This window comes from Streptomyces sp. V3I8, from assembly GCF_030817535.1.
Classification (GTDB): domain Bacteria; phylum Actinomycetota; class Actinomycetes; order Streptomycetales; family Streptomycetaceae; genus Streptomyces.
This window is the reverse complement of sequence record NZ_JAUSZL010000002.1, coordinates 8,388,058-8,503,400: the sequence shown is the minus strand read 5'-3', so window position 1 is coordinate 8,503,400 and position 115,343 is coordinate 8,388,058. Positions and strand designations below refer to the sequence as shown.

General features: G+C 72.5%; 86 protein-coding genes and 4 pseudogenes (2 of these 90 only partly in view). 57 read left to right on the top strand and 33 right to left on the bottom strand.

Annotation, left to right across the window (positions count from 1 at the left end):
- The 7 genes from QFZ75_RS37505 to QFZ75_RS37475 form a co-directional block, all read left to right on the top strand.
- On the top strand, nucleotides 1-569 hold the 3' portion of the coding sequence (locus QFZ75_RS37505) for a PP2C family protein-serine/threonine phosphatase (protein ID WP_307543890.1). 709 nt of this gene lie to the left of the window's left edge; 569 of the gene's 1,278 nt are visible here — the last part of the coding sequence; its start codon lies off the left edge, out of view; the stop codon is at nucleotides 567-569.
- Between the two features lie 180 nt (nucleotides 570-749).
- Nucleotides 750-1,511: a hypothetical protein gene (locus QFZ75_RS37500; protein WP_307543889.1), complete on the top strand. Its 762-nt coding sequence runs from the start codon at nucleotides 750-752 to the stop codon at nucleotides 1,509-1,511.
- A gap of 25 nt (nucleotides 1,512-1,536) precedes the next feature.
- On the top strand, nucleotides 1,537-1,929 hold the full coding sequence (locus QFZ75_RS37495) for a phage holin family protein (RefSeq protein ID WP_307543888.1): 393 nt from the start codon (nucleotides 1,537-1,539) through the stop codon (nucleotides 1,927-1,929).
- On the top strand, nucleotides 1,905-2,585 hold the full coding sequence (locus QFZ75_RS37490; protein ID WP_307543887.1) for a DUF3618 domain-containing protein: 681 nt from the start codon (nucleotides 1,905-1,907) through the stop codon (nucleotides 2,583-2,585). The genes QFZ75_RS37495 and QFZ75_RS37490 overlap by 25 nt, the downstream gene beginning before the upstream one ends.
- Nucleotides 2,586-2,678: 93 nt before the next feature.
- Nucleotides 2,679-3,872 carry an acyl-CoA dehydrogenase family protein gene (locus QFZ75_RS37485; RefSeq protein WP_307543886.1) on the top strand — a complete coding sequence of 398 codons (1,194 nt, stop codon included), beginning with the start codon at nucleotides 2,679-2,681 and terminating at the stop codon, nucleotides 3,870-3,872.
- 51 nt (nucleotides 3,873-3,923) lie between these two features.
- Nucleotides 3,924-4,439 carry a GNAT family N-acetyltransferase gene (locus tag QFZ75_RS37480; protein WP_307543885.1) on the top strand — a complete coding sequence of 172 codons (516 nt, stop codon included), beginning with the start codon at nucleotides 3,924-3,926 and terminating at the stop codon, nucleotides 4,437-4,439.
- Nucleotides 4,440-4,505: 66 nt separating this feature from the next.
- Nucleotides 4,506-5,021, top strand: a complete 516-nt coding sequence (locus QFZ75_RS37475) for an SRPBCC family protein (protein WP_307543884.1) — start codon at nucleotides 4,506-4,508, stop codon at nucleotides 5,019-5,021.
- Between the two features lie 19 nt (nucleotides 5,022-5,040).
- On the opposite strand, the gene QFZ75_RS37470 is transcribed toward QFZ75_RS37475, so the two are convergent.
- Nucleotides 5,041-5,640, bottom strand: coding sequence for a DUF6328 family protein (locus tag QFZ75_RS37470; RefSeq protein WP_307543883.1), 600 nt, complete (start codon nucleotides 5,638-5,640; stop codon nucleotides 5,041-5,043).
- A 282-nt stretch (nucleotides 5,641-5,922) separates the two neighbouring features.
- Between QFZ75_RS37470 and QFZ75_RS37465 the strand changes: the two genes are divergently transcribed.
- Nucleotides 5,923-6,348: an SRPBCC family protein gene (locus tag QFZ75_RS37465; RefSeq protein WP_307543882.1), complete on the top strand. Its 426-nt coding sequence runs from the start codon at nucleotides 5,923-5,925 to the stop codon at nucleotides 6,346-6,348.
- Between the two features lie 15 nt (nucleotides 6,349-6,363).
- On the opposite strand, the gene QFZ75_RS37460 is transcribed toward QFZ75_RS37465, so the two are convergent.
- Entirely contained in the window at nucleotides 6,364-7,437 is a 1,074-nt protein-coding gene (locus QFZ75_RS37460; protein WP_307543881.1) for an alkene reductase, read from the bottom strand.
- 126 nt (nucleotides 7,438-7,563) lie between these two features.
- On the opposite strand from QFZ75_RS37460, the gene QFZ75_RS37455 reads away from it, so the two are divergent.
- Nucleotides 7,564-7,959 (top strand): MerR family transcriptional regulator, encoded by a 396-nt coding sequence (locus QFZ75_RS37455; RefSeq protein WP_307543880.1) that lies wholly within the window; start codon nucleotides 7,564-7,566, stop codon nucleotides 7,957-7,959.
- Between the two features lie 37 nt (nucleotides 7,960-7,996).
- On the opposite strand, the gene QFZ75_RS37450 is transcribed toward QFZ75_RS37455, so the two are convergent.
- Nucleotides 7,997-8,935, bottom strand: a complete 939-nt coding sequence (locus QFZ75_RS37450; RefSeq protein WP_307543879.1) for a chlorophyllase — start codon at nucleotides 8,933-8,935, stop codon at nucleotides 7,997-7,999.
- Nucleotides 8,936-9,112: 177 nt separating this feature from the next.
- Between QFZ75_RS37450 and QFZ75_RS37445 the strand changes: the two genes are divergently transcribed.
- The 6 genes from QFZ75_RS37445 to QFZ75_RS37420 all read left to right on the top strand — a co-directional run bounded on the left by QFZ75_RS37445 (nucleotide 9,113) and on the right by QFZ75_RS37420 (nucleotide 22,575).
- Complete coding sequence (locus tag QFZ75_RS37445) at nucleotides 9,113-9,703, top strand: TetR/AcrR family transcriptional regulator (protein WP_307543878.1); 591 nt, start codon at nucleotides 9,113-9,115, stop codon at nucleotides 9,701-9,703.
- Between the two features lie 121 nt (nucleotides 9,704-9,824).
- Nucleotides 9,825-10,679: a DUF4132 domain-containing protein gene (locus QFZ75_RS37440; RefSeq protein ID WP_307543877.1), complete on the top strand. Its 855-nt coding sequence runs from the start codon at nucleotides 9,825-9,827 to the stop codon at nucleotides 10,677-10,679.
- A complete protein-coding gene (locus QFZ75_RS37435; RefSeq protein WP_307543876.1) occupies nucleotides 10,676-15,727 on the top strand; it encodes a hypothetical protein in 5,052 nt (1,683 codons plus the stop codon). Before QFZ75_RS37440 ends, QFZ75_RS37435 begins: the two co-directional genes overlap by 4 nt.
- Before the next feature lie 46 nt (nucleotides 15,728-15,773).
- Entirely contained in the window at nucleotides 15,774-16,946 is a 1,173-nt protein-coding gene (locus QFZ75_RS37430) for an AAA family ATPase (RefSeq protein WP_307543875.1), read from the top strand.
- Nucleotides 16,947-16,951: 5 nt separating this feature from the next.
- The gene (locus QFZ75_RS37425) at nucleotides 16,952-20,638 is read left to right on the top strand and encodes a DUF5682 family protein (RefSeq protein WP_307543874.1); all 3,687 of its coding nucleotides are present in this window, start codon (nucleotides 16,952-16,954) and stop codon (nucleotides 20,636-20,638) included.
- Nucleotides 20,635-22,575 carry a hypothetical protein gene (locus tag QFZ75_RS37420; RefSeq protein ID WP_307543873.1) on the top strand — a complete coding sequence of 647 codons (1,941 nt, stop codon included), beginning with the start codon at nucleotides 20,635-20,637 and terminating at the stop codon, nucleotides 22,573-22,575. Before QFZ75_RS37425 ends, QFZ75_RS37420 begins: the two co-directional genes overlap by 4 nt.
- On the opposite strand, the gene QFZ75_RS37415 is transcribed toward QFZ75_RS37420, so the two are convergent.
- Entirely contained in the window at nucleotides 22,512-23,741 is a 1,230-nt protein-coding gene (locus QFZ75_RS37415; RefSeq protein WP_307543872.1) for a cysteine desulfurase-like protein, read from the bottom strand. The two genes, QFZ75_RS37420 and QFZ75_RS37415, sit on opposite strands and share 64 nt — an antisense overlap.
- A gap of 270 nt (nucleotides 23,742-24,011) precedes the next feature.
- On the opposite strand from QFZ75_RS37415, the gene QFZ75_RS37410 reads away from it, so the two are divergent.
- The 3 genes and pseudogenes from QFZ75_RS37410 to QFZ75_RS37400 form a co-directional block, all read left to right on the top strand.
- Entirely contained in the window at nucleotides 24,012-24,509 is a 498-nt protein-coding gene (locus QFZ75_RS37410; RefSeq protein WP_307543871.1) for a hypothetical protein, read from the top strand.
- 65 nt (nucleotides 24,510-24,574) lie between these two features.
- Nucleotides 24,575-26,836 (top strand): protein translocase subunit SecD, encoded by a 2,262-nt coding sequence (gene secD / locus QFZ75_RS37405; RefSeq protein WP_307543870.1) that lies wholly within the window; start codon nucleotides 24,575-24,577, stop codon nucleotides 26,834-26,836.
- 75 nt (nucleotides 26,837-26,911) lie between these two features.
- A pseudogene (locus tag QFZ75_RS37400) lies at nucleotides 26,912-27,079 on the top strand (saccharopine dehydrogenase NADP-binding domain-containing protein); the annotation flags it as partial.
- 88 nt (nucleotides 27,080-27,167) lie between these two features.
- Here QFZ75_RS37400 and QFZ75_RS37395 read toward each other — a convergent pair.
- The 7 genes from QFZ75_RS37395 to QFZ75_RS37365 form a co-directional block, all read right to left on the bottom strand.
- Nucleotides 27,168-27,761: a DinB family protein gene (locus tag QFZ75_RS37395; protein WP_307543869.1), complete on the bottom strand. Its 594-nt coding sequence runs from the start codon at nucleotides 27,759-27,761 to the stop codon at nucleotides 27,168-27,170.
- Between the two features lie 98 nt (nucleotides 27,762-27,859).
- Nucleotides 27,860-30,256 (bottom strand): excinuclease ABC subunit UvrA, encoded by a 2,397-nt coding sequence (locus QFZ75_RS37390; protein ID WP_307543868.1) that lies wholly within the window; start codon nucleotides 30,254-30,256, stop codon nucleotides 27,860-27,862.
- Nucleotides 30,257-30,358: 102 nt separating this feature from the next.
- Complete coding sequence (locus tag QFZ75_RS37385; RefSeq protein WP_307543867.1) at nucleotides 30,359-30,916, bottom strand: TetR/AcrR family transcriptional regulator; 558 nt, start codon at nucleotides 30,914-30,916, stop codon at nucleotides 30,359-30,361.
- Nucleotides 30,917-30,925: 9 nt separating this feature from the next.
- The gene (locus QFZ75_RS37380; RefSeq protein ID WP_307543866.1) at nucleotides 30,926-31,507 is read right to left on the bottom strand and encodes a sugar O-acetyltransferase; all 582 of its coding nucleotides are present in this window, start codon (nucleotides 31,505-31,507) and stop codon (nucleotides 30,926-30,928) included.
- A 92-nt stretch (nucleotides 31,508-31,599) separates the two neighbouring features.
- The gene (locus tag QFZ75_RS37375; RefSeq protein WP_307543865.1) at nucleotides 31,600-32,883 is read right to left on the bottom strand and encodes an MFS transporter; all 1,284 of its coding nucleotides are present in this window, start codon (nucleotides 32,881-32,883) and stop codon (nucleotides 31,600-31,602) included.
- 236 nt (nucleotides 32,884-33,119) lie between these two features.
- Nucleotides 33,120-33,704: a TerD family protein gene (locus QFZ75_RS37370; protein WP_373466003.1), complete on the bottom strand. Its 585-nt coding sequence runs from the start codon at nucleotides 33,702-33,704 to the stop codon at nucleotides 33,120-33,122.
- Nucleotides 33,705-33,889: 185 nt separating this feature from the next.
- Nucleotides 33,890-34,729, bottom strand: coding sequence for a GntR family transcriptional regulator (locus QFZ75_RS37365; protein WP_307543864.1), 840 nt, complete (start codon nucleotides 34,727-34,729; stop codon nucleotides 33,890-33,892).
- A 261-nt stretch (nucleotides 34,730-34,990) separates the two neighbouring features.
- Between QFZ75_RS37365 and QFZ75_RS37360 the strand changes: the two genes are divergently transcribed.
- The 5 genes from QFZ75_RS37360 (at nucleotide 34,991) to QFZ75_RS37340 (ending at nucleotide 41,262) form a co-directional block, all read left to right on the top strand.
- A complete protein-coding gene (locus QFZ75_RS37360; RefSeq protein WP_307543863.1) occupies nucleotides 34,991-36,247 on the top strand; it encodes an extracellular solute-binding protein in 1,257 nt (418 codons plus the stop codon).
- 89 nt (nucleotides 36,248-36,336) lie between these two features.
- Nucleotides 36,337-37,335, top strand: coding sequence for a carbohydrate ABC transporter permease (locus QFZ75_RS37355; RefSeq protein WP_307543862.1), 999 nt, complete (start codon nucleotides 36,337-36,339; stop codon nucleotides 37,333-37,335).
- A complete protein-coding gene (locus QFZ75_RS37350; RefSeq protein WP_307543861.1) occupies nucleotides 37,332-38,171 on the top strand; it encodes a carbohydrate ABC transporter permease in 840 nt (279 codons plus the stop codon). Before QFZ75_RS37355 ends, QFZ75_RS37350 begins: the two co-directional genes overlap by 4 nt.
- 65 nt (nucleotides 38,172-38,236) lie before the next feature.
- Nucleotides 38,237-39,769 (top strand): beta-N-acetylhexosaminidase, encoded by a 1,533-nt coding sequence (locus tag QFZ75_RS37345; RefSeq protein WP_307543860.1) that lies wholly within the window; start codon nucleotides 38,237-38,239, stop codon nucleotides 39,767-39,769.
- 65 nt (nucleotides 39,770-39,834) lie between these two features.
- Complete coding sequence (locus QFZ75_RS37340; protein ID WP_307543859.1) at nucleotides 39,835-41,262, top strand: cellulose binding domain-containing protein; 1,428 nt, start codon at nucleotides 39,835-39,837, stop codon at nucleotides 41,260-41,262.
- 71 nt (nucleotides 41,263-41,333) lie between these two features.
- Here the strand turns inward: QFZ75_RS37340 and QFZ75_RS37335 are convergent, their stop codons facing one another.
- Nucleotides 41,334-42,968, bottom strand: a complete 1,635-nt coding sequence (locus QFZ75_RS37335; RefSeq protein WP_307543858.1) for an amidase — start codon at nucleotides 42,966-42,968, stop codon at nucleotides 41,334-41,336.
- Between the two features lie 11 nt (nucleotides 42,969-42,979).
- Nucleotides 42,980-43,638, bottom strand: a pseudogene (locus tag QFZ75_RS37330) (hypothetical protein); the annotation flags it as partial.
- 191 nt (nucleotides 43,639-43,829) lie between these two features.
- On the opposite strand from QFZ75_RS37330, the gene mraY reads away from it, so the two are divergent.
- A complete protein-coding gene (mraY, locus tag QFZ75_RS37325) occupies nucleotides 43,830-44,897 on the top strand; it encodes a phospho-N-acetylmuramoyl-pentapeptide-transferase (RefSeq protein ID WP_307543857.1) in 1,068 nt (355 codons plus the stop codon).
- A gap of 176 nt (nucleotides 44,898-45,073) precedes the next feature.
- On the opposite strand, the gene QFZ75_RS37320 is transcribed toward mraY, so the two are convergent.
- The 3 genes from QFZ75_RS37320 to QFZ75_RS37310 all read right to left on the bottom strand — a co-directional run bounded on the left by QFZ75_RS37320 (nucleotide 45,074) and on the right by QFZ75_RS37310 (nucleotide 51,797).
- Entirely contained in the window at nucleotides 45,074-46,060 is a 987-nt protein-coding gene (locus QFZ75_RS37320) for an SDR family NAD(P)-dependent oxidoreductase (protein ID WP_307543856.1), read from the bottom strand.
- A 192-nt stretch (nucleotides 46,061-46,252) separates the two neighbouring features.
- On the bottom strand, nucleotides 46,253-48,721 hold the full coding sequence (uvrA, locus tag QFZ75_RS37315; protein WP_307543855.1) for an excinuclease ABC subunit UvrA: 2,469 nt from the start codon (nucleotides 48,719-48,721) through the stop codon (nucleotides 46,253-46,255).
- A gap of 472 nt (nucleotides 48,722-49,193) precedes the next feature.
- A complete protein-coding gene (locus QFZ75_RS37310; protein WP_307543854.1) occupies nucleotides 49,194-51,797 on the bottom strand; it encodes a PA14 domain-containing protein in 2,604 nt (867 codons plus the stop codon).
- A 160-nt stretch (nucleotides 51,798-51,957) separates the two neighbouring features.
- On the opposite strand from QFZ75_RS37310, the gene QFZ75_RS37305 reads away from it, so the two are divergent.
- The 6 genes from QFZ75_RS37305 to QFZ75_RS37280 all read left to right on the top strand — a co-directional run bounded on the left by QFZ75_RS37305 (nucleotide 51,958) and on the right by QFZ75_RS37280 (nucleotide 59,161).
- Nucleotides 51,958-52,971, top strand: a complete 1,014-nt coding sequence (locus QFZ75_RS37305) for a LacI family DNA-binding transcriptional regulator (protein ID WP_307543853.1) — start codon at nucleotides 51,958-51,960, stop codon at nucleotides 52,969-52,971.
- A gap of 164 nt (nucleotides 52,972-53,135) precedes the next feature.
- Nucleotides 53,136-54,227: an ABC transporter substrate-binding protein gene (locus tag QFZ75_RS37300; protein ID WP_307543852.1), complete on the top strand. Its 1,092-nt coding sequence runs from the start codon at nucleotides 53,136-53,138 to the stop codon at nucleotides 54,225-54,227.
- Nucleotide 54,228: 1 nt separating this feature from the next.
- Nucleotides 54,229-55,854 carry a sugar ABC transporter ATP-binding protein gene (locus tag QFZ75_RS37295; protein ID WP_307543851.1) on the top strand — a complete coding sequence of 542 codons (1,626 nt, stop codon included), beginning with the start codon at nucleotides 54,229-54,231 and terminating at the stop codon, nucleotides 55,852-55,854.
- The gene (locus QFZ75_RS37290) at nucleotides 55,847-56,809 is read left to right on the top strand and encodes an ABC transporter permease (RefSeq protein WP_307543850.1); all 963 of its coding nucleotides are present in this window, start codon (nucleotides 55,847-55,849) and stop codon (nucleotides 56,807-56,809) included. The genes QFZ75_RS37295 and QFZ75_RS37290 overlap by 8 nt, the downstream gene beginning before the upstream one ends.
- Entirely contained in the window at nucleotides 56,806-57,843 is a 1,038-nt protein-coding gene (locus QFZ75_RS37285; RefSeq protein ID WP_307543849.1) for an ABC transporter permease, read from the top strand. Before QFZ75_RS37290 ends, QFZ75_RS37285 begins: the two co-directional genes overlap by 4 nt.
- 229 nt (nucleotides 57,844-58,072) lie before the next feature.
- Nucleotides 58,073-59,161, top strand: a complete 1,089-nt coding sequence (locus QFZ75_RS37280) for a glutamate--cysteine ligase (RefSeq protein WP_307543848.1) — start codon at nucleotides 58,073-58,075, stop codon at nucleotides 59,159-59,161.
- A 173-nt stretch (nucleotides 59,162-59,334) separates the two neighbouring features.
- Here the strand turns inward: QFZ75_RS37280 and QFZ75_RS37275 are convergent, their stop codons facing one another.
- Nucleotides 59,335-61,149, bottom strand: coding sequence for an ABC transporter ATP-binding protein (locus QFZ75_RS37275; RefSeq protein WP_307543847.1), 1,815 nt, complete (start codon nucleotides 61,147-61,149; stop codon nucleotides 59,335-59,337).
- 201 nt (nucleotides 61,150-61,350) lie between these two features.
- Here QFZ75_RS37275 and QFZ75_RS37270 point away from each other — a divergent pair, with 201 nt between their 5' ends.
- Both QFZ75_RS37270 and QFZ75_RS37265 read left to right on the top strand, forming a co-directional pair.
- A complete protein-coding gene (locus QFZ75_RS37270; protein ID WP_307543846.1) occupies nucleotides 61,351-62,472 on the top strand; it encodes an FAD-dependent oxidoreductase in 1,122 nt (373 codons plus the stop codon).
- Nucleotides 62,473-62,774: 302 nt separating this feature from the next.
- A complete protein-coding gene (locus QFZ75_RS37265) occupies nucleotides 62,775-63,488 on the top strand; it encodes a hypothetical protein (protein WP_307543845.1) in 714 nt (237 codons plus the stop codon).
- A gap of 118 nt (nucleotides 63,489-63,606) precedes the next feature.
- Here QFZ75_RS37265 and QFZ75_RS37260 read toward each other — a convergent pair whose 3' ends face one another.
- A complete protein-coding gene (locus QFZ75_RS37260) occupies nucleotides 63,607-64,176 on the bottom strand; it encodes a GNAT family N-acetyltransferase (protein ID WP_307543844.1) in 570 nt (189 codons plus the stop codon).
- Between the two features lie 102 nt (nucleotides 64,177-64,278).
- Between QFZ75_RS37260 and ligA the strand changes: the two genes are divergently transcribed.
- The 5 genes from ligA to QFZ75_RS37235 all read left to right on the top strand — a co-directional run bounded on the left by ligA (nucleotide 64,279) and on the right by QFZ75_RS37235 (nucleotide 68,977).
- Nucleotides 64,279-66,522 carry an NAD-dependent DNA ligase LigA gene (gene ligA / locus QFZ75_RS37255; RefSeq protein ID WP_307543843.1) on the top strand — a complete coding sequence of 748 codons (2,244 nt, stop codon included), beginning with the start codon at nucleotides 64,279-64,281 and terminating at the stop codon, nucleotides 66,520-66,522.
- A gap of 99 nt (nucleotides 66,523-66,621) precedes the next feature.
- Nucleotides 66,622-67,194 carry a dihydrofolate reductase family protein gene (locus QFZ75_RS37250; RefSeq protein ID WP_307543842.1) on the top strand — a complete coding sequence of 191 codons (573 nt, stop codon included), beginning with the start codon at nucleotides 66,622-66,624 and terminating at the stop codon, nucleotides 67,192-67,194.
- A 165-nt stretch (nucleotides 67,195-67,359) separates the two neighbouring features.
- Nucleotides 67,360-67,932 carry a hypothetical protein gene (locus QFZ75_RS37245; protein WP_307543841.1) on the top strand — a complete coding sequence of 191 codons (573 nt, stop codon included), beginning with the start codon at nucleotides 67,360-67,362 and terminating at the stop codon, nucleotides 67,930-67,932.
- Nucleotides 67,933-68,053: 121 nt separating this feature from the next.
- On the top strand, nucleotides 68,054-68,200 hold the full coding sequence (locus QFZ75_RS37240) for a hypothetical protein (RefSeq protein ID WP_307543840.1): 147 nt from the start codon (nucleotides 68,054-68,056) through the stop codon (nucleotides 68,198-68,200).
- Nucleotides 68,201-68,536: 336 nt separating this feature from the next.
- Nucleotides 68,537-68,977: a hypothetical protein gene (locus QFZ75_RS37235; RefSeq protein WP_307543839.1), complete on the top strand. Its 441-nt coding sequence runs from the start codon at nucleotides 68,537-68,539 to the stop codon at nucleotides 68,975-68,977.
- Nucleotides 68,978-69,068: 91 nt separating this feature from the next.
- Here the strand turns inward: QFZ75_RS37235 and QFZ75_RS37230 are convergent, their stop codons facing one another.
- Nucleotides 69,069-69,524, bottom strand: a complete 456-nt coding sequence (locus tag QFZ75_RS37230; RefSeq protein WP_307543838.1) for a DUF6069 family protein — start codon at nucleotides 69,522-69,524, stop codon at nucleotides 69,069-69,071.
- 100 nt (nucleotides 69,525-69,624) lie between these two features.
- The gene (locus QFZ75_RS37225) at nucleotides 69,625-70,623 is read right to left on the bottom strand and encodes an RNA polymerase subunit sigma-70 (RefSeq protein ID WP_307543837.1); all 999 of its coding nucleotides are present in this window, start codon (nucleotides 70,621-70,623) and stop codon (nucleotides 69,625-69,627) included.
- A 287-nt stretch (nucleotides 70,624-70,910) separates the two neighbouring features.
- Here QFZ75_RS37225 and QFZ75_RS37220 point away from each other — a divergent pair, with 287 nt between their 5' ends.
- Nucleotides 70,911-71,975, top strand: a complete 1,065-nt coding sequence (locus QFZ75_RS37220; protein ID WP_373466081.1) for an endonuclease/exonuclease/phosphatase family protein — start codon at nucleotides 70,911-70,913, stop codon at nucleotides 71,973-71,975.
- Here QFZ75_RS37220 and QFZ75_RS37215 read toward each other — a convergent pair.
- Together QFZ75_RS37215 and QFZ75_RS37210 are read right to left on the bottom strand one after the other, a co-directional pair.
- Nucleotides 71,972-73,021 (bottom strand): DUF6745 domain-containing protein, encoded by a 1,050-nt coding sequence (locus QFZ75_RS37215; protein ID WP_307543835.1) that lies wholly within the window; start codon nucleotides 73,019-73,021, stop codon nucleotides 71,972-71,974. The two genes, QFZ75_RS37220 and QFZ75_RS37215, sit on opposite strands and share 4 nt — an antisense overlap.
- Nucleotides 73,022-73,132: 111 nt before the next feature.
- Nucleotides 73,133-73,459, bottom strand: a complete 327-nt coding sequence (locus tag QFZ75_RS37210; protein ID WP_307543834.1) for a hypothetical protein — start codon at nucleotides 73,457-73,459, stop codon at nucleotides 73,133-73,135.
- A 302-nt stretch (nucleotides 73,460-73,761) separates the two neighbouring features.
- Between QFZ75_RS37210 and QFZ75_RS37205 the strand changes: the two genes are divergently transcribed.
- The 10 genes from QFZ75_RS37205 (at nucleotide 73,762) to QFZ75_RS37160 (ending at nucleotide 82,980) form a co-directional block, all read left to right on the top strand.
- Complete coding sequence (locus QFZ75_RS37205) at nucleotides 73,762-74,730, top strand: STM4015 family protein (RefSeq protein ID WP_307543833.1); 969 nt, start codon at nucleotides 73,762-73,764, stop codon at nucleotides 74,728-74,730.
- Between the two features lie 34 nt (nucleotides 74,731-74,764).
- Entirely contained in the window at nucleotides 74,765-75,964 is a 1,200-nt protein-coding gene (locus QFZ75_RS37200) for an STM4014 family protein (protein ID WP_307543832.1), read from the top strand.
- Between the two features lie 79 nt (nucleotides 75,965-76,043).
- Entirely contained in the window at nucleotides 76,044-76,850 is an 807-nt protein-coding gene (locus tag QFZ75_RS37195; protein ID WP_307545060.1) for an STM4013/SEN3800 family hydrolase, read from the top strand.
- Entirely contained in the window at nucleotides 76,847-78,217 is a 1,371-nt protein-coding gene (locus tag QFZ75_RS37190) for an STM4012 family radical SAM protein (RefSeq protein WP_307543831.1), read from the top strand. The genes QFZ75_RS37195 and QFZ75_RS37190 overlap by 4 nt, the downstream gene beginning before the upstream one ends.
- A 6-nt stretch (nucleotides 78,218-78,223) precedes the next feature.
- Complete coding sequence (locus QFZ75_RS37185; RefSeq protein WP_307543830.1) at nucleotides 78,224-79,123, top strand: STM4011 family radical SAM protein; 900 nt, start codon at nucleotides 78,224-78,226, stop codon at nucleotides 79,121-79,123.
- A 146-nt stretch (nucleotides 79,124-79,269) separates the two neighbouring features.
- Nucleotides 79,270-79,737 (top strand): hypothetical protein, encoded by a 468-nt coding sequence (locus QFZ75_RS37180; protein WP_307543829.1) that lies wholly within the window; start codon nucleotides 79,270-79,272, stop codon nucleotides 79,735-79,737.
- Between the two features lie 340 nt (nucleotides 79,738-80,077).
- Nucleotides 80,078-80,359 carry a zinc-ribbon domain-containing protein gene (locus QFZ75_RS37175; RefSeq protein WP_307543828.1) on the top strand — a complete coding sequence of 94 codons (282 nt, stop codon included), beginning with the start codon at nucleotides 80,078-80,080 and terminating at the stop codon, nucleotides 80,357-80,359.
- A 167-nt stretch (nucleotides 80,360-80,526) separates the two neighbouring features.
- Nucleotides 80,527-81,582 (top strand): glycoside hydrolase family 5 protein, encoded by a 1,056-nt coding sequence (locus QFZ75_RS37170; RefSeq protein ID WP_307543827.1) that lies wholly within the window; start codon nucleotides 80,527-80,529, stop codon nucleotides 81,580-81,582.
- Between the two features lie 178 nt (nucleotides 81,583-81,760).
- Nucleotides 81,761-82,057 (top strand): STAS domain-containing protein, encoded by a 297-nt coding sequence (locus QFZ75_RS37165; protein ID WP_307545059.1) that lies wholly within the window; start codon nucleotides 81,761-81,763, stop codon nucleotides 82,055-82,057.
- Nucleotides 82,054-82,980, top strand: a complete 927-nt coding sequence (locus tag QFZ75_RS37160; RefSeq protein ID WP_307543826.1) for an anti-sigma factor RsbA family regulatory protein — start codon at nucleotides 82,054-82,056, stop codon at nucleotides 82,978-82,980. The genes QFZ75_RS37165 and QFZ75_RS37160 overlap by 4 nt, the downstream gene beginning before the upstream one ends.
- A 134-nt stretch (nucleotides 82,981-83,114) precedes the next feature.
- Here QFZ75_RS37160 and QFZ75_RS37155 read toward each other — a convergent pair whose 3' ends face one another.
- Both QFZ75_RS37155 and QFZ75_RS37150 read right to left on the bottom strand, forming a co-directional pair.
- Nucleotides 83,115-83,621 carry a hypothetical protein gene (locus QFZ75_RS37155; protein ID WP_307543825.1) on the bottom strand — a complete coding sequence of 169 codons (507 nt, stop codon included), beginning with the start codon at nucleotides 83,619-83,621 and terminating at the stop codon, nucleotides 83,115-83,117.
- 182 nt (nucleotides 83,622-83,803) lie between these two features.
- Complete coding sequence (locus tag QFZ75_RS37150) at nucleotides 83,804-84,535, bottom strand: DUF4253 domain-containing protein (protein WP_307543824.1); 732 nt, start codon at nucleotides 84,533-84,535, stop codon at nucleotides 83,804-83,806.
- Nucleotides 84,536-84,714: 179 nt separating this feature from the next.
- On the opposite strand from QFZ75_RS37150, the gene QFZ75_RS37145 reads away from it, so the two are divergent.
- The gene (locus tag QFZ75_RS37145; RefSeq protein WP_307543823.1) at nucleotides 84,715-87,189 is read left to right on the top strand and encodes an NACHT domain-containing protein; all 2,475 of its coding nucleotides are present in this window, start codon (nucleotides 84,715-84,717) and stop codon (nucleotides 87,187-87,189) included.
- Nucleotides 87,190-87,244: 55 nt separating this feature from the next.
- On the opposite strand, the gene QFZ75_RS37140 is transcribed toward QFZ75_RS37145, so the two are convergent.
- The gene (locus QFZ75_RS37140; RefSeq protein WP_307543822.1) at nucleotides 87,245-88,105 is read right to left on the bottom strand and encodes an alpha/beta fold hydrolase; all 861 of its coding nucleotides are present in this window, start codon (nucleotides 88,103-88,105) and stop codon (nucleotides 87,245-87,247) included.
- Between the two features lie 125 nt (nucleotides 88,106-88,230).
- The gene (locus QFZ75_RS37135) at nucleotides 88,231-88,689 is read right to left on the bottom strand and encodes an SRPBCC family protein (protein WP_307543821.1); all 459 of its coding nucleotides are present in this window, start codon (nucleotides 88,687-88,689) and stop codon (nucleotides 88,231-88,233) included.
- 169 nt (nucleotides 88,690-88,858) lie between these two features.
- On the opposite strand from QFZ75_RS37135, the gene QFZ75_RS37130 reads away from it, so the two are divergent.
- The 3 genes and pseudogenes from QFZ75_RS37130 (at nucleotide 88,859) to QFZ75_RS37120 (ending at nucleotide 94,379) form a co-directional block, all read left to right on the top strand.
- Nucleotides 88,859-89,911: a YihY/virulence factor BrkB family protein gene (locus QFZ75_RS37130; protein WP_307543820.1), complete on the top strand. Its 1,053-nt coding sequence runs from the start codon at nucleotides 88,859-88,861 to the stop codon at nucleotides 89,909-89,911.
- A gap of 328 nt (nucleotides 89,912-90,239) precedes the next feature.
- Nucleotides 90,240-92,786 carry a discoidin domain-containing protein gene (locus tag QFZ75_RS37125; protein ID WP_307543819.1) on the top strand — a complete coding sequence of 849 codons (2,547 nt, stop codon included), beginning with the start codon at nucleotides 90,240-90,242 and terminating at the stop codon, nucleotides 92,784-92,786.
- Nucleotides 92,787-92,932: 146 nt separating this feature from the next.
- Nucleotides 92,933-94,379, top strand: a pseudogene (locus QFZ75_RS37120) (glyceraldehyde-3-phosphate dehydrogenase).
- An 83-nt stretch (nucleotides 94,380-94,462) separates the two neighbouring features.
- Here QFZ75_RS37120 and QFZ75_RS37115 read toward each other — a convergent pair.
- The 3 genes from QFZ75_RS37115 to QFZ75_RS37105 all read right to left on the bottom strand — a co-directional run bounded on the left by QFZ75_RS37115 (nucleotide 94,463) and on the right by QFZ75_RS37105 (nucleotide 103,895).
- Complete coding sequence (locus QFZ75_RS37115) at nucleotides 94,463-97,720, bottom strand: family 78 glycoside hydrolase catalytic domain (protein WP_307543818.1); 3,258 nt, start codon at nucleotides 97,718-97,720, stop codon at nucleotides 94,463-94,465.
- Between the two features lie 37 nt (nucleotides 97,721-97,757).
- Entirely contained in the window at nucleotides 97,758-101,165 is a 3,408-nt protein-coding gene (locus QFZ75_RS37110; RefSeq protein WP_307543817.1) for a glycosylhydrolase-like jelly roll fold domain-containing protein, read from the bottom strand.
- Nucleotides 101,166-101,342: 177 nt separating this feature from the next.
- On the bottom strand, nucleotides 101,343-103,895 hold the full coding sequence (locus QFZ75_RS37105) for a beta-L-arabinofuranosidase domain-containing protein (protein ID WP_373466080.1): 2,553 nt from the start codon (nucleotides 103,893-103,895) through the stop codon (nucleotides 101,343-101,345).
- Between the two features lie 490 nt (nucleotides 103,896-104,385).
- On the opposite strand from QFZ75_RS37105, the gene QFZ75_RS37100 reads away from it, so the two are divergent.
- Nucleotides 104,386-105,198 (top strand): SAM-dependent methyltransferase, encoded by an 813-nt coding sequence (locus tag QFZ75_RS37100; protein ID WP_307543815.1) that lies wholly within the window; start codon nucleotides 104,386-104,388, stop codon nucleotides 105,196-105,198.
- Nucleotides 105,199-105,465: 267 nt separating this feature from the next.
- Nucleotides 105,466-105,885 carry a PPOX class F420-dependent oxidoreductase gene (locus QFZ75_RS37095; protein WP_307543814.1) on the top strand — a complete coding sequence of 140 codons (420 nt, stop codon included), beginning with the start codon at nucleotides 105,466-105,468 and terminating at the stop codon, nucleotides 105,883-105,885.
- 57 nt (nucleotides 105,886-105,942) lie between these two features.
- On the opposite strand, the gene QFZ75_RS37090 is transcribed toward QFZ75_RS37095, so the two are convergent.
- The 4 genes from QFZ75_RS37090 to QFZ75_RS37075 are packed head-to-tail and all read right to left on the bottom strand — an operon-like array spanning nucleotide 105,943 to nucleotide 111,485.
- Nucleotides 105,943-108,324 (bottom strand): bifunctional salicylyl-CoA 5-hydroxylase/oxidoreductase, encoded by a 2,382-nt coding sequence (locus QFZ75_RS37090; RefSeq protein ID WP_307543813.1) that lies wholly within the window; start codon nucleotides 108,322-108,324, stop codon nucleotides 105,943-105,945.
- A gap of 10 nt (nucleotides 108,325-108,334) precedes the next feature.
- Nucleotides 108,335-110,041, bottom strand: a complete 1,707-nt coding sequence (locus QFZ75_RS37085; RefSeq protein WP_373466002.1) for an AMP-binding protein — start codon at nucleotides 110,039-110,041, stop codon at nucleotides 108,335-108,337.
- Nucleotides 110,042-110,079: 38 nt separating this feature from the next.
- The gene (locus QFZ75_RS37080) at nucleotides 110,080-111,006 is read right to left on the bottom strand and encodes an acyl-CoA thioesterase II (protein ID WP_307543812.1); all 927 of its coding nucleotides are present in this window, start codon (nucleotides 111,004-111,006) and stop codon (nucleotides 110,080-110,082) included.
- Nucleotides 111,003-111,485, bottom strand: a complete 483-nt coding sequence (locus QFZ75_RS37075; protein WP_307543811.1) for a cupin domain-containing protein — start codon at nucleotides 111,483-111,485, stop codon at nucleotides 111,003-111,005. The genes QFZ75_RS37080 and QFZ75_RS37075 overlap by 4 nt, the downstream gene beginning before the upstream one ends.
- Nucleotides 111,486-111,605: 120 nt before the next feature.
- On the opposite strand from QFZ75_RS37075, the gene QFZ75_RS37070 reads away from it, so the two are divergent.
- The 3 genes and pseudogenes from QFZ75_RS37070 to QFZ75_RS37060 form a co-directional block, all read left to right on the top strand.
- Nucleotides 111,606-112,049, top strand: a complete 444-nt coding sequence (locus tag QFZ75_RS37070) for a RidA family protein (RefSeq protein WP_307543810.1) — start codon at nucleotides 111,606-111,608, stop codon at nucleotides 112,047-112,049.
- Nucleotides 112,050-112,115: 66 nt separating this feature from the next.
- A pseudogene (locus tag QFZ75_RS37065) lies at nucleotides 112,116-113,614 on the top strand (metallophosphoesterase).
- A 122-nt stretch (nucleotides 113,615-113,736) separates the two neighbouring features.
- Nucleotides 113,737-115,343: the 5' portion of a serine/threonine protein kinase gene (locus QFZ75_RS37060; RefSeq protein WP_307543809.1), read on the top strand. The gene runs 703 nt beyond the window's last position; only the first 1,607 of its 2,310 coding nucleotides appear in the window; its start codon is at nucleotides 113,737-113,739; its stop codon lies off the right edge, out of view.

The following is a 115,343-nucleotide window of genomic DNA, read 5'->3' as shown; positions in this document are numbered from 1 at the left end:
CCGTCACCTCCCTGGCCCGCTACACCCTGCGGGCCGCCGCCGTGTACGACCCCGATCCCGTCGCGGTCCTCGGCAATCTCAACACGGTCCTGAACCACGAGTACAACGGCGCCGATCCCCGCTTCTGCACCGTCGTCTTCGGTCTGCTCACTCCCGACCGGGAACAGGGCGGCTTCCACATCACCCTGGCCAGCGGCGGCCATCCTCCCGCCCTGCTGATGTGCGCCGACGGCACCACCACGTACCTCCCCACCCCCGGCGGACAGCTCATCGGTGTCCTGGCCGACGCCCACATCGGCACCAACGCGGTCCATCTGCTGCCCGGTGACACCCTGCTGCTGCACACCGACGGACTCACCGAGGCCCATGTCCACGCCGGCCTGGACGGCGGGGACCGTTACGGCGACGACGCCCTGCTCGACTTCGTCCGCCGGCTCGCGCCCGCCACCGCGTCGGGCACGGTCGACGCGATCCGTGAATTGCTCGACACCTTCGGCACCGGTGTGGACGACGACACCGCCGTCCTGGCCGTTCACGTGCCCCGGTCCCCCTGCGAAGGGCAGCGGTGACCGGGCCGCGTCGCAAAAGACCGAGTTCTCCGGCCTCGTACATGTGTGGAATCCCGCTGAGCAGCCACTCGTGCGGAAGCCCTTGTCAGCGCGGACACGGTGCAGGACGCCGGACACGACGGCAGACGGCTTCCGTGGACGTGAGTGAGGGAATGTCGCAGATGTGAGGAGGAGGGGCTGATGAGCGAGTCCGTACAGGGCGACACCGGAAGGGTGCAGCAAACCGGCGAGACGGCCAGGGCAGAGGCGACGGCGACGGCCGAGCGGGCCAGGCAGGCCGCGGGCGAGGCCGCCGGTACCGCCGCCGACCAGGCCAGGGCCGTGGTCGGCGAGGCGCGGCAGCAGGTGGGCACGGTCGTGCGCGACCTGCGGGAACGCGCTCTGAACGAGGTCGAGGGACAGACCACCCGGGCGGCCGACGCGCTGCGTCAGTGGGCGGACGACCTGGCAGGACTGGCGGAGAACGCCCAGAACGACTCCCCCGCCCGCGGCCTGGCCGCGCATGCCGCCGACAGCGGGCACCGCGCGGCCGACTACCTGCAGAAGCAGGGCGCCGAGGGTGTGGTCTCCGACCTGCAGAGTTTCGCCCGCCGGCGCCCCGGGGCCTTCCTCGGCGGCGCGCTGCTGGCAGGGCTGGCCGTGGGCCGTCTCGCGAAGGTGGCGAGCAAGGCGAACGAGTCCTCCGGCACGGGGCCCTCCGGGTCCTCCGGGTCCGACACGACGGCGGAACAGCAGACGGGTCTCTCCGGGACGGGCTACAGGCCGCTGCCGTCGGGGCCGCCGGTGGGCGTCCCGCAGGAGCCCGCACCGGTGGATGCCGCGCAGACCCCGCCGCCGGTGAGCGTGCAGGAGCCGCCGGTGGTCCCGGCCGTGCCGCAGACGCCGCCGTCCGTGGGCACGCCCCCGGACCGTGCGCCCGGACGCCCCTACCCGGAGGTGTGAGATGTCCTCGGTGCCTCCCGGACCCGTGGGGTCGCAGAGTCAGGACCGGTCCGTCGGCGAGCTGTTGTCCGCCGTGACCTCCGACGTGCAGACCCTCTTCCGCCAAGAGGTGGAACTGGCGAAGACCGAGATCCGTGAGGAGGCGACGAAAGCGGGCAAGGCGGCCGGCCTGTACGGCGGCGCCGGATTCGCCGGCTACATGACGCTCCTGTTCCTGTCCCTGGCCGCCGTGCTGGGACTGGCGAACGTCATCGACGCGGGCTGGTCCGCCCTGATCGTCACCGCCGTATGGGCCGTGGTCGCGGCCGTGCTGTACCAACGGGGCCGCACACAGATGCGCACCGTGTCACCGAAGCCCGACCGGACCGTCGAAACGATGAAGGAGAACGCGGAATGGGCACGTCACCCGACCACATGAGGGCCGAGATCGACGCCACTCGGCAGCGGCTGGCCGCCGACGTGGACCAGCTCACCGACCAGGCCAGCCCTCGCAACATCGTGCGCCGCCGCACCGACCGGGTGCGCGGCGCCGTCACCGGCGTCCGAGAGCGCGTCATGGGATCGGCCCAGCACGGTGTCCACGAGGCCAAGCACGGTGCGCGGTCCGCCGCGGGCTCCCTGCAGGAGAGCACCGGACAGGCGGCCGGCACGGCACAGGAAGCGGTCGGCCAGGCGGGACAGGCGGTCAGGAGCGTGCCGGACCGCGCCGTCGAGAAGACGCAGGGCAATCCCCTCGCCGCCGGTCTGATCGCGTTCGGTGTGGGTGTGCTGGCGTCCTCGCTGCTCCCCGCGTCCCGGACCGAGCAGCAGAAGGCCGTCGGCCTCCTGGAGCGGGGCGGTGAGGCCCTGGAACCGGTGAAGCAGGCGGCGCTGGAGTCCGCGCAGCACCTGAAGGAAGGCGCCAAGGAGGCGGCGCAGGGCGCGGCCCAGGAGGTGAAGGACACCGCGGCCGAGGCGGCCCGGACCACCCAGGAGGAGGCACGGACCCAGGCCGGGCACGTGACCGACCAGGCCCGCGCGTCGGGCCGGACCGTGGCGGACGAGACCCGCGGGCAGTCCGGCGGATCCGTCTGAACGACCACGTGACCCCCATCGAAGCGGGCTCCGGACACGCTCCGGGGCCCGCTTCACGTGCATCCTGCACGGAAATCGTGGAAGAAGGCGGCTATGAGATCTTCGACGGATGACGCGACCGTGGCCGACTTCTACGACTTCGAGGCCGCGCTCTCGGACGAGGAACGCAAGATCCTGCTGAGGACGCGCGCGTTCATGCGGGACGAGGTGAAGCCCCTGGTGAACGAGAACTGGGCGGCGGGCACCTTCCCGAAGGAGCTGATCACGAAGTTCCGGGAGAGCGGTCTGGTCGGGCTGTCGTACGAGGGCTACGGCGAGCACCGTCCCGCCGCGAGCCACCTGCTGACGGGCATGATGGCGCTTGAGATGAGCCGCGTGGACGCGTCGGTCGCCACGTTCTACGGGGTCCACAACGGCCTGGCCATGTACTCCGTCCACGCCGGTGGCAGCCAGGAGCAGCGCGACCGCTGGCTGCCCGGCATGGCGTCCATGGACACGATCGGGGCCTTCGCCCTGACGGAACCGCTCGACGGGTCCGACGTCGCGGCCGGTATGCGCACCACCGCCGAGCGGCAGGGCGACACCTGGGTCCTGAACGGCGCCAAGCGCTGGATCGGCAACGCCACGTTCGCCGACCACATCGTGGTCTGGGCGCGGGACCTGGCGGACGACCAGGTCAAGGGATTCGTGGTCGGCAGGGACACGCCGGGCCTCGTCACGGAGAAGATCGCGAACAAGATCTCCCTGCGGATCGTCGAGAACGCGGACATCACGCTGACCGGGGTCAGGGTGCCGGAAGCCGACCGGCTGCAGAACGTCGGTTCCTTCCGGGACGTCGCGGAGGTCCTGCGCGCCACTCGCAGCGGAGTCGCCTGGCAGGCCCTGGGGGTGATGATCGGCGCGTACGAGCTGGCGCTCGCCTATGCCACCGACCGCGAGCAGTTCGGCCATCCGATCGCGGGTTTCCAGCTCGTCCAGGATCTGCTGGTCAAGAGCCTCGGCAACATCACGGCCTGCTGGGGCATGCTGCTGCAGCTCGCACGGCTGCAGGACTCCGGTGTGTTCAGGGACGAGCACTCGTCACTGGCCAAGGCGTACGTCACCGCCTGCATGCGCGAGGTCGTCGGCTGGGCCCGGGAGATCTTCGGCGGCAACGGGATCGTGCTGGACTACGACGTCGCCCGCTTCTTCTCGGACGCGGAGGCCATCTACTCCTTCGAGGGAACGCGCGAGATGAACACGCTCATCGTGGGCAAGGCGATCACCGGCGAGAGCGCGTTCGTCTGAGGCGGGCACACCGACGCCGGCCGGCGCTCCCCCGCCTGTGATACTCGCCTGATGAACGGGAGCATCACAGGCGGGGGTGCCGCCGGCGTGGACGGATCGGTCTCGGTCCGGCGGGCCGTCGCACGGGACGCCAGACGGCTCACGCGGCTCGTGCGCGGCTCACGGGCCTACGAGGGGCCGTACGCGGCCATGGTCGCGGACTACCGGGTGGGGCCGGACTACATCGAGAGCCACCGGGTCTTCGTGGCCGCGGACGGGCGCGACGGGCACGTCCTCGGCTTCTACTCGCTCGTCCTCGCTCCGCCGGAGCTGGACCTGCTGTTCGTCGCCGACCCGGCGCAGGGGCGCGGAGTGGGACGGCTGCTCGTCGCGCACATGCGGTCCGAGGCCCGCGCCGCCGGGCTCGACCGCGTACGCGTGGTGTCACATCCCCCCGCCGAGGGCTTCTACCTCGGTGTGGGTGCGGTGCACGTCGGGACCGCGGCCGCGACGCCTCCCGCCGTGGTGTGGGACCGGCCGGAGCTGGAGTTCCGCATCCCCGCGCACACGGCTCCCGGGGCGGCCTGATCACCGGCCTCCCCTTACTTGCGAGTAAGGTTACCGGCAGGTTCAGCGCCCACGGAAGGAGTGCCCGTGCCCCGCACGTTCACCGTCGCCCGCAGCATCCTGGTCGAGGCGTCGCCGTCATCGGTGTACGAGCAGATCAGCCGGCCCGCCCGGATGGGCCGCTGGAGTCCCGAGAACCTCGGCGCGACCGTCGCCGACGGGGACGGTGACGGACCGGCCCGCGTCGGCCTGGTCTTCGAGGGGCACAACAAGCGCGGCCGCTACCGCTGGACCACCCGCTGCACGGTGACCGCGGCCGATCCCGGCAGCCGCTTCGCGTTCCGCGTCCACGCGATCGGCCTCAGGCGGCCGCGCCTCAGGGCGCCGATCGCCACATGGGAGTACCGCTTCGCACCGGAGGGCACCGGCACCCGGGTGACGGAGACCTGGACGGACGACCGCCGCTCCTGGCCGGCTTTCGTGGCCGCTGCCTTCGACTACGTGGCCACGGGCGGCAAGACCTTCGCCGCCTTCCAGGTGGGCAACATCGACAGGACCCTGCGCAACCTCAAGCGGGAACTCGAGGCCCCGGCCGCCGGTTGACCGCGGCGCGCGGCCGCCCTCAGGCGGTTTCGTCGCGGGACGCCCGGTGCCGCAGCCACAGGGGCAGGGCGTACCAGCACAGGGCGAAGTACAGCATCACGCCGGCGACGAGGACCTCCGCGAGGATGCCCGGCAGGACCACACGCAGGATGAGCAGCAGGGTCGAGCCGATGGTGAGGGCCAGCAGGACCATGCCGCACATCATCAGCCGGTGGGCCGCCTCGACCAGCTCTCCCTTCATGCGCTGACCCGCCAGGAAGCGGTGGATGGAGACCGGGGCTATGAGGGAGCCGGTGGCCGCCGCACCCAGGACGACGGTGGTCACGTAGATGGTGCGGTCGATGGTTCCCAGGTCCCGGAAGCCCGGGGTGAAGGCCACACTGAGCAGGAAGCCGAAGAGGATCTGCACGCCCGTCTGCGCGACGCGGGTCTCCTGCAGGAGTTCGTTCCAGCGGCGGTTCATCCGCTCTCTCGGCCCCTCCGGATCCTCCGGTTCCCCGCCGGCGCCCCGGTGCTCCTGCCGAGGGGCGCGAGCGTCCTCCGGCCGTGCGGAACCTTCGGTCGCGTGCGGCCCGCTCCCGGTCCGCCTCGCCGGCGCGGCTGGGTCCGTCACGGCCATGGGTCCTCCAAAGTGGTGTGCGCGGCACGTCGGTGCGCGGTTCGCCGTACGTCGGGAAGACCCGCATACCCCGCACGGCCTGCGCCAAGCCTGCCCGGCCACGGGACGGGGCGGGGCAGAGCGGGGCGGGACAGGGCGGGACGGGAAGCATCCGGGGCAGCCGCCGTGTGTGCCACGGATGCGCGGGTAGGCGGGTGCTGCCGCCCCGTCGGATCCGTCGGGGCGTCAGCACCGCACGATCCGGCGGGAACAGCGTCGGGCCGACCACGAAAGGTGACCCCCGTGTCCGCATCCCTGGTGGAGACCGTCGACATCCAGGCCCCCGTGTCCGTCACGTGGGCCCTGTGGAGCGATGTGACGAGGTGGCCGTCCTTCCTCAGTCACGTACGTCTGGTCGAGCCCCTGGACGAACGCCGTTTCGCCTGGCAGTTGACCGTGCCCGGTGCCGACAAGAACTTCGTCGCCGAACTCGTCGAGGTCGTTCCCGAGGAGCGGATCGCCTGGCGCACCACCGAAGGCGTGCATCATGCGGGAGTGGTCACGTTCCACCGCCTGAGCGACACCTCGAGCCGCGTCACCCTGCAGATCGAGTACGACCCGAAGGGGTTCGTCGAGCACCTCGGCGCCCTGACCAACCTGGACTCGGCACTCGCCAACTACGACCTCGGCGAGTTCCAGAAGCTCGCCGAGACCGCTGCCGCGGGCTGACACCGACGCAGGTGTTCAGGCGCTGTACTGGTACGCCGCGTAGGTCAGGTAACCCGCGTCGCCGCCCTGGTAGTAGGTCGCCTCGTCGACGGGGGCGACCGGGACACCTGTGCGCAGGCGCTCCACCAGGTCGGGGTTGGCGATGAAGGCGCGGCCGAAGCTGATGAGGTCCGCGCCCAGGCCGAGCCAGTGGTCGGCGTCGGACCGGCCGGCCTGCTTGGGTCCCATGGGCAGGACCGGGTTCATGACGAGGGTGCCCGGCCAGGCGCGGCGCAGCGCCACCAGCACCTCTTCGTCCGTGGTCGCCTCCAGGTGCACGTACGCCACCTCGAGGCGCGCCAACTCGCCCAGCAGGGCGGTGTACAGCTCCGTGACCTCCGTCTCGTGCACTCCCCAGAAGGTTCCGCCCGGCGAGAGCCGGATGCCCGTGCGCGCCGCGCCCACGGCGTCGACGGTCGCGGCGACCGCCTCGACGGCGAACCTGATCCGGCGGGCCACCGAACCTCCGTACCCGTCCGTGCGCAGGTTGGCGTCGGACGACAGGAACTGTGAGATCAAGTAGCCGTTGGCGCCGTGCAGTTCCACGCCGTCGAAGCCGGCGTCCACCGCCCGCCGCGCCGCCGCGGCGTACGAGCGGGCCTGCTCCGGCACCTCGGAGGTCTCGAGCGCACGGGGCACGGGGGCGGCCTGCGGTCCGGTCGGCGTGAACACCTCGCCGACGGCCGGGACGGCCGACGGGCCGACCGGCTGCAGGCCGGTGGTGTCGGGGTGCGAGACGCGTCCGCCGTGCATGATCTGGGCGAAGATCCGCCCGCCGTTGGCGTGCACGGCGTCCGTCACCGGCTGCCAGGCGGCCTGCTGCTCGTCGGTGTGCAGGCCGGGCGTGCCGGGGTTGGACTGCCCGATCAGGCTCGGCTGAACGCCCTCCGTCACGATGAGCCCGGCGGTCGCGCGCTGGGCGTAGTAGGTCGCCATCGACGGCGTGGCCAGGCCGCCGGCAGCGGCCCGTACGCGGGACATGGGGGCCATCACCACACGGTTGGGCAGTGTCAGGTCGCCGAGCCGATGGGGCTGGAACAGGTTCGTCACGGGAGGACTCCTTAGCGATCCGTACCCGGGTGCCGGGTACAGCGTTTACGCTAAAACCTGACATTGATGTCAGAGGCAAGGCCTGTGGTGCAGGTAACAGGCGTACGCGACAGTGGGGAGAACGGGATGCGCATCGGAGAGCTCGCCGAACGGGCCGGGGTCAGCGTCCGGTCGCTGCGCTACTACGAGGAACAGGGGCTGCTGCACAGCACCCGCAGCGCCAGTGGGCAGCGGCACTACACGGACGACGAGATCGAGCGCGTCTCCTTCATCCAGCGCCTCTACGCGGCCGGCCTGTCCAGCAGGACCATCGTCGAGCTGCTTCCCTGCGTCGACACCCCCAGCGAGGAGAACTCCGACGCCGCCCTCGACCGCATGGCCGAGGAACGCGACCGGCTCACCGCGCACATCGAGGACCTCGTCCGGACCCGCGACGCCCTCGAAGGACTGATGGCCACGAACCGGGCGCACCGCGAAGAGCTGCGGACCCCCGGCGCACTCCACGCGGGCGCACCCGCCTGATACGCGGCGCCCGCCCGACACGCGGCGCCGACGACCTCTACCTGGACTCGATCCGGCCCGACTCCGAAGCCCCGTGAGCAAGTTCCTCGCGCACCGCCGCCCAGCCGGTCGCCTCGACGCCGAGCGCGTCGCGGAGGTAGGCCAGCGTGACCCGCTGGACCAGGGCGACGCGCTCCGGGTTCTCGTCCGTCGTCTCCCGGGCCTCGTACCCGGCGATGCCGCCGAGCGAGTGCTCCGCCCCGAACAGGGTGAGCAGGCTCTTGCCGCCCGGGCTCAGGAAGTACGGGTCGGCGAGCCACTCCGGCCCCCTGACGGACAGCGGGGAGTCGTCCCGGTCCCCGGCGACGACGAGGGCCGGCGTGGTCATGTGCCCGAAGTCCGGGTTCATGAACGGGAAGTGCTCGGCGGCGAACGGCGTCAGGTCGGCACCGCCCTTCCCGGCCGTGGCGAGCAGCACACCCGCCTTGATCCGCGCGTCGGACAGGTCCTCCTCCCGCCCGCTCACCGGATCCAGGACCCGCAGGCCCAGCAGGTTGCCCGCCGTCTGGCCGCCGAAGGAATGGCCCGCCGCGGCGATACGGCTCCGGTCGGCGCGGCCGACGAGACCGGGTACGGCCGCTTCCAGTACGTCCAGCCCGTCGAGGACGCACTTCATGTCCTCGACCCGGAACCGCCAGAGGCGCGGTGTGCGCGGATCGTCCTGTGCGAGGCCCACCGTCCTGGAGTCGAGGTGGGTGGGTTGGATCACCACGAAACCGTGCGCCGCCCAGAAGTCGGCCAGGGGGCCGTAGCCGTCGAACGACGAGCCGAAGCCGTGCGAGAGGACGACGATCGGCAGCCCGGTCCCGGTCACCGGCGCGGAGACCCGCACACGCAGGTCCTCGCCACGGCCCGGCGCTTCCAGCACCACCGGCTTCACGGAGACGACGGGGGTGGGTGCGGGGGCGGACAGGGGGGTAGGGGCGGGTTCGGTCATGAGTTCCACTTCCTTGCTGTTGCAGCTGCGGCTGCGGCTGCGCACGGGTTGGCCGACGGCCTCCCGCTCTGCCATCATGAAGAAACGGGACACCGTCCCGAATACCTGTCGGACGATACGGGACACTGTCCCGTTTAGTAAAGCCGGTAGTGGACGCCGGCGGTGAGGGACTACGCGGTGAGCGACGACGGACAGGACGCGGGCGCCGGGCCCCGGCCCAGGAGAGCCGACGCCCGGCGCAACAAGGAGGTTCTGCTCGAATCGGCCGCCGCGGTCTTCGTCGCGTCCGGCGTGGAGGCGCCGATCCGCGACATCGCCGCCGAGGCCGGCGTCGGGACGGCCACGATCTACCGCCACTTCCCCACGCGCGCGGACCTCATCGTCGCCGTCTACCGCCACCAGGTGGAGGCCCTGGCCGAGGCCGGCCCCTCCTTGCTGGCGACCTGCGACGACCCGTACACCGCACTCGGGCGGTGGATCGACCTCTTCGTCGATTTCGTGGTCACCAAGCAGGGACTGGCTTCCGTGCTGCAGTCCGACGACCCCTGCTTCGATCCCCTGCACTCCTACTTCCTGGAGCGACTCGTGCCCGTGTGCGACGAGTTGCTGACCGCGGCGGCCGGTGCGGGGCTGATCCGGCCCGGCATGGACGCGTACGAACTCATGCGCGGCGTCGGTGGCCTCTGCGCGGGCGCGGGCAGGAACATCCCCTACGACGCGCGCCGGCTGGTGGGGATTCTCGTCGCCGGGCTGCGCCTCACCGGCTGAGCGCACCGCCGGCGGCCCGGTCCGCCCTGCCTTCCCGTGCCTGGTGGGCTCGATCCAGGCGTTGTCAGTGGCCTCCCCTAGAGTTCCCGTCACTTGATCAACGAAGTGCGGGGAGGCACTCATGGGGTGGGTCACGGCCGGTGATTACGAGGTCGGTCTCGACGGCGGGAAAGTGGTGTGCCGCAACGCCGCGGGGCGGCGGTTGAAGTCCGTGCCCGCCAAACTCGCGGACGATCCGGCGGTCGTCGGACTGCGGCAGCTCGCCGAGTGGCTGGAACGGCACGAGCGCCAGTGTCTCGCCGACGTCGAGAAGTGGATGGTGCGCTCGCTCCCGGTGCCCTTCGCCGTCCTCGCCCGGGTGTGGCCGGATCCCGCCTGGCAGAGCGCCCTGCGCGACCTCGTCGTCACCGGTCCGGACGACGAGGTGGCCGGATTCCTCCGGGACGCCGACCTCGACCGCGGACTCGGTCTGGTCGACCTCGACGGGGACAGTGTGCGCATCACCCCCGAGCTCGTCCGCCTTCCGCACCCCGTCCTCCTCGACGACCTGGAGGAACTGCGGGAGTTCGCCGTCGAGCTCGGCGTCGGACAGCGGGCCCAGCAGCTCTTCCGCGAGGTGTGGCGGCGCCCCGCCGCCGTCGACGCGGAGGCCACCTCCGTGGAGGACCACGCGGGCGGCGCGTTCAGGCAACTGCGCTTCCTGCAGGGCCGCGCCACCCAGCTCGGCTACCGCGTGCGCGGCGGCAACGCCGTCTGTCCCGTGCGGGAGGACTCGCGCGGCATCGAGGCCCGGGTCTGGATCGGCGACCACGAGGGCTACGAGGAGACCGAGACGGGTCCCCTCATGTGGACCGACGGCGCGGGCCGGGTCCTGACGCTCGGTCAGGTGGGGCCCGTGGCCTGGTCGGAGGGCATGCGCATGGCGGCTTCCCTGTTCGCCGGGCGTGACATCGAGGACGAGGAGCAGGCGGCATGACGACGTACGCACACCCCACCACGGCCGCGCTGCTCGAAGCCGGCGCCGTCCTGCCCGTGGGCACCACCACCGGCGAGGACGCCGACACGCTCACCGTACGGACCTACACGCATCCGGCGCTGGACGGCCGGCTCGCCGTCCGGCTCGTGCCGGGCACCCTGGGCGAGGCCGAGGACCTGGCCCTGGAGTTCCTCGGCCTGGTCCGCGAACCGCAGACCCCCGAGGTCGGGCAGGTGCGCCGGGAGACCCTCGGTTTCCCCGCCTGGGCGCTGGTCAACGACCCTGCCAACGGGCACCACGCGCTGGCGCTGGTCAAGGACGTCGAGCGGCTCGCGCGCCAGGCCAAGTCCCGCCCCGGCACCGCCAAGGAGGGCTTCGAAGCGCTCGGCGAGCGGCTCGGCCGGGCCGTGCCGCACTTCCTGCCCACCTTCTACGAGCAGGCCGCGCGGGTCTTCCTCCGGTCCGAGAACACGACGTACGCCGCCACCTTCTTCGGCAAGGCCCGTGAGGCCGAGCGGGTCCACGCGCTGGCCGTCGACGAGGAGCGGCAGCGCGCCGTGTTCCTGGAGTTCGCCTTCGCCGGGGCGCTGACGGTCAAGGCGCTCAAGGAACACGTGAGGGGCCTGTCCCAGCGACTCGACCCCGCCGCGGCGTGGGCACAGTTCCGGCAGTTGTGCGTGGAGCGGTGCGCGGCCGGTATGCCGCCGTACGCGTCGCTGCCGCAGGACGCCCGCGGCCTGATCAAAGCCGCCGGGCTGGACCGGGTCACCGAGGAGTGCGCGTTCGTGGCCGAGCTGGTCGCCTCGCCGGCCGCGGTACGGGCGCCCGCCTCCTTCTGGACTGCCTACCGGGCCACGCTCTCCGTCCTGGGCGAGCGGCGGCCGGCCGTGCGGACCCGGCTGCTGGAGATCATGCCGACCGGTCTGGGCCGCGACGGGAAGAACGACGAGTTCTGGCTGACGCTCCTCTCGGAGGCCGGCGCCGACCGCCTCCTCACCGGCGAGGACACCGGCCCCGGCGGCGACGGCGGGACCGCCGGCGTCGACGCCGCGGACTGGCTCACCCGCTGGGCCGCCCACCGCAAGCACGGCGCCGTGGTCTGCGGACGCTCCCCGCTCACCCTGCGGCTCGTCGAACGGATGGGGCCCCGGCTGCGTGCCGACGGCCGGCCCGTGGACCTCTTCACCGGGCGCTGGCGCGCCGGCGCCGACCTCGACCTGCTGGACCTGTGCGTGGCGCAGGGCATTCCCCTGGTGCTGCCCGACACCGACCAGCCGGTCCAGCTGCCCCTGGACCGCTGGTTCGGTGAGCGCCGGCCCGGTGGGCGCGACCTGTCCGCCACCGCCGCGGATCCGCGGTACCGGAGCCTGCTGCTCCGGGCCATGGGTGCGCTGAGCGGTGACCGGACCCTCTCCTCCGGCCTGCTGGAGAGCATCGCCGCGCATCCCGTGCTGAACGACGTGCTGCGCGAGTGGCTGGACGACGTGGCCGGGACGCTGGACGCGGCGACGGGCCTGCCCGGCGCCCGCGCGGCGCTCCAGCGCCTGCGCCCCTTCCGGCCGGTCGCCGCCCGGGTCGGTCCGCGGGCGGTCGCACGCGTCGCGGAGCACCGGGTCGCGCCGCTGCTGGGCCGCACGCTGCGGGCCGGCATCCTGGACGAGCTGGGCTGGCCCGCCCTCGACGAGGGGCTGCGGATCCTGGACGGCGACACCGCCCGCAAGCCCGACGACGAGCTCCGCCTGACCGAGGCCTGGCCCGCGCTGATCCTCTCCCGCGGGCACAAGGTCGTCGTCGTCGGCCCGGACGAGGTGCTCCTCGAGCACGACCTGCGCCTGCCCGTCGAGCTGGACCGCTGGACGCAGCCGCAGTTCCGCCACACCGACGGCGAACTGCTCGTGATGTGGCGCCAGGACAGCACGCAGTACGGCTACTGGTCGGCGCGGCCGTCCGAGGTGTTCACCCTCGGCGGCGAGCAGCTGCCGCGCTGGTACGGCAACGACGCCGGTGCCCCCTCCGTTCCGCTGTCCGGCGGCGGCCGTGCCACCGGCGGGCGCACACTGCACGCCGGCGACACCGTGCTGCCGGCGGGCCGTCCCGTCATCGGTGACGGCACGACCTGCTGGCGCCAGGGCCGGCAGGGCCGTCAGCAGGTCTGGCTGGAGTACGACCCGGCCACCGGGACCCACGGCCGTGCGTCCCTGCCCGCCTTCCTGCGGTCGGGCATCCGCGAGGACGCCACGCTGCTGCAGCACAGGTGTGAGGTCCTGCCGCTGCAACCCGGCCTGGAACACAGCCCGTTCGGCACCGACGGCACGGTGCTCGGCCGCTGGGTGCGCTCGCAGGGCACGGGAGCCGACGCCAGGACGACCGCGGGCACACCGGACGGCCGGACCGTCACCCTGCGCCCGGACGGCGACCGGGGCTTCGCCACCCCCCTCGGTGCGCTGCGACTGCCCGGAGGCGCCGAGCCCGTCGCGGTACAACGCCACCAGCGCGTCTCGCTGCTGGCCGCCGACGACCTCTCGGCCACCGGTGAGGTCGGCCATGTGATGCCCGGTCAGCGGGGCGGGGAGTTCGCGGCCGGCACCCGGCTCGTGCCGCCGATCGCCTTCTGGCACGCGCTGCGTCCCCGGGACGAGCGGGCGTCCGCCGTGCTGCGTACCCTCACCGACGGGACGGCGGCCGAGGTGCTGGCCGCCGCGGCCGCGGCGCTGGCCGAGCGCGAGGCACTGATCGTCGCGGCGGGGGGCTCCGACGCGAAGGCCGCCGACGGCGGGCCCGTCGTCCCGGCGGCGGACCACTTCGTCCGGCGTGCCGTGTCGGCGGCCCTGCCCGGCCTCACCGACGAGCGGCTGCTCACCGGCGTGTCCGCCCTGGTCCGCGCGTCGCTCCAGCTCACCGGTTCGGCGGCCGCGTTCGTGGCTCCGCCGGCCGAGAGGAAGCCGTCGGAAGCACGGCGCGACGAGGAGATGTTCGCGGACCACCGCCCCCGGCACGGCGACGACCGGACCCTGCGCGCGGCCACCGGCGGCATCGCCGAACTGGGCGGCTGGTGGGGAGGCGACAACGCGTGGACCACGCTGCGCCAGATCCGGGCCGTGAACCACGTGCTGTCCGGACGGCCCGCCGACGGCAAGCCCCTGCCCGACCCCGTACGGACAGGCGCCCTGCGCGACGGATGGCGCAGCGAGGAGCGCACGATCCCCGGCATGGGTTCGGTGTGGACCTCGCTCCTGACCGTCCTGCGGCCGCTGGCCTACCGGGCCGCCGCGCCCGTGGTGACCGACGCCGAGCGCGAGGCACTGCTCCTGCTGTTCGAGGCGGTCGCCGAAGGACCTCTGGCCACACCCGGCCACGGGCTGCGCGAGGTCCTGCTGAGCGAGCCGTACGACAAGGACGGGCAGCAGCAGCCGTACAACCGGCGCACCCAGCGGCAGCGGGTCGGCCAGGTGCTGCGCCGCGACGGCCGCACCGTGGTCGTCCTGGGCTGCCGGAGTGCCGGGTACGACCGGGTCAGCTGGCTCGCCCTCGACCACGACCCGTCCGGCGCGTTCGGTGCCGTCGCCCACTTCACGCTGGAGGAGGCGACCGCGGTGCCCGCCGCGTTCCCCGAGCACGGGCTCGCCGCCTTCGCCCGGCTGGTGCGCGACAAGGGCGTCGCACCCTGGCTGCCGGAGGCGCCCGCCGCGTTCGTCGCCGCGACCCGCGAAGGACTGGGTCCCGTCCAGGCCGCGGTGCTGCTCGCCGCGCGTCCGCAGAACCCCGGCGCCGAGGTGCGCACCACGATCGGGCTCAGGCCCCAGCAGCTGGCCCTGGGCAACGGCCGTCTGTCGACGCTCGGCCGGGAGGACGTCTGCGCGCTCCTGGCCGCCCTGCTGCCCGAGGACCCCGCGGACCTGTGGACGACCGGGCCCGACATCGCGGCCGCGGGACGGGTGTGGGCCGAACGGCTCGGTTCCTTCGTCCGCCTGCCCGAGGACCTCGCGGTCGACCTCGCCGGTCTGCCCGCCGGATCCGCCGAAGCCGTGCTCAACCCGGCGCTCACCCCCTGGATCAGCCGCACCACGGTCCAGCGGCCGGACAAGGACGGCGCTTTCGTCGCGGCGGACCCCGCGGCGCTGCCGGGACGGTACGACCTGACCCGTGCCGTCGACTCCCTGGCCTCGCTCGCCTACGCCCTGCCGTACGGGCACCCGCTGCGCGCGTCCCTGCCCGAGGGCCTCGCCGCCCTGCGGCGCCGGCTCACCGACCCCGGACTGCTGCTCGACCTCGACGTCGAGTGGACGGACAAGGGCGGCTCGACGGCGGCCGAACTGCGCAAGGCGTACGGCCTGCCGGCCACCGGGGGCGCCGACGCACAGGGCTCGACGCCCGTCGGGGAGGCTCTCGTACTGCGGCCCTCGTACGGCGACCGGGAGACCGTCCTGCTGCGTCCCGCCGTCCTCACCGGTCCGGACGACGCGGTCCTCGGGCTGCTGGCGGGCCTGGTGGGGCCGGAGCGCGACAGCGGCCTCCGGGCACTGCGCGCGGTCCTCGGCGACGAACTCGCCCGCGCGCTGGCGGCCGGTCTCTCCCCCGAGGCACCCACCGGGTACGCGCAGGACCCGACCGTCGTCGCTCCCGCGCTGGTCGCGGAGGTGGCCCGGGCCCACGGGCTGAGCGCGGACGCGGCGGCGCTCCATCTCCAGTTGCTGGCCCTGCCCGATCCGACGGACCGCAACTGCGCCCGCTGGACCGGCTGGAAGCCCGCCCGGCTGAAGAAGGCCCGCACCGAACTGGCCGCCACCGGCCTGGTCGTGGAGGCGAAGCGGCCGCGCGCCGGGCGTACCCTCTTCCTGCCCTGCGGCTGGCGCGACCTCAAGTCCCCCGCGCTGCCGGTGGAGACCTGGAAGGAAGGCCTCTACCCGGTCCGCGCGAACACGCGCGCCGTGCCCCTCCTCCCGCTGCCCGACCTGTTCGCCCGCGCCTGGCAGCGCGTCCAGGAGGCCGACGTGCCCGCCTACGAGCAGCTCACCACCCGCGCCACCCGCAAGGGCCGCCGCCGATGACGACCTCACCCACCGCGATCTCACCATTCCACCGGACGGACCACCGATGACCACCACCACCCCGGCCCCCGCCGCGGGCCGCCAGATCACCCCGCCCGAGGATCTGCACGCCACCGAGCTGGCCTTCCTCGCCGCGTACGACGACGGGCCGCGCCCTCCGGCGTGGCGGCTCACCCCGCGCGCCGTCGTCACGTTCGTCATGGGCAGTGACGGGCGGGCCCTGCGGCTGCCCGACGGCGCGGAGGTGCCCGAGGGCGTGCCGCGGCGCCTCGTCGTCGGGGGCAAGTTCGTCGGTGACCGCGCCCTGGTCGAGCGGTGCGTCGTCACGCTCGCCGGTGAGCGCGGGCTGCTGCTCGTCGGCGAGCCCGGCACCGCCAAGTCCATGCTGTCCGAGCTGCTGTCCGCCGCCGTCTGCGGCACCAGCGGTCTGGTCGTCCAGGGCACCGCGGGCACGACGGAGGACCAGCTGAAGTACGGCTGGAACTACGCCCTGCTGCTGGCCCAGGGACCGAGCCGGCAGGCCCTCGTGCCCTCGCCCGTGCTGACCGCCATGACCCGCGGGGCCGTCGCCCGGGTGGAGGAGGTCACCCGCTGCCTGCCCGAGGTCCAGGACGCCCTGGTGTCGCTGCTCTCCGAGCGCCGCATCGCCGTACCGGAACTGGCGGGCGGCGAGGACGCGCTGGCCCACGCGGCGCCCGGGTTCTGCCTCATCGCGACCGCCAACCTCCGCGACAAGGGGGTCTCCGAGATGTCGGCCGCCCTCAAGCGCCGGTTCAACTTCGAGACCGTCGGCCCCATCACGGACCTCGACGCCGAGACCGCGCTCGTACGCGGTCAGGCCCGCGCCGCGGTCGAGCGGTCCGGAGCGGCCTTCCAGGTCGACGACGCCGTGCTGGAAGCCCTCGTCACCGCCTTCCGGGACCTGCGGGAGGGCCGGTCCGCGGAGGGCTGGGAGGTCGAGCGGCCCTCCACCGTGATGAGCACCGCGGAGGCGGTGTCCGTGGCGGGCGCGCTGGGGCTCGCCGCCGCCTACTTCCCCGGCGACCGTGACGTGCTCGGCCTGCTGCCGGGACATCTGCTGGGCGTGGTCCGCAAGGACGACCCCGCGGACGCGGCGCGGCTGCGCGGCTACTGGGACGGCCCTGTCAGGCGCCGCGCCGAACAGGGTTCCGCCACCTGGCGCACCCTGTGGGACCTGCGCACCGTCCTGGAGGACTGACCACCGTGCCCCTCTCCCCCGACGAAGCCGTGGCGGCCCTGACCGACCCCGCGGCGCCCTACCTCATCGGCGTACGGCACCACGCGCCGTCCCTGGCCGCGGCCGTGCCCGCGCTGCTGACCGCGGCCCGGCCGGACGTGCTGCTCGTCGAGCTCCCCGACGAGATGCAGGAGTGGCTGCCCTGGCTGGGCCACGAGGAGACGCGGGCCCCGGTCGCCCTCGCCGCCGCCCCCCGCGACGGGGGCGGCGGGCGGGGTCCGGCCTTCTACCCGTTCGCCGACTTCTCCCCCGAACTCGCCGCCGTGCGCTGGGCCGCCCGGCACGACGTGCCGGTCGTCGCGTGCGACCTGCCGCTCGCGGACCGGGCGTGGGGCGCCGCACGGCACGCTCCCGGGGACCCGGCCCCGGGCGCCGGTGACAGTGCCGGTACCGGTGCCGGTGCCGGTGCCGGTGCGGACCGGTCCTCCGCCGGGCTCGCCGACGCGCTGCGGACCCGGCTCACGGGGCGTACCGGTGACGACCTCTGGGACCGTCTGGTCGAGACCGCCGCGCCCGGCTCACCGCCCGAGGCGCTGCGGCGGGCCGCCCTCCTGACGGGCTGGGCGCTGCGCGAGGACGCGGCGGCCTCGGGCGGTGTGCCCGAGCTGGACCTGCGGCGCGAGGAGTGGATGCGGACCCGGATCGCCACCGCCACCGCGAACGGTGAACGCGCCGCCGTGGTCGTCGGCGCCTTCCACGCCCCGGCGCTGGCACCGGCGGCATCCGCGGCGTCCATGGCGTCCACGGTGTCCACGGTGTCGGCGGCGTCCTCGGACGCCGGTGCGCAGGCCCGGCTGTCCGCCCCCGGGCCTGCGGACACCGGCGCCCCGGCCTGGACGACGTCCCTCATCCCGTACACCTACCCGCTCCTCGACGAGCGGTCCGGCTATCCGGCGGGCATCCGGGACCCGGAGTGGCAGCACCTGGTCCTGCGCGCGGCGGGCGACCCGGCGGCCCTGGAGGAGGCCCTGACCCGGGCGGCCGTGCGGATCTGCGCCGAACTGCGCGCCCAGGGCCACCCCTCGGGTCCTCCCGACGCCCGGGAGATCAGCCGGCTCGCGGGAGACCTCGCCAGGTTGCGCGGACTGCCCGCGGCCGGCCGGGGCGAACTGGTGGAGGCGGTGCAGACCGTCCTCGCGCAGGGTGAGCCGTACGGGCGCGGCCGGGCCGTCGCACGGGCGATGGAACGGGTGCTCGTGGGGGCGCGTGGCGGCCGCCCGGCACCCGGCGCGCCCCGCAGCGGACTCGCTCCGGCGGTGGAGGCCGAGCTGGCGGAGCTGCGGCTCCCCGGGCCCGACAGCACCGGCTCCGCCGCCCGGGACCTGCGGCTGGATCCGCTGCGCTCCGGCCTGGACCGGCGCCGTGAGCTCCTGCTGCAGCGCCTGACCGTGTGCGGTGTGCCGTACGCGCAGGCCGAGGAGGTGGTCGGCGCCGGCGGCACCGAGGCCCTGACCTCACGCTGGGAGGTGCGCTGGACGCCCGCCACGGCGGCCATGCTGACCGCGGCCGGTGTCCGCGGAGTCACCCCCGCGCAGGCCGCCGAGGGTCTGCTGCGTGAACGCCGGCGCGTGGAGCGGGACGAGGGCGGGTCCACGGCCGCGCAGACCCTGCACGGCCTCCGGCAGGCGGCCGAGTGCGGCCTGCCCGCGCTCACCGACGAACGCCTCGCCGACGTCCGCGAGGTCCTGCCGCAGACCGCCACTCTGCCCGAACTCCTCACCGGACTGGCCCTGCTGGACCGGCTGCGGGCGGGCCACGTACCAGGCCTCGACGCCGACGACGCCGACGGAGCCGACAGAGCCGACAAGGCCGACAACGGGGACGGGGGTGGGGGACGTACCTCCACGGTGACCGCCGTGGCCGAGCTGTTGACCGCCGCGGCGGTGCGGCAGGTGGACGGGCTCACGGGTTCCGAGGACCGCGACGACGCGCACGCCCTGCTCGAACTCGCCCACCGGGCCGACCCCTTGGGCGGCATACGGCTCGCCGGCGCACTCGCCCGGCTGGCCGCCGACGGCTCCCCGCTGATGCGCGGCGCCGCCGGAGCCGTACGCGTACTCCTCGGCCACGAAGACCCTCGCGCGCTGGGCGACCGCATCGCGTCGTGGGTCGACGCAGCCGTCACCCCCGAGGCCAGGTCCGCCCTCACCGGTCGTCTCGCGGGAGTGCTGACCGCCGCGGGCCCGTTGCTGGAGGCGGCGGCTCCCGCTCTGGAGCCGTTGCTCAACCGCGTGGCCGAGATGCCCGACCGGCACCTGCTCGAACGGCTGCCCGCGCTCCGGGGCGGTTTCGACGCCCTCAGTCCCGCGGCCCGCGACCGGCTCCTCGACACCGTCGAGGAGCGCCTCGCCACCACACGCCTGAGCGACACCGGCGGCGTCGATCCCGCCGCGCTCGCCACCTGGACCGGCGCCGACCTCGCGGCCCGGGCCGCCCTGCGCACGCTGGGCCTGCTGCCTCCGCCGCAGGAGGGCGGCCCCGCGCCCGCGGAGGAGACCGCGCGCGAAACCGCCGCCGCGCGGATCCCCGAGGAGCACGTCCTCGCGCCCGCCGACCGCTGGCGGCTCGTCCTCGGCCGTCGTACGGACCGACTGCCCGGCCGGGCAGCGGCGTTGGCGACCGCGCTGGACGAGCTGTACGGCAGTGGACGCGGCGAGGGCAGCAGGGGCGACCTGGCCGGGCGGGGCCCGCGCGGTACGGGCGGCGGCCGTGAGGCTCCGTACCCCGGGGTGCGTGAATGGTCCGAGGAACTGGCCGCCCTGTTCGGGCCCGGTGTCCGGGAGGAGGTACTGGCGGCAGCCGCCTCGGCGGGCCGCAAGGACGTGCTCGCCGAGCTGGACCCGGACAGCGTGCGGCCCTCCGTCGACCTGCTGCGCACGGTGCTCCGGCACGCGGGAGGGCTGCCCGAGGCACGGCTCGCCGCCCTGCGTCCGCTGGTCCGCCGACTGGTCGAGGCGCTGACCCGGGAACTGGCCACGCGCCTGCGTCCCGCGCTGCACGGCACGACCCTGCCGCGCCCGAGCCGGCGCCCCGGCGGCGGTCTCGACCTGAACCGCACGCTGCGCGCCAACCTCGCGACCGCGCGCCGCGGCCCGGACGGCACCGTCCAGGTGATTCCGGAGCACCCCGTCTTCCGTTCGCGCGCCAGACGCGCCGCGGACTGGCGGCTGATCCTGGTCACCGACGTGTCGGGCTCCATGGAGGCCTCCACGGTCTGGGCCGCCCTGACGGCCTCGGTCCTCGCCGGGGTCCCGACCCTGTCCACGCACTTCCTGGCCTTCTCCACGGAGGTCATCGACCTCAGCGGTCATGTCGACGACCCGTTGTCGCTGCTGCTCGAGGTCAGTGTGGGCGGCGGCACCCACATCGCCGCGGGACTGCGGCACGCCCGTGAGCTCGTCACCGTGCCGTCCCGCACCCTCGTCGTGGTCGTCAGCGACTTCGAGGAGGGCTACCCCATCGGTGGCCTGCTCGCCGAGGTCCGCGGCCTTGTCGGGGCGGGCTGCCACGTGCTCGGCTGCGCGAGCCTGGACGACACCGGCCGCCCCCGGTACTCGACCGGCGTCGCCGGACAACTCGTCGCCGCGGGCATGCCCGTCGCCGCCCTCAGCCCTCTCGAACTCGCCCGCTGGGTAGGAGAGAAAGTCTCATGAGCCTCGACCTGCCTCCGGTCGCTCCGTCCGTCACCGCCCAACTCGTGGCGGGGCTCTCCCCCCGGCTGCGCAAGCGGCTGGACGCCGGTATCGGCAAGCTCGCGGACCGCCCGCGCATCCGCGACGGCGACACCGTACGCATCGCCGTCGACGACGACACCACGCTCGAACTGCACGCCCCCGGTGGGGCCGTGACCAGCGCGGACGCGATCCGCTGCGGCTGTCTGCTGGCACCGGACTGCCTGCACCGCGCGGCGGCGGCCTCTGCCGCCCCGATCGCGGACGCGGACGCGGGCATGGACACGGCTGCGGATGCGGCTGCGGCTGCGGCTGCGGACGCGGCGAACGCAGACACCGCGTCCAGGCCCCGGCCCAAGTCCGGCTCCGGCTCCGGCTCCGGCTCCGGCTCCGGCTCCGGCCGTCAGGGTTCCGACTCCGGCGGTCAGGGTTCCGTCCCGGCCGGACCCGACACCGCCACGCCCGACCAGCTCGCCGCCGCACGAGCCGCGTACGACGCCGCGGCCGCCGTGCTCGAAGCCGGGACGGACGGGTCCGGCGCCGTGCTGCAGGCGGAGTTGCTGCGCGCCGCGCACACCGCGCGGATCAGCGGGCTGCCCAGGATCGCCGCCTCCGCGGTCTCCGTCGTGACCCAACTGCGTGCGGCACGCGGCGCCGATCCGGCGTACCGCCTCACGGATCTCACCGCCGCCCTGCGCGAGGCCCTGGGGACGGCGCACCGCCTGCCCGCCGCCACCGGACCCGAACTCGCCGCGCTGCGTGGCACCGCACGGCAGCCGTACGTCCCGGACGGGTCCCTGCGGCTGTACGGGCTCTTCTCCGAGTCCGTCCTCACGGCCACCGGGTACGCGGGAGCGGTCACCTGGACCGCCGACGCCGACGGCCGTCTCCACACGGTCCCGGATGTCGCCCCCGGTGGCCCCGGCCGGGCGGTGGGCGCCGCCGACCGGGCCGTACGCGTCGGGGACACGACGCTCACCCACCGCGAGCTGTCGCGGGCCGGGCTCGCGGTGTCCGGCGCAACCGTCTCCCCGACGGGCCGGCTGGGTGCGGGCGCGGGGGTGCGGGCCGTGCGCGCGTCGGGCGCCGCCTGGAACGAGGCGCCTCTGGACCGGCTGTGGGCGCCGTCCCCCGCCGAACAGGTGGTACGGGCCCTGGACGGCGGGAACGGCCTCCTGTTCCTGGACGTCACCCTCACCGGCACGGTCCGCGAGGCGGCGGGCGACTGCCTGCTGGCCGACTGCGGCGGCCTGTCACTGCGGCTCGTCGCGGCCCACGACCACCCCGCGCTGCCCCACCGCGACAACTTCCGCCTGCTCGCCGCCGCACCGGGCACCCGGCTGCGTGTCGTCGCCCGGCTCGACCCGGCTCCGGTACCGCGGGCGCTGCTGCTCGCCGCGGGCCACCCGCTCGATCCCGGGGCCCACGTCGACCTGGGACTCGACCGCCTCCAGCACGCGGACCTGCCCGCTCCCGCGCTGCCGCCCGCCGGCCCCCCGCCCGCCGCGGACGAGGCGCCGCTGCACCTCCTGCGCCGCCGCGTCCACCAGGCGGCCGCGGCGGGCCGGCGCGTCCTCGCCCTCCCCGGCGACGGCGCCGCCGACGGCCGGCGCCTGCGCCGTCACGGGCTCGCCTGCGCCGGGGACCTCCTCGACGAGCTCCACGCGGCTGCCGCGGACCGCTCCCGCGACGTCTTCGGCCGCCTCGTCGCCGCCGACGTCAACCGTTTCGCCCGCGCCTGGCTCGCGGCGGCGCACTACGCGCAGGAGGTGGACCGGGCGCTGTGCGCGGCGGCGTGGGGCGCGGATGCGGGTACGGGTACGGCTTCGGCGGCAACGGCCTCAACGGCCTCTTCTCAGGGCGCCAGGAACTCGGCGAGTCCCGCCAGCAGCCGTTCGACGTCCTCGGCGTTGTTGTAGGGGGCGAGGCCGACGCGGAGGCCGCCCGTGTCGCCGAGGCCGATCCGGCGGGAGGCCTCGATCGCGTAGAAGGAGCCCGCCGGCGCGTGCACACCGCGCTCCGCGAGGAAGGGGTACGCCTCCGCCGCCGGGCGGCCCTCGAAGGTGAGCAGCAGGGTGGGGGTGCGGTGGGCCGCCTTGGAGTGGACCCGGACTCCGGGTAGCGCGGACAGGCCCTTGTCGAGCTGCGCCCGCAGGGTCTGTTCGTGTGCTTCGAGCGCCGTGAACGCCATGGTGAGCCGCTGCCGTCGCGTTCCTGCGCCGTCCGTGCCGGGACCGGTGTCGGCACCGGCGCCGAGTCCGGCGAGGAAGTCGACCGCCGCCTCCGTACCGGCGAGGAACTCGTAGGGCAGTGTGCCCAGTTCGAAGCGTTCCGGGACGGCGTCGGTGGAGGGCAGGAGCTTGTCCGGCCACAGCGTCTCGAGCAGTTCCGGCCGGGCGGCGAGGACACCGTGGTGCGGGCCGAAGAACTTGTACGGGGAGCAGACGAAGAAGTCCGCGCCGAGCCGCTCCAGGTCCACCGTCGTGTGGGCGGCGTAGTGCACGCCGTCGACGTAGGTGAGCGCCCCCGCGTCGTGCGCGAGGGCGGAGATCCCGGCGATCGGGGGCAGGGTGCCGATCAGGTTGGAGGCGGCGGTGACGGCCACCAGCCGGGTGCGCGCGGACAGTACGGCGCGGATGTCGTCGGCGGTCAGTTCTCCGGTGGCGGGGTCGAAGTCGGCCCAGCGCACGGTGGCACCGGCCTGGGCGGCGGCCTGGACCCAGGGGCGGATGTTGGCGTCGTGGTCGAGGCGGGTGACGACGACTTCGTCGCCGGGCGCCCAGGTCCTGGCGAGGGTACGGGCGAAGTCGTAGGTGAGCTGGGTGGCGCTGCGGCCGAAGACGATCCCGGCAGGCTGCGCCCCCAGAAGGTCGGCCAGTGCCTGGCGGGTTCCGGTGACGATGGCCTCGGCGTTGCGCTCCCCGGGTGTCAGCCGGCCCCGGATGGACAGGGGCCGGGCCATCGCGTCGGCGATCGCCCGGACGACGGGCTGCGGGGTCTGCGTACCGCCGGGGCCGTCGAAGTGGGCGATGCCGGCGTCCAGCGCCGGGAACTGGGCGCGGAGGGCGCTGATGTCGTACGTCACGAGAACTCCTGTGGGTGCCATTGCGTGCCGTGCCGGGACAGCCGCGGCCGCCCCTGCATCGTGATCGTTGACGGCACGGGCCACAAGAGGCTCCGCCACCCCTGCGCGCCCGCGTTCCCGCCCCGCCCTCCTCCTCGTACCGCGGGACGCGCGAACCTTCGGTGTCCCTCGCACGTTGTCCTGAGGGCCGCCGCTCGGCGGCCCGCCCCGGCACGCTCCGGTCCGCCCCCGGGCGGACCCGACGACCATGCGGTGAGGAGGCGGCAGCACATGGCCCGACCGCCCCGTCCCGCCCCCTCCTCCTCCCGCGTCCCCACCACCGGTCGCCCCGTCAATCGCACACCCGGTCACCTCACCGGTCGCACCACCGGTCGGAAGAACGCACCCGTCACCGGCATGGTGCTGGCGGCGCTGTTCACCCTTCTCGGCGTACTCGGCCTGCAGGGCGCCCCGTTCGCGGCTCCGTCCGGCTCTCCGGCTCCGGCCGCGACCGCCGCGCACCATGGGTCCGGCACCGCCGCCACCGGCATCCGCAACGGCGTCGACGACACCTGCGCCACGGCCTGCGGGCAGCCGCCCCGCGCGGGCCGCGTCACTCCTGGCGAGTGGCACGTCCCGCCTCCCGGCGCGGTGCCCGTCCCGGCCGGCCTCGTGCTCCCGCTGCCGGAGCCCGGGCCGCCCATGGCGGCCGCGCCCGGCGCCTTCGCCCCCCTCCAGCACTGCGCGCGGCACAGCGGGCGCGGCCCGCCGCCTCCGACCGGTATCTGACGTCACCCAGTCGATCCCCACCGCGGCCGCATCACACGGCCGCGGTATGCCTGTTGGAGGCACCCTTGACGCGCGCCCTTCGCGTGCGGGCGTTTCTCGCCCTGGCCGTACTCGCCCTGTCGCTCCACATCACCGCAACCGTACCGGTCCGCCTGGGACTCGATCTGCGCGGCGGCACCCAGATCGTCCTGGAAACCCGCGATTCACCCACGGTCGAGGCCGACTCCGAGGCCACCGACCGCACACTGGAGGTACTGCGCCACCGCATCGACGCGCTCGGCGTCGCCGAGCCCTCCCTCGCGCGTTCCGGGGACAACCGGATCGTCGTCGAACTGCCCGGCGTCCAGGACCCGCGTGAGGCCGCCGGCGTCCTCGGCCGTACCGCGCAGCTCACCTTCCACCCCGTGCTCGGCGCGGCCGACACCGAGGGGACAGCGCCCGGGTCGCGGTCCGTGCGGCCGGGCGAGCGCGTCCTCGACGACGAGTCCGGGCGCCCCGTGCGCCTGGGCCCGTCGGCGCTCACCGGCGCCGACGTCGACAGCGCCGAGGCGCGTATCGACCAGCAGGGCGGAGCCGGCTGGTTCGTCGGCGTCGAGTTCGAGGGGGCGGGCAAGGACGCCTGGGCGCGGCTGACCGGCGAGGCCGCGTGCCGTCCGGCCGGTGATCCGGCCCGCCGTGTCGCCATCGTCCTGGACGACAAGGTCATCTCCTCGCCCCAGGTCGACACGTCCATCGCCTGCCGTACGGGCATCACCGGCGGCTCCACCCAGATCACCGGCTCCTTCGGCCGGGAGGAAGCGCGCGAGCTGGGCCTGCTCGTCAACGGCGGCGCCCTGCCGGTGCCGGTCGAGACCGTGGAACAGCGCACCGTCGGTCCGACCCTGGGCGCCGCGGCCATCGAGGCCAGCGCCCGGGCCGCCGTCATCGGCACCGCGCTGACCGCGCTGTTCATCATCGCGGTCTACCGGCTCCTCGGTGCCCTGGCCGCCGTGGCCCTGGTCTGTTACGGAGTCGTCTCCTACGCGGCCCTGGCCGCGCTCGGCGCCACCCTCACCCTGCCGGGACTCGCGGGGTTCGTCCTGGCCATCGGTATGGCCGTCGACGCCAACGTGCTCGTCTTCGAACGGGCCCGGGAGGAGTACGCGGCCCGCGGGAAGGGACTGCGTCCCGCCCTCACCGCCGGGTTCCGCAACGCCTTCAGCGCCGTCGCCGACTCCAACATCACCACCCTCATCGCCGCCGGTCTGCTCTTCCTCCTCGCGTCCGGGCCCGTCAAGGGCTTCGGTGTCACCCTGGGCATCGGTGTGCTGGCCTCCATGTTCAGCGCCCTGGTCATCACCCGTGTCCTCGCCGACCACGCGGTCGCGCGCCGCTCCGTGCGACGCCGTCCCCACCTCACCGGCATCGCGGAGACCGGGAAGGTCCGCGACCGGCTCACCCGCCGCGATCCCGACCTGATGCGGCGGGGGCGCACCTGGCTGGCCGCATCGGCCGTCGCCCTCGTCCTCGCCGGCTCGGGCATCGCGGTCCGGGGGCTGGACTTCGGTGTGGAGTTCACCGGCGGGCGGCTCCTGGAGTACGCCGCCTCCGCCCCGGTCGACGCCGACCGGGCCCGGGACGCCCTCGCCGACGCGGGGCTGCCCCGCGCGGTCGTGCAGACCTCCGGCGACGGCGACCTCACCGTACGCACCGGCGAGCTGTCCGACGCCGGGGCGGCGAAGGTGGACGAGGCGGTCGGCGGCCTCGCGGGCGGTGCCGAGAAGGTCCGTGACGAACTCATCGGCCCGAGCCTCGGGGACGAGCTACGCCGCGGGGCGGTCATCGCCCTGGTCTCGGCCCTGGGCGCACAGCTGCTGTACCTGGCGGTGCGCTTCCGCTGGGCCTTCGGGGTGTCCGCGGTCGCCGCGATGGCGCACGACGCCCTGATCCTCGTCGGTGTCTTCGCCTGGCTCGGCAAACCGGTCGACGGTGTCTTCCTCGCGGCACTGCTGACCGTGATCGGCTACTCGGTCAACGACTCCGTGGTCGTCTTCGACCGGATCAGGGAGCTGTCGGCCGGCGACCGCGGGACGCCGTTCGCGCGGCTCGTGAACACGGCGGTCCTGCAGACCCTCCCCCGTACCGTCAACACCGGTATGGGAGCCGTGTTCATCCTCGCCGCCCTGACCCTGCTGGGCGGCGACTCCCTGACCGACTTCGCGCTCGCCCTGCTCATCGGCATCGTCGTCGGCACGTACTCCTCGATGTTCGTCGCGGCGCCATTGGCCGTCGAGCTCGACAGGGGCGCGGTCTCGGCGTCCGGTACACCGGAGCGCGGCTCGCGCTAGGGACCGGTCCGGGCCGTACGGCTGCTGTCGTCCTGGTCCACCGAACGGGCGGGTGGGACGAGGGAGTGCTGCGGCGTGCGGGTCCTCTTGGTCGGAGCAGGGGGCGTCGGGACCGCGATCACCGGGATCGCGGCCCGGCGCTCCTTCCTGGAGCACATGGTCGTCGCCGACCGCGACCTTCCGCGGGCGGAGTCGGCCGTCGCGGCGCTCGGGGAGCGCGGGAAGCGCTTCTCGGCGGCGCGACGGGTCCCGGTGGGGCATGCGCGAGGACACGCCCGTGCCGGGACAGGACGCCGGCGGTCCCACCGGCTGATCCCCGCTCGGGCGGCGGTCAGGTGCCCGCGTCGGCCTCCCGCGCCGCGCGCTCGAGCCGGTTCCGGTAGTTCTCCCACCACTGCGGGTCGCCCGGCGGAAGGGCGTCGTTGCCCTCGTTCATGCCGACGGCACCGTCCAGGAGTTCCCGGAGGATGTCGGCGTGGCCGGCGTGCCGGTGCGTGTCGGCGATGACGCGTACGACCGCGTGGTGCAGCGTGACCTCGTTCCGGCTGCGCGGCCACCAGGGCACGGTGCCGACGGTGTCCAGCGCGAGCGCGTCGACCGTGGCGTCCGCGTGCGCCCATGCCCGCCGGTAGAGCCCGACGATCTGCTCGCGGGACTCGTCGGCGGTGGCCCACATGTCCGCGTTGGTGCCGGCGGTGTCCGCCAGCCAGGGCAACTCCTCACCGGACGGCCGCCCGAAGGTGTCGCCGAGGTAGCCCAGCTCCACCCCGGCCGCGTGTTTCACCAGGCCCAGGAGGTTCGTGCCGGTCGGTGTCAGCGGGCGCCGGACGTCGTACTCCGAGAGCCCCTCCAGCTTCCACAGCAGGGCGTCGCGGGCGTTCTGCTGGTAGAAGCGGAGGTCGGCCTTGGGATCCGTTGCGTTCATGACCCGAGTCTGTCGCACCCGCGATCCCTGTCCACCGTCTTCCACCGCTGCACGAGGATCGCCGTCCGCACAGGGCGCGGGTCGGCGCGAGCCGCGGGTCAGGCGCCCACGTACGCCGCCAGGTGTTCACCGGTGACGGTCGAGCGCGCCGCCACCAGGTCGGCGGGCGTGCCCTCGAACACCACCCGTCCGCCGTCGTGCCCGGCGCCGGGACCGAGGTCGACGATCCAGTCGGCGTGGGCCATCACGGCCTGGTGGTGCTCGATGACGACGACCGACTTGCCGGAGTCGACGAGCCGGTCGAGCAGGCCGAGGAGCTGCTCGACGTCGGCGAGGTGGAGGCCGGTGGTCGGTTCGTCGAGGATGTAGACGCCGCCCTGCTCCGCCATGTTGGTGGCCAGCTTGAGCCGCTGGCGTTCGCCGCCGGACAGTGTGGTGAGCGGCTGCCCGAGGGTGAGGTAGCCGAGCCCGACGTCGGCGAGCCGGGTCAGGATCCTGTGCGCGGCCGGCGTGCGCGCGTCACCCGCGCCGAAGAACTCCTGCGCCTCGGACACCGGCATCGCGAGCACCTCGCTGATGTCCCGGCCGCCGAAGCGGTGTTCGAGGACCGAGGCGTCGTACCGTTTGCCCTCGCACTCCTCGCAGGTGGTGGAGATGCCGGCCATCATGCCGAGGTCGGTGTAGACGACCCCGGCGCCGTTGCAGTGCGGACAGGCACCCTCGGAGTTGGCGCTGAACAGCGCCGGCTTGACGCCGTTGGCCTTCGCGAAGGCCTTGCGGATCGGGTCGAGCAGTCCGGTGTACGTGGCCGGGTTGCTCCGGCGCGAACCGCGGATCGCCCCCTGGTCGACCGACACCACCCCTTCACCGGCGCGGAGCGACCCGTGCAGGAGCGAGCTCTTGCCCGAGCCGGCGACCCCGGTGACCACGCACAGCACCCCGAGCGGGATGTCGACGTCGACGTCCCGCAGGTTGTGGGTGTTCGCGCCGCGGATCTCCAGCGCGCCCGTGGGCGTGCGCACCGACTCCTTGACGGCGGCCCGGTCGTCCAGGTGGCGGCCGGTGAGCGTGCCGGCCGCGCGCAGCCCTTCCAGGGTGCCCTCGAAGCAGACGGTGCCGCCCGCCGTGCCGGCGCCGGGACCGAGGTCGACGACGTGGTCGGCGATCGCGATGGCCTCCGGCTTGTGCTCCACGACGAGCACCGTGTTGCCCTTGTCCCGCAGCCGCAGCAGCAGGTCGTTCATCCGCCGGATGTCGTGCGGGTGCAGGCCGATGGTGGGCTCGTCGAAGACGTACGTGACATCGGTGAGCGAGGAGCCGAGGTGGCGGATCATCTTCACGCGCTGCGCCTCGCCGCCCGACAGCGTGCCCGAGGGGCGCTCCAGCGAGAGGTAGCCGAGGCCGATCTCCACGAACGAGTCGAGGGTTCCCCGCAGCGCGGTGAGCAGCGGCGCCACGGACGGCTCGTCGAGTCCGCGCACCCACTCGGCGAGGTCCCGGATCTCCATCGCGCAGGCGTCGGCGATGCTGAGCTTGCCGATCCTCGACCCGCGGACCGCGGCGCTGAGGCGGGTGCCCTCGCACTCCGGGCAGGCGGTGAAGGTGACCGCCCGCTCCACGAACGCCCGGATGTGCGGCTGCATCGCCTCCTTGTCCTTGGACAGGAACGACTTCTGGATCTTGGGGATCAGTCCCTCGTAGGTGAGGTTGACGCCGTTGACCTTCACCTTGACCGGCTCGCCGTGGAGGAAGTCCCGCATCTCCTGCGCGGTGAAGTCGCGGATCGGCTTGCGGGGGTCGAAGAATCCGGACTCGGCGTAGATGCCCACGGTCCAGACGTTGTCCGACTTCCAGCCGGGGATGGTGAACGCGCCCTCGGCGATCGACTTCGTGTCGTCGTAGAGCTGGGTGAGGTCGATGTCGGAGACCGAACCGCGCCCCTCGCAGCGCGTGCACATCCCGCCGGTACGGCTGAACGTCACCTTCTCGGTCCTGGTCCTCTCGGCGCCGCGCTCGACCCTGAATCCGCCACTCGCCGACACCGAGGCCACGTTGAAGGAGTACGCGCCGGGCGGGCCGACGTGCGGCTGCGCGAGCCGGCTGAAGAGGATGCGCAGCATCGCGTTGGCGTCCGTGACGGTGCCGACCGTGGAACGGGGGTCCGCGCCGAGGCGCTGCTGGTCGACGATGATCGCGGTCGTCAGTCCGTCGAGCACGTCGACGTCGGGCCGCGCCTGCGTCGGCATGAAGCCCTGCACGAAGGCGCTGTACGTCTCGTTGATCATCCGCTGCGACTCCGCGGCGATCGTGTCGAACACCAGCGAGCTCTTGCCCGAACCGGAGACACCGGTGAAGACCGTCAGGCGGCGCTTGGGGATCTCGATGCTGACGTCCCTGAGGTTGTTCTCGCGCGCGCCGTGCACACGGATCAGGTCGTGGCTGTCGGCGGCGTGCGGCGCGGGCGACTGCCCGTCCGGCGTCGGGGCCATGCTCATCGTGTCTCCATCTGGGTCGCGAGGACGTCCGTCCGGGTCGCGAGGACGTCCGTGGCAGCCACGCTAAGCGCGGAGCGGGGGTCCGCGCTTCTCGATTCCTGATCAGTTCCCGCGCGCGCCGGTCGTGGTGATCCGGGTGACGGCCTCGAGGGTCAGGGCACGGTCGTGCGGTTCGTTGTCCAGGGCGCGGTGCAGGGTCAACCCCTCGATGAGTGCGTCGAGTTGGCGGGCCGTGTCCGGGTCGAAGTGCTTCTCCAGGTGGACGCGGCTGCGGCCCATCCACTCGTGGGTGAGTTCCCGGTACGCGGGCCGGCGGGCGGCCAGGATGTACAGCTCCTGGGTGAGGACGAGGTCCCGCTGGCTGCCCTCGGACAGGACGTGGACGAGATCCGCCACCGCCTCGCGGGCCGCGTCACGGTCGGCCGGGGCGGAGAGATGGGCGTCGAAGACGGCGACGATGTGGTCGGCGAAGCGCCTGAACGCCTCCCGCAGCAGCTCGTCCATGCCGTTGAAGTGGTACGTCATCGATCCCAGGGGGACACCGGCGCGGGCGGCGATCTTCCGGTGGGAGACGTGCGCGAGCCCTTCTTCGGCGATGAGGTCGAGGCACGCCGCGAGGATGCGCTCGCGGCGCTGCGGGTCAGTGTGTCCGGTGGCCATGGCGGGAGCCTAGAGGGTGCGGACCTGCCGGGCGGGGTTGCCGACGGCCACGACACCGGCGGGCACGTCCTTCGTCACCACCGCGCCCGCGCCGATGACGGAGTCGTCCCCGATGGTGACACCGGGCAGGACGATGACGCCTCCCCCGAGCCACACGTTGTCGCCGATGGTGATCGGGCGGGCGGCCTCCAGCTTGTCGCGCCGGGGCTGCGGCTCCAAGGGGTGGGTGGGGGTGAGCAGTTGGACGTTCGGCCCGATCTGGCAGTCCTCGCCGATGGTGATGGCCGCGACGTCCAGCGCGGTCAGGTTGTAGTTCACGAAGGTGCGTGCGCCGATGGTGATGTTGCTGCCGTAGTCGACGTACAGCGGCGGCCGTACGTGTGCCTCCGGGCCCACGGCGCCGAGCAGTTCGGCGAGAATCGACCGGGCCGCCCCGGCGTCCTCGGCGAAGGCCGCCTGGAAGCGGGCGGCCAGCCGCACGGCGCGCTGCTGCCGGCGGGCGATCTCGGGATCGTCGGCGATGTAGAGGTCGCCCGCCGCCATGCGTTCGAGGTTCGTGCGGGGATCCTGCGCGAAGTAATCCGTCGACATGCGTACGATCGTACACTCGGCGTCGGTCCGCGGCCCGGGAAGCGCGGGGTTCCGCCGGGTCCCGCCCGCCGGCACCTCCGGAAGGTTTCCGCCTACTGCCGCTTGCCCCGCAGCACACCCGCGAACAGCAGCACCAGCAGACCGGCGAGGGGCACCACCAGGAGCCCCACCCGCAGACTGGTGGCGTCCGCCACCAGGCCGACGACCGGCGGGGAGAGCAGGAAGCCCAGGCGCATCAGCCAGGAGACGATGGCCAGCCCCGAACCGGGCTTGAGGCCGGGCAGTTCGTCGGCCTCGTGCATCGCCGCGGGGACGAGCGTCGCCACACCGAACCCGGCGGCGGCGAAGCCGAGGATCGTTCCGGGCACCGTGGGCACGGCGAGCGCCAGGCCCATGCCGGCCACGACGACGAGACCACCGGTCCGGGCCACCGCGCGCTGGCCGAACCGGTCGACGAGCCGGTCGCCGATGATGCGGCCGACGAACTGGGCCCCCACCAGGGCGATGTAGCCGGAGGCCGCCAGCGTCACCGACGCGGACAGCGAACCGGAGAGATAGAGCGCGGCCCAGGAGTTGCCCGCGTCCTCGACGAGCGTGCCGGCCGTGGCGATGAGCACGAGCGCGGCCAGCACGTACGCGGTGCGCCGGCCCGGCGCCGGACGCCCGTCCCACCGCTCTCCGCGCCGGCCGGCAACCGCCTCCGGCGCGGACTCCGAGCCCGACAGGTCCGACAGGTCCGACAGGTCCGAGGGGCCCGAGGGGTTCGCTCCGTCCCCTTCCGCCGGTCCGGTGTCCGGGCCGGTCAGGCAGAACCGCAGGGCGACACAGGCCGCGACCGCGAACACCACTCCGGAGATCGCCAGGTGCTGCCCCAGGGAGAGGCCGAGCGCTATCGCCGCGGCGGCCATGGATCCGCCGACGACGGCGCCGATGGACCAGATCGCGTGGAAGGAGTTGATGATGGAGCGTCCGTAGCGGCGCTGCACGCGCAGCCCGTGGGCGTTCTGCGCGACATCGGTGATCGCGTCCATGGCCCCGGCCAGGAACAGTGCCGCCGCGAACAGCGCCACCGAGTCCGCGAGGCCCGCGACGAGGATGCCCGCGCCGGTCAGCAGGGTGCCGGCCACCGCGGCGCGCGCCGAGCCCAGCCGCCGGACGGCCACCCCCGCCGCGAGGCCGGCCGCGACGGCGCCCGCCGGGAACGCCGCCACGGCCAGGCCGTAGGCCGCGTTGCCGATGCCGAGGTCCGCCTTGATCTGCGGATACCTCGGCAGCAGGTTGGCGAACAGGGCGCCGTTGGTGAAGAACAGCACGGCAACGGCTACGCGAGCCCGCCGTTCGGCCGCCGCGGGCCGGCGCAGTACGTCAACAGTCATGCGCGAGAGCCTATAGCGAGAGCGTACGAACGTACACTCTTAGCCTGCGCACAGGTGCCGACGCCGTGGCCCGCGGCTGCCGCACCGCGCGAAGACGCAGGTGGGCCGGTGCCGACACGTGTCGGCACCGGCCCGTCACGGCCCTGCGGGAACCGCTGGAAACGACCTGCCCGGTACGGCTCGCCCGGCACCGCCCGCTCGCCACGGCTTGCCGGGGACGGCTTGCCGGGTACGGCCTACTTGCTGGCGGCGAAGCGCATCAGGGCCTGCTCGTCGCCCTGCTTGATCTTGCCGGTCTCGTTGATCACCTGCAGCTTCCAGGCCCCGCCGACCCGGATCGCCTTCGCCACGGCGCAGCCGTTGTCGTTGCTGAGCAGGCTCGGCCAGATGTCCGCGACCTGCTGGGTGCTGCCCCCGCTCGCGTCGTACACCTTGAAACTGATGTTGCGCGCCTTCTGGAAGGAGCTGCTCTTCTTGTAGGCGGCGGCGACGAAGACGATCGAGGTGATGTTCTGCGGGACGCGGGCGAACTCGACGGTCACCGTCTCGTCGTCACCGGCGCCCTTGCCGGTCTGGTTGTCGCCGGTGTGCACCAGCGAGCCGTTGCCCAGCGGGTCCAGGGAGTCGAGCCCCGCCAGGCGCACCGGGTCCGATCCCTGCATCGCGATGGCGATCAGGTCGAGGTCCGTGCCGGTCTTCTGGCGCAGCTTGCCGATCAGTCCGCCGCTGGCGCCGACGGTCGGGTCCCAGGACACGCCGATCGACAGATGGGTCACTCCGTCGAGGTCCGCGGGGCCGTCTTCCTTGGTGAGCGTGATCATGCTGTTCCTCTTGATCGTGGAATTACCTGTATGCAGTGTGCCTCCCCCATGCCGCACCACATAGTCCGGGACCCGCACGAACCACCGGTTCCCCACCCCTCTCGTGCCACAAGCACCCCAAGCGCGGTCACGACCCGGTCACGACCTGGCACAGCACGGCTGCGGCACGGACGGCGCGCGGTCGCTCACGGGGCCTGCTGGATGTCCCCGCGGGTGGAGGACGCGATGGTCTCGCGGTGCGCGAAGTCGCCCGGCGGGATGCCGGGGTGGTGTCCCTGCGGGGCCGACCGGGCCGTGGCCGAAGGGTCCAGGGTGAGCCGGGAGACGATGCGGTAGCGGTCGCCCCGGTAGACCGAGTGGACGTACTCGACGGGCCGGCCGGTGGTGTCCGAGGTGAGCCGTTCGAAGAGCAGTGCCGGGGACAGCTCGGGCACGTCGAGCAGCTCGGCCTCGGCCCGGGTGACGACGGTCGGCTCGATCGCCTGGACGGCCTCCTGCACCTGCACGCCGTGCTGTTCGCGCAGGTGCTCGTACAGGTCGCCGGCCTCCAGCTCCCGCGCCGACAGGGCGGGGACCAGATCGGCCCTGATGTGCAGGTGCTCGATCGCCATCGGGGCGCCGTCGACCAGGCGCAGCCGTGCCACGTACACGATGTCGGCGGCGGGTGACATGCGCAGCTTGCGGCCCACGCGCGCGCCGGCCGCGAAGGTGGTGAACTCCAGCAGCCGGCTCGACCAGGTGCCGGAGGCCCGCGGCGCGGTCATGCTCTGCTGGCCGGAGACGAGTTCCTGGGTGATCTTCTCGGGAGCCACGAACATGCCGCGGCCGTGCTCCCGTACCAGGAGTCCCGCGGCGACGAGTTCGTCGACCGCCGCGCGCAGGGTCGGGCGGGACACCTCCAGGCGGGCGCACAGGGAACGCTCGGAGGGGATCGCGTCACCCGGGCGGCTCGACTCGACGAGGTCGAGGACGAAGTCGCGGACCCGCTCCCGTTTGAGCACCGCGCCCGGTGCGTCTTCCTTCATGGTGCGCCCCCTCATGCACGGCCTCCCCTTACCAGTTGACCAGTTGGTCCGTGCGGTCACTCCCCTGGTCGGAGCGAAGTGTAACCGCTTCCTGTCGGCGACCGTCCGGGTCCTGGCTGATCGAGGCGTCAAAACCCTTTGCCGCCAGGGGGGTTGACGACGCCGATTGGTCTATGCCAGTTTCGTCCCCGCATCGAGAGGTGAGCTGTCCAGTGGGCTTCACTGGTCAGGTGGTTGGCTCATGTCCTCCAGAGGTGAACCGTGAAGCTCCGCTTGTTTGCCGGTGTGTCCGTGCTCGTGATGACCGCGGGGCTGAGTGCCTGCGGCGACTCCTCCGACGCGTCCGACGGGAGCACCACCATCGACGTGTGGCTGATGCGCGACAGCGTCTCGGACGCGTTCCGGAAGGACTTCGTCAAGGGCTTCGAGACCGCGCACCCCGACATCGACGTCAAGGTGCAGGTCCAGGAGTGGGACGGCATCGGTGAGAAGGTCACCGCGGCCCTCGCCAGCAGCAACGCACCGGACGTCATCGAGACCGGCAACACCCAGGTCGCCCGGTTCGCGCAGAGCGGGGGGCTGCTCGACCTCAGCGACAAGGTCGGCGAACTCGGCGGCAAGGACTGGCTCAAGGGGCTCGCCGAGCCGGGCGCGTACGAGGGCAGGCAGTACGGCATCCCGTACTACGCCGCCAACCGTGTCGTGGTCTACCGCACCGACCTCTTCGAGAAGGCGGGCGTGGACGCGGACCGCATCAAGACCCGCGACCAGTGGATCGCCGCGACGAAGAAGCTCGACACCGGTGGTACGCAGGGCATCTACCTGCCCGGCCAGAACTGGTACACCCTCGCGGGCTTCGTCTGGGACGAGGGCGGCGACCTGGCCACCGAGTCCGGCGGCACCTGGAAGGGCGCGTTGGACACCCCCGAGGCGCTGCGCGGCATGGAGTTCTACAAGGAGCTCCAGGCCCTCGGCAGGGGCCCCAAGGACTCCGACGAGGCCGGCCCCCCGCAGGCGGACGTCATGGCCAAGGGGAAGGTCGCGCAGGTCATCTCCTCCCCCGGCGGTGCCAACACCGTCATCGAGAACAATCCCGCGCTCAAGGGCAAGCTGGGGTTCTTCCCGATCCCGGGCAAGACCGCCGACACACCCGGCGCGGTCTTCACCGGCGGCTCCGACCTGGTGATCCCCACCGCCTCCGCCAAGCAGGACGCGGCCTACGCCTTCGTCAGGGAGCTCACCGGCGACGCCTGGCAGAAGAAGCTCGCGGTCGCCATGAGCTACGTACCGAACAAGACCACCCTGGCCGGCGCGGTCGCCTCCGACCCGGGCGCCTCGGCCATGGCGGTCGGCGCCGCCGAGGGCCACGCCACGCCCAACACACCGGGCTGGGCCGCCGTCGAGGCCAAGAACCCGATCAAGGACTACCTGACCGCCGTCCTCACCGGCGCCGACGCGCGGAAGGCGGCCCGCACGGCGTCCGAGGCCATCACCGCGGCGATGAACACCGGCTCCTGACCCCGGCCGGCACGACCACCGCGACACGACCCGCCGCGACATGACCCATCGCAACCCGTCCACCGTCCCCACAGCGCAGGAGGAGTGCCGTGACGGCCGTCCGGGAGCAGACCGCGCCCCGTCCCCACCCCGCACCGAACAGCCGGCGGCTGCGGCGCACGACCGGCTCAGGACCGCCGCGCCCGTCGGGGGACGGCGGCGGCCGCGGGATCTGGCCGTACGTCCTGATCGCCCCCGCCGTCCTCGGCACGCTCTACCTGCTGGTGTACCCCCTCGCCCGCGCGGTCGTCATCTCGCTGCAGGACTTCGGGCTGCGCCAGCTCATCCTGGGCGACGCGCGGTTCGTCGGGCTCGACAACTACCGCACACTGCTGGGCGACGGCCGCTTCTGGGAGGTGGTGCGCCGCACCTTCCTGTTCATGGCGGTCAACGTCGCCCTCGTCATGGTGCTGTCCACCCTGGTCGCGCTGATGATCGAGCGGCTGGGCCGGTTCGGCCGGACCGCGGTCCTCAGTGCGCTCGTGCTCACCTGGGCGATGCCCGTCATCGCGGCGACCACCGTCTTCCAGTGGCTGTTCCACTCGGAGTTCGGCATCGTCAACGCGGTCCTGACCGACCTGGGGTTCGCCTCCTTCGAGCGCTACGCCTGGTTCGCGCACGGGCCGGCCGCCTTCGCCATCCTCGTCGCCCTGATCGTGTGGCAGTCCGTGCCGTTCGCGGCGATCACCCTCTACTCGGCCCTCACCACCGTGCCCGTCGAGCTGTACGAGTCGGCGCGGCTGGACGGGGCGTCGGGCCCGCGGATCTTCCGCTCCATCACCTTCCCGGTCGTACGGCCGATCTTCCTGCTGGTGTTCTCGCTCGAAGTGATCTGGACGTTCAAGGCGTTCGTCCAGATCTGGGTGATGACCAACGGCGGGCCGGGCGACGCGACCACGATCCTGCCCGTGTACGCGGTGCAGACCGCCCTGTCGAGCCAGCGCTACGACCTCGGCTCGGCGGCCTCCATGGTCACCGTCGTGCTGATGTCGGGCGTGCTCGTCCTCTACTTCCGCCAGATGTTCCGCCAGGAGGACGAGCTCGCATGAGCACCACCCGGCCCCGTGTCCGCCGCATCCCCCTGAACGCCGCCGCCGTCGTCACGGTCGTGCTCTGCCTGTTCCCGGTCTACTGGATGGTCGCCACCGCGTTCACCCCGACCCGGGACATCCAGTCCGACAGTCCGCGGTTCCTCCCGGAATCCTGGACGCTCGACCACTTCCGCACCGCGGTCGGCGCCGACGGCTTCGGCCTGTTCTGGCGCAACAGCGTCCTGGTCACCCTGAGCGCGGTCCTGCTCTCCCTCATCATCGCGCTCGGCGCCGCCTACGCGGTGGCCCGGATGAGGTGGCGGGGACGCCGGCAGTTCATGCTCATGGTCTTCATCGCCCAGATGGCGCCCTGGGAGTCACTGATCATCCCGGTCTACATCATCTCCCGGGACACCGGCATGCTCGACCGGCTGCCGACCCTGACCCTCGTCTACTTCATGATGACGCTCCCCTTCACCGTCATCGTCCTGCGCGGCTTCATCGGCACGATCCCCCCTGAGCTGGAGGAGTCCGCCCAGGTCGACGGCTGCACCCGGCTCGGCGCGTTCCGGCACATCGCGTTCCCGCTGCTGGCGCCGGGCCTGATGGCCACCTCGCTGTTCGGCTACATCACCGCCTGGAACGAGTTCGCCTACGCCAACTTCCTCATCATCAAGCAGCAGGACAACCGCACGCTGCCCGTGTGGCTGTCCTCCTTCCAGAACGTCTTCGGCACCGACTGGGGCGCCACCATGGCCGCCTCCACCCTCTTCGCCGCCCCGGCGCTCGTGGTGTTCCTGCTGCTCCAGCGCCACGTCACCTCGGGCTTCGCCGCCGGCGCGGTCAAGGGCTGACTCCTCGCACACCGTCCGCGCTCCCCCCACGCACTCCCCCGCGACCGCAGTTCCGGAGGCGATCCGTGCCCGCACAGGCATCCGTACTCACCCTCGTCCCCCGCCCCACCGAGGCCCGCGTCCGGCCGGGACACTTCACGCTCGACGCCGACACCGCACTGCGCGTCGGGGAGGGCACCGAACCGGCCGCGGAACTGCTGCGCACCCTGCTGGCCCCCGCCACCGGTCTGCCCCTGCCACCCTCTCCCGACGGGCGGTTCACCCTCGCGCTCGACACCGGAGCCGGCGGCCTGGGCGAGGAGGGGTACGCACTCACCGTCGCCCCGCACGCCGTGCTGCTGCGCGCCGCGCACCCCACCGGCCTCCTCCGCGGCATCCAGACGGTCCGCCAACTCCTGCCGCCCCAGGCCCTGTCGGCGGTTTCCCAGCGCGACACACGGTGGCTGCTGCCGTGCGCCGACATCACCGACGTGCCTCGGCACCCCTGGCGCGGCGCGATGCTGGACGTGGCCCGCCACTTCCAGCCCGTCCCCTACCTGCGCCGGTACGTCGACCTGCTCGCCCTGCACAAGATCAGCGTGTTCCACCTGCACCTCACGGACGACCAGGGCTGGCGCATGCCGGTCGCCGCCCTCCCCCGGCTCACCGAGGTCGGCGGCCACCGCGCCGAGTCCCAGAAGGGCCCGGACGGCAGCGGCACGTACGACGGCGTCCCGCACGGCGGGGCGTACACACGGGCCGAACTGACCGGCCTGGTCCGGTACGCCGCCATGCGCGGCGTCACCGTCATGCCGGAGATCGAGATGCCCGGACACGTACGCGCCGCCCTAGCCGCCTACCCGCACCTGGGCAACCACCCGGAGCGCACCCTGGACGTCTGGACGCGGTGGGGCGTGTGCGACACCGTGCTCGGCGTCCACGACGAGGCACTCGACTTCTGCCGCACCGTCCTCGACGAGGTCATGGACGTCTTCCCGTCACCGTACGTCCACGTCGGCGGCGAGGAGTGCCCCACCACCGAGTGGACGCGCAGCGCCGCCGCCCGGGGCCGGGCGGCGGCGGAGGGCCTGCCGGGCCCCGAGGCGCTGCACGGCTGGTTCCTGGAGAAGGTCGGTGAGCACCTCGTCCGGCACGGCCGCCGGCCGGTCGGCTGGGCCGAGACCGGCACCGAACTGCCCCGCGACTTCACGGTGATGACCTGGCGCGACCCGGCCCACACCCTGACGGCGGCCCGCCGCGGACACTCCGTGGTCAACGCCCACCACCGGGCCACCTACCTCGACTACGCCCAGTCCGACGCCCCGCACGAGCCGCCCGCCCAGCCCGGGGCCGTCGTCGGACTGCGTGCCGTCCACGCCCACGATCCCGTACCCGGGGAGGCGGACGACGAGGCGGCCGGGCGGGTGCTGGGCACCCAGGCCCAGCTGTGGACCGAGTTCGTCACGACGCCCGCCCACATCGAGTACCTCACGTATCCGCGGCTCTGCGCCCTCGCCGACCGCGGCTGGAGCGGCGCGGGCGACTGGGCCGACTTCCGGTCCCGCCTCGACGGGCACACGGCCCGGCTCGACGCGCTCGGCGTCCACCGCCACCCCTGACCCCTTCTCCCCTCCCCCCACCTGTCCGATTCCGGGAACCACCCCACCTTTCTGGAAGGAACACCATGAGGCTCGCCAAGAACCGGCTGCGCGCCACCGTCCACACCGCCGTCGCGGTGGCCATGGGCGCCGCCGCGCTCACCGCGCTCCCCGCCACCGCGAACGCGGCCGCCGACGGACTCAGCGTCCAGTACCGTACGAGCGCCCCCGGCGCAGGCGCCGACCAGGCCGAACCCTGGTTCAAGGTGAAGAACACCGGCACCGCGAGCGTGCAGCTCAGCGGCGTCAAGATCCGCTACTACTTCAAGGCCGACTCGGCGGGCGCGAGCTACCGCTTCGCCTGCTCCTGGGCCGTCAAGGGCTGCGCCAACGTCACGGGCACCTTCGGCACCCTCTCCGCCCCCACCGCCACGGCCGACCGCTACCTGGAGATCGGCTTCACCTCCGGCGCCGGCTCGCTCGCCCCGGGCGCCGACACCGGCGATCTGCAACTGCGCTTCCACCAGTCGAACTGGGCGTCGCTGAACCAGAGCGACGACTACTCCTTCGGCGCCTCCCAGACGTCGTACGGCGACTGGTCCAAGGTCACCGCGCAGCTGGCCGGCACGACCGTGTGGGGCCGGGCTCCCGGGGGCAACGGGCCGACGGACCCGCCCACCGACCCGCCGACCGATCCCCCGGCCGGCGCTCCCACCCTGTTCGACGACTTCAACTACAGCGGCCACACGGACCCGAGGATCTCGGCGAACGGCTGGAACGTGCGCTCCAACTCCGGCGGGCCCGGCGTACCCGGCGCCACCTGGGCACCCGAGAAGGTCACCTTCGCCACCACGGGCGGCAACTCCGTCATGAACCTGGAGACCTCCACCGCCGGCACCGCGGCGAGCACCAGGCAGACCGAGATCCTCACCAAGGCGACGAAGTTCAAGAACGGCACCTACGCGGCGCGGGTCAGGTTCAACGACGCGCCCAGGTACGGTCCGGACGGCGACCGTCTCGTCCAGACGTTCTTCACCATCAACGACCTCAAGGCACCGCTGGCCGACGACTACGCCGAGTACGACTTCGAGTACCTGCCCAACGGCGGCTGGGGCGAGCCGGCCAACATCCTCTACACCACGTCCTGGGAGACCTACCAGGCCGACCCGTGGGTGGCGGTCAACGAGCACACCGAGGCGCGGCAGAGCTACAGCGGCTGGCACGACCTGGTGCTGACCATCGACAACAGCACCATCAAGTACTACATCGACGGGCAGCTCTTCGGCACCCATGGTTCCGCGTACCTGCCGGAGCGGCCGATGTCGATCAACTTCAACCAGTGGCTGATCGACCTCGCGGGCCAGACCAGCACCACCGCGCGGGCGTACGACCAGCAGGTCGACTACGTCCTGCACGTGAAGGACCAGGTCCTCACGCCGGCGCAGGTCACGGCCAAGCTCAACGCGTACCGCAGCGCGGGCACCACGTTCCAGGACACCGTTCCCGGCAGCTGACCGCCCGGCCGGACGCGCCGTACCGCCGGACCGGAGGCCGCCTGCCGGATCGGAGGCCGCCGCCTGCCGGATCAGAAGCCGACGTCCGCCGGTCGGTAGGCCGGCGGCCGTCGGACCCGGGTGGCCTGTTCGTAGGCGTGGGCGAGCCGGAGCAGGACCGGCTCGCTCCATGCCGTGCCCATGAACGTCACACCGACGGGCAGGCCGAACGCGAACCCGGCCGGGACGCTGACCGCGGGATAGCCGGCGAGTGCGGCCGGTGTGGAGGCGCCACCGCCGTAGGTGTCCCCGCGGATCAGATCGATCTTGGCCGGCGGCCCGGTGGTCGGCATCACCAGCGCGTCCAGGCGGTGCCGGCGCAGCACCGCGTCGATGCCCTCGGCGCGTGCGAGCCGGTGGTTGGTGGCCAGCGCCTCCCGGTACTCGCGTTCGCCGAAGTCCAGATGCTGTACCGCCTCCAGCCCGTCCTGGCGTACGTACCGCAGCTCGCGGTCGGCGTGTTCCCGGTTGAAGGCGATCAGCTCTTCCAGGTTGCGCGGGTGTTCACCGGGGGCGTCGGCCAGGTAGCCGTTCAGCGCGCGTTTGAACTCGTACGCCTGGACGACCGTCGAGCCGGGCAGGTCCTCGAGCCGCTCGGCCGTCGGGATGTCCGCCGGGTCGACCACGGTCGCTCCGGCTCCGCGCAGTACGGCGATCGCCCGTTCCGCGATGTCGTCGGCATGGGAGCTGTAGCCGAAGTACACCGACCGCGGTACGCCGATCCGCGCGCCCCGCAGCCCGTCGGCGTCCAGGAAGCGGGTGTAGTCGCGGTGGAAGTGGCCGCGGCCCGCCCGGGTCGCGGGGTCGCGGACGTCGAGCCCGACGAGGGTGCCCAGCAGGATCGCGGCGTCGCGGACGGTGCGCGCGATCGGCCCGACGCTGTCCTGGCTCGGCACGCCGGGGATCACTCCGCCGCGCCCGACCAGTCCGACGGTCGGCTTCACCCCGACGACGCAGTTGGCCGAGGACGGGTCGATGATCGAGCCGTTGGTCTCCGTGCCGATCGCGGCCGCGCACAGGCCGGCCGCGACGGCGACCGCGCTGCCTGAACTCGACTCGTTCGGTGACCTGTCGAGTTTGTAGGGGTTCCTGGTCTGGCCGCCGCGTGCGCTCCAGCCGGCGTGGTGGGTGAGCGACATGCCGCCCGCCCACTCGCTCAGGTTGGTCTTGCCGAGGATGACGGCACCGGCCGCGCGCAGCCTGGCCGCGACGGTGGCGTCGGCTGCCGGCCTCAGCCCCAGCAGGGCGAGCGACCCGGCCGTGGTGTGCATCCGGTCCGCGGTCTCCACCAGGTCCTTGAGCAGGACGGGAATGCCGTGCAGCGGCTTTCGCGGGTCGCCCTCGGCATCCAGCCGCCGGGCCTCCCGCAGCGCGTCGGGGTTCACCTCGATCACCGCGTGCAGCATGGGGTCGATGCGTTCGATGCGCTCCAGGTAGTGGCGGGTGAGCCGTTCGGCGTCCAGTCGTCCGTCGTCCAGCCGCCCGCGCAGTTCACTGATGTCCAGCTCGTCCAGCGGGGTGGCCGGGGCGGGCCGGCCGCCGCTCGCGGCACGGGCCGGGGTTCCGCCCAGCAACGGCGTGGCGGCCGCGGCGGTGCCGAGCGCCAACGCGGTGCGGCGCGAGGTGGTGTTCCGGTCGTCGGTGGGATGCGACTCCTGCGGCGTCATGTACCGGCACGCTAGGCGCGGGACCGGCGATTCTCGCTCCGGCTGTCCCCCGGATCCGTGCTGTGAGCAGCCCCCCGCGACGGCGGGGGCCGACCGGAGGGTGTCGGGCACGGGTTCACGGTCGTGGCTGGTCCCGTCCGTCGGCCGGGGCGGGGCGCGCGGTCGCGGTCGCGGTCGCCGTCACGGTCACGCGCGGAGGTACGCCGGTAGGTGTCCGGCGGCACGCCGAGTGTGTGGTTGAAGTGGCGGCCGAGGGTGCGTGACCGCGACCGCGCCCGGTGTGCCAGGTCCTCCACGGTCAGCGGCCGGTCGAGGCGTCCGACCACCCGGGGCAGCAGCGCGGTGAGCGGATGGTCGTCCCGGGCGGGCACCGGGGTGGCGACGAACTGGGCCCGGCCGCCCGCCCGGTGGGGCGGCACGACCAGTGGGCGGGCCACCGCGTCGGCGACCGCCGAGCCGTGGTCGAGGCGGACGAGGTGCAGGCACAGGTCCAGGGCGGCGGCCCTGCCCGCGGAGGTGGACACGCCTGCGTCGTCCATGTGGAGCACGTCCGGGTCGACCTGCACGCGCGGGCCGCGGGCGGCGAGCACCTCGGTGTGCGCCCGGTGCGTGTGGCGCGCCCGCCGTCCAGCAGGCCGGCGGCGGCCGGCACGAACGCGCCCGTGCACAGGGGAGGGCCACCCGCCGCACATCATCTGCTCGACGGCCGGGTGACCTTCGGCACCGCACGGTTCCGGCCCGCGTCAACTACCCACCGGCGTACGGGGATCACTCCTATGCATAGGGTGTGGGCTGCGACAGCCGCCCATACCGGTGCGGCGGTCACGCACGGGAACGCAGCGAGGGGAAAACCGCCGTCCGATGAACCAGATCCTGTTTGCCGGGGCCATAGGCCTGTTCCTGACTCTCGGCGGCACACCACTGCTGATCAAGTTGCTGGCCCGCAAGGGCTACGGCCAGTACATCCGGGACGACGGGCCCCGCGGCCACGCCGGCAAGCGCGGCACCCCCACCATGGGCGGCATCGCCTTCATCCTGGCCACGCTCTTCGCGTACGCCCTCACCAAGGTCATCACCGGTGAGGGGCCGACGTACCCCGGTGCCCTGGTGCTGTTCCTGATGGCGGGCATGGGCGTCGTCGGCTTCCTCGACGACTACATCAAGATCGTGAAGCGGCGCTCACTGGGACTGCGGGCCGGGGCGAAGATGGCCGGACAGCTGATCGTGGGCATCCTGTTCGCCGTACTGGCCATCCGGTTCGAGGACGATCGCGGACTGACGGCGGCCTCCCTGAAGCTGTCCTTCCTCAGCGACTTCGGCTGGACCATCGGCCCGGTGCTGTTCGTCGCGTTCGCCCTGTTCATGATCCTGGCCATGTCCAACGGGGTGAACCTCACCGACGGTCTGGACGGACTGGCGACCGGCGCCTCCGCGATGGTCCTCGGCGGTTACACCTTCATCGGCCTGTGGCAGTTCCAGAACTCGTGCGCCAACGCGATGAACCTCACCGACCCGGGGTCCTGCATCGAGGTACGTGACCCGCTCGACCTCGCCGTCATCGCCTCCGCGCTGATGGGGTCCTGCATCGGGTTCCTGTGGTGGAACACCTCGCCCGCCAAGATCTTCATGGGTGACACCGGCTCGCTCGCCCTCGGCGGTGCGCTGGCGGGTCTCGCCATCTGCTCGCGCACGGAACTGCTGCTCGCCCTGCTGGGCGGTCTCTTCGTCCTGATCACCCTGTCCGTGGTCATCCAGGTCGGCTCGTTCAAGCTGACCGGCAAGCGGGTCTTCAAGATGGCCCCGCTGCAACACCACTTCGAACTCAAGGGATGGTCCGAGGTCCTGGTCGTGGTCCGCTTCTGGACCATCCAGGGCATCTGCGTGATCGTCGGCGTGGGCCTGTTCTACGCGGGCTGGGCGGCGGGCTGACCGGCCCGCCCGGCCGCCCGCACTCCTCGGCCCCCCTGCTGGTCCTCTCCCTACTGCCCTACTGACCTGTTGACCTGTTGACCTGTTGGCTTGTTGACCTGTTGGCTTGTTGACCTGTTGGCTTGTTGACCTGTTGCAGGTTGCCTGCCGGCCTGTCGGTCCGCCGACCGAGCCCTCTAGCCCCGGCTCGTCCTGAAGTCCACGCCGGTCAGCTCACAACTGGCCTCCCACAGACGTCTGGCGGCCGTGGTGTCCGTCAACTGGTGCCAGATCGGCTCGGGCCGGGGCCTGCCGCGCAGACCGAAGACGCACGGGCCCCACAGCTGGCCGCCGCGCACGGCCGGGTCCAGCACCGCCCGGACCGCCGGCCAGGCGCCCGCGTGCTTGCCCTGGAGGACGAGGGCGGCGGGAGCAGCCAGGAGTCGCGCGCCGGTGGTCCGCGCGTGGACCGGCGGCCGCGGCGGGGTCAGCGGGTCCAGCGCTCCGCCGGGATGCACCACCACGCTCGCCACGCCGCTGCCGGCGGCGCGCAGCCGCCGGTCCAGTTCGAGTCCGAAGTGCATCTGTGCCAGTTTGGAGCGGCCGTAGGCGCACTTGGGCCGATAGTCCTGGCGGGACTGGAGGTCGTCCGGGTTCAGCCGCTCGGACTTCGCCGCGAAGCTGCCCACGGTCACGACGCGGGCGGCCGGTGCGGCCGACAGCAGCGGCATCAGCCACCGGGTCAGCGCGAAGTGCCCCAGGTGGTTCGTGCCGAACATGAGCTCGTGACCGTCCCCCGTCTCCTGGCGCGGCGGGTCGTCGAGCGCGACTCCGGCGTTGTGGACCACCGCGTCGAGGCGGGTCTCCCCCAGGGAGTCCACCGCGGAGCGCAGCGAGGAGAGGTCGGCGAGGTCCAGCCGCATGACACGTACCCGGGCGTCGGGGACATGGGCGCGGATCACGGTCCGGGCGGTTTCGGCCCGGCTCGGACTGCGGCTGCCGAGCACGACGGTGGCACCGGTCGCGGCCAGTTGCTCCGCGACGAAGTAGCCGATGCCCGCGTTGCCGCCGGTGACCAGGACGACACGGTCCTCTGCACGCGGCAACCGGTGAACGTTCCAGGGCGAGGGCGAGGGCGAGGACGAGGACGACGGCGGGAGCGGTGCGGAGGACGAGGGCGGCATGACGGCGGGCTCCCTTGCTGCGGACGGAGGTGACTGCGGACGCCTTCCCGAGCGCCCCGCCGCCCAGGCTCGCGCCGGCCACCGACAGATCGCCTGCCGATCGCCGACAGCCGCACCCGGCCACCGACATCCGTCCGACAGGGCGCGTCGCAGCCGCGGCGCCGACGCGTCTCCCGGCGCGTCGCGGCCCTCTCAGGCCCGGGCCAGGCGGCGCGCCAGGTACGGCGCCGTGGCGCTGCGCCGCGACGCCGCCACCTTCGCGGGCGGGCCTTCGGCGATCACCCGGCCGCCCGCGTCCCCGCCACCGGGGCCCAGGTCGACGATCCAGTCGGCGGTGGCGATCGTGTCGAGGTCGTGCTCGACCAGGACGACCGTGTTGCCCGCGTCGACGAGCCGGTGCAACTGCCGCAGCAGCAGGGCGATGTCGGCGGGGTGGAGCCCGGCGGTCGGTTCGTCGAGGAGGTAGAGCGCGTGGTCGCGGCGGGCCCGCTGCAACTCCGTGGACAGCTTGATGCGCTGGGCCTCGCCGCCGCTGAGCTCCGTGGCCGGCTGCCCCAGCCGCAGGTAGCCGAGGCCGACCTCCCGCAGTGTCTCCAGGCTCCTGGCGGCGGCCGGGACGTCGGCGAGGAACCCGGCGGCCTCGTCCACGGGCATGGCCAGCACGTCCGCGACGTTCTTGCCCCGGTACGTCACCTCGAGCGTCTCGGCGTCGTACCGGGCCCCGTGGCAGGCCGGGCAGGGGGTGTACGTCCCGGGCAGGAACAGCAACTCGACCTCGACGAACCCCTCGCCCCGGCAGGTCCCGCAGCGGCCCTCGGCGACGTTGAAGGAGAACCGGCCCGCCGAGTAGCCGCGCGCGCGTGCCTCGTCCGTGGCCGCGTACAGCTTGCGGACCGCGTCGAACATGCCCGTGTACGTCGCCAGGTTGGACCGGGGGGTCCGGCCGATGGGGCGCTGGTCGACCCGTACCAGCCGGTCGAAGGAGTCGAGCCCGGAGGCGTCCCGCAGGTCGACCTCCAGTTCCGCGTCCTCGGTGCTGTCGGGGCCCTGCCCGAGGTGACCGCGGACGACCTCGGCGAGCACCTGGGTCACGAGTGTCGACTTCCCGGACCCGGACACACCGGTCACCGCTGTCAGCACCCGGAGCGGTACGCCGACCGAGACGTCCCGCAGGTTGTGCCGGGTGACGCCGCTCAGCCTCAGCCACCCCTGCGGCTCGCGGGGGCGGCGCGCCGGCGGCGGGGCCTGCCCGGACAGGTGGCGGCCGGTCGCGGATTCCGCGACCTGTTCGAGGCCGGGCACCGGGCCGCTGTACAGGACACGGCCGCCGCCCTCGCCCGCGCCGGGGCCGATGTCCACGACCCAGTCCGCCCGTCGCACGACGTCCAGGTCGTGCTCCACGACGAAGAGCGTGTTGCCCGCCGCCTTGAGGCGGTCCAGCACGTCCAGCAGCGGCTCCGCGTCGGCCGGGTGCAGGCCGGCGGAGGGTTCGTCGAGGACGTAGACGACGCCGAACAGGCCCGAGCGGAGCTGGGTGGCGATGCGCAGCCGCTGTGCCTCGCCGGGTGACAGGGTCGTCGAGCGGCGGCCCGTGGCGAGGTAGCCGAGGCCCAGGCCGAGCAGCACCTCGATCCGGGCGACCAGGTCCGCGCAGAGGCGTACCGCGACCTCGCTCGTCTCCCCGGACGGGTCCGCCGTGGTGGCCGCCCCGGTCGCGGGCAGTTCGGCGACCGGCCGCAGGACCGTGCCGAGCTCGGCCAGGGGCAGCGCGTTGACCTCGGCGATGGAGTGGCCGGCGAAGGTCACGGACAGGGCCTCCGGCCGCAGGCCGCTGCCCCCGCACTCCGGGCAGGGCACGCTGCGTACGAAACGCATCGCCCGTTCCCGCATGCGCTCGCTCCTGGAGTCGGCGAGGACGTGCATGATGTGGGCGCGGGCGCTCCAGAACGTGCCGTGGTAGCCGTAGTCGATCCGGTCGGCCTCCGGCTCGATCAGGACCGAGGGCTGTTCGTCGGTGTGCAGGAGCCAGTCGCGGTCCTTCTTCCGGAGCCTGCGCCACGGCTTGTCGATGTCGATGCCCAGAGCGCTGACGACGCTGCGCAGGTTGGCGCCCTGCCAGGCACCGGGCCAGGCCGCGATGGCGCCTTCCCGGATGCTCAGGGACGGGTCCGGTACGAGCAGGTCGTCGGCGACGTCGACGACGGCTCCGAGTCCGTGGCAGCGCGTGCAGGCACCGGCCGCGGTGTTCGGCGAGAACGCCTCGGCGGCCAGCCGTGGGGTGCCCGGCGGGTGAGTGCCCGCCCGCGAGTACAGGATCCGCAGCAGGTTGGACAGGGTGGTGAGGGTGCCGACCGTCGAGCGGGAGCCGGGAGCGCCGTGCCGCTGCTGGAGGGCCACGGCGGGCGGCAGTCCGGAGATCTCCTGGACGTGCGGCGCGCCGACCTGCTGGAGCAGGCGGCGGGCGTACGGCGCGACGGACTCGAAGTAGCGGCGCTGGGCCTCGGCGTACAGCGTGCCGAAGGCGAGCGAGGACTTCCCCGAACCGGAGATGCCGGTGAAGGCGACCACGGCGTCGCGGGGGACGTCCACGTCGACGTTCTTCAGATTGTGCTCGCTCGCACCCCTGACGTGCACGAACCCGTCGGACGCGGCATCGTTCACGGCCCCTCCTCGCACGGACGGACGTCCGGACCGCCGTGGCGGCGGCCCGGGCCGTGGGGACCGGGCCCGTCCGGCAGTGAGCAGGAGGTGGCTCGACGGGCACGGGCACCGTGACGATGTTCGGCCCCACTCCTCCAGCCTGACCCCTCCCGCCCGCTTCGGCATCCGGGGCCGGGGCGGTTCGAGGCGGGAGCGGGACAGGACGGGGAGGGGGCAGAGCGGGGAGGAGCGGGAGCGGGGCCGGGCCGCCCGGCGATCGGCGGGGAGGCGTTCCGCCGGGCGGCCCGGATGTCACCACGCGTCCGGCGCCGGACGTGACCGGTGCCGGACGTGACCGCGGTCAGACCCGACCGCTGCCAGACCCGACCGTTGTCGGGCCCGATCGCTGCCGGGCCCGACAGCGGTCAGGCACACCCCGTGTCGGACCCGGCCGGCCTCAGGCGCAACCGCTGCCGGCCGGGTCCGACCGGTGTCAGGCGCAACCGGCGGGTGTCGCCCGGGACACGTCCTCGATCAGGGACTCGTGGGCCGCCTTGAGCCGCCGCACATCGGGCTTGACGACCGCGCGGTCGTACGTGATCAGCCCGTTGAGCTCGCCCTCGACGTCCGCGATCTGGGTGTACACCGCGCCGTTGCCGCCCCTGCAGGCCAGGGCGCGCACCTCGTCGAGCTTGGTGAGGTAGTCGTCGGTGTACGTGGCCGGGTCGACGTCGACGTAGGACTGCTGCACCGACCAGGCGTGGCCGGGCACGGCCAGGCCGAGGCCGCCGTACTCGCCCATGACCTGGGCCCGTCTGCCGTCCGGATGCGGCGGCAGTGCGGGGCTCGGGTAGCCGTGCTCGTCCATGATGTCGCCGGCGCCGCCGTCGGCGCCGAGGTTGAGGCCGGACTGGTTGTTGACCAGCCGTGTCGGGTCCCAGGCCTTGGCCTGCTCGGCGATACGGCCCACGTCGTACTGGCCCCACCCTTCGTTGAAGGTGACCCACATGACGATCGACGGGCTGCTGATGTGCTCGTCGATCATCTGCTTCATCTCGCGCTCGTAGGTGGCGCGGGCGGTGGCGGACGGGTTCACGCCCGCCGTCATGGCCGGCATGTCCTGCCAGACGAGCAGGCCGAGCCGGTCGGCCCAGTAGAACCACCGGTCGGGCTCGACCTTGATGTGCTTGCGGACCGAGTTGAAGCCCATCGCCTTGTGCATCTTCAGGTCGTACGCGAGAGCCTTGTCGCTCGGGGCGGTGTGCAGTCCGTCGGGCCAGAAACCCTGGTCGAGGGTGGCCATCATGAAGACCGGTTCGCCGTTGAGGACGGTGCGGGGGGTGCCCCCGACGTTCTCCACCGCGATGGACCGCATCCCGAAGTAGCTGTCCACCCGGTCCTTGCCGACGCGGACCTTCAGGTCGTACAGGAACGGGTCGTCCGGCGACCACAGACGCGCGTCGCGGATCCTCAGGGTGAGCGGGCTGCCCGTGCGGCCGGAGACGGTGGCCACCTTGCGCTTGCCCTCGTACGCGGTCGCGGTGACCGGCACTCCCTCGCGCACGCCCTTCGGTACGACCGTCAGCGTGCCCGCGTCGACGTCCGGGGTGAGGGCGAGCGAGTCGACGTGATCGGCGGCGACGGGCTCCATCCACACCGTCTGCCAGATACCGGAGGACGGCGTGTACCAGATGCCGCTCGGGTCGAGGCGCTGCTTGCCGATCGGCGGGTTCTCGCCGTCCGCGGCGTCCGTCGGGTCGTAGACGCCGACGATCAGCTCCTGGGTGCGGCCCGGCTCGAGGGCGTCGGTGACGTCGGCGCCGAACTTGTCGTAGCCGCCCTGGTGCTCGACGACCTTCGTGCCGTTGACGTAGACCTCGGAACGCCAGTCGACCGCGCCGAAGTTGAGCCGCAGACGCTGCTTCGAGCCGATCTTCCAGTCCTTCGGAACGGTGAAGGTGCGCCGGTACCACATCCGGTCCTCGTGCCGTTCGATGCCCGACAGCTGGGACTCGACGGGGTACGGGACGAGGATCTTCTCGGCGAGCTTCCTGCCGATCGGCGGCTGCTCCCCCGCCTCGGCGGCCGCGAACTGCCAGCTGCCGTTGAGGTTCTTCCAGTCGTCGCGGGTGAGCTGGGGCCTGGGGTACTCGCGGTGGGCGTTGGCCGGGGTGACGTCCTTGCCCCACCGGGTGCTCAACTGGTGGGTCGACTTGTTGGTACCGCTGCTCCAGAAGGACCTGATAACGTTGCCGTCCTTGCCGGTGAGTCCGCCGGCTCCGTCGTAGCGCACATCGGCGGAGCCACGCGCGGTGCCGGTCTTGTTGCCGACCACGGGCTCCTTCAGCGCGATCAGCAAGGACCTGGAGTCGGCCGGGTCGAGCCTGATCCGGCCGAGCGGCCAGGCCGCCCCGCCGATCACCGCGTCCAGGTGGTCCGGGAGACCGGCCGGGGGTGCCTCCAGCCGCTGCGCGAAGTCGAGGCGCAGGGTGCGGCCGTCCTTGAGGACGGTGGTGGCGACGGCACCGTTGTAGTCGTAGCCGGCGGGCAGCAGGAAGGCCGACTGCGGGATCGCGGCCTTGGTGCCGCCGGGCGGGGTCCAGCGCACGTGCAGGTTGGAGCCCCCGTAGTGCTCGAAGTACTCGACCTTGATGTCGTAGGCCTTGCCGGCCGTCAACTCGACCGGCTGGGCGGTCTGTTCGCGGTCCCAGTCGTCGACCCAGTGGTCGATGGCGATCTTCCCGTCCACCCACAGCCTGAAGCCGTTGTCCCCGGTGATCGAGAAGGTGGTGGGTCCGGTCCTCTCCGGTACGATCCGGCCGGTCCAGCGGACGCTCACGTCGTCCGCCTTCCCGGTGGCCGAACGCAGCCGGGACTCCAGATTGTCGAAGTCGAGCTGCGTGTCCATTCCGGTGGCCTTGAGCTCGTGGAAGTCGAAGGCGCCGGGAGCGGACTGGGTGTAGTACTCGCCTTTGAGGCCGTGGACCTCGGGGGGATCGTCCACGGCCGTCGCGGCGGGCGCGGCGGCGAGTCCCGCGGCACCCAGTACCGCCGCGACGAGCAGGGCGAGTCGGTTCCGCAGTGGTCTGATGCGCACGAATCCTCCTAGGGTGAGGAAGGGTGGCGGCTCGGAGCTTCAGTCTGTACAACGTTGGAAGCAACAGCAGTTGGCATGAGAGCACGGGCTCGCGCCCGCTGTCCAGGTCCATGACAAAGCTCCGGTCGCGCGGAGTTCCCGTCGATGCCGAGGAGATCCTTTGCGGGTCAGCCTGAAGGACGTGGCCGAACGGGCCGGCGTCTCGATCAAGACCGTTTCGAACGTGGTGAACAACTATCCGCACATCACACCGGCGATGCGCACACGGGTGCAGGAGGCCATCGACGAGCTCGGCTACCGGCCGAACCTCACCGCACGGCATTTGCGCAAAGGCCGTACCGGCATCATCGCGCTCGCCGTCCCCGAGCTCGGGAACCCCTATTTCGCCGAGCTCGCGGGTGCGGTCATCGACGCCGCCGCCGAGCACGAGTTCACGGTCCTGCTGGACCACACGCGCGGCGAGCGGCAACAGGAACTGCTGGTCAGCCAGGGTTTCCGGGCCCGGGTGATCGACGGGCTGATCCTCAGCCCGCTGGAGCTGGAGCCCGAGGACCTGCAGGGCCGGGCCGACGACGTGCCCCTGGTGCTGCTGGGCGAGCGCGAGTACGGTCTGCCCTTCGACCACATCGCGATCGACAACGTCGCGGCCGCCCGGGCGGCGGTCCGCCACCTGCTGGACCGCGGCCGGACCCGGATCGCCTACCTCGGTACGCGGACGGACTCCACGAACCGGCCCGCCCACCTGCGACTGGACGGCTGGCGGGCCGAGCTGGCCGCCGCGGGCCTGCCGGTCGACGAGGAACTGATCGTGCCGGTCGGCGGCTGGGACCGGGACGACGGCGCCCACGCCATGGCGAAACTGCTGGACGCGGGCCTGCGGCCCGACGCGGTGTTCGCCTTCAACGACCTCATCGCGATCGGCGCCATGCGGGTGCTGCACGAGCGCGGGCTCAGGGTGCCGTGGGACATCGCCGTGGTCGGCTTCGACGACATCGCCGAGAGCCGGTTCGGAGCGGTGTCGCTGACCACCATCGCGCCGGACAAGCAGGCGATCGCGCGCCTCGCGGTGGCCTCGTTGCTGCGCAGTCTTTCCGGCCGTCAGGACCCCGGCGGACGGGAACTCACGGCGGAGTTCCGGCTGGTCGAGCGGGAGAGCACCCTGGGACGACGCTGACGACGGGCCGAACGAAACGGTCGAGATATCGGACGGAGGGGTTTACACGCCCCTTCCAACGATGTAAAAACCTCCCCTGAACGCCGTGCACGCCGTGTTGCCCGTCAAGTACCGAACCACCCGGAGCGCTCTCGGCTCCGGGGCCGCGCCGTTTGGGGACCGCAATGAAGCCGACCGCACTCTCTCGTCGCACCACCGCTCGCACCCTCCTCGCCACCGGCCTCCTCACGAGCCTGGCACTGACCGGATGCACCAAGTCCGAGGACTCCTCCGACGACAAGGCCACCGAGCAGCAGGCCGACGCCGGCCAGGAGGTCGCCTCGCCGAGCGCCGGCTCCGGGCCGGCCTGCACCATCGCCGCGTACGGGGGCGAGAAGCTCGACCTCAAGAACGCCACCGTGGGCTTCTCGCAGTCCGAGAAGGAGGCCAACCCCTTCCGGATCGCCGAGACCGCCTCGATCAGGGCGGAGGCGAAGGCACGCGGCGTCAAACTGCTCACCGCCAACGCCCAGTCGCAGTTCTCCAAGCAGATCAGCGACGTCCAGGACCTCATCGCCAAGGGCGCCGACGTGCTGGTGATCGCGCCGCTCAACTCGGACGGCTGGGAGCCGGTGCTGAAGACGGCGGCGGCCAAGCACATCCCGATCGTCACGGTGGACCGCAAGATCAACGCCACCGCGTGCAAGGACTACGTGAGCTTCATCGGCTCCGACTTCGTGGAGCAGGGCAAGCGGGCCGCCGACCAGATGATCGAGGCGACCGGCGGCAAGGGCGAGATCGCCATCCTGCTGGGCGCCGCGGGCAACAACGTCACCACGGAACGCACCAAGGGCTTCGTGGACCAGATCAAGGCGCAGGCACCCGGCCTCAAGGTGGTGTTCCAGCAGACCGGTGAGTTCGCCCGCGAGAAGGGCCAGTCGGTCACCGAGAACCTCATCCAGTCCAAGCCCGGCATCAAGGGCATCTACGCCGAGAACGACGAGATGGGCCTCGGCGCCGTCAACGCCCTCAAGGGCGCGGGCAAGAAGGCCGGCGACGTGAAGATCGTGACCATCGACGGCACCCGCAACGCCGTCCAGGGCATCGTGGACGGCTGGATCAGCGGCGTCGTCGAGTCCAACCCGCGCTTCGGGCCGCTCGCCTTCCAGACCCTGGACAGCTTCACCAAGGGCGACGAGGTGGCTCAGGACATCGTCATCAAGGACACCGAGTACACCGGGGCCAACGCCAAGACGGACATCGGCAAGGCCTACTGACATGCTCTCCGTGACCGGCGTGTCCAAGCTCTTCCCCGGCGTGAAGGCGTTGTCCGACGTGGACTTCACCGCCCGCGCCGGGGAGGTGCACGCCCTCGTCGGCGAGAACGGCGCAGGCAAGTCGACCCTGATCAAAGTACTCACCGGCGTCTACCGGCCGGACGCGGGCGAGATCGTCCACGACGGCACGCCGGTCCGCTTCGCCACACCCCTGCAGGCCCAGCAGGCCGGCATCTCCACGATCTACCAGGAGGTCAACCTCGTCCCGCTGATGAGCGTGGCGCGCAACCTCTTCCTCGGCCGCGAACCCCGCGGCCGGCTCGGTCTGATCGACTTCCGGCGCATGCACCGGGAGGCCGGGGAGGCACTGCTCGGCCTGGGCATCCAGGTCGACGTGCGGCGTCCGCTGCGCGACCTGGGCGTGGGCGCCCAGCAGATGGTGGCCCTTGCGCGGGCCGTCGCCCTCGACGCCCGCGTGGTCATCATGGACGAGCCCACCTCGTCGCTCGAACCGCGTGAGGTGCGCACCCTGTTCCGGGTCATCCGCATGCTGCGCGAGCGCGGCATCGCGGTGGTCTACGTCAGCCACCGCATGGACGAGCTGTACGAGATCTGCGACGCCGTCACCGTGCTGCGGGACGGCCGGGTGGTGCACACCGGGCGGCTCGCCGACCTGGAGCGCCTGCGGCTGGTCTCGCTCATGCTGGGCCGGGACATCGGTGAGGTCCGCAGCGAGGGCCTGACCAAGTTCACCGGCTCGCACCGGGCGGCTGCCGAACCGGTCCTGGAGGCCAAGGGACTGACGCTCCGTCACCAGTTGCACGACGTGTCGCTGTCCATCCGTCCGGGTGAGGTGGTCGGCCTGGGCGGGCTCCTCGGCTCGGGCCGCAGCGAGACCGCGAAGGTGATCGCCGGAGCCCTGTCGGCGGACTCGGGCCGGGTCTCGGTCGGCGGTGTGCCCGTGCGCACCGGCTCCACCCCGGCCGCGATCCGCGCCGGCATCAGCCTGCTGCCGGAGGACCGCAAGGCCGAGGGCATCTCCCCCGGCCTCTCGGTCCGGGAGAACATCGCGCTCGCCGCGCTTCCCGGGCTCTCCCGGTTCGGCCTGGTGGACAACGCGCGCGTCGACGAGGTCGTGGACGGCTTCGTGAAACGGCTGCGGATCAAGTCGGCGGGTCCGCACCAGAAGGTCGGCGAGCTCTCCGGCGGCAACCAGCAGAAGGTGCTGCTGGCCCGCTGGCTCGCCATGCACCCGAAGGTGCTGCTCCTCGACGAGCCCACCCGCGGCATCGACGTGGGCGCCAAGGCGGAGGTCCAGTCCCTCATCGACGAGCTCGCCGACGAGGGACTCGCCGTGCTGCTGATCTCCTCCGACACCGAGGAACTGATCGAGGGAAGCGACCGGATCATCGTGCTCAAGGACGGTGTGGTCGTCGACGAGCTGACCGGCGACGCCGTCACCGAGGACGCGCTGATGCGGGCCATCGCCGCCGAACCGGGGGCACCGGCGGCATCCGCGGACCCGGCCGGCCCCACCGGACCCGCACACACCGCGGAACCCGTGGAACCCGTGGAACCCGTGGAACCGATAAAAACCGCAAAACCCGCTGGGAGCGCCCATGACTGACCTGACGCTCGCACGCGGCCAGGTGGACCGCGAGCGGCTGCTGCGCCTGCTCCAGGAGTACGGCGTGTACGCGGGCGTCGTCGCCCTGCTCGCGTTCAACTTCGTCTTCACCTCGAACTTCGTCTCGGCGGAGAACTTCCGCACCCAGGCCGTCCAGGTCGCGCCGGTCCTCGTCGTCGCGCTCGGCATGGCGCTGGCGATCGGCACCGAGGGCGTCGACCTGGCGGTGGGCTCGGTGATGGCCCTGTCCACCTCGCTGCTGTCCCTGTACCTCGGCTACGGCATGTGGCCGGCCGTCCTCATGGCGGTGGCCGGCGGCATCGCGGTCGGGCTGGCGAACGGGTCGCTGATCGCCTTCCTGGGCGTCCAGCCCATCGTCGCCACGCTCGCCCTCATGGTGGCCGCACGCGGGATCGCCCTGGTGCTGCTCCCCCAGCTCGAGGACGTACGCGACCCGGGCATGGCGTCGCTCGGCTCCGGCGACCTGCTGGGCGTGCCGTACCTCGTCCTCATCGCGGCGGCACTGGCCCTGCTGGTGGCCTTCGTGGTGCGCCGCACGACCTTCGGGCGGCAGCTGCTCGCGGTGGGCGACAGCAGGCCGGCGGCCCGCCTGGCCGGGCTGCCGGTGCGCCGGATCCTCATCGTCGTGTACGCGTGCTCGGGCGCGCTGGCCGCGATCGCGGGCATCCTCGCGACCGCCCGCCTGACCGCCAGCGACCCCACCTCGCTGGGCACCCTGATGGAACTGTCCGCGATCACGGCCGTGGTCGTCGGCGGCACCCCCCTGTCCGGCGGCCGGATACGCATCGGCGGCACCGTCGCCGGGGCCGTCCTGATCCAGCTGCTGACCACCACGCTCATCAAGCACGACCTGCAGCCGTCGTGGACGCAGATGGCCCAGGCCGTGGTGATCGTCGCCGCCGTCTACGCGGCCCGTGAACGGGGGAAGCGATGACCACCGGAACCACCACGAAGGCCGACGTGCAGCCGGCCGCCGCCCACCAGGGCGCCGACGGGGCCGACGGCACGTCCGGCCGCGCCGAGCGCTTCAGCGCCCTGGCCCAGCAGCACGGCGCCCTGGTCACCCTCCTGGTGGCCATGGTGGCGGCGTCGCTGAGCTTCGACACGTTCCTGACCGGCGACAACCTGGAGAACATGGCGCTGTCCTCGGCCTTCCTGGCCGTCGTCGCGCTCGGGATGACCTTCGTCATCGTCACCGGCGGGATCGACCTGTCGGTCGGCTCGCTCTTCGCCCTCGGCGGGGTGCTGGCGGCCTGGGGCTCGCAGTACGGCACGGTGGTGGCCCTCCTGCTGCCGCTCGCGGTGTGCGGACTGATCGGCGTGGTCAACGGACTGCTCATCGCCCGCTCGGGCCTGGCCCCGTTCATCGTCACCCTCGCCGCGCTGCTCGGTGCCCGCGGCATCCTGCTGGCGATCACCGACGAGGGCTCGCGCACCTACCTGGTCGACAAGGACTCGTTCTTCGCGACGCTCGGACAGGGATCGCTGCTCGGCATCGGGGTGCCGATCTGGATCACGGTGGCGCTGTTCGTGCTGGGCGCCGTCGTGCTGCGGCGCTCCCGGTTCGGGCAGTACGTGTACGCGGTCGGCGGCAACGAGGACGCGGCGGCCCTGATGGGCGCCCCCGTGGCCCGTACGAAGATCACCGTGTACGCCCTGTCGGGGCTGTGCGCCGGTCTCGCGGGCGCGCTCAACGCGGCCTGGCTGGCGTCGGGCGTGACGATCCTCGGCTCGGGTATGGAGCTGGAGGCCATCTCGGCGGTCGTCATCGGCGGCACCCTGCTCTCGGGCGGCTTCGGCTTCGTCAGCGGCTCGCTGGTCGGCGTGCTCCTGCTGAAGGTGATCCAGAACGTCATCAACCAGATCGGCTCCCTGGACTCCGCCTACCAGCAGGTCGTCAGCGGCGCGTTCCTGGCCGTGGTGGTGGTCGCGCAGACGTGGCTGGGACGCAGACGACGGGTGTTGTGAACCACCGGCGGTCTCCCGTGTCCGACATGCCCGCGGGAGACCGCCGCCAGGTCCCGGGAGACCGCCGCCCTGTCTCATGAGCGGCCCTGCCCGGGCGGCGACGGTTCCGCCCGGGCAGGGCCGGCGAAGTGTTCGGCCCCGGTTCCAGGGCAGGGGGACTCCGGGAGGACGGGCCGCCTGGCGGTTTCCTTCCTTTTACCCGGAAGAACCTTATGGGAGGCTTTGTCACGTGCGTACCGTGGGAGTGGAAGAAGAACTCCTCCTGGTCGATCCCAAGACCGGAGAGCCACAGGCCCTGTCCGCCGCGGTACTCGCCCGTGCCGCCAGGGACGAGCCGTCCGAGGAGACGTTCGAGAAGGAGCTGCACAGTCAGCAGCTGGAGTTCGCCACCCATCCGCAGTCGGACATGAACGACCTCGGCGCGGAGATCGTCCGCTGCCGGCAGGAGGCGGCGCGCGTCGCCGGGGACATCGGCGCCGCCGTGGTGGCGCTGGCCACCTCCCCGGTGCCGGTCACTCCGTCACTGAGCATGAACAGCCGGTACGAGTGGATCGCGCAGGAATTCGGCCTGCCGGTCCAGGAGCAGCTCGTCTGCGGCTGCCACATCCACGTGTCGGTCGAATCCGACGACGAGGCCGTCGCGGTGCTCGACCGGATCCGCCCCTGGCTGTCCGTGCTGACGGCGCTGAGCGCCAACTCCCCGTTCTGGCAGGGCAAGGACAGCCTCTACAGCAGTTACCGGAGCCGGGTGTGGATGCGCTGGCCCATGGCGGGCCCCAACGAGCCCTTCGGCTCGGCCGCCGACTACCACCGGCGGGTCGACGACATGGTGGCCACCGGTGTCCTGCTGGACAAGGGCATGGTCTATTTCGACGCGCGGATCGCCGAGCGGTACCCCACCGTCGAGATCCGGGTCTCGGACGTCGCCCTGGAGGCGAGCACCGCCACCCTGCTCGCCACGCTGACCCGCGGGCTCGTCGAGACGGCGGCGCGCGAGTGGCGTGCGGGGACGGCCCCGGCCGACCACACCGTGGAGCTGTTGCGGCTGGCCGCCTGGCGGGCCGCCCGGTCGGGTCTCGAAGGGGAGCTCCTGCACCCCCTGACCATGCGGCCCGCGCCCGCCGAGGACGTCGTCCGCGCGCTCCTGGAGCACGTCGGCCCCGCGCTGGACGACAGCGGGGACACCGACCTCGCGCACAAGACCGCCGGGGACCTGCTGCGCCACGGCAACGGCGCCCGCATCCAGCGGCAGGTCCTGGAGCGGACCGGAAGCCTGGGCGACGTCGTCACGGAGTGCGTGCGGCGTACCCAGGCATGAGCACCGACGAGTCCGGGCGGGAGCCCGACGGCCCTTCAGAAACGGGGTGGCCGTTCGTCGCGCCCGGACCCTATGATCACCGGCAGGGCGGGGTCGTAGCACAGAGGTAGTGCGCCGCGACATCATCTCGGAGGACGCCGGTTCGAATCCGGCCGCCCCGCCTCTCTCCTCCTTCACCGCATCCCGGCCCCCGCCGAGCTGTCGTCGAGGAAGCCTCCCGACTGGTGCTGCCACAACTTCGCGTACGCGCCGCCCGAGGCGAGCAGTTCCCGGTGGGTGCCCTGCTCGACGATCCGTCCCCGGTCCAGGACGACGAGCCGGTCCATGGTGGCGACCGTGCTCAGCCGGTGGGCCACGACGAGCGCCGTCCGTCCTTCCATGAGCCGCCACAGCGCCTCCTGGACGAGGACCTCGCTCTCCGAGTCCAGGGCGCTGGTGGCCTCGTCGAGCAGCAGGATCGGCGCGTCGCGCAGGATCGCCCGGGCGAGCGCGACCCGCTGGCGCTGCCCGCCCGACAGCTTCACACCGCGCTCACCGACCATGGTGTCGAAGCCGTCGGGCAACGTGTCGGCGAACTCCGTGACGTGCGCGATCCCGGCCGCACGGCGGATCTCGGCGTCGGTGGCACCGGGTCGGGCGAAGGCGATGTTGTCCCGCAGCGTGCGGTGGAACATCGCCGGGTCCTGCGGCACATAGGCGATGAGGCTGCGCAGGTCGGCCTGGCGCAGCCTGCTGATGTCCTGCCCGCCGATCAGGATCCGGCCGGCGTCGAGGTCCGTCATCCGCAGGAGCAGCCGGCTGAGCGTGGTCTTGCCGCCGCCGGACCGGCCGACGAGGCCGATCTTCGTCCCGCAGAGCACCGTCAGGTCGAGCCCTTCGAAGAGGGGCCCCGCTCCCGCGTGCGAGAAGGTCACGTCCTCGAACCGGACGTCGGTGGCCCGGGAGCGCAGCGGCTCGGGCGGCACCGCGTCGAGCACGGTGGGCTGCTGCAACAGCAGTTCGGTGAACTGTCCGGCCTCCGTCATCGCGCTTTCCAGACGACGGTAGATCTGGTTGAACTCGAACATGATCCGGGTGGCGTTCGTGTAGTACGTGAACGCCACCACGACGGCCTCCACACCGTGCCCGCCGCCGGCCAACACGATCGCCAGCAACAGACCCAGCGCGTTGGTGAGGACGGACAGGGGCGCGATGATCGTGTCGATGCGCAGGTTGCCGTAGTCCCAGGACCGCAGCGTGAGCCGCCGCGACTCCGCGACACGGGAGCGGTGCTCGGCGGCCTCGCGTTCCTCGGCCGCGAACGCCCGCACCGTGTCCATGTTCATCAGGCTGTCGGCGACATGGCCCGACACACGTGCGATGGCCTCCTCACGGGTGCGGACCAGTGCCTGGCGGCGGCGGATGAGGGGCGCCACGCACAGGGCGGTCAGCACGATCATCGTCAACAGGCCCACGACCAGGAGCGGTTCGTAACGCCAGAGCACCACCGATCCGAAGACCAGCGGCACCAGACTGCCCACGACCTGGAAGGTCAGTGTGTCGACGACCGCCTCGAAGCGGGAGGCGAAACTCAGTACCCGCTTGGTCAGCGAACCGGCGAAGTTGTCGTGGAAGAAGGCGGCGTCCTTGGCGAACAGCTCGTCCATGCCGATCACGTACAGGCTCTCGATCCCGTGGGCGTCGAGCCGGTTGAGGCAGTGCAGACCCAGGCGCCACAGCGTCTCCGCGAGCAACAGCACACCTGCGAAGGCGAGGATGTACGGCAGGGCTTCGGAGACGCCGACCGCGCCGTCCTCGGCGATGCGGCCGACGAGTTTCGCGACGATCAGCGGTGCGATGTAGTTGATGCCGATGTTGCCCAGCGCCGGCAGCAGCATCGCGGGTCCCGAGTACCACTTGAACCGGGCCAATTCCCTTGCGTAGTAGCGAAGGGCGAGAAACACCGCGCCCTTGCCCGGGTGGACCTTGCGCGCTTCGGGCAATCCCATCCCTGCCTCGTGTCGTCGTGCGGCGGTTCGGGTAGAAGTGGTGGGCCAGTCCTGCGATTGTCCCGTGCCGGTGCCCGGGCAGTCCAAGCGTTTTAGGGGTCGGCACCGTACGCACATGCGAAACCGCTGACGCCTTTACGCCGTGTCCCCCGCCGTGCTGCGATGGCCGCTCCGACACCTCACCACTCAGGGAGCGCACACATGCGGGTACTTGTCATCGGCGGCGGGATCGCCGGTACGGCGGCCGCGCTGGCCCTGCACGGAGCGGGGGCGGACGTCACCGTGTACGAGGCGCACCCCGACTCGGCCGAGGACATCGGCGCGTTCCTCACCCTCGCGAGCAACGGTATGCGTGCGCTCGCCCGGCTGGACGCCTCCGCCGCGGTCACGGCGCTCGGCTTCCCGCTGCGTTCGATGCGTGTCCTCGACGACACGGGTGCCGTGCTGGCCGACGTACCGCTCGGCGAGGCCGACGACCCGGTCCTGCGGTACCGCTGCCTGCACCGCGCCGAACTGGCCACCGCCCTGCAGGCGGAGGCCGCCCGCCGGGGCATCGGCATCCGGCACGGGGCCCGGCTCACCTCCTTCCAGGACGCCCCGGACGAAGTCACCGCGCACTTCACCGACGGCAGCACCGCGACCGGCGACCTGCTCATCGGCGCCGACGGCCTGCACTCCGTGGTACGGCAGCACATCGCCCCGGCCGTGCGGCCCCGCTACGCGGGCCAACGGGTCTTCTACGGCTACGGGGACGGCCGCGGGGGCGACGTGACGCCGGCCGGGGTGAGCGCCGGCGAGAGCGAGCGCATCACGATGGTGCGGGGCAGCGGCGCCGCCTTCGGCCATGCGGTGTCACCGGACGGCCGGTCGTACTGGTTCGCGCGGGTGGCGGGTGAGCCACTGACCGCCGACGAGATCGGCCAGGGCACCCCGAACCACTGGCGGGAGCTGCTCCTGCCGGTGCTGCGCAAGGACGACACCCCGGCCGCGGACGTCGTGGCGGCCACGACGGGCCGCATCATGGTCACCAACGCCACCGAGCTCCCCACCGGCACACGGTGGCGCTCCGGCCGTGCCCTGACCATCGGTGACGCGGCGCACGCGGCCTCCCCCGCGACCGGGCAGGGCGCGTCCCTGGCGCTGGAGGACGCGGTGGCCCTGGCGCAGTCCCTGCGCGACGCCCCCGACACCGAGAGCGCGCTGTCCCGCTACGAGTCGCTGCGGCGTCCCCGGGTGGAGGAGAACATCACGGTCAGCGGGAACATCTCGCGGGGCACACCTCCGACTTCGACGCCCCCGCCGTCGTCACCGCCGTCACCGTGATCGTCGTCCGGGCCGGGGCCGGCACCTCGGCCACCGGGTTGCAGGGGCAACAAAAGTTCGGGTGCGGAACATGACCGCGTGGCTCCGCGGTGGCAGTTGACGGGAGAGACATCAGGAACATCACGCTGCACCCGTGCGTACTATCTCTACACTGGCGCAAAGCATGCAGGTGTGTCCTTGCGACGGACCAGCCCTGACACACAGTCCTGACAGACACCGTCCCACTCACCCACTCGCCGCTCGTGCGGGGACATGTCCTCTCTCCTCGCACATGTGCCGGCGGACCCAGAAAGGCTCCAGCCATGTCCGACCACCAGACCTCCACCACCGAACTCACCTCGCAGTACATCGCGCAGGTGACGAGTGACCTCGAACGCAACACCAAGGAGCAGGACCGCATCGCCACCGACATCACCGCACTGCAGGAGCAGTTGTCGGCGCTGCAGCACGACCACACGGTCCTGGTGAACATGCAGCAGGCGCTCGGTGGCACACCTTCCGCGGCGGCCGCGGCTGTGGCCCCGGTGCCGAGTCAGGCCTCCGCCCCGGAGAAGCGGACCAGGGCGCCCAAGCAGACCAAGCAGGTCCAGCAGGCCAAGGCGGTGCAGGAGACCAAGCCGAAGAAGACCGCCCCCGCCGCGACCGCGAAGAAGACCGTCGCGAAGAAGACCGAGGCCAAGAAGACCGATGCGAAAAAGACCGCGGTCAAGAAGCCCGCGGCCGGGAAGCCCGCGGCGACGGCAACCGGTACCGCTGCCCAGCCGAGCCTCGTGGACCTGATCCGCACGCACCTGGAGGAGCAGAAGGAGCCGCGCTCCGCCGCCGAGATCACCACCGCGCTCACCGCGGCCCACCCCGACCGCACCATCAAGACCACCGTCGTGCGCACCACGCTCGAGAACCTGGTCGCCAGGAGCAGCGCGCACCGCAACAAGCAGGGCACGTCGGTCTTCTACACGGCCACCACCGCGCCGGCCGCGGCCGCCGAGCCCGAGACCGCCGCGGCCACCGCCTGATCACCTCGCCGGCGACACCGCTCCCGGGCCGCCGGCACGCGCCGGTCCGCGTCCGCCACGGCGTGCCGGGGCCGCCCGGGTGCGGGGTGGCTCCGGCGGGACGGCCCCCACCGGCCCGTCAGCCCGTCGTCCGTCGAGGCGTCGTCGGGTGCAACCGCGCGAACTCGTCGGCGAGTACACCCATCAGAACCACGTCGTGGTGCCGGCCGGCGAAGAACACATGCTCGCGGAGCCGCCCTTCCTCGACGAGGCCGAGCCGGCGTTGCAGTGCGAGCGATGCCTCGTTGTGCGCGAAGACCCGCGCCTCGCACTTGTGGAAGCGCCGCTCGTCGAACATGAACCGCAGCAGCAGCACCGCGGCCTCCGTCGCGTATCCCTTGCGGCGGTGCTCCGCACCCATGGTGATGCCGTACTGGAACCAGCCGGCCCGCGCATCGGCATGGTGGGAGCCGACGGCACCGACCATCTCCTCCGTGTCGACGGCTTCGACCGCCAGGGTGAAGCAGTCGCCGTCGGACGCGGCGACCGCCTGCTCCTTCGCCCGCGCACGGTGTCCCTCCGCGGAACGGGGCGCCTGCACCAGGTCGCCCAGGCGCTCCTCGTCCGTCGCGAAGCGCCTGAGCGCGGTCCAGTCGTCGGGCTCGATACCGCGCAGCCGTATCCGCTCACCGGTCCAGAAGGATGTCATCCCTCATTGGATCACGCCGGGCCTCCTGTCCGGCAGGCGTCCACGCACCGGTCGCGGCGCCGGAGCAGGGGTGTTGTCAGTGGTGGGAGGCAGGATGACGGCATGACCACACCAGTTGCAGTGATCGTGGATGCCGCCGCCTACGCGCAGGCCGTCGAGGACGCGGTCAAGGCGTCGGCCGCCTACTACACGGGCGGCACCTCGCCGATGGACGACGACACCTACGACCGGCTGGTGCGTGCCGTCACCGCGTACGAGGCGGAGCATCCCGACGACGTACTGCCCGACTCGCCGACCGGCAAGGTCGCGGGCGGTGCCGTGGAGGGCGACGTGCCGCACACGGTGGCGATGCTCAGCCTCGACAACGTGTTCTCGCCCGACGAGTTCACCGCCTGGACGGCCTCGCTGGCGCGGCGCGTCGGCCACGACGTCGAGCGGTTCAGTGTCGAACCGAAGCTGGACGGCCTGGCGATCGCCGCCCGCTACACCGCCGGCCGCCTGGCCCGCCTGATCACCCGGGGCGACGGAACGGCCGGCGAGGACGTCTCGCACGCCATGGGCACCGTCGAAGGCCTGCCGCAGATCCTGGCCGAGCCGGTCACGGTGGAGGTGCGCGGTGAAGTCCTGATGACCACCGCCCAGTTCGAGCACGCCAACGAGGTCCGCATCGCGCACGGCGGCCAGCCCTTCGCGAATCCGCGCGGCGCCTCGGCGGGCACCCTGAGAGCCAGGGACCGCGCCTACACCGTGCCGATGACGTTCTTCGGATACGGCCTGCTGCCCCTGCCGGACACGGAGGCCGAGCTCGCCGGACGGCTGCGCGGCCTGTCCCACAGCGAGTTGATGACCCGTGCCGCGGAGCTCGGGGTGAACACCACCGCGGGCACCGCCGTCCCCGGCACCACCGCCGGCTCGGCCGAGCAGGTCCTGGCGCGGGTGCAGGAGATCGCCGGACTGCGCGCCACACTGCCGTTCGGGATCGACGGCATCGTCGTCAAGGCGGACCTGGCCGCCGACCAGCGGACCGCCGGCTCCGGTTCGCGGGCCCCGCGCTGGGCGATCGCCTACAAGCTGCCCGCGGTGGAGAAGATCACCCGGCTCCTGGAGGTGGAGTGGAACGTGGGCCGTACCGGCATCATCGCCCCGCGTGCCGTCCTCGAACCGGTGGTCGTCGACGGGGCCACCATCACCTACGCCACGCTCCACAACCCGGCCGACATCACCCGGCGCGACCTGCGCCTGGGCGACCATGTCATGGTCCACCGCGCCGGCGACGTCATCCCCCGTGTCGAAGCCCCCGTCGCGCATCTGCGCACCGGCGCCGAGCGGCCCGTCGTGTTCCCCGAGGTGTGCCCGCGCTGCGGCGGCGACATCGACACCGGTGAACAGCGCTGGCGCTGCGAGAACGGCCGCAACTGCCATCTGGTCGCCTCCCTCTCGTACGCCGCGGGCCGTGACCAGCTCGACATCGAGGGCCTCGGCCACACCCGCGTCGTCCAGCTCGTGGAGGCGGGCCTGGTCACCGATCTGGCGGAGCTGTTCACCCTCACCCGCGACCAGCTCCTGAGCCTGGACCGGATGGGCGCGACGAGTACCGACAACCTCCTCGCGGCGCTCGAGACCGCCAAGGGGCGGCCGCTGTCGCGGGTGCTGTGCGCGCTGGGCGTGCGGGGCACGGGCCGTTCCATGTCACGCCGTATCGCCCGTCACTTCGCCACGATGGACCACATCCGTGCGGCCGACGCCGCCGCGATGCAGCGGGTGGACGGCATCGGCACCGAGAAGGCCCCGTCCATCGTCGCCGAACTCGCCGAGCTGGCTCCGCTCGTCGACAAGCTCGTCGCCGCGGGGGTGAACATGACCGAGCCCGGCGCCACCCCGCCGAGCGTGACGGCCGCCGACGGCCCCGAGGGTGCCGCGGAGGGCCCTCAGCAGGGCCGGGAGGGGACGACGGGCCCGGCGGACGCCACAGGCGCGGCGGGCGCGCAGGGGGCCGCAGGGAGCGATTCTCCGGGCGGACCGCTGGCCGGTATGACGGTGGTCGTGACCGGCGCGATGACCGGCGCGCTCGAGAAGCTCAGCCGCAACGAGATGAACGAGCTCATCGAGCGCGCCGGCGGCCGCTCCTCCTCCAGCGTCTCCAAGAAGACCGCCCTGGTGGTGGCGGGTGAGGGAGCCGGCTCCAAACGCGCCAAGGCGCAGGCCCTCGGTATCCGCCTGGCCACTGCGGACGAGTTCGCCGCGCTCGTCGCCGACCACCTCGCACAGCCCGCCCCGGCGCCCGATTCCGCCGAACCCGCCGAATCCGCGGTGGGTGCCGTGGTCGCCGGGGCCGCCGACCGATGAGTTTCACCGGGGCCGGCGGTCAGACAGTTCGACACATGCGATTCAACACATGCGGCACGACGGCACCGGACCGACCGCAGGACACCTAGGAGATCTTCGATGCGCACTCTGATCAGTACCGCCTTCGTCTCGCTCGACGGCGTCGTGGAGGCCCCGGGCGGCGAGCCCGGTTACCGCAACGCCGGCTGGACCTTCAAGGGCATCGAGTTCCTCCCGGAGGCGTTCGAGATCAAGGGCCGGGAGCAGCAGGAGGCCGGGGCCATGCTGCTGGGCCGGACCAGCTACGAGTCGTTCAGCGCCGTATGGCCCGACATGGAGGACTTCGCCGACTACAAGGTGATGCCGAAGTACGTGGTCTCCACCACCCTCAAGGACGACGACCTCGTGTCGAACTGGGGGGCGACCACGATCCTGCGGTCCCTCGACGAGGTCGCGGCGCTCAAGGAGACCGAGGGCGGCCCGATCATCATCCACGGCAGCGCCACCCTCAGCCGGAACCTCTCGGACGCCGGCCTGATCGACCGCTACCACCTGCTGGTCTTCCCGCTCCTGCTCGGCGCCGGCAAGCGTCTGTTCAGCGACACGGACAAGGACACCCAGAAGCTGCGGCTGGTCGAGCACGAGGCGTACGCCAACGGTCTGCAGAAGAGCGTCTTCGACGTCGTCCGCTGACGGGGTGCCGCGGACACCGCCCACGGCCCCGGCCGGTCTCCCCCGTCCGGTCGGGGTCTTCCCTATCCGGACCTCGGACCTCGGACCTGGGGCCGTTGGCGCGGGAGCGGGCTGCCGTGACAGGCTCTGCGTCGCTCGTGAACAGGCTGCCGTGAGGGGAACTCCGTGGACACGCAGACGTGGGACACGCTGGTCGCATCGATGAGGAACGCGTGCACCGCGGATCTGACGCAGGGCGCGGCGCCCCGCCCGGTCATCATGCCGCTGGTACGCGGCGAACTGGTCGGGCTCGTCCGGCTGCGGCCCACCAAGGGCGGCCAGGACGCCATGAGCGCGATCGTCGAGCTCTCGAACGTCGCCGCCGCGGCAGGTGCCGACGAGGTCGTCCTCGCCTGGGAGACCGGTGAGGTCGCCACCTCGTGCGGGCTCGCGGTCACCGGCCCGGCACCCTGCCTGAACATGGTGCACGCCACCCGGGACGGCCACGTGCTGCACCAGCTCCCCTACGCGCTCGAGCCCCTGGCCGCCTCCCCGGACGGACCGGCCGCAACCGGGCCGCGGTGGCTCCCCGCCCCGGACCCGCAGCCCGGCGGCGAGCTCGTCCCGCCGGTCCAGGCCGCCCTCACGTACTCCTTCACCCCGCTCGAGCTCGACCACCCCTCCCCCTTCGGTGTGACCGTCCTGCTCATGGAGGACGACGGCTACAGCGTCCACCTCACCGACACCTTCGCCCCGTGATCCCGGACGCGCGGGCCGGGCCGCACGGACGAAGGTCGCTTCTGCCGTTGTCGTTCTGCCGTAGCGGGGTATACGGAGCTGTGCACGGACCGCACCACCGTCCCGGTACAGGAGAAGAGCCATGGCAGGCATCGTGAACAAGATCAAGCAGTTCGCCCGGAGCCCGCAGGGCCGGCGCACCATCGAACAGGCTCGCCGCACCTCGGCGGATCCGCGTCGCCGGGCTCAGGCCCAGCGACTGCTGGGCAAGCTGCGCGGGCGACGCTGACCGCAGCCGGGCCCGCCTCGTGCGCGCCGGTGCGATACCCACGCGAAGACCCCACCCGAAGAATTCGGGTGGGGTCTTGTCGTGGAGCGCCGGGCAGGCCTTGCACCTGCATTTCCCCGCAGGAAGCGGGGCGTCTTTCCTTGGACCACCGACGCGAGACGCACGGGACGGCCGGCCAGAGCCAGTTGGCCGCGCGCTCAAGATCAATGCTACCAGCTCCGGTAGGTGCGAGGAGCACGGCTCACGCACTCCTGGTGGGGAGTTGCCGAGGAGCTTGTGTGAACTCGCGGGAAAGTTCCTCCGTTTGCCGAACGCAGGGGCGGATACAAGGGGTTCATGGCTGGAGCGAACAACAAAACCACGAACGGACAGTCGCCCACCGCGCATGCGCGAGCGGCGAAGACCACCGTGACCGAAGGTGCCACGGCGCCCGCGAAGGAGTCACAGAAGGCCGCCACCCAGGCGGTGAAGAGTGCCGGGGACGCTGCCGGGGCCGCAGGCCGTGGCAGCAAGGAAGCCCTGGTGAACCTCGGCGGAGTCGCGTCGCAGAAAGCCAAGGAAACGGCCGGCGCGGTGCAGGGCACCGTGACCACGGCCGCCCAGCAGACCGCCGCCAAGGCCGGTCTGGTCTGGACCCTCCTGAAGGCGAGGAAGGTCGTGGCGGCCGCTGCCGGCGCGGGGACCGCAGTCGTGGTCCTCAGCTCCTACGCCGTGGGCCGCCGCGCCGGCCTCCGGCAGCGCGGCCCGCTCTCCCGCCTCAGCGGCGGTCGTCTCTAGACGGCGGAACACCGCCAGGGGCACCTGCTCACAGGCCCGTCGGAGCTCACGCTCCGGCGGGCCTGTCGGCGTGCGGGCAGCGGAACGCCCGTCAACCGGTCCGGGTCCGCAGGCTCCGCGCCAGGGTGGGGATCATCACCGCCGCAGGAACGAGGTGCAGCCCGAGGAGGGCGGTGACGGTGGCGGCGTCCGCCCCGGAGAGGAGGGGCGGGACCAGCGAGATCGCGGTCAGGGACACCGCCGTCCACACGAATCGCTCGGCGGGACGGGCGCTCCGGCGAAGGAGGGCGACGGCGACGACGGTGCCCACGGCCGAGAAGAAGCCGGTCACCACCGCGAACCCGGCCAACGGGATCGTTTCGCCGCCGTCGGGGACCTCGAAGTCGACGCCGACGGCCCGGGCGAGCGCCGCGGCGAGGGTGGTGGCCACCACCGCGGCGAGCGTGGCGACGAGGCCGGTGCCGGCGAGCACGCGGAGTCGGTGGGTGCGGCCGGTCCGGCCCGATACCGGGCCTGCGCCGACTGCGGTGTCGTCCATGCTGTTCATGTCGTTCCTCCATCGTTCGGTGACTGACGGACGCGGTGCGGACCGGCATGTGACGGTCCTGGCTCCGGGACGGCGCGGGGCGCGGGCGTCCGTACCGGGGCTACTCCGTGCCGTCGGCCGGCAGGCGTTCCGGCAGTCCGAGGCACGGGAACCGGTCGTCGTGGAACATGACGATCTCGGTGATCGCCCCGCCGGTGATGCGCAGGACGTCGATCGTCAGCGGCAGGTACGCGTCCTCCCGCTCCCGCCAGAGGTAGAAGGCGAAGGCGGGCTGCCGGTTCACGGAGGTCCGGACGACACGCAGGCGCCCGAGGTCCTCGAAGCCGCCGTCGGTCCAGTCGCTCACCACCGCGTCGCGGCCGACGTACAGACCCGGCGTGGGCGGCATCGAGCAGCGGACGTCGTCCCGCAGCAGTGCGGCGAGTCCGTCGATGTCCTTGGCCATGCTCGCGTCGGTGAAGCGGCGCACCAGTTCGCGCGTCCCCGCGTCCTCCTCGCCGCCGGTCCAGTCCTGCCGCTCGGCGGGCAGATGCTCCCGCATGCCGGCGCGGGCCCGCTGCAGCGCGCTGTTCACGGAGTTGACGGAGTCTCCGAGCAGCTCCGCGACGTCCTTCGCCGGCCGGCCGAGCACGTCCCGCAGGATCAGCACGGCCCGCGGACGCGGCGCGAGGTGCTGGACCGCGACCAGGTACGCCAGCTCGATCGTCTCCCGCGCGAAGGCGACGGTCTCCGGCTCGTCCGCGCCGCTCGCGGGCAGCTCGTCGAGGAGCCGGTCCGGGTACGGCTGCAGCCACGGCACCTCGCCGCCGGTGGCGGGCTCCGGGCGGCACCTGGCGAGCAGGTCCAGGCAGGCGTTGGTGGCGATCCGGTAGAGCCAGGCCCGGAACGTCGACCGCCCCTCGAAGGTCTCCCGCCGCCGCCAGGCACGCAGGAACGTCTCCTGCACGGTGTCCTCGGCGTCCTCGAACGACCCGAGCATCCGGTAGCAGTGCACGTGCAGTTCCCGTCGGTGCCGCTCCGCCAGCTCCGTGAACGCCGGTTCCCCGACCTCGCCCAGCCCGCTCACGCCCAGCTCCTCCAGCCGCGTGTCCGTACTCATCACGTCACCCTTCCACCTCGTCGTGTCCGTCACAGGTGTGACGGGCTCGGGCGCGAAAACTCATCACCGGGGCGTCTCGTCGAGATCATCGGATCCCCGGGCCGGACGGATCCCCGGCCGGGACCACCCGTGTCCGCCAGGAGCTCCGCATGCGTGTCCGCCCGTCCTCGGCCGACCCGTCCGGCCGGAACCTGATCACCGCGCTGCGCGTCGTCACCGGTACGTCGTGCTCGTAATGGTGAGGCCGAGACGGTTTCCGGAACGGACGGGTGAGGTCGGTGGAGCGGGTGGCGGACGGCGGGGCGGCGAGCGGGTCGCGGGCGGCGCGGCTGCGGCCGTGGCGCGGGCGGGTCCGCCGGCCGCGGTGGGGGCCGGACGCACGAGGCCGGTCGGCCTGGGCGCGTGGGCGTGTCCTCGCGGCGCTCGGTCTGTCGACCGCTGCCCTGCTGTCCTTCCATTCCGCGGTGCCCAATGCGGTCGGTCGCTGCGGGAGTCTGCTGGAGACGTTCCTGCCCTGGGTCGGTCTGGCCGTTCCCCTGTTGCTGTTCCTGGCCGTACTGCGCCGCTCGGCCACCGCGTCGGTGGTCCTGCTGCTGCCCGCGGCCGTCTGGGGGCAGCAGTTCGGCGGGCGGCTCTTCACCGAGGACCGCGGCGCGTACGACTTCACGGCGGTCCAGCACAACGTCAGCGACGTGAACCCCGACCCCGCCGGTACCGCACGTGCCCTGCTCAGGGCCGCGCCCGACCTCGTCGCGCTGGAGGAGCTGACCCCCTCCGCGTTGCCGGCCTACGAGAGGGAGCTGGCGGCGGACTACCCGTACCGCGCGGTCGAGGGGACGGTCGGGCTGTGGTCGAAGCACCCCCTGACGGCCGTACGGCCGGTGGACATCAGGCCGGAAGGGATCGAGGAGGGCTGGAACCGCGGTGTGCGGGCCACGGCACGCACACCGACGGGGGCCGTCGCGGTCTACGTCGCCCACCTGCCCTCGGTCCGCCTCGGCCGGAGCGGCTTCGGTTCCGGCAGGCGTGACGAGAGCGCCGGACTGCTGGGGGCCGCCGTCGCGGGCGAGGAGCTGGACCGGGTGGTCGTGCTCGGCGACCTCAACGGCACGGTGGACGACCGGGGTCTTGACCCGGTCACCTCGCGGATGGACTCCACCGGGCGGGCCCTCGCCTTCAGCTGGCCCGCCCGGTTCCCCCTGTCCCGGATCGACCACGTCATGGCCCGCTCGGCGACCGTGGTGAACGTGCGGACCCTGCCCGCCACCGGCAGCGACCACCTGCCGGTGGCCGCCGGCATCCGGCTCGCCCCCCGTACGGACGACTCGCCGGGGGCCGCCGGCGCTAGCTAGGTCTGCTGCAGCGGCTCGTACGCCTCCGCGTCCAGGCCGAACGTCCACGCCACGCCCTCCTGGGCCGTGCGGGTCGACGGCGGGACCCGCAGCCAGTACGTGCGGTGCGTGCCGTCGGGTTCCGGGGTGGAGTTGACCACCTCGACCATCACCACGTCCTCGTCGCCGACGAGTCGCACCCGCCACAGCACGCCCGCCTCGTCGCGGTGGACGGGGACCGCGCCGGACTCCTCCAGGTACCGGTCGTAGCCGTAGTGCTCCAGCATCACGCGGCGCAGTTCGGCGTTCTCCTCGTCGCGGATCCGCTCGGGAGTCAGCCGGGTCAGTTCGTCGAGGAAGTCGCGCGGCACGGGCATCCCCCGCCAGGCGTACAGCTCGAACCCGTCCGCGTAGCCCAGTGCCGGGCCGTCGCCGCGGTCCAGGCGGCCGGCCTCGTCGCGGTGCAGGGTCACCGGGCGCTCGCTGACGACGGCCACCTTCTCGTAGGGCCACCACCAGCCCGCGTGGCGTGCCACCGCGGCCAGGCCTGCCAAAGGGCCCTCGTCGCCGGAGTCGAACGCGCACAGCCAGGCCGCGTCGTGCTGTCCCAGTGCCGCGTCCAGAAGGACGAGGCGGACCTGCGTCTCCTGCTCCCGGCCGGTGGCGAGTTCGTCGACGACTCCCGCCCGTACCCGGTCGACCAGGGTGCGGGTCGACTCCCACAGACCCGCTCCGGTGGCACGCCAGTGGCCGCCCCACCCCTGCGGGCCCAGGCGCGCGTGCAGCCGTGCCCGCTCGGCGGCCCAGGGCGCGCCCAGCACGGCGTCGCGGACACTCGCGCCGAAGACGTCCGGCTCCGCGCCGGTCCGCCCGCCCTCCTGTGCGGTGTCCGTCCGCGCCGATTCCATGAGCGTGCGTACCGCCTCGCGGGGCGAGCGCGTCCACAGGATGCGGTCGGGTTCGGCCAGGCCGGCCAGCCGGTAGGCCAGCCGTACGCCCTCCTCGGCCGCCGCCCGGTCCGCCGGTCCCGTCGCCGCTGCCGCCGCCCGCCAACTGCCCTGGTCCATCAACGTCGTTCCTCTCCCGTACTGTGCCGTGCCGCACCTCCGTGCCGCCCGGCAGCGCTTCTTCCGCCCGTCGGTCGTGCCGTGCCTGTGCGCCCGCGTCGGCCGCCCCCGTCAGTCGGCGACGATGCGCACCGACCCCGGCACGTACTCCCGTTGGCGGATCACCCGGTACCAGCCCTTCGGGAGCGAGATCGCCGCGTGCTCCTCGTGGACGACACGGGCCCCGTCGGGCACGTGCAGCAGCATCGGGCCGAACAGGCCGGCCTCGCGGATCAGCCTTCCCGGACCGACCACCGCGTGGGCGTGCCCGGTGACTTCGCCGAGTGCCAGGACGAGCCTGCCGCGGCCGTCGCGCGGTTCGGACGCCGCACCCGCCGCGTGCTCCGGCACCGCGCTCTCGGCCAGTCCCACGATCAGGACGTCTCCCTGCCGGTACATGGGTCTCCTCCCGTTGCGGCACACCGTGTGCCGTGGGAGAGACCGTAGGGGCGGGCACTGACAATCAGCCCCGACCGAAGGTCGCATGGCCTTCGGAGCGCAGGTCGCCTGCCCTGCGGCGGGTGAGGGGCGCCCGCTCCGGCCGTGGGTGCGACCGCGGCCGGACGGCAACGCGGGACCCGGCCCGTGGTGTTGTCAGTGGGACTTGGTAGAACTCCGTTACCTGGATGCGGTCGGCGCGCGCCGGGAGCGGGGCGTACGACTGCCGATCCATCGACCTCAGCATCAGGGAGCGGGCGCGCATGACCATCGGTAGCCACCTCAAGGAGTTCCACGGCCTGCCGGCCTTCGACTTCCCGCGCGTCGACGAGACGGTGTCCGACGCGTCCTCGCTCCCGTCGCCGGACTCCGTGGCCTGGCACGTCGCGGTGGACTCCTACGAGTCCGATGAGCAGTGGGAAGAGGCCTTCGCCCGTTTCCTGGCGGCCGTCGACACCACGCGGGTGCGGGCGCTGGTCGTGGGCGCGTGGAGCGATGTGTACGAGAGCGCACCGGACGAGGTGATCGGGGCGCTGGTGGCGGCCCGCGACCGGCTGCCCGCCCTGCGCGGGCTGTTCGTCGGCGACATCGTGATGGAGGAGGCCGAGATCTCCTGGATCACGCAGGGCGACATGGGCCCGCTCCTCGAAGCCTTCCCCGATCTGGAGGAGTTCGGCGTCCGGGGCGGCAACGGACTGGTGATCCCCGCCTTCCGCCACGAGCGGCTGCGCAGGCTGACCGTGGAGAGCGGCGGCCTGCCCGTGGCGGTGGTCCGCGCCATCGCCGCGAGCGACCTGCCCGCCCTCGTCGACCTCGACCTGTGGCTGGGCACGTCCGAGTACGGCGGTGACAGCGACGTCGCCGACCTCGAACCCTTCTTCGCCGGCACCAGGCTGCCCGCCCTGGAGCGGCTCGCCCTGCGCAACAGCGAGATCCAGGACGCCATCTGCGCGGCCCTCGCGTCCGCCCCCGTGGTGGCCCGTCTGAAGGAGCTCGACGTCTCCATGGGCGTGCTCACCGACGACGGCGCCACGGCGCTGCTGACGGGGCAGCCGCTCACCCACCTCGAGAAGCTCGACCTGCACCACAACTACATCGGCGAAGCGCTGCGGACCCGGCTGCTGGAGACCCTGGAGCCCGCCGGTGTGGAGGTCGACACCGACCGGGACGATGCCGAGGACGACGAGGACGACGACGGTGAGGTCTGGCGTTTCGTCGCGGTGGGCGAGTAGTACGCCGCGGGACCGGACGAGGGAGGGGAACGGCATGCGCCGTGGGGAAGAGCCGGGCCCACCGCCGAAGTGGGTCGTCGTCGCCAACGGGGACAATCGCAGGGTGGGTCTGTTCGCGGCGGCCACCGAAGCCGCCGGGCAGGGCACGCCGCGGGTCGTCGAGTGGCTCGACGTGCTGCGCGACGGCGGACACGACTTCGCCGACGACGAGATCGTCCGCCTCGACTCCCCCGGCGAGCATGCCGGGGTGGACGGCCTGCTGCGCGGTGTGGACGGGCCGACGCGGGTGGAGGGCTCCGGGCGCTGGTACGCGCGGTTCCTGGAGTGTGTGGGCTCGCTGCGGGGCGGTCTGCGCCTCGACGACCCGTCCGACCTGGCCGTGCTGTTCGACAAGCGGCTGTGCCACGACCGGCTCGCGCGCGCGGACGTGCCGGTGCCGCCCTCCCCCACGTCCGGCGGCCGCACGCCGGTCCGGGGCTGGGCGGACGTGCGGGACGTCATGGAGGCGGCGGGCATGCGGCGCGTCTTCGTCAAACTGGCGCACGGTTCGTCCGCCTCCGGTGTCCTGGCCGTCGAGACCGCCGGGCCGGGCCGCGTCCGCGCGACGACGTCGGTGGAGCGCGCCGGGGACGGCCGCCTGCACAACTCGCTGCGGGTGCGCCGCTACACGGACGAGCGGGAGATCGCCGCGATCGTCGACGCGCTGGCTCCCGACGGGCTGCACGTCGAACGGTGGCTGCCGAAGGCCTCGCTCGGCGGCCGGTCCGCGGACCTGCGCGTCGTGGTCGTGGCCGGCCGGGCCACGCATGCCGTGGTCCGCACCAGCCGCTCGCCCCTGACCAACCTCCATCTCGGCGGGAGCCGCGGCGATCTGGCGGCCGCGCGGGCGCTGGCGGGCGACCGGTGGGCCGCGGCCCTCGGCGCGGCCGAGCGGGCCGCGGCCTGTTTCCCCGGCACGCTGTGCGTCGGCGTGGATCTGCTGCCCGCCATCGGCTGGCGCCGTTTCGCCGTCGGCGAGGTCAACGCGTTCGGCGACCTGCTCCCCGGGCTGACCGGTCTGCCGGGGAGCGGGGCGGAAGGGCTGGACACCTACGCGGCGCAGATCGCCGCGGCCGCGTCCTTCCGCCACCACGACCACCGCCCGGACCGGCCGGCACCGGTCGGCCGACCCGACGGGTCCGCCCCGCCCGCGTCACCGCACGACCTGCCGAGGACAGCCCATGCCCCAGCCTGACCCCGCCCCCGCCCCCGTACCGCCGCCGGCGCCCTCGTCCGCCACCACCGGCGTGACCGGAGCGGACACCGCCCCCGACATGAACGAGGTGGTCGGCCGGGACGATCTGCTGCTCCTCACCCTGGACACCCTGCGCCACGACGTGGCGGTCGAACTCGCGGCGGCCGGCCGGCTGCCCCACCTCACCGCCCACCTCCCGGGCGGCACCTGGGAGGAGCGGCACGCGCCGGGGAACTTCACCTACGCCTCCCACCAGGCGATGTTCGCGGGCTTCCTGCCCACGCCCGCCGGGCCCGGACCGCATCCGCGCCTGTTCGCGGCACGGTTCGCGGGCAGCGAGACGACGGCGGACGGCACGTTCGTCTTCGAGACACCCGACCTCGTGTCCGCGCTCGCGGCGCGCGGCTACCGCACGGTGTGCATCGGCGGCGTCGGCTTCTTCAACAAGCAGGGCGCCCTGGGCAGTGTGCTGCCGGGCTACTTCCAGGAGAGCCACTGGGAACCGGAGTTCTCCGTCGCCTCCCCGACCTCCTTCGAGGCACAGGTGGCGCGGGCCGAGAAGACGGTCGCCGAACTCCCTGCGGAACAGCGGCTGTTCCTCTTCCTGAACGCCTCCGCGCTGCACCAGCCGAACTGGTTCCACCTGCCCGGCGCGACCCGCGAGGCGGGCGACAGCCGCGCCACGCACGCCGCCGCACTGGAGTACATCGACCGGCACGTCGGGCGGCTGTTCAGCGCGATGAGTTCGCGCCGCCGCTGTTTCGCGATCGTCTGCTCCGACCACGGCACCGCCTACGGGGACGGCGGCCACACCGGCCACCGCCTCGGCCACGCATCCGTGTGGACCGTGCCCTACGGCCACTTCTTCCTGGAGCCGCCCACATGACCGTCACCGCCGCGGACGCCTCCACGGGCACCGCCGTCACCCTGCCGCGCCCCTACCAGAGCTATACGTACGCATACCCCCACAAGACCGCCTACCGGCCGCTCACCCCGCGGCCACGGCTCGCGGACCTGTGGGCCGGTGAGTCCCGGCAGGCGCTCTCGCTGTATCTGCACATCCCGTTCTGCGAGATCCGCTGCGGCTTCTGCAACCTCTTCACCCGTATCGGCGCGCCGGACGGTCTGACGGGCCGCTACCTGGACGCCGTGCGGCGCCAGGCCGCCGCCGTGCGCGAGGCCCTGGGCGACGGGGAGCCACCGCGTTTCGCCAACGCCGCGTTCGGCGGCGGCACTCCGACCTTTCTGGAGGCCGCCGAACTGGAGCGGCTGTGCGACATCGCCGAGCGGGAGACGGGTGTCGACCTGCGAGCCGTCCCCCTGTCCGTGGAGGCCTCCCCGTCGACGGCCACGGCCGACCGGCTGGCCGTGCTGGTGGAACGGGGCGCCACGCGCCTGAGCCTCGGCGTGCAGAGCTTCGTCGAGGAGGAGTCCCGCGCCGCCGTACGCCCGCAGCGCAGGGCCGACGTCGAGGCGGCACTGGCCCGTATACGCGAGGCCGCCGTCCCCGTCCTGAACATCGATCTGATCTACGGCATCGACGGCCAGACGGCGGCCAGTTGGCGGTACTCCCTCGACGCGGCCCTGTCCTGGCGCCCCGAGGAGATCTACCTCTACCCCCTCTACATACGGCCGCTCACCGGCCTCGGCCGCCACGCCGACCCGCGCACGGCCGACCGGGAGTGGGACGGGGAGCGCCTGCGCCGTTACCGGGAGGGCCGCGACCACCTCCTCTCGCACGGCTACGAGCAGGTGTCGATGCGCATGTTCCGGCGGACGGACGCGCCGCCACAGGGACCCGACGACTACGCCTGCCAGACCGACGGCATGATCGGTCTCGGCTGCGGCGCCCGCTCGTACACCTCGCGGCTGCACTACTCCTTCGACTACGCCGTCTCGATGCGGGAGATCCGCGGCATCATCGACGACTACACCGCCACCGAGGACTTCTCCCGGGCCCTGCACGGCAGGCGGGTCGACGAGGGCGAGGCGCGCAGGCGGCACCTGCTGCAGTCACTGCTCCAGGCGCAGGGCATGCGAGCGGCCGACTACCGGCTGCGGTTCGGTACGGACCCGTACGACGACTTCCCGGCGGAACTGGACGTCCTCGCCGCCCGCGGCTGGCTCGACGACACCGTCCGGCCCGGGCTGCTGCGGCTCTCCGCCGAAGGGCTCGCCCACTCGGACGCGATCGGCCCCGAATTCTTCTCGCCGGACGTGCGGGCCGCCATGGCCGCCTACGAGACGAAGTGAGGACCGGTGGACCTGACACTGCTGTACCGCGGCCCCCTCGCCTCCTGCGACTACGACTGCCCCTACTGCCCGTTCGCGAAGCGCCGGGACACCACGGCTCAACTGCGCGCCGACCGTACGGCGCTGGAGCGCTTCACCTCCTGGGCGCACGAGCAGGAGGACGACCGGCTCTCGGTGCTCTTCACCCCGTGGGGCGAAGGTCTCGTCCGGTCCTGGTACCGGCGCGCCCTCGTGGAACTCTCGCACCGGCCGCACGTACGGCGGGTCGCCGTCCAGACGAATCTGAGCTGCCGCACCGACTGGCTGCGGGACGCGGACCTCGACACCGTCGCCCTGTGGTGCACCTACCACCCGGGGCAGACACCGTACGAACGGTTCCTCGCCAAGACGCACGCCCTGTCCGGCCTCGGCGTCCGGTTCAGCGTCGGGATCGTCGGCGTCCCCGGTCATCTGGAGCACGCGCGGCGGCTGCGCGCGGAGCTGCCGCGGCATGTCTACCTGTGGGTGAACGCCGCCGAGGGACACACCTACACGGACGAACAGGCAGCCGAGTGGACGGCGGTGGACCCGCTCTTCCCGTTCAGCCGGCATCCGCACCGCTCGGCGGGCATGCCGTGCCGCACCGGCGAGTCGGTCCTGTCGGTCGACGGCGGGGGCACGGTCCGCCGCTGCCATTTCGTCCCCACCGAACTGGGCAACCTCTACGACGGCTCGTACCGTGGCGCGCTCGGCCCCAAGGCCTGCCCCCGGGAGCTGTGCGACTGCCACATCGGCTACGTGCACCTGGAGACCCTGCCGTTGTACGACGTGTTCGCCGGCGGCGTCCTGGAACGCGTACCGCACACCCTCCCCGACCGCCCGGCCCCGCCCCTGCTGCCCCTCATATCCACAACCGGTCCCGGCTGACGGTCACGTGCCCCCGCCGTCGTCAAGCAGGGCCCGTCGGCCGCGGCTGGCAGGATGTCGCCGTTGACCCCTTTGTGCGGCACATGACAGCGTCGGGCTGCCCGGGGCACGGGCCCCTGGCAGGTCAGCAGAGGGGACGGATCAGCATGGTCGACAGACGGGTCACGTACGCGGCGGCGGTCACGGCGGCGGCACTCTTCCTCGGTGTCTCGGGCACGGCAGCCTCGGCCGCCGTGCCGGTCGCGGCCCCGGTGTCCGCGGCGGTGGAGCCGGCGTCCGGGCAGAGCAGTTACACGCCGGAGGAGGAGGCCCACCTGCGCGAGGTGGCCGCCGCCATCTGGAACGCCGACCTGGCAGCCGGCTGGAACATGAACCCCGAGGTCGCCGACGTGCTCTCCACGGCCACCGGGGAGATCCTCCGGTGCTCCGAGGCCTTCGCGCTGGTGCCCCGCCCGGCGGGCTTCGTCCCGGGCGTCGGGTACCTGCTCGGCTACTGGAAGAACCTCAAGGACTACTTCCTCGCCGTGAAGGACAACCGCACGTACCGGGCCTGCGTGGTGACCGCGTCGGCCAACTACCGGTCGGCGATCGAAATGGCCTCCATGGGCATCTGACCCGCGGACCGGCCGGGCTGTCCGCACGCCCGGTCACGCACAGGGTGCGGCCCCGCGGGGGCCGGTCGCGCACCGCCCGGCCCCGTGAAGAAGCGGGGCCGCACCCCTGATACGCCTCCTGGGCACCCGGATCCGACCCGCGGCGAACCGTCGTGACCCGTCGTAACCCGTCGCGATCCGTCGTGATCCGCACAGGGGGACGCACGGAGCGGACGTCCACGACGTGGAACCGCCGTGCGGGGGGTACCCCGTCGTGCACGAGACTGTGGTCGGTGAGCGCACTCCGCGTTCGACCGCGCCGCACCCTCGGGCACCGACCGCCCCGGAAGGAACCATCGACGTGATCATCTTCGGCACCAAGGGTTACCTCTACCAGCTCGCGATACTGACGCTGCTGTGCGGACAGTGCGGCAACCCGGCCGCGCACACGCTCAGCAAGCGCGTCACGAAGTTCACCCTGTTCTTCGTCCCGCTGTTTCCCGTCTCGACGAAGTACGCGACCCAGTGCACCTTCTGCGGCGCACAGCAGAAGATCAGCAAGGAACAGGCGGAGCAGCTGCAGGCTCAGGGTGCGGGCGGACAGCCGCACAACCAGCCCCAGCAGCAGCCCTACCAGGGCTGATCCGCGCCGCGGGAAGTACGGCGTGGGTGACGTGTGAGAAACCTTGACGATCCCTGTCACGGGTGCCACGATTCCGGCGCCGCCATGTTTACGTAAACACCTGTCACCGCCCTTTCGTGTTTACGTAAACATCGCGCGGAGCCGCCGTCTCCTGAAAGGGCAGGCCGATGCGCAGAACCCCCGCCGACAGCCGCTCCACCCCCCGGCTGCGGGCCGCCCTCGTGGCCCTGCTGATCGCCGCGACCAGCGGTACGGCCGTCGCCGCGAGCCCCGCCCATGCCGCGCCGGGCAAGGACACGACCCGGTTCAAGGGCGTGAACTGGGCCGATCCCCGCGACAACTTCGCCGACGATCCCTTGGTGCTCTCCGGCCTGTCCACCTCCGACGGCTACGCCCGGACCTACGCCAAGGCGAGCCGCGTGATCTCGGACTTCCGCGCGAACCTCGGCGCCGACACGGTCCGCCTGCCCGTCAACCCGTACACCGTCGGCGGTTCGTACTGGAAGTCCTACCGCGGTGTCATCGACGCGGCCTCGGACAAGGGCTTCAAGGTGATCCTCTCCTACTGGGAGGGCACCGGCCCGCGCAAGGACGGCCTCATCGACGATCCCGCCACCTACTGGCCCATGTGGAACACCGTCGTCAAGGCGTACAGGAACGACGCGCGGGTCCACTTCGAGCCGATGAACGAGCCGCACGGCTACACGGACGCCGAGTGGGCCGACATCGCCGCGCGGTGGCTGGACACGTACCGCAAGGTGCCCCGCGACCGGGTGTTCGTCAGCGGCGCCGGGTACAACGACCACGTCACGTCGGTCTGCGCCGACCCGCGGCTGAAGGGCACCTACCTGTCCCTGCACCACTACGGGTTCTGGAAGGAGTACGCGACCTACGACGAGTGGGTGGCCGACCTCAAGGTCCGTATCGGTGACTGCGCGGGACGGACCGTCGCGGACGAGTTCGGCTCGCCGATGACCACCGGTCTCGACTACAACCGCCCGGCGCCCGGCGACAACTTCGTCAACTACCTGCAGGCCGTCACCGACACGTTCCGCGAGCTCGGGATGGGTTCCGTCTACTGGCCCGGTCTGCGCACCGGCGACACGTACTCGCTGCAGACCCTGGTCGGCGATCCCGCCCGGCCCTCCCTGGTGACCACCAACCGGTCCGGCGCCGACCGCCTCGCCTGGGCCTGGGGACGCGGCGGGCCCGTCCGGCCCTGACCGGCCCCCGCGGAGTCCCGCTCCCGCTGCCGCTGCGAGCGGATCGTTTCCCGCGCGGGTCCCCGAGGGGCAATAATGGAGGCGAACCGGAGACACTCCAGGGGTGGTCAGCGTGGACAGAGCGTGGGAAGCGGATCCGCCGGACGTGTCACCCGCGCGGTCGGTGGGCACCCTTCAGGTGCGCCCGTTGGCGGACCGCACGGGCTGGCAGGCCGCGGGTGAGATCAGTCTGACCACCCGCCCCGCCTGGGAACAGGCACTGGGCAGGCTGGCCCAGGAGGACGTGGAGGTGTACCACTTGGAGCTCTCGGCGGTCACCTTCGTCGACGTCGCCGGTGTGTCCGCCCTCGCCGCGGCGGCCCAGTCTCTCCCCGAAGGACATCGCATCATGCTCGAACAGCCGCCCGCCGCCGTGGGACGGGTGCTGGACATGTTCTGGCCGGGCCTGCGGGGCGTCGAGGTGGTGTCGCGATGACGGCCCCGACCGCCGGATCCTTCGTACATCCCGCGCTGTTCTACAGCGGCGAGGAGGAGTACGTCGAGGGCACCGTGCCGTTCGTGCTGGCCGGTCTGGAAGCCGGCGAACCGGTGGCGGTCGCCGTGCCCGGGCAGAAGCTGGGCGTCATCCAGGAAGCGCTGGGCGGGGCCGCGGCGGACGTGAGCCTCATCGACATGACACAGGCGGGGCGCAATCCGGGGCGGATCATCCCCCGGGTGCTGCGCGTCTTCGCCGACGCCCACCCGAACACGCGGGTACGGATCATCGGCGAGCCCGTCTGGCCCAACCGCTCCGACGTCGAGTACCCGGCCTGCGCCCAGCACGAGGCTCTGATCAACTCCGCGTTCGAGGGCAGGGAGGCGACGATCCTCTGCCCGTACGACGCGGAGGGGCTCAGCGAGCGGGCGCTGAGCGACGCGTACGCGACGCATCCCGTGGTGATCTCCGGGGGCCGGGAGCAGAAGAGTCCGTCGTACGCCCCCGAGCGGGTGGTCGAGCTCTACAACGAGCCGTTGACCGCGTCGGAGGAGGCGGAAGGGTACGTCTTCGGCGCGGACGAACTGCCCGCGGCCCGGTACTTCGTGGTCGAGCAGGCCACGCGGTTCGGGCTGTCCGGCATCCGGCTGGAGGACCTGGCGCTGGTCGCGGCCGAGCTGACCACCAACAGTGTGGTGCACGGCGGCGGATCGGGCACGGTTCGCGTGTGGACCGAGGACGGCCAGGTGGTGTGCGAGGTCCGCGACAAGGGGTGCCTGAAGGATCCACTCGCCGGGCGGCGGCCCCCCCTGCCCGCGCAGTTGGGCGGCCGGGGGCTGTTGCTGGTGAACTACCTCATGGATCTCGTACGCGTTCACACGGGTCCGGACGGCACGGTCGTGCGCTGCTACGTCGACCGCTGAGGGCGCCGCCCGGGCGGGTTGTCCCGAAGCCGAGGCCTCGGGTCGGCTGCTTCCCGTGTCCGTGGCCGGCCGGGGTGATGTGCCCCTACCGGTCGAGCGGTGGCGGACCCGCCGGGCCGGAACCCGCCGAAGCGCTACTCGTCGTGCGAGGCGAAGTCGCCGGTGTCGGACCAGTCCGGTCCGTCCAGCGGGCCCGGTCCCCCGCCGGTGGGGCGGACCGCGTGGGCGAGGGCCGTCACGGCGACCAGGCCGACGGACGAAGCCAGTACCAGCGCGGACGCGGAGAGCAGCACGGCCTGCACCGGCGGGCCGGTCCTCCCGAGGACGCTCAGGATGAGCACGGCGGGGAGGACGAGCAGGAGGACGCTGCCGCAGAGGGCGGACACCGTGACGCTCTGGTGATCGTCGACGAGCTGCTCCGACCCGGCCTGCGGGCCCGGCCACAGGACGCCGAGCACGGAGACCGCCTCGACGGCGAGGCAGAGCGCGTGCAGAGCCAGGACGTTGCCGGGCGTCACCCCTTGCCGGAGAAGGTATCCGACGCCGATCGCGGCGCAGAGCCAGTACGCCGCTCCCGCCGACACCACCCAGACCCGACGGGAGACACCGGATCCCATGCCGTTCTTCACCTTGGTGTGCACGCGTCCCCCCGTGTCCGTCAGGCTCTGGCCCTGCGCAGTATTCCCTGTGCCGTGACACTCGAACAATCCGAACCGCTTTTGCGGGACGTGTGCGGCCCACGGCTCGGCCTCGGTCGCCCGGCCGGGGATTCGCCGGACGCGTCGGCGGTCCGTCCAGCGGATGCGGAGCGACGTGCCGGAGGTCAGTCCCACCGGAAACGCCATGCGTGACGTCTCATGAGGCCCTCGGGGTAGGTGGACCAGTCCGCACCGAGGTCCTCGAAGAAGATGTCGGGGCACGCGAGGTAGTGCTCCGCGGCGAGGACGCGGGCCTGATGGAGGTCCGTCGGCGGCGCGGCGACCGAGACGTGCAGGCTTCCGTGCCCGAGGCCCACGACGCGCAGCCCGAAGCGGTCCTCCCAGGAGCGCAGCACCGCCGACAGTTCCTGCGCACTCATGTGGTTCGTCATCCCCGGCCAGTTCAGGGCCGCGGGCACGTCAGCGCCCCGTGCGACCTGGACCAGCGCGAGACACCTGGCCAGCCCCTCGCGGACGACAGCGGACGCCACGTCGCCCGCGTGTACGTCGACGCCCGTCACGACCGATGCCGGCGCGGCGAGTCCTGGCCATCGCGGGAAAGGCGGCCAGGACTCGCCGTGCCTCCACACACGCCGGAAGTAGTCGGCCGCATCGGCGTCCCGTCCGTGATCACCGCCCGCAGGCTCGAGGGAGTCGTCAGGGTATTCGAGCAGCAGCGGGTACAGACCGGTCTCGCAGCGCCGGGCGTACAGCCGCTTCCACCGGTCGACCGCGTCGCCACGCGGGCCGTCGCTCATCCACACCACCGGATGCGAGGCGTCACACGGCCCCAGCAGCCGGCCGGGCGGCAAGCTCTCCAGCAACTGTCTGAGGTCTTCACGCAAGGGCTCGGGCATGACAGGAATCTACGCGGCGCCTCTGACAGGGCCGCCCAGGGAGTGATGCGACGGGAGGAAGGGGGCCTCGGTCGCGGCGGTACGGCGGGCCGGGCGGGGGCGCCGTACGTTTCACCCGCTCGGATGGAAAGAGGACCGAACCGCGTCCGCGCGAGGCGGGATGCGCAACGCTCTGCCGGGTGAACGCAGTTGCCCCCAGGTCGCGCGTACGGCGGGCCAAAATCGTGTACCTCGTCCTGTTCGGCGGGGGCGTCCTCGGGGCGCTCGTCATCGCCCCGCGCCTCGACGACCCGGCCACCGTGGTCGCCGCCCTGCTGCCGACCGGGGCGGGCGCCTACCTCGCCTGGTGCGCCTACCGGGCGGATCGCGCCGAAGCCGTGGTGGACGACCCCGGCCGCACCGCCGACCGGCTCGCGCTCGCCGTGCGCCGGCAGTGGGAGGGCGAGGCACGGGTGCGGCGGTTGTCGGAGCCGTATCCGCTGCCCGTTTCCTGGCGCGCCGCCGACCCGGCCTTCGGCGTCACGGAGGAGTCCGGCCGGCTCGCCGGACGTGACGGGGAACTCGGCGCGCTCTTCGCCGAACATCTTCCCCACAGGCGTCTGCTCGTTCTCGGCGGTCCGGGGTGGGGCAAGACGATCCTTCTCGTACGCCTCCTCCTCTCGCTGAGCGAGCGCCGCCGTGCGGGTGAGCCGGTTCCGGTGCTCTTTCCGCTCGCGTCCTGGGACCCGGCCGTCGAGGAACTGCGGGCCTGGATGGAGCGCAGACTCGTGCAGGACTACGCCGACCTGGCCGAGGTGGCGCCCGGCGCGTACGGGGACATCACCCTGGCCGGGATGCTGCTGGAGCGGCGGCTCGTACTGCCGGTGCTCGACGGTTTCGATGAACTCCCTGCCACCGCGGGGGCGTTGGCGCTGCATCGCATCGCCGAGGCGTTGCCGTACGGCTGCGGTCTGGTGCTGTCCAGTCGCCCTCAGGAGTATCTGGCAGCGCTGCGGCCGCGTACGGGGGTCCCGGCCAGGCCGGCCGGTCTGGCCGGTATCCATCTCGATCCGCTCGACGGACAGAGCGTCGCCGCCTATCTGCTGTACGACGCGGGCGGGGCCGGCACCCCGGCGGCGGACCGCTGGACGCCGGTGGTGAACGCGCTCGGCACGGACGCGCCGGTGGCACGGGCGCTCACCAGTCCGCTGATGGTGTCCCTGGCCCGGTCCGTGTACAACCCGCGCCCCGACGAGGAGGACGGCCGGCTACCGGATCCTGCCGAGCTGTTACGACGTCCGACGCGGGCCGCCGTGGAGCACCATCTCCTGGGCGCTTTCGTGCAGGCCGCCTACCGGCCGCGGCCGAGCCGCCCGTGCCGGTGGACCGCGGACCAGGCCCGCGCCACGTTCACGTTCCTGGCCCGGCGCATGGAGCAGGGACGCGACGGTGTGGCGGAGCTGGCCTGGTGGCGTCTGCACCATATGGTCCCCGCCGTGCTGCCCCGGGTGCTGGCAGGCGTCCTGCTGGGGATGCTCGGCTGGCTGGCCGAGGGTACGACCATGGAACTGATCCACCACTTCGCTCCCCGGCTGCCCGCCACGCCGCACTGGGAGGAGAGGGGCGGGCTCGGCGTCGTGGCGGCCGGGATGTGCGGCGGGCTGGTGGGCGGCCTCGTCGCGGGCCTCACCGTCACCCTGCTGTGCGCGTCGGCCGCCGCGACCACCGCGGCCGGCGCTTCCGCCGAGCTCGTGTTCAACCGGCTGGCCGACGGCGGTGCGCTGGCGCTCGTCGGCGTGATCATCTCCGGGTTCGCCTTCGGCCGCCGGCTCGCGGTGCGCCGCCCCGCCGCGTGGAACCGGCGCGCCCTGGCGACCGGGATCGTGGCCGCCGGCTGCTACGGGACGGCGTTCGGCAACGCCTGCGGCACGGTCAGCGCCCTCCTGTACGGCGTCACGGCGGCGGCCGTGGTCCAAGACGGACCGCGCGCGGACGCCGGTCGCCCGGCGGCCGGGGTGCGCTGGCACTGGAGCGCGGGCGGTGTGTGCCGGGGGCTGCTGGGAGGGGTGCTGCTGGGCAGCGGTGTCCTGCTGGAGGGCCTGTTCGCGGACGTGCTGTCGGGCGGCTCGCGCCGGATGTACATCGCGCCCGCCGACCCGGTCGCGGCGGCGTGGGCCGCCGGGCAGGTGAGCGCGGTCTTCGCGGTCGCCTGCCTGCTCCTGCACGCGCTGCGCACGGTTCCGGTCGACCTGGGTGCCTCGGTCGACGGGCGGGCGCTGCTGGCCGGCGACCGGCGCATGCTCGGCACCTGTGTGGCGACGGCGGCGGTCGTCGGTGTCGCGGTGATCGGCACGCAGGGGTGGTGTGCCGCGCTGTGGGGATCGACGGGCGTATGGGGCGCGAACCCCAGCGACGGCCGGTTGTGGGTGTACGCGGTCGGAATGGTCCCGGCCCTCCTGTGGGGGCTGGCGGTCGGGATGCGGCAGGCGGCCTGGAGCCGGTACGCGGTCGCCCGCTGCTACCTGACGGTCCGGGTCCGCCTGCCCTACGACCTGATGGCATTCCTCGCCGACGCGCACGAGGAGCGGGGTGTACTGCGCCGCACGGGAGCCGTCTACCGGTTCCGGCACATCGAGTTGCAGCACCGGCTGACCGAGGCGGACACCGCCGACTGATCGTTCTCGAACGAGCCGGCCGCGAGCCCCGCGGCGGGAAGGGTGAGGTCCCGCCCTAAGGGGCGAAGAAGGCGGACAGGGCCTCCGCCAGTTCCTCCGGGGCCTGTTCCGCCATGTGGTGGCCCGAGTCGATTCCGTGGCCCCGTACGTCGGAGGCCCAGTCGGCCCAGATCTTCAGCGGGTCGCCGTAGAGGTCCTCCAGGTCGTCCCGGAGCGACCACAGGGCCAGCGCGGGGCAGGTGATCCGCGCACCGGCGGCCCGGTCGGCCTCCTCGTGACGCCTGTCGACGGTCAGACCCGCCCGGTAGTCCTCCAGCATCGCCCGTACGACGTCCGGGTTCCTCGTCGCCTCGCGCCACTCGTCATGGTTCTCCTCCCCCATGACCTGCGGGTCGCCGCGGTACCAGCTGTCCGGGTCGGCGTTGATGACCCGCTCGGGGACGTCCGGCTGGGCAAAGAAGAACCAGTGCCACCACTGCGTGGCGAACTTCGCGGTGATGCGGGACAGGTGCTCGCTGATGGGCAGGCAGTCGGCGAACGCGACGCGCGACACCGCCTCGGGGTGATCGAGGACCAGCCGCAGCGCGACGGCGCCTCCGCGGTCGTGCCCGGCGAGCATGAACCGGTCGTGCCCGAGGACGTTCAGCACCTCCACCACGTCCTGCGCGACGGCCCGCTTGGAGTAACCCGTGTGGTCCGCCGTGTGCGCGGGGCCGCGGGAGCGGCCGTAACCCCGCAGGTCGGGGCAGACGACGGTGAAGCCCCGCTCGGCCAGTCGGGGCGCGACCCGGTGCCAGGTCGCGGAGGTCCTGGGGTGGCCGTGCAACAGCACGACCGGCGGCCCCTCGCCGCCGTGCCGCACGAAGGCGGACGAGTCGCGGAGCCGGATCGTCTCACTGGTGAAACCCTCGAACATCGTTGCAGCCTCCCCGTGGCCTTCGCGTACGGCGGGCTCCCCCGCGGTGGCGTCGTCGCGCCCCGCGGGGGTGGCGGCCCGGTCGGCCGGCCCAGGATCAGCCGGCCCGGATCAACCGGGCTGGATCAGCCGGGCTGGATACGGCCCCGCCAGGAGCCGGACGCGCCCCCGTGCTGCTCGATGTACTCCTTGAAGCGGCGCATGTCGCCCTTGATGCGGCGGTCGATCGTTCCCGTCAGGTCGCCCGCCTTCTCCACCACCCCGGTCGGCTCGACGTCCATCACGAGCTGGACCCGCGTGTGTGTCTCGTCCAGGCGCTGGAAGCTGACCGTGCCCTTCTGCTTGGTGTCACCGCTGGTGCTGCGCCAGGTGATCCGCTCGTCGGGGAACTGGTCGACGATCTCGGTGTCGAACTCCCGCTTGACCCCGGCGATCTTCGTGGTCCAGTGGTTGTGACGCTCGTCGAGCTGCTTGATCTCCTCGACCCCCTCCATGAAGTTCGGGAACTCCTCGAACTGGGTCCACTGGTTGTAGGCGACGCTGACCGGAACGTCGACCTCGACCGATTCCTTGACCGTGCTCATCAGAGTGACTCCTCTCTACAGAGCGGCCACGGAGCGGGCATTGCGCTCCGTGGATCTCGTCTCGCCGCGGCGGGTACCCGATGTGCGCCCGCCTACGACTCTCCCGCCCACAACTCTCGGGAGTGGCCGATCGGCGCATGGGTGGAACGGGTCGGGATACCCGTCCGCCATGGCAAGGACATCGAAATCCGATCAGGACGACGTCACCGCGCCGGGACCCGGACAGCACCGGCCCCAGGACCCGGGACGGACGACCGAGCAGATCGACGAACAGGCACCGGACAAGCCCACCGAGCTGCCCAAGCGCTCCTGGATGGCCGTGCTCAAAGGCACGGTCAAGGAGTTCCAGGACGACGAGCTCGCCGACCGCGCCGCGTCCCTCACGTACTACGGGATCCTCTCGCTGTTCCCGGCGCTGCTGCTGCTGGTGTCGCTGCTCGGCGTCGCGGGGAAGTCGGCGACCCAGGAGGTCCTGGACAACCTCAAGAAGCTGGCTCCCGGGTCGGCCCGGGACATCATCAGCGACGCGGTGACGCAGCTCCAGGGCCGTGGCGGCATCGGCTCGATCATGGCCGTGGTCAGTATCGTCCTTGCCGTGTGGTCGGCCTCCGGTTACGTGGCGGCCTTCATCCGCTCCGCCAACGCCGTCTACGACATGCCCGAGGGGCGCCCGGTCTGGAAAGTGCTGCCCATCCGGGTGGGCGTGACCGTCGTACTCCTCGTCCTGGCGGTCTTCAGCGCGCTGATCGTGGTGTTCACCGGCGGTCTGGCCCGTGAGGTCAGCGGGGCGCTGGGGATCGGCGACACCGCGCTGACGGTGTGGTCGATCGCGAAGTGGCCGGTGCTCGTCGTGCTGGTCACGATCATGATCGCGCTGCTCTACTGGGCGACTCCGAACGTGAAGGGCCGCGGCTTCAAGTGGATCACCCCGGGGAGTGTGCTGGCCCTGGTGATCTGGCTGATCGCCTCGGCCGGCTTCGCCTTCTACGTGGCGAACTTCGGCTCGTACAACAAGACGTACGGCACGCTCGCCGGTGTCATCATCTTCCTGATCTGGCTGTGGATCAGCAACATCGCGATCCTGCTGGGCCTCGAGTTCGACTCCGAGATGGCCCGGCAGCGTGCCATCGCGGGCGGTCTGCCGGAGATGGAGGAGCCCTACCTCCCGCCCCGGGACACCCGCGCCTGGACCGAGTCGGAACAGCGCCGCGTCGGGGAATGAGACCGCGTCCCGCCCGTACCGCCCGCCCGCCCGACCACTGCCCCGACCGCCCCGCACCGGCCGCCGACCTCGCGTCGGCGGCCGGTCCCGTTCGCCAGGGGTGCGGCCCCCTTTTTCGGGTCCCTTCCCGGCCGTAGGAGCGGCTCCGTTCGCGGAAACGTTCCGGCTTCTCGTGAAGAAGTGTTGTCCGACGGGTTGCCGAGCAGTTGATTCATTACTTAAATCAACACCTGAACTAAGCGTCACCGTACTGGTTTTGAGTTCCTCCAGCTCGCTCCGCACCCCTGCGTACCCTCCCCACCCCTCCACACCCGCACGGAGTCAACGTATGAGACTCAGATCCCTGGGGATCGCGCTCGCCACAGCGGCCGCGCTCGTGACCCTCCCCACCCAACTGCCGGCCGCCGCGGCCGACGCACCGCTCTCCCAAGGCAAGACGGCCACCTCCTCCTCCGAGGAGAACGCCGGGACCCTCGCGGCCGGCGCCGTCGACGGCGACACCGCGACCCGGTGGTCGTCCGGCCGGACCGACGCCCAGTGGCTCCAGGTCGACCTCGGGGCCTCGGCCACCCTCAGCAAGGTCGTCCTCAACTGGGAGGCGGCCTACGGCAAGGCGTACAAGATCCAGGTCTCCGACAACGGCAGCTCCTGGACCGACGTCAAGTCCGTCACCGGCAGCGACGGCGGCACCGACACGCTCGACGTCTCCGGCCAGGGCCGCTACGTCCGTATGCAGGGCGTCACCCGGGCCACCGAATACGGCTACTCCCTCTGGGAGTTCCAGGTCTTCGGCACCTCCGGCAACCCCCCGGCCGCCGCCTGCTCGACCGCCAACGCCGCCAAGGGCAAGCCCGCCACCGCCTCCTCCACGGAGAACGCCGGCACGCCCGCCGCGAGCGCCTTCGACGGCGACACGGGCACCCGCTGGTCCAGCCAGGCGTCCGACCCCCAGTGGGTGCGGGTGGACCTCGGCTCGGTCCAGGACATCTGCAAGGTCGACCTGAACTGGGAGGCCGCCTACGGCAAGGACTTCACCGTCCAGGCTTCGGCGAACGGCCAGGACTGGACCACCCTGAAGTCCGTCACGAACGGCACCGGCGGCACCGCCTCCTACGACGTCAGCGGCTCGGGCCGCTACGTACGGGTCAACGGCACCGCCCGCGGCACCGGCTACGGCTACTCCCTGTGGGAGGTCGCGGTGCACACCGGCACCGGCGGCGGCACCCCGCCCGTCGAGGGCGGCGGCGACCTCGGTCCCAACGTCATCGTCGTGGACCCGAACACCCCGAATCTGCAGGGCAAGTTCGACCAGGTCTTCGCCCAGCAGGAGTCCAACCAGTTCGGCTCGGGCCGCTACCAGTTCCTGATGAAGCCGGGCACGTACAACGGCATCAACGCGCAACTGGGCTTCTACACCTCGATCTCCGGGCTCGGGCTCAACCCCGACGACGTGAAGATCAACGGCGACATCACCGTGGACGCGGGCTGGTTCAACGGCAACGCCACCCAGAACTTCTGGCGTTCGGCGGAGAACCTGTCGCTCAAGCCCGTCAACGGCACGGACCGCTGGGCGGTCGCGCAGGCCGCGCCGTTCCGCCGCATCCACGTCGAGGGCGGCCTCAACCTCGCCCCGGCGGGCTACGGCTGGGCCTCCGGCGGCTACATCGCCGACTCGAAGATCGACGGCACGGTCGGTCCGTACTCGCAGCAGCAGTGGTACACCCGCGACAGCTCGGTCGGCGGCTGGACCAACGGCGTGTGGAACATGACGTTCTCCGGTGTGCAGGGCGCCCCGGCGACGAACTTCGACACCGGCCCGTACACCACGCTCGACACCACGCCGGTCTCCCGCGAGAAGCCGTTCCTCTACCTGGACGGCAACGACTACAAGGTGTTCGTGCCCGGCAAGCGGACGAACGCCCGGGGCGTGTCCTGGCCGGCGAACGCGGGCGGCACCTCGCTCCCGCTCAGCCAGTTCTACGTCGTCAAGCCCGGCGCGACCGCCGCGACCATCAACGCGGCGCTGGCTCAGGGCCTCAATCTCCTGTTCACGCCCGGGGTCTACCACCTCGACCAGACCATCAACGTGAACCGCGCCAACACCGTCGTCCTCGGGCTCGGTCTGGCCACGATCGTCCCCGACAACGGCGTCGACGCCATGCACGTGGGTGACGTCGACGGCGTCAGGCTGGCCGGCTTCCTGATCGACGCCGGTGCCACCAGGTCCGACACGCTGCTGCAGGTCGGAGGGAGCGGCTCGGCGGCCGACCACGCCGCCAACCCGACCACCGTGCAGGACGTGTTCGTCCGGATCGGCGGGGCCGGACCCGGCCTGGCCACCCACTCGATGGTCGTCAACAGTGACGACGTCATCGTCGACCACACCTGGATCTGGCGCGCCGACCACGGCGAAGGCGTCGGCTGGGAGACCAACCGGGCCGACTACGGGCTGGAGGTCAACGGCGACGACGTCCTCACCACGGGCCTGTTCGTCGAACACTTCAACAAGTACGACGTGGTCTGGAGCGGCGAACACGGAAAGACGATCTTCTTCCAGAACGAGAAGGCCTACGACGTACCGAACGCCGCCGCCGTCACCCATGACGGCATCGTCGGGTACGCCGCCTACAAGGTCGCCGACAGCGTCAGCACCCATGAGGCCTGGGGCCTGGGCAGCTACTGCAACTTCACGAGCGACTCGACGATCGTGCAGCACCACGGCTTCCAGGTGCCGGTCAAGCCGGGCGTCAAACTGCACAGCATCCAGGTCATCTCCCTGGGCGGGAAGGGACAGTACGCCCACGTCGTCAACGACACGGGCGCGCCGACCTCGGGGTCGGACACCATTCCCTCGAAGGTCACGAGCTTCCCGTGACAGCCGGCTGAGCGGCACCCATTAGCTGGGCAGTACCTGTGGCCCGCCCCTGCGGCGGGCCACAGGCATGAGGTGCCGGGCCGCGTTCAGGACGAGATCACGGACGGTTTATCATATGAGCACCGCCTAGCTCGAAAGATAAACCTGTGACTGTCAATGACGACGCGTTCACCAGTTGGAAGCACCGCGAGGAGATCGCGGAGTCGATGATCCCGATCATCGGGAAGCTGCACCGCGAGCGGGACGTCACCGTCCTGCTGCACAGCCGCTCCTTGGTGAACAAGTCGGTGGTCAGCATCCTGAAGACCCACCGGTTCGCCCGGCAGATCGCCGGTGAGGAGCTCTCGGTCACCGAGACCCTGCCCTACCTGCGGGCCCTGACCACGCTCGACCTCGGTCCCGCCCAGATCGACATCGGGATGCTCGCCGCCACCCATCGCGGCGACGACCGCGGTCTGACGGTCGAGGCCTTCACCGCGGAGGCCGTCGCCGGCGCCACGGGCGCCGGCAGGACCGAGAGCCGCGAGGGGCGCGATGTCGTCCTGTACGGCTTCGGCCGCATCGGCCGTCTCGTCGCCCGCCTGCTCATCGAGAAGGCGGGTTCCGGCAACGGTCTGCGGCTGCGCGCCGTCGTCGTGCGGCGGGGGAGGGGACCAGGACATCGTCAAGCGGGCCTCGCTGCTGCGCCGCGACTCGATCCACGGCCAGTTCCAGGGCACGATCACCGTGGACGAGGCGAGCAGCACGATCGTCGCCAACGGCAACGCGATCAAGGTGATCTACGCGAACGACCCGTCGGAGGTCGACTACACGGCGTACGGCATCAAGGACGCCCTCCTCATCGACAACACCGGCAGGTGGCGCGACCGCGAGGGGCTGTCGCAGCATCTGCGTCCCGGGATCGACAAGGTCGTGCTGACCGCTCCCGGCAAGGGCGACGTCCCCAACATCGTGCACGGCGTCAACCACGACACGATCAAGCCGGACGAGCAGATCCTGTCCTGCGCGTCCTGCACGACCAACGCGATCGTCCCGCCGCTGAAGGCGATGGCCGACGAGTACGGCGTCCTGCGCGGACACGTGGAGACCGTCCACTCGTTCACCAACGACCAGAACCTGCTGGACAACTACCACAAGGCGGACCGGCGTGGCCGTTCGGCGCCGCTCAACATGGTGATCACCGAGACGGGCGCCGCCTCCGCCGTGGCCAAGGCGCTGCCCGACCTCGACGCGCCGATCACCGGCAGCTCGATCCGGGTGCCCGTGCCGGACGTGTCGATCGCCATCCTCAGCCTGCGGCTCGGGCGCGAGACGACCCGCGAGGAGGTCCTGGACCACCTGCGGGAGGTGTCTCTGACGTCCCCGCTGAAGCGGCAGATCGACTTCACCACCGCCCCCGACGCGGTCTCCAGCGACTTCATCGGTTCCCGCCACGCCTCGATCGTCGACGCCGGAGCCACCAAGGTCGACGGCGACAACGCGATCCTCTACCTCTGGTACGACAACGAGTTCGGCTACTCCTGCCAGGTCGTCCGGGTCGTCCAGTACGTGTCCGGGGTCGAGTACCCGACCTATCCGGCGCCCGCGGTCTGATCCGGGCGGCACCGCACCACGACGGGTGCGCACCCCGGTGGCCGGGGTGCGCGCCCGTCGTGGTGTTCCGGGAGGGCGCCCGGCTACGGGGCGGTCGAGCGGAAGGTCCAGCTGCCGGAGCCGACCTCGTACACCGCCTCGTCCCCCGCGGTGCGCACGGGGTGTGCCCCGGCGGGTGCCGTGGCCTTCCCGCCGAACAGGGGGACGTGCACCTCCGCCGTGCTGCCCGCGGGCACGTCCACGGTGAGGCGGAACCGGCCGCCGTCCCGCTTCCACCCGGTCCGCGCGACTCCGTACGGCGTGCGGTACGAGCCGGACGCCGAGGTCAGGTCGCCCTCGACGGCGGGGTCGACGAGCAGTTCGGCGTAGCCGACCGAGTCGGCGGTCTGCCCGATGCCCGCGACGCGGGTGGTGAACCAGGAGTCGACGGCGCCGAGCATGAAGTGGTTCTGCGACTGGCCGGGTCCGCCGTCCCAGGACTCGCCGAGCGTGGTGTTGCCGGCGCGCACCTGGTAGCCGTAGCTGGGGCTGGTGGTCTGCGTGGCGATCGAGTGGACGATGTCGTCGCGGCCGTTGACGGACAGGACGCGGAACGCGGCCGGCAGGGAGATCTCGCCGAGCGTCAGGTGGTACCCGGCGTCCTTCACGGCGGTGGTGAAGTGGGTGAGCAGGCGGTCCTTCTCCCCCGCCGGGTACGCGCCCATGTCGAGGGCGAGGGCCTCGGCGCCCTGGCCACCGCCGCCGAAGGTGCCGGTGGCGGAGTCGTAGTACTTCGCGGCGAGGGCTGTCGCGCTCGCGTCGGCCTTCGCCCGGTACGTGTCGGCCGCTTCCTGGTCACCGAGGACGGCGGCCGTCGCGCTCAGGGCGTCGAGAACACGCCAGTAGCCGTAGGTGCCGGCGACGGCCCGCGGGAAGGTGCGGTCCGGGGTGAACCAGTCGCCGAGCCCGTAGTCGAGGATCCCGCCGGACACCTGGGTGCCGAGGAAGTCGGCGTACCGCCGCATGCGCGGGTAGTACGTGGCCATCGTGTCCCGGTCGCCGTAGGTCGTGTAGAGCTGCCAGGGGACGAGGACGAACGCGCCGCCCCAGTTGGAGTCGTTGCGGTAGGCGCCGGGCAGGCTGGTGTACTCGGGCACGGTGCTGGGGATCAGCCCGTCCGTGGTCTGCGCGTCGGCCATGTCGCGCACGATCTTGCGCAGGTAGGAGCGCATGTCGTAGTTGCCGGCGAGCGCCGGGAAGACGAGCTGGTTCTGCTCCAGCCAGCCCAGTTTCTCCCGGCTGGGGCAGTCGGTGAGGACGCTCATCATGTTGCCCTCGACGGACCGCCGGATCAGTGAGTGGATGTCGTTGACGAGCGGGTCGGAGCTCTCGAAGTCACCGGCCGAGGTGTTGTCGGTGCGCAGCACCTTGCCGCGTACGGTCACCTTCGCGCCCTCGGGCACACCCCTGAGTTCCAGGTAGCGGAAGCCGTGGTAGCTGAAGCGCGGGTGCCAGGTCTCGGTGCGGGCGCCGCGGGTGGTGTAGCTGTCCCAGAGGGGTCCGCCGACGTTGCTGATGGACTGGAAGGCGTGGCCGTCCTTGAGGCTCTCGGCCGGGTAGACGCGGACGGGCGTGCCGGCGGGCGCGCTGACGGTGATCTCCGGCCAGCCGGCGATGTTGCGTCCGAGGTCGAACACCCGGCTGTTCGGAGCCCCTTCGACCTCCTTGCCCTTGAGCGTCTCGACGACCCTGATGGGTTCGGTCTCGCGGGCGCTGAGCACGGCCGGCTTCTCCGCGCCACCGGGAGCGGCCACCGTGACGGCCTCGGTCCAGCCGCGGCGGTCGCCGCCCGGCTCGTCCCAGTGCGCGATCTCGCGGCGGGCGTCGTAGTCCTCGCCGCCGTACCAGTTGGAGGAGGTGGTGGGTCCCAGGGTGGTGCGCCAGTCGTCGCCGCTCGTGACGGTGCGCACGCTGCCGTCGGCCAGGGTCACCTCCAGCCGGGCGATCAGCTTGGGGTCGCTCAGGTTGCCGTACAGCTTGCGGTAGCGGTCGGCGGTGCTCACGACGTTGGACATGCCGTTGCCGAGGGCGGCCCCGAGGGTGTTGGCGCCGGCGCGCAGCCGGTCGGTGACGTCGTAGGTGGCGTACTGGACGCGTTCGGCGTAGTCGGTGTTGGCGGGTTCCAGGACGGCGTCGCCCACGGGTTCGCCGTTGAGTGTGGCGTCGTAGATGCCGAGGCCGCCGATGTACAGGCGGGCGCTGCGCACCTTCCCGGGGAGCTTGAAGTCGTCGGTGAGCAGGGGCAGTCCGGCCGGGAGGTACGGCTCGGGGGCCTTCTGTCCGTCGACGCGGGCGAGGGTGGTGAACGGGCCGGTGGCGCTGTCGCCGCCCGACAGGGCGTAGTCCACGGGAAAGTTCGGGACGCGGCCGTCCGCGGTCAGGACGTCGGCGCGCGGGTACAGCGCCACCTGGTCGAAGGTCTTGGCCGACTTGAGGTCGAGGGTCACGACCACGGGTGTGCCGGAGACGTCGGCGCCGGTGTGGGCCGCGCTCGCGTAGCCGGCGGCGGTCTGCAGCGCGCTGTTGGGCAGGCCGTCGGCGGCCAGGGCCGGCTCCCAGGTCTTGCGCAGGGTGTTGGTCTCGGAGGCCGTCACTGCGGCGCCGCGGGCCAGGCCCTCGGTGGAGGTGGCGGAGTCGCGGACGTCGATCTCGCCGAGCTGGACGCGCCAGGTGCGGTCGGGGAAGTTCTCCTCCAGCGGCAGCCCCAGTTTCGTGACGTCCAGCCGCACGTAACGGGCCGTCGTGCGGGGGACCTCGACGACGACCGGCTCGGCGGTGCGCCCGCTCAGCCGCCAGTCCGGGTGGGTGATCCAGTCGGCGTCCCAGTCGGACTGCCGGGTCAGGCCGGTCTCGAAGACGGCGGTGCCGCTCCAGCCCGAGTCACGCGGCCCGTGCGACGACCAGAGCATGACCCGCCAGTACACGCGGTCGCGGGAGCCGAGCTCCTTCCCCGCGTACGTGGTCCGCGGGACCGTCGAGCGGACCTTGCCCGAGTCCCACAGGTCGGGCCTGCCGCGTCGCAGCAGGTCCGGCGAGCTCGCCGCCTGGACGCGGTAGGCGCTCTGCCGGGTGTCCGCGGCGCGGGCCGCGGTCTCCCAGCTCAGGTCGGGCGTGGTGTCGTCGATGCCGAGGGCCTGGCTCAGGTGCTGGGTGCGCAGCCGGTCCGGGCTGATGGTGGCGGTGGTGGTGGCGTCGGCGGTGACGGCGCCGGCCAGCACGGTGGCGAACGCGGTCAGCCCGGCGAGGAGGACCGGCACGGGGCGCCGATGTCTGCTGCGGGGACGCGGACGGGATCCGGGCATGAGTGCTCCAGGGAGTGCGTGCGGGAGGGGTCCGGGGTCAGTCGCGGGTGAGGTCGACGGTGAGGTGCCGCCGGAAGCGCAGGGTCACCGGTCCGAGCAGGCCGGACGGCAGCGGCTTGTTGCGCTCGTTGGAGAGCGTGTTGGCGACCCGGACGGCGAGGGAGTTGCGGCCGGCCCTGACCAGGGAGGTGATGTCGACGGTCCACGGCGCCCACAGCAGCGGCGGCAGTGCGGTGCCGTTGACAGTCACGGCGGCCACGTCACGGACGTCCCCGAGGTCGAGGAGCACACGGCGCCCGTCCAGCCGGGCGCGCTCGACATCGATGTCGGTGGTGTAGGTGCCGCTGCCGGAGAAGAGCCGGTCGTGGTCGGTCCAGCTGCCCAGGGGCCCGGTGACCGGGGTGGCCCCGTCACGCTCCAGGGTGAGGGTCCAGTCGCCGGTCACGGTGACGGGTTCGAGCGCGTCGCCGGTACGGACGGTGCCGCGGTAGGTGTGCGAGCCGTCGGTGCCGGTGAACCGGTGGCTGCCGGGCGCCGAGGCCTCCACCGTCGCCCGCAGGTTCCGGCCGTGCCGCTCGACCGCGAGGACGGGCAGCGGCGAGGCCGTCAGGTGCGGGACGGTCCGGCCGTCATGGCGCACGACGACGATCCGGGTCTGGTACGGCTCCAGGGTCAGGGGCAGCTGGACGCCGTTCTTGACGTCGCGGTGCACGGGAGCGGTGCCGGTGCCGCCCGTGACGGGGTCCCAGAGCTCGGGGACCCCGGTGGCCGGGAGGGTCACCGAGGTATCGATGTGCTCGCCGCCCTCGTTGTTGACGAGGAAGGCGGTGTCCTCGCCGCGGTGGACGCGCAGGACCCGTACCGCGTCCTGCGGGGTCTCCAGCACGGCTGCGGCGGCCCCGGCCTCGTGGGCCGCGGCCCGCAGGCCCGCCGGGTCGGTGACGCGCACGGTGTGCCCCCGGCCGGTGGACCGGCGCCCGGGCATCCGCTCACCGAACAGGTCGGTCAGGGCCCGTGTGAGGGACCGGTCCCGGTGGCCGGCCTCCTCCTCGGCGAGGGCGCCGACGGCCACGACGGTGCCGCCGGCCCGCGCGAACTCGGCGAGGGTGCGCACGGTGGCCACGTCCAGGGTGGGCGTCACGGGCACGACCACCAGGTCGTAGCGGGCCTCGCCCACGGCCAGCCGGCCGCCGCGGACGTCACCACGGGCCAGCAGGTCGGGGTCGCCGCTGAGGGCGCCCTCGTGGACGAGGTCGAAGTCGACCTGGGCGCGCTCCAGGGCGTAGGCGGCGTCGGTGAGCGCGCCGTCGACCTCGCCCTGCCGGTCGGTGCCGGTCCACTGCTCGGCGGCGCGCTGCGGCTGCAGGAGCGCGGTACGGGCGCCCGAGGTGCCGCGGCCCGCCTCCATCACCCGGCCGATCCACTCGGCGAGCGGCCGCATCGCCCACCACCAGGGGGCGCGCGGGCCGAACGGCGGCGGGAAGTAGACGCGGGTCTCGTCGGTCCACAGGGCGTGCAGGACGGTCAGGTTGACGCCCCGGGCGGCCTGCGCGCCGACGGTGGTGTGCACGAAGCCGGGCGTGACCTGCCAGCCCATGTTGCCGAACATCTCCAGCAGGGCCCGCTCCCGGCCCATCTGGTGCGCGACGGACACGGGGTTGCGGGGGATCATGGTCTGCTCGCCGGCCACGTACTCGGCGGTGATGATGTCGCCGCCGGGCACGTGCGCCCACTGGTTGACCTTGTGCAGGTCGCCGGTGGAGGGGATGCGCTTGGCGGGGGACGTCTCGTCGTAGAGCGGGTTGGTGATCAGGGCGACGTCGCGCTGCTCGTACCAGCGGGCCTGCTTCCGGAAGGCGCGGGCGAAGCGGTTGGACACGGCCTGCCAGTAGCGGCCTCGGGCGATCCGGCCGTCGCGGCCCAGGTCGTCGAAGGCCGAGGCGTAGGCGACGCCGGGTTCGACGTCCACCGCGCGCAGTGCCTGGTCGAGCGTAGGCGACCAGGGCAGGCGCTTGAAGTGCGCCTCGGCCGAGGCGAAGAACGGCTCGTCGTCCCAGAAGCCGGGCACGACCGTGCCGAAGTAGCGGCGGAAGCGGCGGTGGTACTCGCCGGGGACGATGTCGAGGAACAGTTCGACGGGCTCGTCGTCGAGCAGGTCGACGTAACTGCGGCTGTAGCCCTGGGTGTCGTCGACGAGCGGGGCTCCGCCGAACAGGTCGATCTGCCAGCGGCCCGCCGGGACCTGCCAGGTGTGCTTGCCGCCCAGCCGGGCGGTCAGGTCGACGACCTCGGTCGCGTCACCGGTGCCCACGGGCCTGGCCGCGGCCGCGGCGGCGGTGGCGCCGGTGGCGAGGCGGGCGCGCTCGGGGAAGTCCCCCGCGTCGGCCGGGTCGTCGAACGTCGTGGTGTGCAGCGAGGCGCCGTCGGCCCCCGTGACGGTGAGGCCGTCCCACAGGGAGCGCTGGTCGGCCACGGCCCGTACGCCGGCTCCGCCGGTCGCGTACCGGTCGTCGTCGACGGTGCCCTTGTCCCTGCCGTCGAGGGTGACGGACAGCGTGGCTCCGCGGACCGTGACGGCCACCGTGTGGAACTTGGTCTTGTTGAAGCCGTCGGTGCGGGTGCTGCGCAGCAGTTCGGCGGGCTCCGCACCGCGCGCGAGACGCAGGACGGTGACGACGCCGGTCTGGTCGAAGGTGACGGCGTACCCGTCCAGTCCGTCGGAGGAGGCCCGCACGACGAGGCCCGCCGCGGTGTGCTCGGCCTTCGCGCTGCCGGTGACGACGTAGTCCGCCCATCCGTCGCCGCCGCGCAGCACGGCGACGCCGTCGAGCACCGCCGCGTCGGCGACCAGTTGCCCGGCCGCCACGCCCACTCCGCTGCTGCGGCGCAGGTCGACGGTGGCGGGCCCCTCGATGACGGTGGTCGAGCGCCACAGTGCCTTCAGGCGCAGGTCGGGGCGCGGCTCGTAGGTCCGGGAGCCGACCGTGCCGCCCTTGACGATGTACTCGCCCGCACGGCCGCTGGGGAAGTGGTCGTCGTTGAACAGCCACACCCGCATGCCGGTGCGTTCGGCGGTGCGCAGGACGTGTCCGACGATGTCGAACCACTCCTCGGTGAAGAACACCGGCTGCATCTCGGCGTTGTCGAACGAGAAGAGGATGACCTCGTACATACCCTTGTCCCGCAGGTCGGCCAGCTGCCGGTCCACGAGTTCGGGGGTGACGGGCCCGTTCCAGTACCAGTAGACGGTCGGCCTGCTGTCCTTCCGGGGATCGGCGAAGTCCCGGGCGGAGAAGGTGTGTTCACTGCTACTGGTCGCTCCGTCCGCGCCGGTGGCCGCGCCCTGTGCGGCATGGGCGGTCGCGGGGACTCCGACCGCGAGGATGGTGCTCGCGGCACCGGCCGCGGCGACGAAGCGGCGTCTGGACAGGTCGTCGTGAGACATGGTTGAACTCCTGCGTGGACGGCGGGCGCCGGGACGTCCGCCGGACGGAACGGTGTACGGGGTGGTGCGGATGTCGGGTACGAGGTGCGGGACGGCACGGTGTACGGGGTCGGTGTGTGGAGCGGTGCGGGGTGCGGCGGGGAGCCGGTCCGCGGCGGAGCGCCGCGGGCCGGTGGGTCAGCCGGCTGCCAGACGCGTCGTCTCGGCCGCGCTCAGGGCCCGGTTGTACAGGCGGAAGTCACGGACCGCGCCGTGCAGGTACGGGTGGGTGGTGTTCTGCGAGCGGCCCAGGTAGTTGCGGGTGCTCGCGCCGAGCAGGAGCGGGCTCGCCACCATGGCGTCGTTGCGGCCGGCCTCGACGCCGTCGAGGTAGAGGACGCCGGTGCCGCCGCCGAGGGTGAGGGCCACGTGGACCCACCGGCCCGTGGGCAGCGGGCCGGCGGCGTCGACGACGTCCTCGGCCTCCATGCCCGCGATCTTCAGGGCGGCGCGGGCCCGCCGGGCACCGGTGGTCGCCGCGAGGAACAGATACGTGTCCTTGTGGTATCCGAGGTCGAAGACACGGGCGGACGAGGCCAGGGTGTCCACCCGGACCCGGACGCTGACGGTCAACTCGTCGAGTCCGCCCGGCAGTCCGGCCGGCAGGGCGAGGTGGCCGCCCTGCCCGTCCAGCGACACGAACCGCGTGCCGTCGGCCCCGGCCCAGGTGGCGCCCCCCGTGAGGGCGGCGTCGGGGAAGGTGCGGGTGCGGTCGGCCGCCGAGGTGCCCGTCCCCTCGTCGAGGGGGTAGCGGGCGACGTCCCGTTCGCGGGTGGGGCGTGGCCGCACGGCCCAGTAGACGTTGTAGTGCTGGTGGTGCACTTCGTGGAACGGCCGCAGTGACACCCGGCGGCCGTCGGCGACCGCGGTGAAGGCCGTCGCGCGGGTGCCGGAGGCCGGGCGCAGCGTGTCCGGGCGGATCGACGGGAGCGTGGCGAGCGGGGTGTCGCCGTACTCCCCGGCGAGGACCAGCGGCCCGTACGACAGCGACTTGACCTGCGGGTTGTCGGGTGCGGCCTGCCAGACGGGCCGTCGCGGCAGTACGAGGTCCACGGTGTCGCCGGTGCGCCAGTGCCGCTCCACGGCGGCGTACGTGCCCGGCTCCACCCGGACCGGGAGGTGCCGGCCGTTGACGTGGAGGCGGGCCGTTCCCCCGGCGTCCGCCACCCAGGCGGGGACGCGCATCCTCAGGGTGAAGCGGACGTCGCCCTTCGTGACGGTGAGGCGGGTGCGGTCTGCCGTCGGGTGGTCCGTGTCCTGACGGAGCGTCACTCCCGTCTCGCGCCAGTGCAGTTCGGAGGGGATGAAGAGGTTGACGTACAGCGAAGGACGCCGGGTGCCGCGGGCGCCGGGGGTGTCGCGCGTCCGGAAGTAGATGCTGTCGGCGAACTTGGTGTGCGTCTCCAGGCCGGATCCGTGGTCGCAGGAGAAGTTGTCGTAGTCCCCGCTGTAGCTGCCGGGCGCCGAGCCGAGGCCGCCCTTGGGCTGCCGCTCCGAGCCCGCCCGCAGTCCCGTGTAGTAGGTGACGAAACCGTGCTCGGAGCCGGGGTCCTGCTCGCCCAGCATCTGGTTGTAGAGGGTCCACTCGTAGTGGTCCATGTAGGCGGCGCGGGACGGCCGGTGCAGGAAGAGGTGACGGCCGAGCTTGAGCATGTTGTAGCTGTTGCAGTTCTCGCAGGTCACCTCCGACAGCCGGCTCGCGATCTCGCCGGGCGGGCCGAACAGTTCCTGGTCGGAGTTGCCGCCGATGGCGTACGAGTGGTGCTGGACGACCGTCGTCCAGAAGTGCTCGGCGATGTCGAGGTAGCGCCGCTCCCCCGTGGCCTCGTAACCCGGTACCGTTCCCACGATCTTGGCGATCTCGGTGTTCGCGTGACGGCCCGCGAGTTCGTCCCGGCCGGCGGCCAGCGGGGCGTACAGCTCCTCGTGGTCGAAGCGCCGGGCGGTGCGCAGGTGCGTCTCGTCGCCGGTCACCAGGTGGAGGCGGGCGAGCACGTCGTTCATGCCGCCGAACTCCACCTTCAGCACCGTCTGCATCAGTTCGCGGGACAGCGGTGCGGTGCGGGCGTCCACCCAGGCGGCCATCTCCAGCAGCACGGCCAGCGCCTGCTCGTCACCGGCGAGGTCGTACTGGTCGAGCAGCCCCGCCATGATCTTGTGCAGGGTGTAGTACGGGGCCCACGGCCTGCCGCCTGCTTCGAGCCGGTCGAAGACGGACTCGGGGAACGCCGACAGGTATCCGCGGTGGTGACCGGCGGCAGGGGCCGCCCGCTGGCACTCGGCCAGCGCCGACACCAGGGAGCGGGACTTGACCGCGTAGGCGTCGTCGCCGGTGCCGGCGTACGCCTGCGCCAGCGCACTGAGCAGGTGTCCGGTGGTGTGGCCGCGCAGCTGGACGTCCGGCGCCTCCCAGCCGCCGCAGGGTTCGGCGGCGGAGGGCAGGCCCGCGTTCAGCCGGAAGGTGTGCAGCAGCCGGTCGGCGTCGACGAAGAGCAGGTACGCGCAGGTGCGCCGCATGTTGGCGAGGAAGGGGCTCTCCAGCAGCCGGACGTCGGCCGGCCGGAAGGGGGCGAGGGCCGGACGCGCACCGGGCGCCCCGGCGGCGGCCTTCTGCGGGACGGCGGTCGCGGCGGCGGGACGGGCGGGGTGTGTCGCGCGGTGCTGGCAAGGCGCCGTGCTCCTTCCGGGCAGGGGGAGTACCTCCGGCAGGGGACCGGAGTTCCGACAGAAAGCAGACACACAGCGGACGAAGAACAGAGAGTGGTGAACTCCAGCGACTTGAATCGTTTTACATCGTCCGCGGGAGACGGTAGGTGTGCACACCACGAGCGTCAAGAGTTCGCGCACGACGGGCAGTTGTCAGGACAGTTCAGCATCAATACGCTTTTCTACGGGACTTGAATGCGCCGGATCCAGGGGCGTCCCACGAGAAATGGTGGATGTCGCCCCTGACGCGCATTCCTTGAGCACCATCATTCGAAGAGCGTTTTGAATCGTTCAAAGTGATCATGAACGACACTCCGGCCCGTCCTGCCGGATGTCATGGGCGGGGTGGGCCGGATTTGCGGGACGTCGTGATCAACAAGCGGCAGAATGGCGGGAACGACGGTTCGAGGCCGCCTCGGCGGCCGCAGGCGTCCGGGACACGCACGCCGTGCCGCGGGCGCGGGAGAGGGAAGACATGAGCGAGCACCAGACCCCGTCCAGCGGTCCGGGGAGGCTCAACACCGGGGTGGCGCACAACGCCCGGGTCTGGAACTACTGGATCGGCGGGAAGGACAACTACGAGGTCGACCAGGCCGTCGGCGACCAGGTCGCCGGGATGTTCCCCGTCATCCGCGACGTGGCCCGCGCGGACCGCGAGTTCCTCGGGTGGGTGGTCCGCCATCTCGTCGAGGAGCGGGGGGTCCGCCAGTTCCTGGACATCGGCACGGGTCTGCCAACGCTGGACAACACGCACGAGATAGCGCAGCGCTCCGCGCCCGACGCGCGCATCGTCTACGTCGACAACGACCCGATCGTGCTCGCCCACGCGCGGACCCTGCTGACCAGCACGCCCGAGGGCGCCACCGACTACATCGACGCCGACGTCCACCGCCCCGAGACCATCGTCGAGCGGGCCTCGGCGACCCTGGACCTCGACCGGCCCGTCGCGGTGATGATGCTGGGCATCCTCAACTTCGTCCTCGACACCGAGCAGGCCCGGGACATCGTGCGGAAGGTCCTGACGGCGGTGCCGTCCGGCAGCTACCTGGTCCTCACGCACCCCACCACCGACGCCGACCTCGGCGGCGAGGGCAACGTCGGGGCGATGGAGTTCTGGAACGAGAACGCCACCCCGCCGATCACCGCCCGCAGCCGCGCCGAGGTCGCCGCCTTCTTCGACGGGCTGGAGTTCCTCGAGCCGGGTCTCGTCTCCTGCGCCCACTGGCACCCCGGCACGGACGCGCCGACGACGGTTCCGCAGTTCGGCGCGGTGGCCGTGAAGCCCTGACCGGCCGGCCCGGCAGCCCGGTGCCCCGTCGGAGCTGCGGCGGGGGACCGGGGCCTCCCGCCGGCAGGCCGACGCCGCCGGTCCGCGGGGCACGGGCGGTCCCGAGTGGCGGGGGCGAACGCGGGGCGTGAGGATGCATTCGCGGGAGCCCGACGACCCCGTCCGCACCGGGACGCATACACCGACGCGTCCCGGACACCCGCGAGGGCGCCGGGGCCGCCCGCCCGCGTCCCCGCCGAGCCGGCCCGCCGACACCGAGGAGCCCCCATGTCCAAGCCGCCGCTTCCGCCCGAGGCCGTCGAACTGCTCAGCCGGCCCAACGCGGCCGTCATCGCCACCGTGCGTTCGGACGGTGCGCCCGTGTCCACGCCCACCTGGTACGTGTGGGAGGACGGCCGGGTGCTGATCAGCATGGACGTGGGCCGCGTACGGCTGAAGCACCTGCGCCGCGACCCGCGGGTGACCCTGACCGTCCTGGACGGGGACGACTGGTACACCCATGTCACCCTCCTGGGCACGGTCACCGACATGTCGGACGACGAGAACCTGGCCGACATCGACCGCATCTCCCGGCACTACACCGGCGAGCCCTATCCGGACCGGGTCCGCCCCCGCGTCAGTGCCTGGATCGACATCGAGCGGTGGCACGGCTGGGGTGCGCTGAAGGACAGCGACCAGTCGGGCTAGGTCCGTCGCGAGGAGCACCGGGCACCGCGCGGGACGGGGCGGGCGACGCCGGTGTGCTCAGAGGACGGTCGCCGGCTCCCGTGACGGGATCCAGCGCAGGTGGACGCTCCGGCCGGGGTCCTCGGCCCGCAGCAGGGACAGCCGCGGACGCACGGCGTCGGTGCGCGCACCCGGCGGCCTGCGGGCACCGGCCCGGTACGGGAGCGGCCACTGGGCCGCGGCGTCCCGGTACTCCTGCTCGGCCGCCGCGTGCAGGGTCCAGTGCGGGTCGTAGAGGTGGGTGCGGCCGAGGGCGCACAGGTCGGCGCGGCCCGCCAGCAGGATCGAGTTCACGTCGTCGTACGACGCGATGGCGCCGACCGCGATGACGGCCGCGCCGGCCGCCGCGGCCACCTCGTGGCGGATGCGGTCCGCGAACGGCGTCTGGTACGAACGGCCGTACGCGGGCCGCTCGTCCGCGGTGACCTGCCCGGAGGAGACGTCGATGGCGTCCGCCCCGTGGGCGATGAACGCGCGCGCGATCTCCACGGCGTCGTGCTCGGTGTTGCCGTCCGGGACCCAGTCGGTCGCGGAGACGCGTACGATCATCGGCCGTCCGGCGGGCCAGGCGGCACGGACCGCGTCGAAGACCTCCAGGGGGAAGCGGAGCCGGTTGTCCAGCGGTCCCCCGTACTCGTCGGTGCGGTGGTTCGCCGCCGGTGAGAGGAACGAGGACAGCAGGTAGCCGTGCGCGCAGTGCAGTTCGAGCAGGTCGAAGCCCGCTTCGGCGCCCCGGCGGGCGGCGGCGACGAAGTCGGCGACCAGAGCGTCCAGATCGGCGCGGTCGAGCTCGCGCGGGACGGCGGAGGCGGGTCCGTAGGGCAGCGGCGACGGGCCCACGGTCCCCCAGTTGCCGTCCGGCAGCGGGGCGTCCATGCCCTCCCACATCAGCCGGGTGGAGCCCTTGCGGCCGGAGTGGCCGAGCTGCAGTCCGATGCGGGCGGTGCTGCGCTCGTGCACGAAGGACACGATCCGCGCCCACGAGTCGCGCTGCCCGTCGCTCCACAGGCCCGTGCAGCCGGGCGTGATGCGGCCCTCGGGCGAGACGCAGACCATCTCCGTCATCACCAGTCCGGCGCCGCCCATCGCCTTCGAGCCGAGGTGGACGAGGTGGAAGTCGCCGGGTACGCCGTCGACGGCCGAGTACATGTCCATCGGGGACACGATCACCCGGTTCTTCAGTTCCAGCTCCCCCAGCCGGAACGGCTGGAACATCGCCGGCGCGGCTTCGGGCAGGCCCTGGGAGGCGGCGAAGGCCGCGTCGACCCGTCCGGCGAACTCCGGGTCGCGGGTGCGGAGGTTGTCGTACGTGATGCGGCGCGAGCGGGTGAGCAGGTTGAAGCAGAACTGGACCGGTTCCTGGCGGGCGTACATGCCGATGTTCTCGAACCACTCGAGCGAGGCCTGGGCGGCCCGCTGGGTGGACTCCACGACAGGGCGCCGCTCCGCCTCGTAGGCCGCCAACGCATCGTCCGTGTCCGGGTGTTCGTGCAGACAGGCGACGAGGGCCAGGGAGTCCTCCATGGCCAGTTTGGTGCCCGAGCCGATCGAGAAGTGCGCGGTGTGCGCGGCGTCGCCGACGAGGACGAGGTTGCCGTGGTGCCAGCGCTCGTTGCGCACGGTCGTGAAACCGAGCCACTTCGAGTTGTCGGCGAACACCTCGTGGCCCGCGAGTTCCTCGGCGAACAGCTCGCGGACGCGCTCGACGGCCCGCTCGTCGGAGGCACCGGGCGGGAGGGCGGCCCCCTCGGTGGTGTCGAAGCCGGCCCGGCGCCAGACGTCCTCGTGCATCTCGACGATGAAGGTGGAGCCGGTCGCGGAGTAGGGGTAGCCGTGCACCTGCATGGTCCCCCACTCCGTCTCCTTGACGAAGAACTGGAACGCCTCGAACACCCGGTCCGTGCCCAGCCACATGTACTTGTTGCGGCGCCGGTCCAGGGTGGGGCGGAAGACCTCCGCGTGGGCCGACCGTACCTGTGAGTTGACGCCGTCCGCCGCCACCACCAGGTCGTACGAGGCGCGCAGGACGCCGGTGTCGGGAGCGGGCGTGGAGAAGTGGACGGTCACCCCGAGGTCGTGGCAGCGGCGCTGCAGCAGCCGGAGCAGTTCCCCGCGGCCCATCGCGGCGAAGCCCTGGCCGCCGACCGTGTGGGTGCGGCCGCGGTGGTGGATGTCGATGTCCGTCCAGCGGGCGAAGCGGCGCGCCATGGCCCCGGCGAACTCACGGTCCGCGCTCTCGATGCCGCCGAGTGTCTCGTCGGAGAACACCACGCCGAACCCGAAGGTGTCGCCGGGGGCGTTGCGCTCCCACACGGTGATCTCGTGGGCCGGGTCGAGCTGTTTCATGAGGGCGGCGAAGTAGAGGCCGCCGGGGCCACCGCCGACGATCGCGATCTGCACGTGGTTCCTCTCAGTGCTCGGCGGCGGACGGGCCCGCCTGCGCGTCCTCGACGGCGGCCCGGAGCGCGAAACGCTGGAGCTTGCCGCTGGCGTTGCGTGGCAGCGCGTCACGGAACCGCACGTCGCGCGGGTACTTGTAGGGCGCGATGACCTGCTTGACGTGGTCCTGGATCTCCCTGGCCTTGGCGGTGTCACCGGTGACACCCTCCCGCAGGACGACGAAGGCGCAGACGACCTCGCCGCGTTCGGCGTCGCCGCGGCCGACGACGGCGCACTCCACGACGTCGGGGTGGGTGTCCAGGGCGGCCTCGACCTCGGGCCCGCCTATGTTGTAGCCCGAGGAGACGATCATGTTGTCGCCGCGGGCGTGGTAGTGGAAGTAGCCGTCCTCGTCGCGGTGGAAGATGTCGCCGGTGACGTTCCAGCCGTCCACGACGTAGTCCTTCTGGCGCACGTCGTCGAGGTAGCGGCAGCCGACCGGGCCGATGACGCCCAGCCTGCCCGGCTCACCGGGGCCCAGTTCCGTGCCGTCGGGGCCGAGGACCGTGGCGCGGAAGCCCGGCACCGGTTTCCCGGTGGCGCCGGGGCGGATGTCGGCGCCGGCCGCGGAGATGAAGATGTGCAGCAGTTCGGTCGCGCCGATCCCGTCGACGACCTCCAGCCCGATCCGGTCGCGCAACCGCTCCCAGGTGCCCAGGGGCAGGTGTTCGCCGGCCGAGACGCCGACCCGCAGCCCGGCGAGCCGTTCCTCGCGCCCCTCGCGCAGGATCGCCCTGTACGCGGTGGGCGCCGTCGCCAGCACGGTGACGCCCTGGCCGGCGACGAGGTCCGCCATCGCGAGCGGGGTCGCCGCCTCGGTCAGCAGGGCGCAGGCGCCGGCCCGCAGCGGGAACACGACGAGCATGCCCAGTCCGAAGGTGAAGGCGAAGGGGGCGCTGCAGGCGACCAGGTCGTCCGGGACCAGTCGCAGCACATGACGGCCGAAGGTGTCGTCGATGGCCAGGACGTCACGGTGGAAGTGCATGGTGATCTTGGGTTCGCCGGTGCTGCCGGACGTCGGGGCGAGCAGGGCCACGTCGTCGGCGGCGGTGTCCACGGCCGTGAACTCGCCGGACTTCGCGGACGCGCGGGCCACCAGGTCGCCCGGCCCCGCACCGCCGAACTCGACGACCCGCAGCGAGGGCAGCACGGTGTCACGGACGGTGCGGACGTCCTCGGCGCACCGGTGGTCGACCAGGGCGAGCGCGGGCAGGGTCCGCTCGGCGACCGGGGCGATCTCGCGGGCGCGCAGCGCGGCCATGACGGTGACGACGATCCCGCCGGCCTTGAGCACACCGAGCCAGCTCGCGACCGTCCAGCAGTTGTTGGGTGAGCGCAGCAGGACCCGCTGCCCCGGGACTAGGCCGAGGTCCTCGGTCAGCACCTGGGCCACCTGGTTGGCCCGCTTGCGCAGTTCCCCGTACGTCCAGGTCCGTCCGTCCGGCGTGCGCAGGGCCGGCCGGCCGGCCCCGTACGCCGTCGCCGGGGTGTCGACGAGTTCGGTGGCGGCGTTGAGCCGCTCCGGGTGGCGCAGGTCCGGCGTGGTGAACTCGGTCGTCGGCCACAGGTGGGCGGGCGGGAGGTGGTCGCGCGCGAAGGTGTCCCCGTACGCCGAGGACGACAGGGGAGGCGGGCCGGAGGACGGGCCGGCGGACGGGGGTGAGGGCGGAAGAGTCAACGGAGGTGTCCTTCCGGGAGCCGCCGGTGCGCGGCGGATCAGGCGGGGCGGATCATTCCCTCCTGGACGACGGTGGCCAGGTGACGGTGGTCGCGGGTGAAGAAGCGGCCGGTGCCCAGGCCGCGGCCCGCGTCGGCGGCGACCGCTTCCTGGACGTAGAGCAGCCAGTCGCCGACCGGTCCGGGGCGGTGGAACCACATGGCGTGGTCGAGGCTCGCGGTGACGAGGCCGGGGTCGGCCCAGGCCAGGCCCAGGACCCGCAGGACGGGTTCGAGGATCGTGTAGTCGCAGACGTAGGCGAGGGCGGCCAGGTCCCGCTGGGCGTCGGTCAGCCCCTCGACGGCGCGCAGCGCGTCGAACGGCCGTACCCAGACCGCCTGGTGCGGCAGGCGTCTGCCCTCGACGGTGAGGTAGACCGGGCCGGGCACGTGCCGCATGTCGAAGCTCCGGCCGGTGGACCAGTAGGCCTTCGACTCCTCGGTCATCGAACCGCCGTCGCGTTCCTGGAGGTACGCCTGCGAGCCGGGCAGGTCCTCGGGGTCCGGGACGACCTCGGTGAAGTCGGCGTGGAAGGTGCCGCCGGGCTCCCCCGCGGCGAAGTTGGCCAGGCAGACGTAGAGGGGCCTGCCGTTCTGGTAGCCGCGTACCTGCCGGGTGCTGTAGCCGCGGCCGTCGCGCACCACCTCCACCTCGTAGCGCACCCGGGCGCCGATGTCGGCGGGACGCAGGAAGTAACTGTGCATCGAGTGCAGCGTCTTGGCGTCGGTCACCGAGCGCATCGCGGCGGCGGCCGCCGCGGCCACCAGGTCGCCGCCGTACGCCTTGGGCCACGGGCAGGGCTGCGTGACGGCGGTGAAGGCGAGGTCGAAGTGCTCGGCGGGAGCGGGGGTCAGGGTGACGGCCTCGGTGAAGTACGCGGAGGTCGGCGGCGTCCCCTCGGGTGCGGGGCCGGGGTCCGGCGTCATCGGTCGAGCCAGTCGCGCAGGTCGGCGTCGGGGACGTCGGCCAGGTTGACGACGATGTTCTCCGGTGTCCGGGTGGTCATCCAGGTCAGCGGTTCGGTGCGGGAGAGGTTGCACTCGATGTGCGGCATGAACGGCGGGACGAAGACCCAGTCGCCCTCCGCCATGTCGACGTAGTCCTCGAACCTCTCGCCGAAGTAGATGCGCGCCCGCCCCGACAGGACGTAGCCGCCGGTCTCGGCCTCGCCGTGGTGGTGGGTCACCGAACGGTAGCCGGGGTCGTTGCCGACCTTGCCGAACCACAGTTTCGTGGCGGGCGTGTGCTGGATGCTGACGCCCGAGATCCGGACGGCGCCGCCGGAGTCGGCGGTGTTCCCGCTCTCCGATCCGGCGCGCGTCACCACGGGGGCGACGATCCCGCTGGGCAGCCGGTACATCGAGGCGTCGCCCTCGAGGCGGTACTTGCTGAGGTCGGGCTCCATGGGGGCTGGCTCCGTTCCGGTCGTGCGCCGGTCGTGCGGCTCAGGAGGAGGCAGGGTGCGCCCGGTCGGTTCGCGTCGTATCTCGTTTTTTTCACGGCCGTCATTTATTGTCAATACACCATGCCGACACCCATCGGAGGCCGTGTGACCCCCCTCGCCGTGAACCCGAGCGCCCTGCCGTCGCCCCGCGGCTACTCGCACGGAACGCTCGCGGGAAACACCCTCCACCTCGGCGGGCAGACCGCCCTGGACGCCGGCATGAGGATCGTGCCGGGCGGCATCGTCGAGCAGTTCCGCCAGGCGTTCGGCAACGTCCTGACGACGCTCCGCGAGGTCGGCGGCGAGCCCCGGGACCTGGTCAGCGTGACGATCTACCTCACGGACATCCCCGACTACCAGGCGCACGGCAAGGAGATCGGCGCGGTGTGGCGCGAGCTCGCCGGTCCCGTCTACCCGGCGATGGCCGGCATCGGCTGCACCGCCCTGTGGCAGCCCGAGGCGATGATCGAGATCCTCGGCGTGGCCGTCGTCCCCGAGGACCGGCTGGTCCGGCCGGGCGGATGAGGGCCGCGGACGGCGCAGGGACGGCCCGGCGTCCCTCCCCCGGTGGGCCGTTGTTACCGTTCACCGATGTCTGACTCTTCACGCGACTCCGCGGCGGGCGCCGGCTGGGGCGGCACGGAACGCGGCGCCTACCGGCGTCTGGTACCGCGACGGACCGAGAAACTGTCGTGGGTCAGTCCCAGGACCCTGTGGCCGGCCCGCAACGGCATGCTGGCCTCGCTGTTCGGGGATCCGACGGGGCGGACCCGCGCGCGCTGGGTGGCGCAGCGCGCCGCGGCCGGGGCGCCGCCGGACAAGGTGATCGGGCATCAGGTCCCGGACCGTTTCTCCTTCATGGTGATCGGGGACACCGGCGAGGGGGACGACCCCCAGTACGCGGTCGTGCCGGGCTTCCTGGAGGCCGGTCGGGGCACCGAGTTCGCCGTGCTCGCCAGTGATGTCATCTACCCGGTCGGCGCCACCGACGACTACGGTCCGAAGTTCTTCCGCCCGTACCAGGACTACCCGGCGCCGATCTACGCGATACCCGGCAACCACGACTGGTACGAGGACCTCGACGGGTTCATGCGCGTCTTCTGCGACGCCCCGCCCCTCACCCCGCCGGCCGCTCCCCGCCGGCTGTCACGGGCCTGGTGGCGGTCGCTGCTCTGGCACCGGCCGAACCCGCACGACGAGCAGCGCCTGGCCGAGGCACGGAAGTTGCGGTCGGCCCCCGCCCAGCAGGCCGTCCAGCCGGGCCCGTACTGGGCGATCGACGCCGGCCCGGTGCGGATCATAGGCATCGACACCGGCCTCCTGGGGACCCTGGACGCCGAGCAGGGCCGGTGGCTCCGTGAGGTCTCCAAGGGGGACACACCCAAGATCCTCGTCACCGGCTCCCCCCTGTACGTGGACGCCGAGCACCGGCCCTGCGCCGTCGAGGGGGCGGCACGGTCGACGAGATCGTGCGCGACCCGGACCACCACTACGTGGCCGCGATAGGCGGCGACATCCACAACTACCAGCGCTACCCGGTGGACGTGGACGGCCGCACCGTCCAGTACGTGGTCGCCGGCGGCGGCGGGGCCTTCATGCACGCCACCCACACCATGCCCCTGGTCGACGTCGCCGGCGTGACCGAGGAGGACTTCCGCTGCTATCCGCTGCGCGGCGACTCGCTGGCCTTCTACAGCGGACTCTACGGGCGCCGGCTGCGCATGCGGCGCTTCCTCACCCTCACCGAGGACCAGGCGGCCGCCGTCGTCTCGAAGCGGCTCGGCGTCCCGCCGACCCGCGCCCGGGTGCGGGACACCCCCGTCACCGCGCGCACCCGCCTGGTCGCGAGCCTGCTCGGCGCCGGCGGCCGCCCCGACCGCACGTCCCGCCTGCGCCTGCCGGTGCGCAAGGTGCACAGCCAACTCTTCTCGCCGGGCTCGGCGACGTACAGTCCGCCGTTCTTCAAGTCCTTCCTGCGCCTGGACGTCTCCCCGGAGTCGGTCCGGCTGCGCTGCTTCTCGGCGACGGGCAACCTTCCGCAGGAACTCGATCCGCCCGTCGAGGACGAGGTGACCATCCCCCTGGCATGACGTGCCGGGGCGCCCGCCCGACCGCCCGTTCGACCGTCCGCCGGGGCCCGCCGACGTCTCCGGCACAGCATCTCCCCTCGATACGGGGTCATTCGGGAACCGCGCGTCTATCCTGTGGTCGTATGGAGGGGGCAGGGGGCAACGGGGTGACCGGTGAACTGCGCGAGTCCAGTGCGTCGTTCGGCCCCCTCGTCGTCACGTCACCGGTCCTGCGGGCCGCACACGTGGAACTGCCCGAGGAGAGCCCCGATCCGGTCCTGCTCCCCACGGTCACCCTGCTGGACCGGGCGGCGTCCCACGGCGGCGACCCCGAAGGCCTGCCCCTGCCGCCGGGGCGGCTGCTCGCGGGGCAGTACCGGCTGATCAGGTCGCTGGGCTACGGCGGGATGGGCGAGGTCTACCTCGCGCTCGACACCAAGGTCGATCACCGCGAGGTCGCCATCAAGGTCCTGCACCCGCAGCAGGCGGCGGCCTCGGCGGGGGCGCTGGCCGAGGAGCGGCGGGCCCTGGTCGACCTCAGCCACGGCGACATCATCCGTGTCTTCAACTACGGGCACCACCCGGAGGTCGGCGACTTCCTCGTCCTGCAGTACGTCGACGGTCTCACCCTCGAAGAGGTACGGGCCCGCGTCCAGGTGAACCCGGACGAGTTCGGCGGCCGCCGCTTCCACGAGTTCGTCCTCGCCTACGGGGTGCGGATCCTCTCCGCGCTCGGGCATCTGCATGCGGACCGGCCCGGCAAGGTCTACGGCGACCTCAAACCGGACAACGTGATGCACGACGGCACCTCCACGAAGATCATCGACGTGGGGAGTGTCCGCGCGGCGGGGCTCCCCGGGCACACCACGGAGGGGTTCCGGGCCCCGACCGTCGGCCCGAACGGCGAGTCCACCGGCCAGGACGACCTGTTCAGCCTCGGGGAGACCCTGCGGCGCCTCAGCGGCCTCGGCCGCTCGCCCGACGACCTGGCGGAGCTGGGCCGCCTGGACATGATCGGCCCGCCGCGGTCGCCCGGGGACCCCGAAGGCCCCCGGCCTCCCGGCGCCCCCGCCATGACGGCGCCCTGTCCCCGCGGGCTCGGACTGGTGTCGCTCGCCCGGGTGCTGCACCGCGCCACCCGCGGCGAGCGGGCCGGGCGGTTCGCCACCGCACAGGAGATGGAAGAGCAACTGCGCGGCGTGTTCCGTGAGTTGCGGTCGCTGCGCACCGGGGCCGAGACCTTCGAGCCGTCACCGCTCTTCTTCCAGTCGCCGTACGCGCTCGACGCGGCGCTCGGCTCGGCGCCGCCCCTCACCCGGTGGGCGGCCCCGGACGCCCCGGCCCCGTACGCGCCGCCGTCTCCCGCGGAGGTCGCCCAGCGGCTGCCCGTCCCCCGGCCGGACCCGCACGACCTGCATCACGCCGAACTGAGCAGGCTGGCCGACGCCGCCCCCGAGGCGCTGCTTCAGCACACCGGCGACTGGCGCGACTCGCCGGAGGTCCATCTGCTGCGCTGCCGCCTGCGGTTGCGCGGCGCGGGCGGCGGGACCGGGGCCGCCGAACGTGAACTGCGGTTCGCCGAGACCCTGATCGGCGCCGAGCGCGCGCCCCACGACTGGCGGCTCGACTGGCACCGCGGGCTGCTCGCGCTCGGACAGGACCGGGCCGGGGCGGCACGGCTCCACTTCGACCAGGTGTTCGCGGCGATCCCCGGCGAGTACGCGCCGAAACTGGCCCTCGGCTACTGCGC

Excerpts from the sequence above, each read along its gene's own strand:
- QFZ75_RS37365 (WP_307543864.1), bottom strand. The coding sequence starts at position 34,729 with ATGAAGGAAGACGCACCGGGCGCGGTGCTCAAACGGGAGCGGGTCCGC.
- QFZ75_RS37490 (WP_307543887.1), top strand. The coding sequence starts at position 1,905 with ATGGGCACGTCACCCGACCACATGAGGGCCGAGATCGACGCCACTCGG.
- QFZ75_RS37125 (WP_307543819.1), top strand. The coding sequence starts at position 90,240 with ATGAGACTCAGATCCCTGGGGATCGCGCTCGCCACAGCGGCCGCGCTC.
- QFZ75_RS37275 (WP_307543847.1), bottom strand. The coding sequence starts at position 61,149 with ATGGGATTGCCCGAAGCGCGCAAGGTCCACCCGGGCAAGGGCGCGGTG.
- QFZ75_RS37470 (WP_307543883.1), bottom strand. The coding sequence starts at position 5,640 with ATGGCCGTGACGGACCCAGCCGCGCCGGCGAGGCGGACCGGGAGCGGG.
- QFZ75_RS37440 (WP_307543877.1), top strand. The coding sequence starts at position 9,825 with ATGGGGTGGGTCACGGCCGGTGATTACGAGGTCGGTCTCGACGGCGGG.
- QFZ75_RS37205 (WP_307543833.1), top strand. The coding sequence starts at position 73,762 with ATGACCATCGGTAGCCACCTCAAGGAGTTCCACGGCCTGCCGGCCTTC.
- QFZ75_RS37095 (WP_307543814.1), top strand. The coding sequence starts at position 105,466 with ATGTCCAAGCCGCCGCTTCCGCCCGAGGCCGTCGAACTGCTCAGCCGG.
- QFZ75_RS37100 (WP_307543815.1), top strand. The coding sequence starts at position 104,386 with ATGAGCGAGCACCAGACCCCGTCCAGCGGTCCGGGGAGGCTCAACACC.
- QFZ75_RS37235 (WP_307543839.1), top strand. The coding sequence starts at position 68,537 with ATGGCTGGAGCGAACAACAAAACCACGAACGGACAGTCGCCCACCGCG.
- QFZ75_RS37390 (WP_307543868.1), bottom strand. The coding sequence starts at position 30,256 with ATGAGCATGGCCCCGACGCCGGACGGGCAGTCGCCCGCGCCGCACGCC.
- QFZ75_RS37070 (WP_307543810.1), top strand. The coding sequence starts at position 111,606 with ATGCCGACACCCATCGGAGGCCGTGTGACCCCCCTCGCCGTGAACCCG.
- ligA (WP_307543843.1), top strand. The coding sequence starts at position 64,279 with ATGACCACACCAGTTGCAGTGATCGTGGATGCCGCCGCCTACGCGCAG.
- QFZ75_RS37170 (WP_307543827.1), top strand. The coding sequence starts at position 80,527 with ATGCGCAGAACCCCCGCCGACAGCCGCTCCACCCCCCGGCTGCGGGCC.
- QFZ75_RS37190 (WP_307543831.1), top strand. The coding sequence starts at position 76,847 with ATGACCGTCACCGCCGCGGACGCCTCCACGGGCACCGCCGTCACCCTG.
- QFZ75_RS37260 (WP_307543844.1), bottom strand. The coding sequence starts at position 64,176 with ATGACATCCTTCTGGACCGGTGAGCGGATACGGCTGCGCGGTATCGAG.
- QFZ75_RS37180 (WP_307543829.1), top strand. The coding sequence starts at position 79,270 with ATGGTCGACAGACGGGTCACGTACGCGGCGGCGGTCACGGCGGCGGCA.
- QFZ75_RS37340 (WP_307543859.1), top strand. The coding sequence starts at position 39,835 with ATGAGGCTCGCCAAGAACCGGCTGCGCGCCACCGTCCACACCGCCGTC.
- QFZ75_RS37300 (WP_307543852.1), top strand. The coding sequence starts at position 53,136 with ATGAAGCCGACCGCACTCTCTCGTCGCACCACCGCTCGCACCCTCCTC.
- QFZ75_RS37130 (WP_307543820.1), top strand. The coding sequence starts at position 88,859 with ATGGCAAGGACATCGAAATCCGATCAGGACGACGTCACCGCGCCGGGA.
- QFZ75_RS37410 (WP_307543871.1), top strand. The coding sequence starts at position 24,012 with ATGGCCCGACCGCCCCGTCCCGCCCCCTCCTCCTCCCGCGTCCCCACC.
- mraY (WP_307543857.1), top strand. The coding sequence starts at position 43,830 with ATGAACCAGATCCTGTTTGCCGGGGCCATAGGCCTGTTCCTGACTCTC.
- QFZ75_RS37135 (WP_307543821.1), bottom strand. The coding sequence starts at position 88,689 with ATGAGCACGGTCAAGGAATCGGTCGAGGTCGACGTTCCGGTCAGCGTC.
- QFZ75_RS37500 (WP_307543889.1), top strand. The coding sequence starts at position 750 with ATGAGCGAGTCCGTACAGGGCGACACCGGAAGGGTGCAGCAAACCGGC.
- QFZ75_RS37075 (WP_307543811.1), bottom strand. The coding sequence starts at position 111,485 with ATGGAGCCCGACCTCAGCAAGTACCGCCTCGAGGGCGACGCCTCGATG.
- QFZ75_RS37270 (WP_307543846.1), top strand. The coding sequence starts at position 61,351 with ATGCGGGTACTTGTCATCGGCGGCGGGATCGCCGGTACGGCGGCCGCG.
- QFZ75_RS37225 (WP_307543837.1), bottom strand. The coding sequence starts at position 70,623 with ATGAGTACGGACACGCGGCTGGAGGAGCTGGGCGTGAGCGGGCTGGGC.
- QFZ75_RS37285 (WP_307543849.1), top strand. The coding sequence starts at position 56,806 with ATGACCACCGGAACCACCACGAAGGCCGACGTGCAGCCGGCCGCCGCC.
- QFZ75_RS37380 (WP_307543866.1), bottom strand. The coding sequence starts at position 31,507 with ATGTCGACGGATTACTTCGCGCAGGATCCCCGCACGAACCTCGAACGC.
- QFZ75_RS37480 (WP_307543885.1), top strand. The coding sequence starts at position 3,924 with ATGAACGGGAGCATCACAGGCGGGGGTGCCGCCGGCGTGGACGGATCG.
- QFZ75_RS37230 (WP_307543838.1), bottom strand. The coding sequence starts at position 69,524 with ATGAACAGCATGGACGACACCGCAGTCGGCGCAGGCCCGGTATCGGGC.
- QFZ75_RS37485 (WP_307543886.1), top strand. The coding sequence starts at position 2,679 with ATGAGATCTTCGACGGATGACGCGACCGTGGCCGACTTCTACGACTTC.
- QFZ75_RS37200 (WP_307543832.1), top strand. The coding sequence starts at position 74,765 with ATGCGCCGTGGGGAAGAGCCGGGCCCACCGCCGAAGTGGGTCGTCGTC.
- QFZ75_RS37215 (WP_307543835.1), bottom strand. The coding sequence starts at position 73,021 with ATGGACCAGGGCAGTTGGCGGGCGGCGGCAGCGGCGACGGGACCGGCG.
- QFZ75_RS37420 (WP_307543873.1), top strand. The coding sequence starts at position 20,635 with ATGAGCCTCGACCTGCCTCCGGTCGCTCCGTCCGTCACCGCCCAACTC.
- QFZ75_RS37110 (WP_307543817.1), bottom strand. The coding sequence starts at position 101,165 with ATGTCTCACGACGACCTGTCCAGACGCCGCTTCGTCGCCGCGGCCGGT.
- QFZ75_RS37250 (WP_307543842.1), top strand. The coding sequence starts at position 66,622 with ATGCGCACTCTGATCAGTACCGCCTTCGTCTCGCTCGACGGCGTCGTG.
- QFZ75_RS37450 (WP_307543879.1), bottom strand. The coding sequence starts at position 8,935 with ATGACCGAACCCGCCCCTACCCCCCTGTCCGCCCCCGCACCCACCCCC.
- QFZ75_RS37435 (WP_307543876.1), top strand. The coding sequence starts at position 10,676 with ATGACGACGTACGCACACCCCACCACGGCCGCGCTGCTCGAAGCCGGC.
- QFZ75_RS37430 (WP_307543875.1), top strand. The coding sequence starts at position 15,774 with ATGACCACCACCACCCCGGCCCCCGCCGCGGGCCGCCAGATCACCCCG.
- QFZ75_RS37395 (WP_307543869.1), bottom strand. The coding sequence starts at position 27,761 with ATGAACGCAACGGATCCCAAGGCCGACCTCCGCTTCTACCAGCAGAAC.
- QFZ75_RS37455 (WP_307543880.1), top strand. The coding sequence starts at position 7,564 with ATGCGCATCGGAGAGCTCGCCGAACGGGCCGGGGTCAGCGTCCGGTCG.
- QFZ75_RS37375 (WP_307543865.1), bottom strand. The coding sequence starts at position 32,883 with ATGACTGTTGACGTACTGCGCCGGCCCGCGGCGGCCGAACGGCGGGCT.
- QFZ75_RS37115 (WP_307543818.1), bottom strand. The coding sequence starts at position 97,720 with ATGCCCGGATCCCGTCCGCGTCCCCGCAGCAGACATCGGCGCCCCGTG.
- QFZ75_RS37295 (WP_307543851.1), top strand. The coding sequence starts at position 54,229 with ATGCTCTCCGTGACCGGCGTGTCCAAGCTCTTCCCCGGCGTGAAGGCG.
- QFZ75_RS37385 (WP_307543867.1), bottom strand. The coding sequence starts at position 30,916 with ATGGCCACCGGACACACTGACCCGCAGCGCCGCGAGCGCATCCTCGCG.
- QFZ75_RS37290 (WP_307543850.1), top strand. The coding sequence starts at position 55,847 with ATGACTGACCTGACGCTCGCACGCGGCCAGGTGGACCGCGAGCGGCTG.
- QFZ75_RS37370 (WP_373466003.1), bottom strand. The coding sequence starts at position 33,704 with ATGATCACGCTCACCAAGGAAGACGGCCCCGCGGACCTCGACGGAGTG.
- QFZ75_RS37160 (WP_307543826.1), top strand. The coding sequence starts at position 82,054 with ATGACGGCCCCGACCGCCGGATCCTTCGTACATCCCGCGCTGTTCTAC.
- QFZ75_RS37150 (WP_307543824.1), bottom strand. The coding sequence starts at position 84,535 with ATGCCCGAGCCCTTGCGTGAAGACCTCAGACAGTTGCTGGAGAGCTTG.
- QFZ75_RS37320 (WP_307543856.1), bottom strand. The coding sequence starts at position 46,060 with ATGCCGCCCTCGTCCTCCGCACCGCTCCCGCCGTCGTCCTCGTCCTCG.
- QFZ75_RS37210 (WP_307543834.1), bottom strand. The coding sequence starts at position 73,459 with ATGTACCGGCAGGGAGACGTCCTGATCGTGGGACTGGCCGAGAGCGCG.
- QFZ75_RS37265 (WP_307543845.1), top strand. The coding sequence starts at position 62,775 with ATGTCCGACCACCAGACCTCCACCACCGAACTCACCTCGCAGTACATC.
- QFZ75_RS37335 (WP_307543858.1), bottom strand. The coding sequence starts at position 42,968 with ATGACGCCGCAGGAGTCGCATCCCACCGACGACCGGAACACCACCTCG.
- QFZ75_RS37240 (WP_307543840.1), top strand. The coding sequence starts at position 68,054 with ATGGCAGGCATCGTGAACAAGATCAAGCAGTTCGCCCGGAGCCCGCAG.
- QFZ75_RS37080 (WP_307543812.1), bottom strand. The coding sequence starts at position 111,006 with ATGACGCCGGACCCCGGCCCCGCACCCGAGGGGACGCCGCCGACCTCC.
- QFZ75_RS37140 (WP_307543822.1), bottom strand. The coding sequence starts at position 88,105 with ATGTTCGAGGGTTTCACCAGTGAGACGATCCGGCTCCGCGACTCGTCC.
- QFZ75_RS37195 (WP_307545060.1), top strand. The coding sequence starts at position 76,044 with ATGAACGAGGTGGTCGGCCGGGACGATCTGCTGCTCCTCACCCTGGAC.
- QFZ75_RS37350 (WP_307543861.1), top strand. The coding sequence starts at position 37,332 with ATGAGCACCACCCGGCCCCGTGTCCGCCGCATCCCCCTGAACGCCGCC.